Here is a 115,343-nt window from a genome sequence, read left to right on the forward strand (position 1 = left end):
TTGGGAAAAGGGGAATGGGGAATGGGGATTGGGGAATGGGGAATGGGGATTGGGGATTGGGGATTGGGAAAGAAAAACCTTTAACCCTTAACCTTTAACCTTTTCCCCTTAACTGTGGGGAATGGGAAAGAAAAAACCTTTAACCCTTAACCTTTAACCTTTTCCCCTTAACCGTGTAGTATTGCGATGTCCCTCAATAAGTAATTGTCTTTGAGTGCACTTATGTCCCAAGCTGTTTCTCCTCCTACAACCAAGCCTAGCAATCCTTTCTTCTCCTCTGGCCCCTGTTCTAAGCGTCCCGGTTGGTCTGTTTCGCAACTAGAAAACGCCTGTGTTGGTCGTTCTCACCGTTCTAAAGATGGTAAAGCGAAATTAGCCGCAGTCATTGAACGTTCTAAGCAAATCCTCGGTGTTCCGGCTGATTACCGCTTGGGTATTGTTCCCGCTTCTGATACGGGTGCAGTGGAGATGGCTTTGTGGTCACTTTTAGGACACAAACCCCTAGATATCCTGGCTTGGGAAAGCTTTGGTCAGGAATGGGTAAAAGATGTTACCGATGAATTAAAGTTAGCTGATACTCGCCTGATTAAAGCACCTTATGGTAGTTTGCCAGATTTAAGCTCTGTTGATTTTAGCCATGATGTCGTGTTTTTGTGGAATGGCACAACCTCTGGTGTGAGAGTGCCAAATGGTGATTGGATTCCAGATAATCGCGAAGGTTTGACTATTTGCGATGCAACATCCGCAGTATTTGCAATGGATATACCCTGGAATAAATTGGATGTTGTGACTTATTCCTGGCAAAAAGTCTTAGGTGGCGAAGCACAGCATGGTGTGATTGTACTTTCACCCCGCGCTGTAGAACGCCTGGAAACTTATAAACCAGCTTGGCCTTTACCTAAACTCTTCCGGATGTCCCAAAAAGGCAAGCTAATTGAAGGTATTTTCCAAGGTGATACCATCAACACCCCATCAATGTTGTGTGTAGAAGATGCTCTAGATGGTTTAATTTGGGCAGAAAGCATTGGCGGACTACCTGGTTTAATTAAGCGTAGTCAAGCTAACTTAAACGCGATCGCAAAATGGGTAGAGAAAAGCGATTGGGCTGGCTTTTTGGCAGAGAACTCAGAAATTCGCTCTTGTACTTCCATTTGTTTGAAAATAACTGATTCTTGGTTTACTAGCCAAACTCCAGAAGCACAAGCAAAATGTGCTACTCAATTAGCCAAACTCCTAGAAAAGGAGAAAGTAGCGTATGATATCGGCGCTTACCGTGCAGCACCCCCAGGATTACGAATTTGGGGAGGCGCAACAGTAGAAACCGCAGATATTGAAGCACTGCTTCCTTGGTTAGATTGGGCTTACAGTACAGTTAAAGCTGAGTTGGCGGCTGTGGTTTAGAGAATTGGGCATGGGGCATTGGGCATTGGGCATTGGGCATTGGGCATTGGGCATTGGGAGTTTGTCATTAATTATTTCTCCCCCTGCTCCCTGCTCCCTGCCCCCTTGCTTTTTCCAGCCCCCCTCATCTCCTTTTTAAACAAATTCCGAGGCGGCGGGTATTTGCTTTTGCATTGTCTGGAGTATTTTTACAGCCTTTTCATAGGCTAGCTGTTCGCCTGTGTAACCAAAAAACTCTGATGCTTTTTGTAAATCAGCGATCGCTCCTTGATAATATCCCAGTTGATAGCGGGCTACTCCACGGTTAACATAAGCCATACCATTACTAGGATTAAGGCGGATAACTTTGGAGAAATCACGCAATGCGCCAAAGTTATCTCCTTTTTTACCGCAAGCACAACCTCGGTTAAAGTAGGCTCTGTAATCGTTACCATCAAGTTGAATTGCTTTACTAAAATCGGTCATAGCGCCTTCATAATCAAGCAACTGTAACCGTGCTAAACCTCTGTCATTGTATATATCTGCAAGCAGTAAATTTGCAGAGGGGGGAATTTGGCTGAGGGCTAAATTATAATCAACTATCGCCTCTAAATTATGGTCTGTGGCTGCATAGGCGAGAGCAATATTATAGTAAGCTCGAAAATCAGCAGGTTTAAGTGCGATCGCTCGTTGATAATCGGCAATAGCGGAGAGATAATCTTGTTGTCTGTAGTTTGCCAACCCGCGATTAATATAAGCCTCAGCGTTGTCTGGTGAAAGATTTATTGCTTGCGTACAATCTACAAGACAGCGATCGCTATAAGCTTCCCCCAAATCTTTTTGCCCTAAATTATTTTGCAGTTGAATTGCTTGATTGAAATCCGCGATCGCTTCTTCGTAATGACTATGGCTAATTTGATCTACACCCTGCTGCAAAAATTCCCGCGCAGTAGTTGGAGTGTGATTTAAAACTGAAGCGTTAGCCGTATGAGTCGAAAAAGTAAAAGCAAAAACTGCGATCGTACTGAAAAGTAATCGCCAAAAATAAATCATAAGCAATACATTTGAGTAAATAATTACTAATTCGTAATTCGTAATTCGTAATTAATCTATTGATCGCGTCTCCACAACCCCAAATTCATGACGAAAAATTCTTAACCAAACCCCAATACTTGTCGGTTAAGGGGGAAAGGGGAAGGGGAAAAGGGGCAAGAAAAAACCTTTAACCCTTACCCTTTCACCTTTTCCCCAAACCAAATTCCGAGTTGAAAATCCTTAACCGAGCAGTATTGAACCAAACCCTATTACCAGTGTTGTAGTAGCGTGTCTAGACTAAAATAGTGCATTATTCAAACTCTTGTGGGATGGGCATCTTGCCCGTACTGGGCGGACAAGATGTCCACCCCACAAGAAAATTATATTGCCACATTTGAGCCTTGCCACGCCAGTAGAGTGTATTAGGCGTAAGCCGTAACGCACCACAAACTCTAGGAAAGCTGCGTCATGCTTATTTCAACAATCAAATATGAGTCCCTATATTAATTACGAATTACAGCATTTTCCAGGTCAATGAAGTACAAGGGTCTTGCAGATTCTTTTTGCCCTCCTAAAATAATCTGTACCTCAATCTTTTGTTCTCTGCTGTATAAATTACTAATTATTTGAATAATTTTAGTATTGCTACAATTAAGCGGGACAAAAAGCCCCGCTAATGAACGAATTTAGTCAACTAAAAGATGCAAGATGAAGTGAAAATTATTACAAGCTGAATAGAATATTAGGTGAAAAAATCAGGTTTTTTCGTGATGATGATCCTATTCCCTCATAAATGGAGTAATTTCATACGTCAGACTTCATACTTTCAACTTTAGCTGTCAGTCTACCTCTAGAGTTGAGTTAATACTTAACTTTTTTTCCAGCCTTTATCTGCACTTTCAAGTACGTAAGCAGCTACGTCTTCAATTTGGTTAGCCTTTAAACGTCCTTTGAAAGCAGGCATAGCATTTTTACCATTTGTCACTTGCGCGATGATGGCATCGGCGGAGTACATACCGTATTTTTCTAAAGCATCTTTCTGCAAGTTTTTATTGGCTTGAACCAAATTTTTTCCACCTGCATGACAAGAAGCACAATTAGCACTAAATACCTTGGCTCCACTAGCACTATCTGCTGCTAAAGCTGGTTTACTGAAGGCAAAAGTGAAGATTGCTATGCCTAACAGTACTATTGAAAAAAACTTCTTCATTTCGTGTTTCCTCTACAACCAAAGCGTATTCGGCGCTATTTCCTTCATATTTTCAGATGAGCAAAGATCCTACGTCAATAGACAGGCTGTCATACTTCGCTGTAATCCTTTACCAGCTTAGGTTTCCAGTTTTTTTTGTTAATTAACTGCTGATACAAATTATTGTCAAAATAGTGAAGAATTGTTAATTTTTTCTCCATTATTTTACCTTTATGAGATATTGTATCTTGCCGCTAACTGTGCCATTGATTTTTCAGTAACGCGACAAATTCGCCAATCTTCTAAAATATCAGCCCCCATACTGCGATAAAATTTTTGTGCAGGTTCATTCCAATCCAAAACGCTCCATTCTAACCTGCCAAAATTTTGTTCAACAGCTATTTGGGCTAATTTAGATAACAGAGCTTTACCTATTCCTTGACGGCGATATTCAGGGACAACAAACAAGTCTTCTAAATAGATACCTGGCTTAGTCAAGAATGTTGAATAATTGTAAAAAAATAGGGCAAAACCTACAGCTTGCCCTGCATATTCTGCTAAAATTGCCTGCACAAATTTGGGAGAGCCAAATAAATGCTCTTGCAATGCGATCGCACTACCAGTCACAGCATGAGAAAGTTTCTCATACTCAGCCAGCTGCTGAATTAAGCCAAACAAAGTATCGCAGTCAGCAGGTTCGGCAAAACGCAAAGTTAAATTGTTACCCAAGGTCATTAGTCCATAGTCTATAGAGATAGTCCATAGTCTATAGCTAATGGGGTAATGGGTAATGGGGAATGGGTAATGGGTAATGGGGAATGGGTAATGGTACAAATGACCCTTGACCCTTGACCTTTGACCCTTGACCTTTGACCCTTGACCTTTGACCCTTGACCCTTGACCTTTGACCCTTAAATCAACCAGCCTTTCAACCGCTTGGCTATATGTGGACGGCGTAATTTTCGCATGGCTTTACTTTGAATTTGGCGCACTCGTTCGCGGGAGAGGTTGAACATATTGCCAACTTCTTCTAAAGTGCAGGGTTCGCTGGTGGTTAAGCCGTAACGCAGAGAAATTACGTCCTTTTCTCTGGGGGTTAAAACATCACCCAAAACTTCCCAAATCTCCTGACGCATCATGTTTTCATTCATTTTTGCTTCGGGAGATTGGTTATCTTCATCTTCTAGCAAATCCATCAATTCCGTGTCTTCTTCTTTACCTACACGGTGGTTGAGGGAAAGTGCTTGTCGCCGCAGTTGTTGTAATTGGCGTAGTTGCTGCACATTCATTTCCAAAGCTTCTGCCATTTCTGCTTCGGAAGGATTGCGCGATAATTTTTGTTTGAGTTCGCGTTGTGCTTTTTTGAGTTTATTAAGTTTTTCAACTATATGGATTGGTAAGCGGATTGTGCGTGCATCATTAGCGATCGCTCTAGTAATCGCTTGTCTAATCCACCAGTAGGCGTATGTGGAAAATTTATATCCTTTATCTGGATCAAATTTTTCTGTAGCGCGGTTTAAACCCATTGCGCCTTCTTGGATTAAATCTAGAAAAGGCACTCCGCGATTAAGATATCTTTTAGCAATGGAGACGACTAACCGCAGGTTTGAGCGAATCATTTTACGTTTCGCTACTCTACCTTGATATAAGCGACTTTCTAGCTGCTTTTCTGTCATATCGAACTCGGCAGCTATTTGTGCTTTGGTCGGTTGTTGTCCTAAGCTGGAGTATAATTCCTCTTGCTTTTCGCGAAATTCTTCTAAAAATCTGACCCTATTTGCTAATTCCACTTCTTCTTCGGCTTTTAGCAAGGGATAGCGCGCCATTTCCTTAAAAAATGCGCCCACAGCATCATCATGCTCGGTTTTATTGTATCCCGAAGGGCGGGCTGCCGCCATCTCATCGCCATCGCGTTCCTCAGATTCCAGTGGTTCTGGAATTGGGGAATCTTCTTCTGCCACTGCTTCTAAAATTTCAAATGATTGTTCTTCATTTTCAGCAGCATTCTCCAGTAGTTCCATTGTTCCCAATTGAGCAATATTCATAACTTTCCTTTAGGGATTGTTGCTTTGTTTGGTACATATTTCAGTGACAGCTGCTTGCTTGAGGCTTGGTAGTTTCCCTAAGGGACAAATGCACACGTCCGGTAGCAAAACGCAAGTTTATGCTAATTTCTCATTAGAAGTTAGAATCATTGTCTAGCTGTCATTCTTAAGTTCCTGCTAGATAGATATCATCACAAATACTGGCCTATGCACCCACCAACTTTCTCCTCAGCTCCCCCAACCATATATTCCTCATTCTTTTCTCGATCACCAAATATGTCAAATGCCCTCAAACTTTCTCAACCTGAACTCATATAAATTTTGCAGCTTGGCATTCCCAAATCTTAAATTTTTATGTAATTTTACAGTTATTTTTATAAGGTTGGGAGTCATTGCCAAAATGTAAATTTTACGGCTGAGTTTTAACTTGTTGACAAATTTTGTGGGCGATACAAAATTAGCAATTTAAAATGCGGAAATTTTGTGTTTGATTTGTATAAAAGCATCTCATATATATAAACGAGCTAATATCTATCAATAGGGTGAAAATTCGATACCCTCTTTAGTAGATATAACTACTGTTTAGAAAATTGCAGATGAAACGCTTCTTTTAGGTGTGGGGAGTAGCGAATATTTATGGCATCTATAGTTGAGGTGAAATAGGCAAGTGAATTACATAAGAGGAAACTTACCAAGTCTTCTGCGGGATAAAAGTATTGCGATTTACAGTTTATGCCTACAAAATCAAAAAGTTAAATTCTTTGGTAGAAGTTAACTTTTGTCAAACTAGATTAAAGGCATAGAAAAATCTATCTATTAACACACAACATATGTATATTGATGGCGTAAATTTATCCCATTTGGTAGTTAATGAACCTGGGATGTCATATCAATCACATACAGATATTAATCCGTGCATTGAAGTCCTGGCAGACTATCCCATTAACCTAACAGAAGGTGAAGGTGGAGAAAAACTGAGTGTATATCGAATACCTACAGGGTTAGAAGTACAACCTGGGGATATTGTATGTGTGCCCTTTATGTCACAAAAACTCAGCGGAGTAGCCATTCGTAGACTGGCAAAACCTCCTGATGATTTACCTCTAGAAAAAATTAGGTATGTGGAAGATGTTATTCAGAAAAAATTATTCCGTGATACTTACTGGAATTTAATGGAAAGAGTATCACAATATTATTACGCACCACTAATACAAGTTATTCGTACTGCCTTACCACCAGGATTATTAGGAAAATCACAGCGTCGTATTCGCTTGACAGTAAAAGGTGCCGCAGTTTCTACTACGGTTAACAATAATGTATGGCTAGATTCGCCTTTAATGCGTACTGTTTATCACCCTTACTATCATTTAGTGAAGTTATATTTACTCAATGAAATTGACAAAAATAATTTAATTAAAATCCTTGCACTCTTAAGTTTTAAATCTTCAGTAATAAAAGTTACAAATAAAGATGCTAATAAAATTTTGTATATTCTGCAACAACAAGCTGAAGGAGATTATAGTTTTCGATACTTACAAAATCAAGTTCAAAAAGCATACCCAGCATTGCGTGAACTAATGCGGAGAGGGCTAATAGAAAGCTATTTAGAAACTCCCCGACAGATTCAACCTAAACTAGAAAAAGTTGTAACACTAGTGGGTAGTACGTTTGATACTAATTTAACAAATCGCCAACGAGAAGTCCTAGAAATATTGCGAAGACGTGGTGGTGAATTATTACACAGTGAATTATTACAAAGTAGTAATACTAGCTCCTCTGTCTTAAAGGCGTTGGCAAACAAAGACTACATTATTATTGAAGAACGGGAAGTTTTACGCGCAGAAACAGGCCCAGAAATTAGAGGCGATCGCGCTAAATCTTTAACAGCAGATCAATCTCATGCTTTAGCTAGAATTCAAGCAATCGATGGATATGCTCAAGTGTTGTTGCATGGGGTCACAGGTTCTGGTAAAACCGAAGTTTACCTGCAAGCGATCGCACCTTTATTACAAAAAGGTAAATCAGCCTTAGTTTTAGTCCCGGAAATTGGACTGACACCCCAGCTAACGGATCGCTTCCGTGCCCGCTTTGGTAACAAAGTTAGCGTCTATCACAGCGCCCTCTCGGATGGAGAACGCTACGATACATGGCGGCAAATGCTCACAGGCGAACCGCAAGTAGTAATTGGTACACGCAGCGCCATTTTTGCGCCCTTACCCAATTTAGGTTTAATCATCTTAGATGAAGAACACGACAGCAGCTTTAAACAAGATACCCCCATCCCCACCTACCATGCGCGCACCGTTGCTCAATGGCGCGCCGAAATCGAAAATTGTCCCTTAGTCTTAGGTTCTGCAACACCTTCCTTAGAAAGCTGGGTAAATTTCACCAAGGATGAAATCAGCACTCACTACTTAAGCCTCCCGGAACGCATCAACTCTCGCCCCTTACCGCCCATAGAAATAGTAGATATGCGGCAAGAATTACAGGCGGGAAATCGTTCTATATTTAGTAGATCCCTACAAGCAGCTTTAAACGAACTGCAAGAAAAACAACAACAGGGAATATTATTTATCCATCGCCGGGGACACAGTACCTTTGTCTCTTGTCGCAGTTGTGGCTATGTGTTGGAATGTCCCCACTGTGATGTATCCCTAGCCTATCACCACACCGAAGACGGAGCGCCGCAACTTTTACGCTGTCATTATTGCAATTATGCGCGATCGCATCCGCAATTATGCCCCGATTGCGCTTCCCCTTACCTGAAATTTTTTGGTAGCGGTACTCAGCGTGTGGCGCAAGAATTATCACGCCAATTTCCGCAACTGAAATATATTCGCTTTGATAGCGACACCACCCGCAACAAAGGCGCACATCGTACCCTCCTCACTCAGTTTGCGAATGGTGAAGCACATCTATTAGTTGGGACACAAATGCTGACTAAAGGTTTGGATTTACCACAGGTGACATTGGTGGGTGTTGTCGCGGCTGATGGATTGTTACATCTCTCAGATTATCGCGCCAGCGAACGAGCATTTCAAACCTTAACCCAAGTCGCCGGACGTGCGGGGAGAGGTGACGATCCTGGTAGAGTAATTATCCAAACTTACAACACAGAACATGAAGTAATTGAGTCAGTCAAGCATCACGATTATCACACTTTTTCTGCTGCCGAACTGGAACAAAGACAAGCACTGAATTACCCTCCCTACGGCAGGTTAATTTTATTGCGTTTAAGCAGTTTAGATCCAATTCAAGTACAAAATACTGCTCAGATCATCGCCACAGCATTAGGAACAGAAGACGGATTTGAAATTTTAGGGCCAGCACCAGCCAGCATTTTAAGAGTAGCTAATCGTTATCGCTGGCAAATCCTGATTAAATTTGCGCCAGATGATTTACCAAATTTACCAGATTGGGAACAAGTGCGATCGCTTTGCCCGGCTGCTGTAAGTTTGACTATAGATGTTGACCCGCTAAATATTATGTGATGCTGGGAAAATAAGTCCTATAAACCAATACAGTTCAGTTAAGAAAATTAATTGATCACAAAACTAAAAACCTAGTACCGCAAGGCGTAAATAAATAGACCATACCCTACGGGAAGCCGCTTTGCGTCTACAAAATCAACCAACCGCTTACTCTGTCTTAATTTTGAATTTTGAATTTTGAATTTTGAATTCCGCCTTGCGTTACTAGTTACTCAACAAACAACCGAACAATCATTTTGGAGGGGGTTTGGGGGACGCAACCGTCACCCAATCGGGGGTTTGGGGGAGAATCCCCCAATTGAGCTAGCTGTTTCCACAACTGACAAATCAATCACTAATGATCTTATTTGACCTATATTGTCCTATAAACTTTTGAGAGTTTCTTGATTTAATCTATGGTTAATAAATTAGCGATTGTGGGTGCTGGCCCTTGTGGACTTCTCCTAGCACATTATTTACTGCGTCGTGGCGAACAATACCAAATCGATATTTACGAACGCCGCAACGATCCGCGAACTGTGCCATTTTCCAAATCCCGAACTTTTCCCATCGCCTTAGGAAATCGGGGAATAGCTGCTTTGCAGAAAATCCCTGGACTCATGGAAGCAGTCAAAGCCATGAGTTTAGCAACTACGGGGTCTATGATACATCAACCCAATGGCAAGACGCGAACAATTACCAGAAAGGAACCTCTGTTTACTCTTGATCGCACAAATTTAGCGATCGCGCTATTAAATCAATTAGTAGAGAAATATGACAATAGCCGATTAAATATTCATTTCAACAGCCAATGTACCCAGGTAGATTTTGTTGCAAAACAAGTCACCTTGCAAAGAGATTCCGCCGAAAAATTTACTGCTGATTATGACTTATTAGTCGGTACTGATGGGGCAAATTCTGCAGTTAGAGATCATCTTTGTACAACAGAATTGTTTGAATGCCAAAAACAATACTACCGCAACGAGTACAAATCCATCTATATCCCCAATCCCACAATTAACCTGCAACCCGGTAAAATTCACACATGGAGAATTGATGATGGCACCAACATCATACTACTCAATCAACCTGACGGCAGCATTAGCGGTGTTATCTATTTTCCCCAACATAAAAATCAAATAACAAGTCTGACTACCACAGAAGAAGTACAGCAATTCTTTCACCAGAACTTTCCCGAGGTGGCTCAGTTGATGCCACAATCAGAAGCCGAAGCTTTACTCAAGCGGCCCATTTCCCAAGTAATTACAATTCGCTGTAACCGTTATCACTATGATGACAGTGTGGTATTAATGGGAGACGCAGCTCATGCTGTTAGCCCCTCTCTAGGTCAAGGTTGTAATTCTGCGCTAGAAGATGTGGTTGTATTCGACAATCTTTTAGACGAGTATGTTGATGATTTAGCAGCCGCCATCGAAAATTTCAGTATTCGCCGCCAACCAGATGGTGATGCATTAGCAGAACTAAGCGAAAATGCCTTCCCTGCTACTAAGGGACTATTTTTGGAATTTATACTCAGACAACGTCTGTCACAAATTCTGCATCAACTATTTCCTCAACGCTTCTTACCATCCTTATTTGAGGTATTATCTGACACCACAGTTCCCTACAGAAAAATTTTGCAGTCTTACGAAGGTTGGGTATCAAAAGTCAAAAATGCTAACAACCAGTTTTACAGCAACCTGTAGCAATTAATTAGGGAACCCAAAATTGGTTTTGGGGAAAAGGTTAAGGGTTTTGTCTTTCCCTTTCCCCCTTCCCCATACGTGTCAACTTAAGCTAAAAGCTATATACGGCGCTTGTTGTACAAATACCTCTCGCCCTCATCCCCTAACCCCTTCTCCCGCAGGAGAAGGGGAACTAAATCTCTTGCTCCCCTCTCCTGCTGGGAGAGGGGCTGGGGGTGAGGGCGAAACCTTGCACAAGAGCGGGTTTCACGTTAAGTTGACACCAATGCCCATTCCCCTCACCTTAACCGACAAGTATTGAAACTCAGAGAGAAAAAAATCACAGTTTCTAATTTTTTTCATTAAAGATCTAAAAAAATTAAATCTTAACTTTTCTTAACACAATTAATACTAGTATACAACGTATCTTATTCACACATTTTGCATATACGTATACTACGTATATTCTATTAGTTAAATTTGTGAATTGTGAATTTGAGATAAGCAAATCCGATTCAGATAAAAACTTTTGATTTCAATATCAAAACTTTAATAAGTTTATGCGTGTAATTACTGTATAACTTGTTTGTTTTGTTCCAATTTTCGTATCCGGATTTATAACTTGGCTATTGAAGATGTATTTAGGAACACTGGAAGACATCCTGCAAAATACCGAGTCTAATAATTTGGATTTTTGCATAACCCAGCACCTAAACAAAACTTCTATCAAACACTAATGATCACCAAGGGTGTAAAGACAATGAAAACCATGACCTTAATGAATGACCAAATTTTAATCGAGCAATATATCCAAGGTAAAATTAAACTGGGATTTAGCCAAAACTTCCGCATCGAATCTATAGGAGAAACCATCCAATTATTAACTAAAAATGGCTTCTTTATTGCTACTACAAACTTAGCAGATGAAACTAGAGTTTTTCAGGTGCGGCAAGAATCCCATCATTGGGAATTTCTCAACCAAATATTGCTTAACAATAGATTTATGCCAACTATTAAAAGTGGTAGTGGGTTATTACAATATGAATATTATCCCCTACCCAAATGCTATAAAATGCATTATACAGAAGCTTTAGATTTATGGAAGTTGTGGCGTTCTCAGTGTAATTTAAAAGTGAACAATTGCGAGCAATTAAACTTATTAGTATTGAATAATAATAATTGGCAGAAAATTGTAGACTTAGCATTTAGTAGAGAAAGCGTATTTATCAAAACTGCTGCTGATGAGATTGTAGTTGATAACTGCGATCGCGTTCTCTGGCTCCTGTATGTCCAAGAAGAACCAGAACTTGCTACTGTAATTCAAACAAGTAAAGTAGTCAAAGAAAATAACTCTCCACAAATTGCCAAAGTCACTGACAATCAATCAATGTGTGTGGTGCAAGATAAACAGCAAAATGATTATGTAGCTTGCGAGAGCAATCCATTTATTGCATCCCTAGTATCATCACCCACTGTCACAACTAATAATATTGTCAAACTGCATCAAGGTAAACTTTATATCCAAACACCAGAAGGTGAAGTGGTAGTTGAAGGTTCTAACCTAAAATTCTGGTTTACTCAACCTGGAACTCAAAATCTTGTTCCTCAATCTGTGGTAATAAAGTAAATAATTAATCGACTTTAGTGCAGCACAGCGTAAATAAACCAACCATTTAAAATCAACACATTTGTAGACGCGTAGCGTCTTTCCGCAGGGTATTTCAAATTCCGCGCCGCAGTTTAGCCATCAGAGTTTCATTGTTGATTTTGCCAAAAATTGAGGCATAAAAACATACAAATATGCCATAGCGTAAATCCAGCAGCAATTCTCAATCAATGAGTACTTACGCTATAATCACTGGGAATTTTGCACATTACACATTACTATTGCTTTAGGCTTTTCAGATAATAAACCAGCGCCTCTGCTGTTGGTACATTAGTTGCTAGTAAAACTTTGTTAATATTGCAGCTCCTCAATAGTGCTTCTTCATTTGCTTGACTAGTCTGCGGTATGAGGAAATCTCTCAAGAAAATAACTGCTGAGATATCACCAGAGTTAACTAATGTATTAATTGCTTGATATCCATGAGAAGTGGCTGCTGGAATTTGATGACTAATAGTGACACCTGCTTGTTCATGCAAGACTTCGCTAATCGATTGCCAAGCAATAATATGATGATGTGAGAAAAATTCTTGATGCTGATGTACAAATTCAGCTAATTCAGCTTTTTTGTTTTCATGAGCTAAAAGTACTATATTTTTATGAGTAATTTCTGGCTGAGTTTGAATGACAGTTACTTCCTCATAAATTTCACTAGATTCTGCTTCCGATGAGTCATAAATTTCAGCAAAAAGTTGATTAATTGACTCAGATGTTAACAGCGTTAATTCTGGGCTAAAATCATCTTCAAGTTCTTCATTTAATAGAGCAGATAGAGCATCTGATTCGCTCAATTCGCTAGTTGCTTCCGGTACTTCTGTCAGAAAAGCCTCTTCATTAACTACTACTGCATCATCAGTCTTGATATCCTCAGCTTGATTGTTAATAGGTTCCGGTACTTGGCAAAATAAAGCTCCGGACTCAATCAGCATCTCGTCTGAGAATATAGCTTCTTCATGGCTAAACTCTGGGGTAAAGCCATCCACAAATTTTGGCGCTGCTACACCATCAATCTTGACTTTAAAATCCTCCTCAATCACTTCATCACTGATATGGGGTGGAACTTCAATTACTATGTTTTGTGGTTGATTGGATAGATGACGCGGTTGTACAATTGTTAACTCTCGCGGAATTTCTGCATCCCAATCTATATCTAAATCTGCAATTTCTGTAGGAAGTTCACTCACCATTTCTGCTGGTTGTCGGAATTTATCGCGCGGTTGTACATCGGTAAAGTCTTGCAGAATTGGCATTTCCAAATCGAAAAAGTCGTCATCAATATCTGAGACAACTTCATTCAAGGTTGCTGCTGGTGGCTCAACTTGAGCGCGCGGTTGTACATCGGTAAAGTCTTGCAGAATTGGCATTTCTAAATCGAAAAAGTCGTCATCAATATCTGAGACAACTTCATTCAAGGTTTCTGCTAGTGGCTCGACTTGAGCGCGTGGTTGTACAATTGTCAATTCTCGCGGAGTCTCTGCATCTCCATTTATCTCTGCAGGAATTTCGCTTGCTGTCTCTGGAATTGAGTCATTTAAATCTTGTGGCTGAACAAAGGTAATTTCTTCGAGAAATGGTGCAGCCACATCAACATCATTCACCTCTGCGGAAATTTCATTTCCTATCTCCGGTAATGGAGACATTAAACCTTGTAGTTGCACAAAGGTGATTTCTTCGCTCACAGATTGAGCAACATCAGCATTTACATCGCTAACAGACGCAGAAAATTCATTTGCTGCTAGCGAATTTTCAATGATGTTTTCTAGTGCCTTGATTTCAGATTCTAGTTCTGAAGTTTCTAATTCGCTTTTATCGTTACTAAATTCTGCAGCCGATTCCGAACTTAAGTTATGTGCAACTTTGCTATTTACTTTTGCTGGATTAGCAATATTAATATTGCCAATATTGTCATTGACTCGCCAACCAGCCAACAGTGATGGATCGATAGTTTTAAATACAGTTGCTGGCAATTGTTGAGGCGTAGGAATAATATCTTCCACCGTCATCACGTAATCACCAATGCGGATAATATCTTTATCCTTTAACTGTACTGGCACATTTTTTTGAGCCAGTTTGCCATTAATAACTGAGCCGTTTCTACTTCCCAGATCACAGAAATAGTAATTACCATTATGAGCAAAAAACTTACCATGTACCCTACTCACATCAGGGCTATTTAAGACCAAATAAGAATCAGGAGAACGACCAATCATGCATTCTCCTGTTGCTGCAGTTGCTAATGCTAGATCAAGTTCGTTAACTTCATCTGCTGTTGGTGAATAGTTAACTTTTATTTTCATATTAATTTTTTGTTATTTTTATTAATTTCTACTACCCAACGCTGACTAGTTGAATCTTCTAAATTTAAAATAGCATCTGTGTGAGCGATGAACATGGTAACAACAAAGTCTACCTGCTCATGAGAATTATTGCTGACGAGTGATGGAATATAGGGTATTGATGATTAGTTGCGCTACTTAGTTCCCTTTATTTCCCTTGTTTCTCATTCCATTATTACGTAAACGCAAAATTGCGATCGCACCCAAACAGTGCTGAGTGCTGAGTCAAAAGACAGAAAATTTCGCCATACTACTAACCCTGGTAAATAATTGAGCAATATTTTTATAATCCAAAAATACTTCCCAAGCTGAAGAGATTTGCTCAGGTCGCTCCTTTCACCCTTCCCCTTTTCCCTTTCCCCAATCCCTATTTCCCCAGACAATCATCACCACAGGAAACGATTACTGGTTGTTGATACAAAGGCACAGTGAATGTCACTGTCGAACCTAAGCCTTCACCTAAGCTGTAAAAATTCACTTCTCCACCCATTGCTTCTACCAGCTTTTGGGATATAGCTAGTCCTAAACCAGTTCCCCCATACTGACGAGTACGGGAACCATCAACTTGAGAAAATAATTGAAATAGTTTATCTTGCTTGTCTAAAGAAACACCAATACCTGTATCTGCTACGCGCACTTTCACCATGCCAGGATATTGCTGTTCTTGGAATTTAGCCTTTTTGATTACAATATCAGCACTGATAGTAATACCACCTTCTTGAGTAAATTTAATGGCATTACCTACCAAATTTAGCATTACTTGTAACAGTCGTTGGTAGTTACCTTGCACAATTATTTCATCAGAAGTATTAGGCAATTGCATCTGAAAGCTGAGATTTCTCATCTCGGCTTGGGGACGCATGAAATTTTCTACATCACTAAATAACTCAGCTAATTGTACAGGAGCACAATCAAGCTCCATTTTGCCTGCTTCAATTTTGGCAATATCTAAAATATCATTGATGATATTAAGCAAGTGGATGGATAATTGATGCGCTTCTAGCAAAAACTGATTTTGTTCTTCTGGATCATCTGCCATCCCTTCCAAAATCAGTTTTAAAAATCCAATCATCCCATTCAGGGGAGTACGGATTTCGTGGGAGACGTTAGCCAGAAACTCACTCTTGAGGCGGGAAGCATCTTCGGCTTTTTGACGCGCCACTTCCAATTCTTTGTACAAAGTAGCATGAGCGATCGCAGTCCCTAACTGATCCGCTACCTCTTTGGCTAGCTCAATTTCTGCATCTGTTAGCGGGTAGCATTCATCTCGTAAATTCAACGCTACCAAGCTATTTGCTTGGTCTTGATAAGATGTCGCTACCACTAAAATTTTTTGGTTAGGACATAGACTAGACCCTGGTGCTTGCACTACTACGGGTTCTAAGGTAGCCAAAGCCTGAGCGAAAGCAGGTTCATCGGCTAAATTTATATCTGAACCCAACAGAGATTTGCACTGGGGCTGATGATACTCTGCTATTACCCGTACTTTTTGGCTAGAAGGCTGGTAAGGGCAAATAATACAACGCTCTAGCCGCAGTACTTTTCCTAAACTATCAACTGTTTGTTGCCAAATAATGTCTATATCTAGGTTGCGGCGAATATTTTTAGTAATTCGGTTTACCAGTTTTTGATGCTGCTGTGAGCGAACAGCCAACTCTATTTGTGTAGGTTTTTTGGCAATTACATCTACTTTCTTGAGATTGACTTTCGCTTGCAGTAAGCGTCCCATCACCAAAACTGTGGTAGCCGCTTTACCCAATTGCGGCATAATCGGAGAGATTACCAACTCCAACTCAAATAATTCTTGCCCGTAACTAAACCAGCATTGCAATCTTTCGGGCACCAAATTTGTCAAAATTCGGTGTAACCGTTCCAAATAAGCCACATTATCCACTGGGACAAAGTTGGCTTCCTCATTAAACTCATCAACTATTTGCTCAGGATTTAACCCAAGAATTTCACTATGCTGCCAATAAAAAGTCAGGTAACGTCCTGACCCATCTTGTGTAAATACCAACTCGGCTCCTAGAGTTGGTAGCATATAGTCGGTCTGATGATTAATAGAGTTTCGATTCTGGGAGAATAAGTGTGGCAATTGCGAATGGGCAGTAATAGTCATTATCGAGTTGGATATACGATTAGCAGCCGACAACATTATTACTAAAGCTGCTTAAAGTTTGGCATAAATTATTACAGCTTTTGAGCCTTTGGTTGAGTGTTTTGGATATTTTGTCACCCAAAGTGGCAAACTTTACATTCTTTTGATTTTTTATTTACAGTTTATTTATGAATTTAGTCGTTCCATTCGCCTCGTGGTGGAATAGGAGCGCGGAGTGGAGTACGTGTTAATTCATCATCTCTAGGAATGTCACCTCGTAACCATTGCCGAATTGCAACTTCAATTACTTTGCTAGGGTCATTAGTTAAATGCTGAATTTGCTCTACTAACTCGGAGTCTAGGCGGACAGCTATTTCTACCTTATCGGCTTGTCTGTTGTCCGCATCCGTAGCTTTTTCTTTCATATTCATAGGTTTATATACTCGGAAATTGTGGTTTCAAAAGCTTTTTAAAGCAGTACTCTTATAAATTTCGGCTCAGTTTACTGACAAATGAAAAAAAATTATAGTTACATAGTTCCCCGAAATTGTACCAAAGTAACAGCTTCTCCTCGCAAGTGGCAATTTTCATAGAAGATACCAAACAATAGCTCTATGGCATTTGTGTCAGTAAATCAATAATTTACGGGCAATTACGCCTGGAATTACCACGCTCTTCACACTATGTACTTATACATCTTTATTGTACGCTTCTGGTTGATCAATACTATCGGCCGAAGGGAAAATGGGATTGGGGCATGGGGCATTGGGCATTGGGGATGGGTAATGGGCAGAATTTATCTTGACTGTTGTACAGACGCGATTAATCGCGTCTCTCTTGACAAATGACCAATGACCAATGACAAATAACAATAAACAAATATTTCTCTGGCTAATGATGGTTGTCTCGCCCGATATGCAGCGTCGTTGCCTAAGAAAGCATTAAAATACATTAAGTAATTTGCTCTCTCTACCTTGGTTGCTTTTTCAGCAAAAATAGTATATGACTGACGTTCCCGCAGTTCGCATTCGCAATTTTTGTATTATTGCTCACATCGACCACGGGAAATCCACCCTTGCCGATCGCTTACTCCAAGCCACTGGTACTGTTGAAGATCGGCAGATGAAGGAGCAGTTTCTCGACAATATGGATTTGGAACGGGAGCGCGGCATTACCATTAAGCTGCAAGCTGCCCGGATGAATTACACTGCTAAAGATGGTCAGCAGTATGTGCTGAATTTGATTGATACGCCAGGACACGTGGATTTTTCCTATGAGGTGTCACGCTCGCTTGCTGCTTGTGAAGGGGCGTTGTTAGTGGTTGACGCTTCCCAAGGCGTAGAAGCTCAAACTTTGGCGAATGTGTATTTGGCTCTGGAACATAACCTGGAAATTATTCCGGTGTTGAATAAAATTGACTTACCAGGTGCAGAACCAGATCGAGTCATCAGCGAAATTGAAGAAATTATCGGTTTAGATTGCAGCGGTGCGATTTTAGCCTCAGCTAAAGAAGGTATTGGCATTAATGAGATTTTAGAAACAATTGTTGAGCGCATACCGCCAGCCCCCAATACTGTAGATCAGCGTTTGCGGGCGTTAATTTTTGATAGTTACTACGACAGCTACCGGGGCGTAATTGTTTACTTCCGAGTGATGGATGGTAGCCTCAAAAAAGGCGATCGCATTTATTTGATGGCTTCTGAGAAAGAATATGAAATCGATGAATTAGGGGTGCTTTCTCCCACTCAAAAGCAAGTTAATGAACTGCACGCCGGGGAAGTAGGTTATTTAGCCGCCGCCATTAAAGCTGTAGCTGATGCGCGGGTGGGTGATACCATTACTTTGTCTAACGCTAAAGCTGCAGAACCTTTACCAGGTTACACAGAAGCCAATCCAATGGTCTTTTGTGGGATGTTCCCCATTGATGCTGACCAATTTGAAGACTTGCGGGAAGCCCTAGAAAAGCTCAGGCTTAATGATGCAGCGCTACATTATGAACCGGAAACTTCCAGCGCTATGGGCTTTGGTTTCCGTTGTGGGTTCTTAGGTTTGCTGCACATGGAAATTGTGCAAGAACGCTTGGAACGGGAATACAACTTAGATTTAATTATTACAGCGCCTTCAGTAGTTTATAAAGTGACTACTTTGAAGGGCGAGGAACTGTATATAGATAATCCTAGCCATTTACCCTCTCCCAACGAGCGCGAAAAAATTGAGGAGCCTTACGTTAAGGTAGAAATGATTACTCCTGAGACCTACGTGGGTACTTTGATGGAGTTATCGCAAAACCGCCGGGGTATTTTCAAGGATATGAAATATCTTACCCAAGGGCGCACAACCTTAACTTATGAGTTGCCTTTGGCGGAAGTCGTCACTGACTTTTTTGATCAGATGAAATCGCGATCGCGTGGTTATGCCAGCATGGAATATCACCTGATTGGTTATCGCGAAAATCCTTTGGTGAAACTGGATATTATGATTAATGGCGATCCGGTGGATTCTTTAGCCATGATTGTCCATCGCGATAAAGCTTACAATGTCGGTCGCTCAATGGCCGAGAAGCTCAAAGAACTGATTCCCCGCCATCAATTTAAAGTACCGATTCAAGCAAGTATTGGTAGTAAAGTCATCGCCAGTGAACATATCCCCGCTCTGCGGAAAGACGTACTAGCCAAGTGCTACGGTGGTGACATCAGCCGGAAGAAAAAACTTTTGCAAAAGCAAGCAAAAGGTAAAAAGCGGATGAAATCTGTAGGTACGGTTGATGTTCCTCAAGAAGCATTTATGGCAGTATTGCGTTTAGATCAAAGTTAATTAATTGGGTATTGGGCATTGGGTATGGAAGCAGTCCCAAATCCCCCCTTATCTCTAACTAAATAAAAATTATTAACGGAAACACAGCTTTGATGCAGTATTTCCGTTATTTTTTGGGCTTTTTATGCAAAATTTGTCTAAATAACGTGAGTTCGACGGAGCTAAAAAACGGCAGGAGGTAGTGCAGACAAATCTTTTGGGTAAATATCAATCGACGGTTTTTTGGGAAAATAGGTGTAAGCAGTTAGTCCAGCCATCAAATTGACCAAAAAGTTAAAGACACTACGATGTCGAGAGTGTTCTATTTGACACATATTTTTGAGATGGTCATTGACAGACTCAATTAGGGACTTCCAACTAAAAAAATATCCCGTCGCTGAGTAGGCAGGGGGGCAGGGAGCAGGGAGCAGGGGGAGAAAGAAAAATATTATCTAAGTAAATTGGATAATTTATTTTCTGGAAGTCCCTTACCGCCCGTTTGCGTAAAAGAATTTTATCAATCAGTTTGACCAAACGGTTTTTCATTTTCTTTTGAGATTTGGTAACTAACTCTAAACCTCGCTGATATAACTCCTCAAATAATTTTTGACCAGATTATCCTCGGTCTCCAAACAGTTTACCAATAAAGTCTTTTGTCATATCAGGTACTGGCTTACGGTCATCTACATTAGCTGGAGTTAGCTTGAATGCCAGTAATTCTCCACAATCGTTAATAATCAAATGAAGTTTAAATCCAAAATGCCAGTTTTTTTATACCTTTTTTACTTATTCTCAATCAATCTTCGCGATCGCCTCCGACGGGCGCTTCTCGCCATTACAACACCTCCCCAGTTTCTCATGTTTCATATCTCGCAAGCTTTTTAGCGTCTTTTATCCGTCGAACTCACGTTAATTTATTTGGGAATCGTTAAATAACTCAGATAAAAATGCTGGTTATGTAAGAGGGTACATATTAGTTATAAATTATTGACCTTTCAAAATAAATTTTTAATATTATTGTGAGAAATTAAATCAAATAAAAAATTATAGAGGATGGATGTTCTATGTTGTGACATCCATCCTCAAATTTTGCGATCGCACCTGATAAGTTTCAAAATTAGTGCTAAATCTTAAATGCTGTGCAGCCCAAGAGCGCACTTATTTCTCTAGGATAAATTACTTAAGTTTGCCTACAGTTGAATATGAACCAGAATAGCACCGTGATGACAACCACAACGGAGTATGCTTGCTAGCATAGAGCGTTGTGGCTATATATTTTTATAGTTAGCTGTGATGAAACAAGGTTTCTAGATAAACACGAGCAGCACGGCGATCGCTATCTCCATTTTGCAGTAAAAACAGTGACAAAGCCGCCGTTAATACTCGGTTTTGATCCCAATCAGGATGTGTTTCTAAGTAAGTTTTTAGGGATTCATGAAGTGCTTCTGGGATTTCTGTAAAAATGTTAACTGTTGCGTTCATGAGATTTCCTCCTCTGAGGTCAATCAAGAGGGACTAGTTGCTTGCAGTGACTAGCTGAGGGTGAAATACACAACCCTTCGCTTACCCGACAATCTACGTCAACACCTGAGGTAATTTTACCCATATTGATGTTAACGGTTGAACGAACTACAACAGCAAGCCGAATCATTGTGCGCTAAGAGGGGGTAGGTTTGTCAATGCTGCGAAATGTTAAAAACGGTGGTATAAAAAGTAAATTACGACGATAAAATCAGGGTTTGAACCTATTTTTTGTTACATTTTTTCATAAAAACTCAGTCACTGAGACTACCGAAACCACAAAGCAAACAATCCCCAATAAGATGGCAACAGCCGATGAACTCGTGGAGCATCTGTGGAAAACAGGTAAAATGCCTGTGGAAATCCTGTGGAATCTGTGAGGAAAATCCCTGCTAATAATAAGAATTACAAAAACATAATTTTTCAATGAAATTCCCATCCAGACAACTAGCGCTTGCATCGGAGTCATTCTCGTGGTTACCCCAAATTAATTCCCAAGTCGGGATTTTTGCGATCGCTAGGTTCCTATCGGAAGTAGGGACTGGCTTTACCATGTTTTACGCCCCCATATTTTTCGTCAATCAAGTTGGCTTATCTGCAACCTCTGTTGGTCTTGCTTTAGCTAGCGCTTCAGTTTTGGGTATTGTGGGAAAAATTGTTGGTGGTTCTCTAGCTGATTCTCCGAAATGGGGCCGTCGTCGCACCTTGTTGCTAGCAGCAGCAATTTCGGTAATTGGTTCTCTGGTGTTAGCTGCAACCAACAACTTTGCCACCTTGGTGATTGGGCGACTGATTTGTGGTTTAGGGATGGGTTTCTATTGGCCTGCAAGTGAAGCGATTGTAGCTGATGCCAGTGAAGCTGGGAATCGCCGCGAAACTTTTGCCCTCACCAAAGTAGCAGATCATCTGGGATTAGCGATTGGTAGTGCCCTAGCAGGATTGTGGGTGGCGACGACTGGCTTTTATCGGGGGCTATTTATCATTGATGCTATTTCGTTCATGGTGTTTTTGATAATTGTCTATGGGGCAATCACTGAAACTTATCAACCCCAGCTGGATGAGTATCCCAAGCAGCAACATTTCACCTCTTGGATGACAGCATTACGCGATCACCGTCTCCTGATCTACGTGGCTGTTAACATTATTTTCACTACCTACCTGTCTCAGATAAATAGCACCCTGCCGATTTACTTTAAAAACTTTGTCAACGTCGGTGGTGATACTCCAGGATTTGCCGCAACCACCATCAGCACACTATTTTCTGGGTATTTAGCCTTGGCTATTATCTGCCAATTTCCTATTGCAGCTGCCTTAAAGAACTACTCTCATACCCTGGCGCTGACAATTTCAGCTATTCTCTGGGCGATAGGCTTCAGCCTCATTTGGGTAACTACTATCACCCCATCTCATCATCTGCTTTGGGTAACTTTAGCCCTAGCAGTATTTGCCCTAGCGATGACTTCTTATACCCCTTTTGCTGCCTCTCTCGTGACAGATTTAGCCCCTGAATCGCAACGAGGGGTGTATTTCTCAATCAACTCCCTTTGCTGGGCTCTGGGCAATTTTATGGGTTCTCTGCTAGGTGGGTGGGCACTCGATCAATCAATAATGATCGTCAATAATTACTGGCTCTGTTTTGCTTTGAGCCTCTTCATTACGGTAGGAATTTTGCAGTATCTCAATCGGATTTTGGTTAGGGGGTAGGGATTGGGGACTGGGGATTGGAGACTGGGGACTGGGGACAAGGGAAAAGGTGAAAGGGGAAAGGTGAAAGGATAATAGCAAGCAACCAACACCAAATACCAAATACCAAACACCAGAATTATTTTGATTGACGTTCAAGATTGGCTTCTATAGTGCTATTTAAAAAATGTCCAGTTAAAACAGCGCTACTTAAGTAGTAGTTATCTTCTGATAACTGATGTAAAGTTTCAAAACCACTGCGACGTTGGCGATCGTTTAATGCCCAGTAACGCTGCACAATTGTTGATACACCAATCAAACCCTCACCTTCAACCTGTCCTAAAAGATTATGTTGGAGCAAAAAAGTATATTGGCGTTCTCCATCATCTAACCGTCCTTTGTATTGCAACGCAATTTCTGTGCGATCGCTACCTGGAAATATTAGCTTTGTCGCCATAGTAAACCAATTATCCCGATTCCAAGCCACTAAGATCATACCCTTGACATTAATGGGCATACTATTACGTTCTAGCCAACTACCTTGTAATGTCCAGCGCCCGGGTTGCATTAAAAAAGTATGAGCCACTTTGGATGTTCCTTGTTTTGCTCGAATACCACTGAGACTTAAAGATATATTTGAAACGCCAAAATGTCAGGTGGTAGATCAGTTAAAGTATAGCTTTGGAAATTTGGGTAATGGGTAATGGGTAATGGGGAATGGGGAATGGGGAAAAGGTTTTTTTGTTTTCCTTTCTCCTTTTAACCTTTTCCCTTTAACCTATATGTTATTTAATTCCCAGCTTGGTTAAATTTACTAACTTGAAACTGAAACATTATAAGCAGGGGAAATTTCGCCTAGAAGGACTTCGTGAGGTGCACCTGTAGCGCTAGGTAAGTTACCAGGAATACCCAACTGTCGCCAATAGGCTAAAACTGCAAAGGCGATCGCTTCTTTAAAATCTGCATTTAAGCCAACTTCATCGGTAGTCATGACTGGTACAGATGGCAATAATGATTGTAAACGCTGTTTTAAATAAAGATTGCGACTACCGCCACCACATAATAGGATGCGATCAGGTAATTGCGGTAAAAAATTCCGGTAACTTTCTGCGATAGTTGCAGCTGTCAATTCTGTGAGGGTAGCCAGTAAATCTGCTGCGCTGAGTTGGTATGCTTCAGCATCTCGTAAACACTGTTGCAAATAAGCTACACCAAATAATTCTCTACCCGTAGATTTTGGGGGTGGGAGATGAAAGTAATCTTGAGTCAACCATTCTTCTACTAAGGGATGACAAGGATTACCGCTTGCTGCCCATTGTCCGTTTTTGTCGTATGTTTTAGCACTATTTGTCAGATGTTGCACAGCCAAATCTAACAGGCTATTTCCCGGGCCAGTATCCCACCCGCGAATTTTTTCTAGCCAATCATCACGGCGAGGGGGTAGATAAGCAACATTGCCAATACCACCGATATTTTGAACACAACGCGCTTCTTGGGGATGGCTGAGTAAATAAGCGTCAACTCTAGGAACCAGGGGCGCACCATGTCCCCCAATCGCAATATCCGCAACACGGAAGTTACTCACAGTGGTAATTCCCGTAAGATGAGCAATTAAAGCACCACGACCAATTTGCAAGGTATAACCTAGAGGTTTGGGTTGGGTAATTGGTAATGGGTAATTGGTAATGGGTAATTGGTAATTTGTTCTTTCTCCCTCGTCTCCTTGTCCCCTTGTCCCCCCAGTCTCCAGTCCGCCATTCACGGGCGGCCGATGGTAAACTGTTTGACCATGAGAGCCGATTAAAGTTGCGCTTTGATGACCAATTTGAATATTTTGGGCAGCTTGAGCAAAAGCAAAGGCGATCGCATCATCTATTTCTGCCAATTCTGCCATTGAGATGGCTTCCCCAGCGCAAACTGCTAAAATTTTGTCTCTGAGATTTGGGGGGTAAGGATATGTTTCTCCGGCTAATAACTCTACTTTGAGATCTAAATCCTTACCAGTAATTTCTACCAAGGCAGCGTCTATACCATCTACAGACGTGCCACTGATTAGACCAATAACGCGAGTAGGTACAGCAGTTTGTTCAGTGGAATGCATTGGCAGGAATTCTGTTTTGATTTGCAAGGGGTAGTTTAATGGATGCTACTGCCTATGTCAAAATAGCCACGTCCCTATATCCTCTGCCATTAGTTATTCTTTCTGCTCTGATTTGATTGAGAGAAATTATTTACATGGTGCGTTTCGCGCAGCGCCAGTGCCATAGGAAGGTAAGTTTTAACAGGTAAGAGGGAACAGACTACCTCCGCAAAAATAAAATGTGATTCCTATCTGTGAACAGCGAATTAATTAGCAAATTTTTCATGTCAATGCCGAGCAATAACAGCAATAATTAATAATCTGTGAATCACAAGATACCCGAAATTTTCAAGAATTAAAGTATCTAAGCATCTCTATTTTCGCAAATCATATATAGCTGCTATAACTATATAGTTTTGAAAGAGATAACAATAGTTATTGATTAATAACTACAGTTTTTATATAAAATCCTTCAAATATATTTCAAAATACAAGTTTTGTCTATATTAAGCAGCAAAAATTCTCAGAAAAATGTTAATTGATTTGCATAAAAATCTATATTTTTGGGATAAGAGATAAAGAAAATTAAATTTAAAAATCAGTATAACCACTGATAAAAATATAAGGTAAGGATCGCAAGAAATTGATAAAATAATCGGCATCTACGAAAAATTAATGAGCCGATTAGAGAATATCTTGGAGAACGCTTATGCAATAAAGAGATAGTAACGGCTTGCGAATGCAAGCAAGCTGGCGCAAAATGCGATCATCAATACCCAGGTAATTCAAAGAAAAGATTGATAGTTTTTCTTAAGCATACTGAGGTTAATAAAATCTTGTTTCACAAAGTTACTAGCTTTAAAAATTTACCTCATTAAGTTGGGAAAAGCTATATTTAAGATGAGCCTTTATGCGTCTGCGAAGTGAATATTGTTGGAATTATCCTCAACCCAAAATTAATTAAAGCCTAGGTGTAAAAAAATTTTATTTTGGGAGCAGATTTTTCAATAAAAATCGCTGCGAGAGAGCCAGATGCAACATATATGGAAGTAAATAGCCATTAGGCAATTATGATTTTAACTGGACAGCACACCGATATAGGGAATAAACCCATCTCTCCCCAATTACCTCAACAACTGGGGATACTTCAGATGCTAACTAATATCACCAACCAGCAAATCACACATTTACCTGACCTCTTAGAGGTGATAGCTAGCGAAGCGTGTAATATCGTTGATATTGCTCAATTTTGTTTGATAGCCCTATATAATGCCCAATCGCAACAATTAGAATTAATCACCACAACAGGCATTAGTGCAGAAAATCTACATATTCTCAAACTCAATAACTCTTTAGATATTGGTGATAAGTTGTGGGGTGAACAACAAGAATCAATCTCCTACGATCAACCTTTCAATACCAAGTCAGGGTTACTAGCTCAAGTATTTGCTACAGGTATATCCCAGATATATCAAGCAAGCCAGGTACATAAAGACTGTATAATTGACGGCTTTTCCTCATGTCCATTTTTTCCTTGTGTCCCAGTCTTACCATCTGTCACACCTGCATCAATGTATGCCGTACCAATTAAGTCGGTACAAGCTGGCAAAGTGGGAGTTCTGGCAATTGGTAACTGGAAAAATCCCCATGCATTTAATACTGCTGCACAACACCTTTTAGATGTAATAGCTGAGGTCGCAGCGATCGCAATCAATAATACGATCATGCTCCAAGTTTTAGAAGAAAGAGAAGAACGTTTAGCCAGACAAAATGAGATTCTCTTAGCGCAAAATCTCGAACTTGAAAAAATTCACCAGCAAATTCAGCTAAAAAACCAACAACTTGTAGAAACAGGCGAGTTAAAGTCCCAATTTTTAGCTATTACTTCCCATGAACTCCGCACACCCCTGAATGTGATTTTGGGATTATCACAGGTGTTGTTGCGTCAGCGTAACTCTACCTTATCTGAGTTACAAACGGAGATGATCCAGCGCATTTTCAATAATGGTAACCATTTATTGTCCATTATTGACGATATGCTTTACTTTGCTCATGCGGAAGCGGGTAATCTATCGTTTCATACAGAAGAATTTAATTTAGAGACTTTGGTGTTAACTACCCTAGCTGAACACAGTTATCTAGCTGAGGAAAAATCACTAAATCTGCAAGTAGAGATTAATCTCAATTTTCCCTTAATCGTCAACGACAGCGATCGCCTCAGACAAATTTTAGTCAAGCTGTTGTTAAACGCTATTAAATTCACTGCTGCAGGTAGCATTAAAGTAAAAGTCTGGGAAATCACTGCTGATAAAATTGCGATCGCAGTTGAAGATACAGGTATTGGGATCGCTCCTGCTGACATTGAGTATATTTTTGATCGCTTTCGACAAGTCGATCAAAGTAATACCCGCCTCTATGAAGGTATGGGTTTAGGGTTAGCCATCACTAAATCATTAGTGCAAATGATGCAAGGTACCATCAGCGTCACCAGCACTGTTGGCGAAGGCTCCACATTTCGCATTGAATTACCGAGATATTTTAAAAAGTAGGGAATGGGTAATGGGTAATTGGTAATTGGTAATGGGTAATTGGAATTAACAATCTCTCCCTTGCTCCCTGCTCCCTGCTCCCCTGCTTTTTCCCAGTCCCCACTCACTCCCTCCGCTCCGCTATTCTCAATTTAGCGGAACGCGATCGCGGATTTTGATTGAGTTCGTCTTCTTGAGCTGTGATGGGCTTTTTGGTCAAAACTCGCAATAATGGGGAATTACGTAGGCTATGCTTCACCAAACGGTCTTCTAGGCTGTGAAAGCTGATGATGGCAATCCGTCCACCAGGGACAAGGGCGTTTGGTGCTTTATCTAAGAAGGTTTCCAGGGATTTTAGTTCGTCGTTGACGAAAATTCGCAGCGCTTGAAAAACACGGGTGGCTGGGTGAATTCTGCCATAACGATATTTAGCAGGAACACAAGATGCGATCGCATCGGCTAATTCCACGGTATTATGCAACGGTCGTCTTTCGATAATGCGTCTGGCAATGCGCCGCGATAATCTTTCCTCACCGTATTTAAAAAAGATATCTGCTAGTTCTGCTTCATCCCAATCATTAATTACATCTGCTGCAGTTAATGACTGTCTTTGATCCATTCGCATATCTAAGCTAGCAGCATGACGAAAGCTAAAACCGCGCTCTGGTGTATCTAAATGGTAAGAGCTAACACCTAGGTCAGCTATTATACCATCAAAGTTACTTTGTGTAAAATCATAAGCCGCAAAGTTGCTGCGAACAAAGTTAACACGGTCTTGATATTCATTTAAATACTTCTGTGCTGCGGCTAAAGCATCTGCATCTTGATCGATTGCTGTCAATTGTACGTTCTCAGCAGTTTTTAGAATTAAGCGGCTATGACCACCGCCCCCTAGTGTTGCATCTAAATAATGACCACCAGGACGCACCGCCAAACCCTCAATAATTTCCCGGCTTAATACGGGAATATGTGAAAACATCGGTTCTTCTGCATCTTGCGGTGTCTGTGAATCTAGGTTCATGTTTAAAAGGGAATGGGGAATGGGGACTGGGGAATGGGGAATGGTTAATGGGGAATGGAGATAAGGTAGACAATACCAAATGACAAATGACAAATAACCAATGACCAATGACAAATGACCAATGACAAAACTTAACAAATTGCAATTTTGAGGATTTGATGAAGTTTTTTCACTACTCCTGTAGCGGGGTAACATATTGCCAATCACGGGATTTGCGGATTTTTATTTGCCTTTATAAGTAGCAGTTTACATTATGTTCATATATACTAGTGAGTATTAGTACTCATTTGAAATACCAGTACCAGGTATTAAACTAGGCTTGAAATAAAGCTCCAGGGTACGGGAAGAGAGTTAAGTTTAATTTTTGTTAAGTACTTCCCCTGAGATTTGGCATTTACCACCGTGAATTCACTATTAAGTTCAGTCAAATTGCTGTTGTTCAGATTTGCATGACTGAAGTTGTCAATAACCATGACACAAAATAGTGCTGAAGCGGAGACCAAATTCATCAGCTATTTGGAGAAGTAAGTTTTTATGGACATTTGCAGCAAAAAATACCTGGCGATGAGAGATCGCACTTCTACACTTATAATAGTGAACAAAAATTATCATGCAGATGATGTGTTGCTTTGCACGCCTGACAAAACTGACAACTGTAAATTTACGATAAATCTGGCGATCGCTCATATATGAGATGATAAGTTCTGGATGACAGACAGATCTGAGGTAAATAATCAATTGGGAAACGAGTCAAATGTCTAAGCAAAGCGCTCCTCAAAGGGAATTATTTGTAAGCTTAACAAGCAGCATAGTAACAGTAGGAACGAAGTTCCGAGGGACACTTAGATACTGGTGGCTGATCCTAGTTGAATCAGTACCCTTTTTACTAGCTTGCGCGGTATTTTTAAGTGTTATTAGCCTGAAGAGTCCTATATTACTTTTGAGTTTATTAGTAGGCAGTTTAATTGCCGTTATTACTCACAAAATTGGACAGTACTGTGATTTACCAATTAAATCGTTAATACCACTGCAAATCTTAGCTGTAGTCATTGTGTTGAGTTTATTTTGGCTAGACTATTTTGCTGCGCCAGCACAAGCACAATTTTTTAAGAAAGCTGAGGACTTTTTTCAAAATACTCTCACCCAAGGTTCTAGTAACGGTAGTGGTACTCAAACCGCAGTCAGTTTAGTATTTAACGTTTTACGGGCACTTTACTTACTGTATATTGCTGTTGCTTTGATTGGTGTGGTGAACGCAGTCCGTAAAGACGAAGATTGGCAAAATATTGCTAGAACTCCTTTGTTAGTGGTAGTTGCTGTCACAATTGCGGATGTTTTAACAGGCTTTGTTATTGGCAATACTAATAAGTAAAGAGGCTAAAATCTAGAGACTAGAGGCGAGGGATAAAAAATTCAAAGTTCCAAATTAATATTTAGCTCTTAACTCTTGTACAGACGCGATTAATCGCGTCTCTCCAAATACCAAATAACAAATTAGCTTTAATTTTACCTAGTGATGTCTCAAGAGCCAGATAAAGACTTTCGTCCAGTTAATCAAATTTTAGGAAGCCAACCATCATTAGGGCCACTACCAGCAGACCAAATTTTTCCTTGGACAGTAATTGCACTAGCTGCTTACTTTATTATCAATGGCATTTTTGGAGGACTGTTCCAAGACGAATTTCAAAAATGGTTATGGACAGTGTTAATTGCTGGCTGGGGAATGGCTACTTGGTGGATATTAACTGGTGGGAGGAGTTGGAGTTTTTTAAGTAAATTTGTTGGTGTTCCGGCTTGGACTAGAGGCTTTGCTCGTTATCAAAGCTTGTTAGAAGTGAATCATGAAGCAAAAAATCGGAAAACAAAGCATCGGTATCGCCGAAAACGCAACTCGGTTAACACCATTTGAAGATGCATTACATTTAGCAACCATGCTGCGCGTCAGTTTCAATCGACGTGATATTGGCGCTTATATTTTAACTAAAGGTACTCAAAAAGACAGGTTTTGCTTTGTGTTTGGGTTTGAATGTCGTGGTATTCATACGACTTTAAGAGCCGAACAAATAGATACCATTTTTGACAATATTGAAGCTGGGCTAAAAGATATTCCTAATGGTGAAAAAATGACTCTGCATTTAGGGTCATTTATTAACGACAAACAGCGACAACAAGAATTAGCCAATTTAGCGAAAAAGAGTCCATCAAAAGATATCAAATATTTATTGATGGCAGAACGAGCTAGAACCAAAGAATTAAATAATGCGGGGATTCGCAAGCCGAAATTTCTGCGGATTTATGTCACTTACACTGTCGAACCAAATGCTTCGGAAGCTGATGATTTGATTGAAAAACTGTTAGCGAGATCCGAAGCTTGGTGGTTGAAATTTAAAGGCGATATGGCGGAAGTGCAAAACCAACGCCTAGAAACTGTAATTACCAATGCTTATAAACAAGGCTTTGGGCGTTGGGAACAACTTTTATCTAACAAAATGGGCTTGGATATTAAGCCTTTAAATGCAGAACAACTTTGGGGAGAAGTTTGGCGGAGATTTAATGATACTGCTCCCATAGATATTCCCCAGTTGTTGATATTAGATGAAAATGGATTACATGAACAAGTTTATTCAGATTTAGCGAGTACAAAACTTTTAGTAGACAATATTCACAGTACAACCTTATTGATGGAGTCTGGGGTACCTTGTGCAGACCGTCGTTGGGTGAATGTTAATAATAAATATATTGGGGCGCTGACATTTTTAGAAAAACCCGGTGGCTGGGCAAATAAAACTTCGCAATTACGCTATTTATGGGAATTACTTTCTCGAGAAACAGTTGTAGATACTGAGATTTTTTGTCAGTTAACTGCAGCAAATCCGGCGTTGGTCAAAACTACCTTACAACGAGTCTTGAAACAGTCAAATATGACGGCACTTATGGCTCAAGAAAAGAGTAGAACTATTGATGTTAACGCCCAATTAAAATTAAAGAAATCGGTAGCAGCCCAAGAACAATTGTATGAAGGAGCTGTACCCATATATACGGGGATTGCTATTTTTGTGCATCGTCCAACTGTCGAACAGTTAGATGAAGCTACCAGATATATTGAAAACTGTTTTCAACGTCCCGCCAGGGTAATTCGGGAAACAGAATATGCTTGGAAGATTTGGTTGCAATCTTTACCGATAGTTTGGGAAGGGTTATTAGTTAAACCCTTCAATCGTAGACAATTATATTTAACAAGTGAAGTACCGGGATTAATGCCTTTGGTACTGACAAGACAAGGAGATAATCAAGGGTTTGAATTAATTGCTGCCGAAGGTGGTACCCCTGTACATTTAGATTTATTTACCCAACATAAAAATTTAGCTTTATTTGCCACCACGCGGGCGGGTAAATCAGTGTTAGTTTCGGGGATTTTAACCCAAGCTTTAGCCCATGACATTCCGGTTGTGGCATTAGACTTTCCTAAACCAGATGGGACATCTACCTTCACAGACTACACCCAGTTTATGGAGGAAAATGGTGCGTATTTCGATATTTCTAAACAATCAAATAATTTATTTGAGCAACCAGACTTGCGTTTTTTGAGTGCGGAAGAACAGCGAGACCGGATGCTCGATTATACTGCCTTTTTGGAATCGGCACTGATGACGATGGTATTGGGGTCATCTACAGAAAACCAGCTACTCGGACAAACTGTCCGTTCCCTGATTAACTTAGCACTAACTGCCTTCTTTAGCGATCGCACTATTCAACAGCGTTATCGGGAAGCCATGATTGGCGGGTTTGGTAGTCCAGCTTGGCAAAGAACTCCGACTCTCAAGGATTTTCTCACTTTCTGTTCCCCAGAACATCTGGAAATCGATTCTCTCAGTGGAAGGGTTGAGGATGCATTAAGTCAAATTCAACTGCGCTTGCGGTTTTGGCTTTCTAGTCGTGTAGGACAATCGATTTCTACACCTTCTAGCTTCCGTACAGATGCCAAACTCTTAGTATTTGCACTGCGAAATTTATCTGATAGTGAAGATGCGGCGGTACTTTCCTTAAGTGCATACTCCGCAGCTTTAAGACGCGCACTCAGCAGTCCAGCTTCGATTTTCTTTATTGACGAAGCCCCAATTCTATTTGAATTTGACCAAATTGCTAACTTAGTCGGCAGAATTTGCGCTAACGGTGCAAAAGCGGGGATTCGGGTGATTTTATCGGCACAAGACCCCGATACAATTGCTAAATCGCCAGCTGCATCTAAAATTTTGCAAAACTTGACTACAAGATTAATTGGTCGGATTCAGCCAGTTGCAGTTGATAGTTTTGTCAATATTTTGAAATATCCGCGCGAAATTATTGCGCGGAACGCTTCTGAAAGCTTTTTCCCCCGTAAAGAAGGAATTTATAGCCAATGGTTGCTAGATGATAACGGCATTTATACTTTCTGTCGCTATTATCCCGGTTACGAACAACTAGCAGTTGTGGCTAACAACCCCCACGAACAAACTGCACGTCAACAGGCGATGCAACAACACCGCGATAAATATGAAGCAGTTTCGGCATTTGCACGACAATTAGTAGCTTCATTACGTGGAAGTTAAAAAATTTCTTGGAAAAAACTATGCGAAAAACTCTTTTATTGACTTTGGGTTTAGGATTGTTGGTTACCCTACCAGCTATGGGGCAATTAGGCCAAGTTTTAACTGATTTTCAATCCTACTCAGGAGATTTACAAAGATATCTCCAAAATAATTTAAGTGGCACATTAAAGCCTGTAGAAATTCAGTCGCAAAATGCCATCACTAACTCTACAGGACAACTGAATTTACCTAACCCAATTACCGCAGGTGAAAAGGTGGGTGATGATATTATTCTCTACTCGATATCAGATAGATTTGATAATAATCCTGTTCTGAAATCTGAAGCAGTTAATAATGAACTTAACCGCTTAATTACTCGCAGTTCGGTAGCAAGTAATTTAGGTAAGAATGGGCAAATTAGAACTAAAGTTAAATTGCAAAATACAGTAGATACCCTCGAAAATATTGCCAAAATCGCCCAGCAAGCAGATGAAACTAACCAAACTTTTATCAACGATTTACAGCAAAAAGCTAGCCAAATAGCTGCGGCGGGTATTCCGGGTTTAAGCGCTCTCTTAAGTGCTGGTCAATCTAATTTACAGATGCAGAGTATTAGGATTCAAAACGAACAATCAAAAATAGTCGGCGAAAACCTGGCTCAGACAATGCAGGTAAATCATTTCTTGCAATATTCTAATTTAAATTTAGCAAATATTTCGCAGCAAATGGATGAGAATAACCGCTCTCGCCGAGTTGATTCGGCGGCGGAGGCGGCGCGGCTATTACGCACAAGTTCTCAAATAGATTTGTTGGGCAGAAAAGAGAAGTAAAGGGCTAACAAGTAAAACAATTAATCGCTTTGGCAAGCAGAGGAGGCAGAGGAAGCAGAGGAAGCAGAGGAGGAAGAATAAAATTATGGTCTTCCATCCGAAAATTAGATAATTTAATTTTTGGAAGTTCCGAAATACCGTTTGTTTGGGTAGTATTACATAGGAATAAATGTATATGAATAAGAGAATTAACCGCCGATTAACGCCGATTAACGCCGATTGATAGGTCTATGCAGTTTTATATTTTACAAATCTCTGCGTCAACAGGGATTGATGATATTATCGGCAATGGTGCAACAACAGCCAGAAGTATTGCCGAAAGTTGGGACAAGCAATGGCTAGATTTATTGCAGAATAATCCCAATGAAAATATATATGGGGCTTTAACTAATTTAGGTATATTTTTTGCGGTAGGAACTTTATTGTTTTTTCTACTGCAATGGTTAAAGGATGTTTTGGAAAGTGAGTTTTCTCGGCCCATTTCATCAATGATTTGGCCGTTTGTGGTGGTGATTTTATTAAATAATTCTGGGAATGGCAGTATTCTTTCTAATTTAACTTTAGGTGTACGCAACTTTATTAATTCTGTTAACCAGCAAGTAGTCACTACCGCAGATGCTAACTCTGTTTATCAGCAAGCACTGAATATGAGTGTTGCAGAAGAGGTTGCTGGTGCTTTGCTGCGTCCTTGTCAATCGCTACAGGGCGAACAACAATCACAATGTTTTGCCAAAGCTACAGAAAAAATTAATAATCTTTGGCAAGAATATAAAAATTTATACGGCAATAAAACTTGGATTGAACGTTTAGAAAATAAAGTCAATCAGATTGCTTATGGTACAGGGAATGTTTCAGAAACTTCCTTTAATGCTTTATTAGGTTCTACAGTTCAAACAAGTATTAAGAACTTTTTAGTTTCCTTACAATATGCCTTCCAAAATTTGATGGAGGCTACCATGTTGCTGATAGCAGCTTTAGGGCCATTAGCGGTAGGTGGTTCCTTACTACCTGTAGCAGGTAAACCGATTTTTGCTTGGCTGACGGGGTTTATTGCTGTAGGAATTGCCAAGATTTCATTTAATATTACTGCTGTTTTAACAGCCGCCGTAATTGTTAACGGCCCAGCGCAAGATGCGAATGCTGACCCAGATTTAATGTGGTTCATGATTTTTTTGGGAATTTTGGCACCAATTTTATCTTTATTGGTGGCTGCGGCTGGCGGGTTTGCAGTCTTTAACGCCATTAGTAATGCAACTTCATGGGTAAAGCAGAGGATATAAATGGTCAGGCTATTAGAGAAAAAACAACGCACAGGAAGTATTTTGACAACATTTGCGATCGCAACTTTTGGATTGCATTTGTTTGTTTTACTATTCTTAATCTTGCAAGGATTGAATATCCAAAAACTCAGTGTCCGCAAACAGCCGAATTTCGTGCAAATGGTTGATGGTAAAGCTGTCACGGCTACTGATGATTTAGCTAGAGATCCTGAAGCGATTCGGCAATTCGTCAGTAAAACGATGATAGCAGTCTTTAACTGGTCGGGAACCTTACCACCACAAAGTATTGAAGAATTTAGTAAACCGCAAATAGACAGAGGAATTCTGATTAGAACTCCCTCTAGTGGTAGCCAAAAAGTCACTACTAGTAGTTGGGTGGCGAGTTTTGCCTTTTCTGAAGATTTCCGCAAAGGTTTCTTAAGTCAAATTGCGGATATGACACCACCAGAGGTATTCGCCAGTAATTCCAATCAAATTATTTCTGGAAAATTAGTCATTAAAAGAATTTACCCTCCCAAACAAATTGCACCTGGGAAATGGGAAGTGGGGATGGTAGCAGATTTAATTCAAACGAAACAGTCTGAAAATCAAAGATTAATTGTACCTTTTAATAAAGATTTGTTAGTGCGGGCTGTTGATTATTTTGATTATCCCCAAACTGAGAAAATGACGGATATGCAAAAAGCCATATACAGCACCAGAACAGATAGATTAGAAATCTATGAGATGCGGAATTTATGTTTGCTAGATGCCTATGATAACGTCAATGGTGCTACATCTAACCAATGTCTACAAGCACCAAACACTGGTTCATTTACTAGATAATAAATTTTATTTAATTTAAATTCAGCAGCAATGCAAATACTTAAGACCGAAAATAAAAAAACTAGCATCTTACCATTATTTGCAGTTGCCACATTGGGCTTGCATCTGTTAACTTTACTGATATTGATGTTTCACTGGTCAATTTTGCAACAGCTAAATAAGCAAACTACATTGCAGAGCCTAGTGCAACTAATTGATGGTCAAGCGATTACAGTAGACCCTCAAGAAAATATTGAACGGTATCCAGAAACAATTCGGCGCTTCGTGGGTGAAGCCATGACTTTGATGCTGACTTGGTCAGAAAAACAACCGCCAAAAACAGTTTGGGATATTAGTTCCGAATTGGTAACGCCAGAATTTCAACCTAAATTCCAAACAGAAATTACTAATTTAACTGCTAATAAACAATTAGAAAATTTTAATCGAGCAACTGAGCAGATATTAGTTATTCAAAGAATTTCCCAACCCACACAAATAGCTGAGGGGAAATGGAAAGTTGAAATGTTGGCTAATCAATTAGTTTTTAATGGCTCCGATAGACTTGGTGAATCGAAACCAATTAACAAACAAATTTTTGTCCAAGCCGCAGATGAAGAAGTCGCTTCCTTACCTAATGCACCAGTGCCATTACAATTGGCAGCTTACCGCATTGGTGAGGCGAGACTGAAAATTTATAAAATTTGTGACCTCCAGGATAAAAGTTGTTCTGAAAAATTACCGTAAGGTTCCCTATGACTCCCTATTCAAGTTCAGCAAAAACTTCCACCAACTATAATTACCCACTAGAACTAGAGTCTCTAGATTGGGAATTAAAAATGGCCAAATTAGTTGGCTTGGAAAATGAAGATTTACCCTTGACAAGTGATGAAGAAGCAGAAGAATTAGTTATCTTTGAACCACCAATTGCTCAACCAGAAGCAGTGAAAACTGAGCAATCTCTCTCTTCTAATCCCTTTGCGAAGCTAGGGTTAGTGGGTACGACAACCTTGGCTGTAGTTTTGGTTGCTGGCGGCTTTTTAACGCAGATGATGAGTGGTAGCAGTCAAAAGTCGAAAAAGAAGAATCTCTCTCCAGATGTGAAATCGCCGGTAGTGAGTGAATCTCCAAAGCCAGAATTAGAAATAGAGACTCTTAAAACTAAATTAGCGCTGACAGAACAAGCTGAAGCTGTGAAATTAGCACAACAACAACTTAGAGGTATACAGATACCATCACAGCCAATTGCATCCAGGCCTGCAATTAAAAGCAACGCGCCTCGGATAGTGACAGTTGAACGTATTGTTGACGTACCCCAGCCTCCACAAACAGCCGTCAACCCACAACCTTTTCCACCACCCCAAATAGTCGCTAGACAGCCAGAGATTAAACCTGAAATTAAGCCAGCCGTTAACGCTACTCCTAAACCTAAACTAGACCCATATCAAATGTGGACAACTTTAGCTAAGTTAGGGAGTTATGGTCAAATTAGTAGCAATAATTCCGAAACAGCCAGTACTCCTAATACCAATACTCCGGAGATGGCGCAACAGGCAAATAATTCCCAGCCTGAAGCCACGCCAACGCCAGAAACTAACACGGAAAATCCAACAGCAGATTCAACCCTACTTGCTAGCAAAGAAGCAAAACAGAGTGACAAAGCGATCGCAGTTGGGAGTAGTATCAAAGGTGTCTTAGCAACGGCTGTATTTGGAGAAACGATGAATGCAGGTGCTAACAGCGATTCTGAAAAACCCAAAAACACTTTCGTAGTGCAGCTACAAGCACCCATAAAAAGTGCAGATGGTAAAGTCGCCATACCTGCGGGGACTGAGTTATTGACAGAAATTCGCTCGCTTTCCGAACAAGGCTTACTACAGCTAGATGTAGTGAAAGCGATCGCAAAAGATGGTAATGGAATTACGGAACATAGTCTACCATCCAATGCCATGATTATTCGCGGTGCCCACGGTAAACCTTTGCTAGCGCAACAATTCCCCAATCGTGGTTCGTCTATTGCGGGTATGGATTTAGGTATGTTTGTCTTAGGTGGTTTGGGTAAAGCCGCCGAATTAATGAATCGGAGTGAATCTCAAGTTGTCACTACCAATGCTGGCGGTACTGTTGTTAGCAGTACCAATCCTCAAAGCAACCTCTTAGCTGGCATATTAGAAGGTGGGATGAACACCGTAGTTCCCCAAATTGCTCAACGCAATCAACAGGCTGCTGCTGAAATGATGCAGCGTACCAACGTTTGGTTTTTACCAGCCGGTACAGAAGTAGAAATTTACGTCAATCAACCAATTGAGTTTTAAATATTAATGATGGGGAATGAAGTAGAAAAATGCTTCATTCTTCGTTAGTTGGTTGCAGAGACGCGATGAATCGCGTCTGTACAAGAGTCAAGATTTAAAGGCCATTTTCTCCCTCATCCCAATCCCCAATCCCTAGTCCCCAGTCACCTGTCCCCAGTAGAGCCATGAAATTAGCAAACCCCCTGAAGAATCCCTATTTCCTACCTCTGGCTTCTGTAAGTTTTGCTGCGGCAGTTTTATTATTAGCAGGACGTGCAGTAGCGCAAAATGCTGTTCTCCGTTCAATTTTTTCTTGTCAAGCACAAGGTTTAAGTGGAGTAGTACCTACTATTACAGTTTGGTATCAACAAGGTACAAACTTAAGTTTTATTCCATCGGGAGAGAAGATTAAAAAAGTTTGGTTAAATGATCCATCACAGGTAACTGTAGATTTTGATGGGCCGATGTGTATGCAGTTTGGCGAACAAGCTAGTACAGGAGATTGCCAAAACTCTGCCGCAAATGTAATTCAATTAAGAAGAATTAAAAAATTAGCAATTCCGGGTTTACCTAATGCTAGTAATACGCTGTTAACAGTGATTACTGAAGGTCAAGGAACTAAGTTATATACTTTCCGCATTTTATATGGAGATAGTAATCCTGAGTATCATACTTTAGCGATTTATCCTGATAATACTGCTAAAAGTGCTTCGCCTTGCGTTAGAGTTTCGCAGTAAATCATGATTTTTTATGAGCCAGTAACACACTATATATACGGCGGTGCGTTAGGCGCTGGGAGAGTTATTTCGCGACGTTGCCTGTTCCCTTTTCCCTACCTTAACAACTAATTTTGCAACTCCTGCAAGGATTTCTATAGCAATCATAAATATTTGCTGAGGCAAGACGTAGCCAATTTTATGATAAATTGATGGCTCAAAAATCAATTTATATGGCTTGGTCAGTGAAATTTTATGGAGCAATTTTTATCAGGTATTATTCTATCGACTCTCTCGGCTGTTTTTATTTTATCTACATTTAAACTTGCTATATTAGCAAAGCTATTAATTGATGGGGCTGTGGATGTTAATACTAAGAATAATTCTAATGTTACGCCCCTGCATAATCTCTATGGTAAATTAACGAAGGAAATTGCAGAATTATTCATTGCTCAAGGTGGAAATATTAACGCTAGCAGCAATCAAAATTTTACACCGCTACATTATGCGATCGCTCGAATTTCGCTAAATTACTCATCAAGCGTGGTGCTAAGTTAGATATGTATAAAAAAAGTCAAGGGTCAACCGTCCAGAGTCCAACACTTTGAAATGGAATGGCAAAACGATAATTCAGGTATGAGGGAACATATGGACGATAATTCTGATTTAATCTCCAATTTTGACCCTTGTACAGACGCGATGAATCGCGTCTCTCCAAATCTTGATTTTTGACTATTGACTCTCGAGCCTGGTGAAAAAATTCTTGCACTTCAATTCTATGCATCTCAAGCTCCATATAATAATTGAAGAAGTGCAACAAAAATAAACATCAACCAAAATCCCTCGGCTGCCATCTTCTCTCCAACCTAACCCTGTAAGCGCAATTCTTGTATTGCCCGGAAGAGCCTTTTTTGGCAGACACGATAACTTGGGTCTGGTTGGCATCTACGCGATCCAATTCTAAATTTTCATGAACGGGAGAACACTGTAAGCTATGGCAAGAATAGAAACCCGCACAGAACCAATGGTGCTGAATATGGGGCCGCACCATCCCTCAATGCACGGGGTTTTGCGGTTAATTGTTACCTTGGATGGCGAGGATGTCATTGATTGTGAACCAGTGATTGGCTACCTGCACCGGGGAATGGAAAAAATTGCGGAAAACCGCACCACTATCATGTATGTCCCCTACGTTAGTCGGTGGGACTACGCAGCCGGGATGTTTAACGAAGCCGTTACCGTTAACGCACCCGAAAAATTGGCAGGTGTAGCTGTCCCCAAACGCGCCAGCTACATTCGCGTCATTATGCTGGAATTGAACCGCATCGCTAACCATTTGCTGTGGTTTGGCCCATTTCTAGCAGACGTAGGCGCTCAAACTCCCTTCTTCTATCAATTCCGCGAACGGGAGATGATTTATGATTTATGGGAAGCAGCCACCGGTTACCGGATGGTAAATAACAATTATTTCCGTGTTGGTGGCGTAGCAGTTGACTTACCTTATGGTTGGGTCGATAAGTGCTTAGAATTCTGTGACTACTTCATCCCCAAAGTTGATGAATACGAAAAGTTAGTTACCAATAACCCCATTTTCCGCCGTCGGATTGAGGGAATTGGTACTATCACCCGTGAAGAAGCGATTAACTGGGGACTTTCTGGCCCTATGTTACGTGCTTCTGGGGTGAAGTGGGACTTACGGAAGGTAGACCACTACGAATGCTACGACGATTTTGATTGGGATGTACAGTGGGAAACCGCCGGCGATTGCTTTGCGCGTTACTTAGTGCGGATGCGGGAAATGCGCGAATCTGTGAAGATTATTCGCCAAGCTATTAAAGGACTTCCTGGTGGCCCTTATGAAAACTTGGAAGCCAAGCGTTTAGCGGCTGGGAAAAAATCGGAATGGGATGCTTTTGATTACCAGTACATTGGTAAAAAAGTTTCTCCATCCTTTAAGATTCCCAAGGGTGAAATTTACGCCCGTGTTGAAAGCGGTAAAGGTGAACTGGGAATTTATATGGTAGGCGATGATAACGTGTTCCCTGCACGTTGGAAAATTCGCGCCGCCGATTTCAACAACCTACAAATTCTGCCTCACTTACTCCGAGGTATGAAAGTGGCAGATATTGTGGTAATTCTGGGTAGTATCGACGTAATTATGGGTTCTGTTGATAGATAAGAAAGGGCTAGAGGCTAGAGGCTAGTATTTTTTACTTCAGCCAAAGCATCAAGTACTTAGCAATTTTTGAAGTGACATTTGCTGGGTGTAAGCATCAGAATTTCGGTGATGCTTACACCCAGATTTGATTTAATTGCTCCCCACATGAACGCTTGAGGAATTCTAAAAAATCAGCAGTAGGGGAATTAGAGCGATCGCCTCCTATCCATGACCAAGATTGTTTTTGTTTTTTCCCTGCTATATAAAAAAATGGGGAGATAGCGTAATTAGCAATGTGGAATAATATCTCCCAGTCTGAACTGACAGCGCAGAAATCGAACGCATCACTAAACCAGAGAACTTCTAAGCCATAAGCGATCGCTAAATTAACTAGTTGTGATGCTGCTTCTTTGGTTATGCCATTGTAGGCTTTGATATCTAAATGCTCGATGATCATGTGGCGAAATGCTTGCTTGTACAGATGTCCCAGCCAAGTTTCTGACCAAAAAACTCTAGAGTTCAAGCTTTGATGGAATACTCTACCCGCGATTCCTTCATGACATTCCACTAAAACCTCATCGTCATGCACTCCAAAAACCCCCACAACTAAACATTGCGGTGGCGGACTTCTCCCTTCTTCTAAGAAATAACCATAGTACTCGTGCAAACTCTCCAGTTCCGGTGAAGCATCTCTGACAAAAGCACACCAAGGTACGCGATCGCCCCAATTTGGTTGAGAAGTATCTACAATGAACCCAGGCGCAGCTACGCCCATTCGCAACAAAAAATCACGATAGTCCGATGGTAAACTTAGCGCTGAAACTTGATAGACAAGTTCAGCAAAAGCATCGACTTGTGAAGCAGCAGCCCCGCGAATTTCTTGCGGAAAATTCGGGCGATAAAGGCTGACTAGTTGGATAAAACCTTCAATACTAGGTTTTTGCACTGTTCAAGTGGGCGTTCAGGGTAAATACTGGGAGGTTAAAGGGAAAGAACAAACCTTTAACCCTTACCTCATGCCTGATCTATCGCATTGTTTTTGCAATTTGAGATAGAATCAATCAAATTTCAAGTTGGCAATTGCTTGGTCAATATCCAAACTCAAATATTTATCTAACGGCAAATACATCCAATTGAGATAAATTTGGGGATCTGAGTTGGTCTTTTGAAAGCCTAATGATGATAGTAGTTCTTCATCATTGGGATGAATTGCTACACAATATATATCGCATAGCTCAGGAAAATCGGCTTGCATCTGCACAAATATTTTTTGGACATCTTGTAAAAATTCACTGGCGGTATTGAGCTGTTTGTAAGGCATATCGATTTGCCAACTACGAACAAAAACCGAAGTACAATTGCGATCGCCTACATTGGCAATTTGAAATGGATCATGCTCCCAAGTTGCACTCAAGTGTAAGCTATGGCGTGCTGGGATAAAGAAATTGGCTTCCGATTGCGGCGCTACAGGATACAAGACATAAAACCCTACAGCATCTTGGGTATCACTGCGGCGTAGTACCCGCATTCCTGTAGGATATTGTTCTGCCCAACCCCGAATAATTCTCGCTATTCTATGGGGAAGCGCTGTAGCTTTTTTATTCATCCAATTGTAGTTACGTGCTAGAAACGTTGCTACGGGGATAGCATCAGTTCGGGGGTTGAAGTAATCAGGTATAAGTTGGATCTCATCTGGGGCTAAGGTAGAGTCTTGCTGATTGGAAATTAAAGACCGAATGCGAATACAAGTAGTACTACCATCAAAATCTTTTTCAATTAGCCCTAAAGCTACTAGCTTATCCAGCATCATACCCGCAGAGCGATCGCTTCCCCGCTCTTGTTCGCCATAGAAAACTTCTTGGGCTTCGCGATGGGTACAAGGAATAAACCCTACTGGTAAATCTAGTTCTGTTAAAGGTTGCTGTAAGCGCTTACCTAATTCTTGCTGTTGTTTTACCAGTAAATAAGCCCATAGCTTCACGAAATATTCTGCACGGCGGCGTGTAATCCCAATCCGTCCTTGCAATAGATTAACGTACTTACGCTGTTGCTCAATTGGAAACCATTGTTCAATAGTATGTGGTTGCATATAGCTAGACTCCTGACTTTTCCCAGCTTGTGCAGCAGCAAAGCAGTTAAAATTCATTGAAAGTGGCGGGAAACTCCATCCCCTTGTGGGTGGAGAGGGATAGCCGCCCCGCCGCTTGGGGCATAGGGCATTGGTATGTTCTTTCCCATGACGGCAGTTTGCACAATACTGGAAACCAGCAACGCGCTGCCTCCCCCATGCCCAATTCCCAATGCCCAAAAACTCCCTCCCCTTGTAGGAGGAGTTTTTCATTAGTCTTCATCAGACTTTCTTTATATAGCCGGGTCGCCAGACTAGTAGCCGCCTATAGGGTAGCAACTGGCGCGCGAATTATCTTCGCCAGAGTGTACGTCAGTCAAAATAGTTTGCCGCTAACTGCTGCACTAATCAACTTAATAAAAACTTCACCTTGCTTCAGGTAAATTACGCAAACTTCATCTTACAAGTTTTTACCTCAGCCGCATTGTCAGGCTTACAACCCACTCATTGTAGAAACAGGAGCTCAAATCGCAAAATTCAGTACAACACCTATTAAGTATGACTTTCGTGCTGAGTTTTGGAGGAGATTGACAATGTTATTTCCTTGTGAAAATAATAACGTAAATTTTGCATCTATCTTAGGCAATAATTTTTTAAAAAAATCGCTAAAAGATGAAAATTTAGAGTCTGCTTCTAAAGTTGATTTACTACAAGCGATGATTGAAAGCTTTGTAGATGGCATTTTAATCGCCACAACTGAAGGTAATTTAGTTCATGCTAATGAGTATGCACGTGCAATTTGTCGTCAATTAGCGCACAAAGCAGCTGTTGTTAATCCAATTCCTGAAGAAATATGGCGTATTTGTCAATCTTTGATTGATAGTCAAGATTTATTTCCAGATGAAAAAATCATCATCGAATCAGAAATTGAACCCACTCCCACAATTAAATTACGCTTGCGGGCTAGATGGTTACAGCTATGTGTAAACAAACACAATTTTTTATTAGTGACTTTAGAAGATTGCAATCAGTATAGCCAGAGTATTGCAATTGCAGATGCTAAAAAATACAACCTAACAGACCGTGAAAGACAAGTTTGGCAGTTACGACGTGCGAACTTTTCTTATAAGGAAATTGCCAATCAGCTATACATTACAATTAATACAGTCAAAAAGCACTTAAAAAATATTCATGCTAAACAGCATGAAAAGGAGCATATTACTTTTGCAGATTCATCCTCACCTTATTTTAAATGGAATTAATAAGAGTAGGAAAAGCAGAGGAGGGAGAGAATAATGGAGAATTTTGGCGTTCAAATTTGATAATTTAATTAGTGCGTATCAGCTAAAAAATATCTAATTTGTACTTAAATTTATCAAAATCTTTTGGGGTGAGATGGAAAGCTTGCTCCGATTGCCCAAGTTCAATGCTGTTTAGCTTATAGCTGACACCCTCCGGGGTGTTGGCACTTTCTTTTGTTAACTTATGAAAATCAATAATTCTCGGACTGTTACATATAGTCCAGCTTATACAATTGTTCCTACTTACGAATGCTTTAATCGCTGTACATACTGTAACTTTCGTACTAACCCAGGTAAAAGTCCTTGGATGACTTTAGCAACTGCCGAAAGCATTTTAAAACAACTGCAAAACCAAAATATTTGTGAGATTTTGATTCTTAGCGGTGAAGTCCATCCGCATTCACCACAACGCCAAGAATGGTTCCAACTGATTTATGATTTGTGTAATTTAGCATTAGCAATGGGATTTTTACCTCACACTAATGCTGGCCCATTGAGTTTTGCGGAAATGCAAAAACTGAAAAATGTTAACGTTTCAATGGGGCTAATGTTAGAGCAATTAACACCAAAATTATTAAATACAGTTCATAAACACGCACCGAGTAAATTACCAGAAGTGCGGTTACAACAATTAGAATGGGTAGGAGAATTACAAATACCCTTTACTACAGGATTATTATTAGGAATTGGGGAAACAATTGCTGATTGCGAAGAAACTTTAGCGGCTATATCTCAAATACATCAGCGATATCATCACATTCAAGAAGTGATTTTACAACCCCACAGTCCAGGAAATCAGCAAAGCTTTGATGCGCCACCTTTTAACCCTCTTCAATTACCAGAAATAATTGCTCAAGCACGGCAGATTTTACCATCAGAGATTACAATTCAAATTCCGCCCAACTTAGTTAAAGATGAGCAGTGGTTACTGGCTTGTGTAGAAGCTGGGGCGAGAGATTTAGGCGGAATTGGGCCAAAAGACGAAGTGAATCCCGATTATCCCCATGTTCAGGAGCAGAGGTTAAGAGAGATTTTACAACCTGCGGGGTGGGAGTTAGTACCGCGATTGCCAGTTTATCCGCAGTTTGATGATTGGTTATCCGAAGATTTGCAAAATTCAGTGAAGCGATCGCGCCTATTCTTAGGGTAGAGTCTCACATATTATCAAATTTACTCATCAAAAATACAAAACAATTTTGTAAAACTTATAAAAAACACCAATTCCCCATTCCCCCTTCCCCCTTCCCCTACCCCTTAGCTACCTTCTCGCTATTCGTTTTGAATTTAGGATAAGCAATGCGTTTGTGATGGAATTGCTGCCAAACTTCTACGAAGATTTGGGCGATGTCGGAAACTTCTTCACGTGTGAGTCCACAATCTACTAGTTGATTGTCTTGCCATCTCGCCCGCAAGATATTATTCAGCATATTTAAAGCTTGTTCTGGTGTCGCATCTTTTAGCGATCGCAAAGCGGCTTCACAGGAATCAGCTAACATGACAATTGCTGTTTCCCGCGATTGGGGAATTGGCCCATCGTAGCGAAAATCAGCGTCGTCTACTTGAATACTGGGATTTTCTTTCGCCATTTGCTGTGCTTGGTGATGGAAATAAGCAATCAGCATGGTTCCCTGATGTTCTGGAATGAAAGCTTGGATGGCGGTAGGTAAAAGATGTTCCTGTGCCATCGCTAACCCTTCACTAACGTGCTTTTTAATAATCGCTGCACTTTTCCAGGGGTCTTTAATTTCTGTTTCATGTTTATTCGGCCCTCCCATTTGGTTTTCGATAAAACCAGAGGGGTCGTGCATTTTACCGATGTCGTGGTAAAGCGTACCGGCGCGCACTAGTTCCACATCGCATTTGAGATGTTTAGCTGCGGCTTCCGCTAATGTGGCTACAAATAAAGTATGTTGAAAGGTTCCGGGCGCTTCTGTTGCTAGTCGCTTTAATAAAGGGCGGTTAGGGTTCGCTAATTCTGCTAACCGGATAGGGGTGACTAAATCAAAGAGTTTTTCTAAATAAGGACTCAAGCCTAAAGCTACAATACTCCACGCTAAACCGGATAAAGCAAATAAACCTGCTCCTTGAAGGACGACATACCAAGAAACTGAACTTCTTAGAATTAAGAGAATTAAGTAAATTCCTCCCTGGGTTGAGGCGATCGCTAGACCTAATAATGCCAATTCCTCACGCGATCGCAATCGTTTAGCCATTAAACTGCCTACTATTCCCCCAGCTGCACCAGAAACTAGGACAATTCTACTCATTTCCATGCCAATTGGTAGCACTCCTAACAATAGCCCCACAACTGTGACACCCAAAGATGGGCCGTAAAAGCTACCTAACAATAAACCAATCGCACTCCAGGTAGTATATGATACGCCAAACGTCAGCATCCCTGGCGTACTGAGAGTAAGGAGTAAAATCAACAGGCGATCGCGTTGTCGCAATTTAATTTTTAAACGACGTTCAACAATTACAAAAATGCCAATTGCTGTAGTGACAATACCTGTCACCTTGATTAACTCTGCCCAGTTAGTTTCCCGATCAATTAATTGATAATGCTCTAATACCTGTAAATTCCACGGAGTAATCTTTTCTCCTTTCTTAACAATTACCTCATCTTTTCGCACCTCAACCATGATCGGTGCTACGTCATCTGCTACCCGTTGTGCCTGTTGTTTGGTTTTTGTTTCATCTTTCTTCAAATTCGGTTGCAGCACAGTTAACAATACTTTCGTGACTAAAGGTTGCGCTGCTGGCGGTTCTGATTTCTCCACTTGTAAGTTGACTGTATTCTTTAAAGCATCTTCTGGTAGCCCGTAGGGGATACCTTGAGCGAGAATCCTTGCAGAAATATCGCGAATTAATGTTTGCGTAGCTATCCAATCTTGATCTGATAACTCTAAAAGAATATTGTCTTGATATATGATTTTGGAGCTGCCAGCTTCGATACGTAATAGCTTTTCCTTGGCTAGCTGGTATTTTTTCCGTGCTTGTGAGATTTGGGAGATCAGTAAAGAATATTTTTGTGCCGAATTTGTGACTCGAAAAATTTCGAGTTCCGTGATGGCTTTAAACAAGTCAGCGTTGCTAGAAACATTAACTGGTTTTGTATATTCAGGGCTGAGGCTAATAAATGTTTTCCCGGGCTGGGCTAATTCTTCTTGCTTGGGGGAACCAGCTTGAGGGGATGTAGATTGTAGCTGGTTTGTCCCATTGGTTTTTTTCGCTTCCTGTGTAGTCGTAGAACTGCTGTTTTGGTTGGGTAACAAAAATCCAACTGGTTGTTTTTTAGTTTTTTCTAACGCTAGTAAGATATTTTTCCACTCTGACTCACTACAAGCGCGCAGATAACTTTGGCTAGTAAGAGATAACTGTAAGGTTTCAGCAAAAGGAAAATCACCAGCAGCATAGCGAATTTCATCACCTTGATCGAGAATTTGCTGCAAATTATGGTTGATTTGTTCAGTAAGTTCCTGATCCACCCTTAACATGGGTAGAGAAATGTTCACCGCAGCTTTGCGTTGTGCTTTGGTTTTTTCAATGTCTTCAATTTTGTCTGTACGGGGGGCTTTAATGGTTTCAGGTGCCACACTATCAACTTTTAGCTTCGGTTGATAATAGGATTTGTACCCAATCACACCCGTCAGCGATACGATGGCGATCGCCAAAATCACCGAGGAACGGTTTTCATGCACCCATTTAACACCGATGTTGTTTACCAATCGGTGTTCTTGCACTGATTTAGTAATTAATCTGAGTGCTATTACTGGTTTTTGAATGCCGTCACTGGTTGTTGATACATACAAACGTATGTTCTTCAACAAAGTTTTGGGAATTTTTCCCAAACGGCTTTGGCTGTTTGGGTCGCTTACAGATCTCAACAATTTTCCTTTACGACGTAATACTTTGTACTGTCGCCGCCATTGAGTAAATTGCTGGGTTAGGGACTTCAAAAATCGCTGATGTTTCATTACCTCTGCCTACAGTTGCTTACTTTGATACCTCAAAACAAGACAAACCTAGGGGAAGTCCCCGCAAAAGCAACCGCAGCTGCTTGTAACTGAATTTGGTTCATATTTAGCCCACAGTCTGATTTTGCAGGTTTGGTTCTTGTAGCCGCACCTTTAAAGGTAAAGGCTGACATTCACCAACCTGATTAATAGGGAACTTCGGAGGAGGGTGCTACGGCCGTTTTGCCACAATACCTACCTACAGAGTCAGGTTAAGAGTTTCTTGGGAAATTGTAGTATAAACAACTACTAAATTTTGTCTTGGTTGGATGATTGCTAGGATAGGATTTTTGTTCCACGCCTACAATGTTATTCAGTAGAAATAACATTAATGCGATCGGATGACGCGAGGCGCACAGTAGACGCATACCTGTAAAGGTAGCGATGCTGCTTCCTCAGACATAGTATCTCTCTCTGCTGTTAATTGGCTAGAATCCAGGGCAAAATTATACAATCCTGACCACACAGCCACAAGTGCATCAGCTAATCCCACTATCAAAGAAAAATTGCTTAATCCCATAGTTGTGGAGTTTGCTGGTGAATATAAAATCTGCCAAGGCACAGGAATACCTGCAGTGCTATTGTATGCCCCTGATAAAGCACCAGTAATTGTACTTACAGTAGGTAAGTGTAAACGCTTAGAGTCTTGCTGCCAAACCTCAGCATTTTGAGTAGCTCGTAAAATTGCCAAGCGATAGTCTTCTAAAGTAGTCAGAAAGCAGTAAAATGCCATAGCGATAGCGTTACTTAGCTTGTCTTCTCTACTCAACTCAGCTTGCGCCCTGGCTAATCCTGCACCCCGATCCAACAAAGCCTGAACTTTTAATAATTGTTGTGGTAGAGATGTTGGCGTTTCACCAATAAAGGCGATTGTTTCGGGAATTAGGGTGCGGATATGGAGTTTTTCAGTCAAGGCTTGAGCGATCGCATACCCAACTGCGAGTGTTCCATCCCGTACCACTGGGTTATCCTCCCAGATTTCTAACACACGTAGCAAGTTTTGTCGCAATTTAAATGTATTTTCATGAAAAAAAAGCGATACTGGTAGTGTCGCTAGTATCACTTTGCCAGAAATATGATCACTGATACTTAAATCAGGCGATGCTGGTAAAGATTTTGAGCACCAATCATCTATATCTAATCTGCCCAGTTTAATTAAACTTTCAGTCCCTAAAACCGCTATTTTATCTATGTCATAGCGTTCCGACAGTTTTTTGTCACTAGCAGAGGCTACATTTCCTCCTACTAATGCTCCAAGTAAAGTCCCACGAAATCGACTCACAACCGAGTGGCGCATACATCAAATATAAAATAAGAAGTGTTAAGTATGAAGGAGGTTCTTCCTTGACATTCCCGCAGATTAACAAGAAGTATCAAGATTTTCATCAGCCTTCAGCCTTCATACTTCATCCTTTATCCTTCCTTAAATGATGTACTAACGCTTGTAAGCCTAATAAATAACTTTGGACACCAAATCCACTTATTTGCCCAATTGCTATGGGTGCTATATAAGAATGATGGCGGAATTCTTCTCGACGATAGATATTACTCAAATGTACTTCTACTGTTGGTAAATTTACACCCGCAAGCGCATCTCGCAACGCCACACTAGTATGGGTGTATGCTCCAGCATTAATTAAAATACCCTGGTGTTTTCCTAGGGCTTGATGAATAGTATCAACTAAAACTCCTTCATGATTAGACTGCATGGGGGAAACTTCCACCTGTAGTTTCTTTCCCTCTGCTACTAACAAGTGGTTAATTTCAGCCAGTGTCAACGAACCGTAAATTCCCGGCTCTCGCTGTCCTAGCAAATTCAGGTTTGGCCCATGCAGCACCAAAATACTCAAAGGCTGCAACGTCAAGTCTGGCACTTTCAGGCTATTAACGACGCGAACGCTCATTTACAGGAATCGGAATCAGTTCCGGTTCCGGCTCACCTTCTGGCCCGAGCAGAGCTTCAATTAGCTTCCGCGCCAATTCTTTCAGCTTTTCCAGTACCTTTTCTATATAGTCCATTTAACTGACTGCTCCTGAGATACTACCTCAATGTTGACTTACAGCTACGCAGAACTGGCGTACTCTTGCACCTCTGGCCTTTGATTAGGCGATCGCACTTTCCAACTTAAAGGAAGATCCACATTATAAAATTTTTGTGTTGTGATCTGCCTTACCTATTAGATTATCACATTCTGAAGAATCCCACGGCTATGAAACTATCGCTTTGCTTGATATGAGGTATTGGAGAGGGTTGACTAATCTTGATAGAGACTTTTAATTCATTGCAATTAATGTGCTGGTTATGTAGTCAGGACTTAAGTTCTGACAACTAGGGCTAAATTCTTGGCTACCAGAACTTTAGCTCTGACTACTAAATTTATTCCTACCTGAGAATTAATAGGAAAGACTACTATTACTTCACAGGTAAATCAAGCACCGAGAAAAAACCCGTCTCCAGCAAGACTATATAGGTTTTTTAATTTCACACTAGCCGCTTGATGAATTCAGCCTTTGTCTACTAGTCCTCGGCATCATTTTTTTTAGCACTACTAGCCGAAGCCTTAGAAGTTGACTTAGAAGTTGATTTAGTTGTTGATTTAGTTTTAGTAGTTGTTGACTTAGTTTTAGCAGTTGTAGATTTACTCGATTTGCGAGTAGATTTTCCAGAGGATGCTTTGCTAGCCAACAATTCTAATGCTTTCTCCAAAGTCATATCTTCTACAGATTGACCTTCTGGAAGACTAACATTAGTTTTGCCGTTCTTAATGTAAGGGCCATAGGGGCCATCATAGATGTTGATTGGTGTATCATCATCGGGATGTGTACCCAACTCACGTAAGGCGGCTTTGGATTTGCTACTGCTGGAACTACGTCCCTTTTTCGGTTCGGCTAATAAATCTAAAGCACGTTCTAAAGAAACAGTTAAGACATTATCTGCTGCTTTTAAAGAACGATAGTCTTTGCCTTCTTTACCTTGGTCATGAACAATGTAAGGGCCAAAGCGTCCTAAACTCGCTTGAATTTTCCCGCCTGTTTCGGGATGGGTTCCTAATGTTCGAGGTAAGGCTAAAAGACCAACAGCTATATCCAGGGTAACGGTTTCTGGTGTTACGCCTTTTGGTAAGGAAGCTTGCTTGGGTTTGGGGTTCTCATCAGTTTTGTCACCTAACTGCACATAAGGCCCGTAAGCGCCAATTTTGACATAAATTGGTTCCCCAGTTTCAGGATGACGACCGAGTTGGTCAGGGCCAGAGGTTTTTTGTCGCAGCAACACCTCAACTTGTTTGGGGTCAAGGTCTGCTGGGGTCAAATCTTTAGGAATTGAAGCTGTGACTACACCTTCACCGTTTTCTACTTCGATGTAAGGGCCATATTTACCGATACGAACTTTAGCCGCTAAATTTTCTAGTTCTACTGTTCTGGCTTTAGTAGCATCAATTTGATTTTCTCGTTCTTTGACTAAGGTTTCTAAACCTTTGTCTCCCAGATAAAATTCCTTTAAGTAGGGTAACCACTTAGCTTCACCTGTGGCGATGTCATCCAGGGTTTGCTCCATCTTCGAGGTAAAGCTGGGATCGACTACATCAGGGAAATGTTTTTCCAACAGGTCAGTCACAGCAAAAGCCGTGAATGTGGGAATTAGAGCATTATTAACTAATTGGGCATAACCTTTATCGATAATCGTGCCAATAATACTGGCATAGGTACTAGGACGACCAATCCCTTCACTTTCTAAGGTTTTTACCAGGGTAGCTTCACTGTACCGGGCTGGTGGTTGAGTTTCATGGGCGATCGCTTCTAGGTTTTTGCAATTTGGATGATCTCCTACTTGCAAACTCGGCAAAATTACTTCTTGGTCTTCTAATGCAGCATCGGGATCGTCGGAACCTTCGACATAAGCACGTAAATAGCCGGGGAAGTCAATCCGCTTTCCAGAAGCACGAAATCCAGCATCTTCCACCTGTAACTGGATACTAACTTGGGTTTGGCGAGAGTCAGCCATTTGGCTGGCGACAGTGCGCTTCCAAATTAAGTCATAAACAGCCAGTTCTCGACCGCTTAAACCAGTTTCTTGGGGAGTGCGGAAAGTACTACCAGCCGGACGAATCGCTTCGTGTGCTTCTTGCGCGCCTTTAGATTTAGTAGTGTATTGTCTGGGTTGAGGACTGAGATATTGTTTGCCGTAAAGACTTTCTACACAACTGCGTGCAGCTGCGATCGCCTGGTCTGACAAATGCACCGAATCTGTCCGCATATAGGTGATATACCCTTGCTCGTACAAATTCTGGGCAATTCGCATTGTATCTCGGGCTGAGAGGCGCAATTTCCGGTTAGATTCCTGTTGTAGTGTCGAGGTGGTAAAAGGTGGCGCAGGTTTACGTGTTACAGGACGTTCTTCTACTTCTCTGACATTCCAGGTTTTACCAGTCAGGCGTTCTTGCAGTGCTAACGCATCTGCTTCCGTTAACAAAACTACATTGCGACCAGCGGCGATTTGTCCAGTTGCGGGATCAAAATCGCTACCATTCGCTATTTTCGTGCCTCCCAACGTCACCAACTGGGCTGTAAATGGAGCTTTTTCCTTTTCTAGATAAGCCTTTAAATCCCAGTAAGTACCTTCATGGAAAGCGCGGCGTTGGCGTTCTTTTGTTACCAAAAGCCTCACTGCTACAGATTGTACGCGCCCAGCAGATAGCCCCCAGGCAATTTTTTTCCACAGCAGAGGAGACAGAGTATAACCCACCAGCCGATCCAATATCCGGCGCGTTTCTTGGGCACGAACTAACTGCTCGTCAATATTGCGGCAGTTTTTCAAAGCCTTTTTAATCGCCTCTTGGGTAATTTCATGAAATACCATCCGCTTTGTCGGCACTTTAGGCTTGAGCAACTGGTATAAATGCCAACTAATACTTTCACCTTCCCGATCTTCGTCCGTCGCCAGAATCAACTCATCAGCCTCTTTGAGAGCATCTTTGAGCTGAGTGACAACTTTCTTTTTATCCTTGGGGACAACATACACTGGTTCAAAGTCGGCATCTACATTCACCCCAAGCTGTGCCCATTTTTCTGCTTTGACAGCGGTGGGAATTTCGCTAGCCGACTGGGGTAGGTCACGTACATGACCCATAGACGCTTCCACCCGATAGCCTGATGGGAGGTAGTTGCGAATGGTACGAGCTTTGGTTGGAGATTCGACAATGACGAGAGTTGACATGGAAATTTCAAAAAAAAGAATAGCTGCGAAGCTAAACAGAGAAATTTAGACGATTGGGCGTGATGCCAAAATGGAACGTCGCGCTTATTGATGTGAGTTTATCTTCACACAAACTGCCCATTAGGGTGAAAATCCACTCAAGTTTGGGCAATGTCCTTTCCAGATAATAAGGTAGGAAAACACTGGCTTGGAATTTCCAGCTATTTCAATCTTTAACTTATATCAGCAAAATTGGCGACTACAGTTTTCAAAATACCCCCGAAGTGTAATAGAGTGATACGTCCTGTGTTTGGGATTGGGGATTAGGGATTGGGGACTGGGGACTGGGGACTGAGTGTTCGTTATTTGTTCCCCTTTCCCTTTTACCTTTTCACCTTGTGTCCTCATCTTTCCCATCCCTATTCCCACAAAGGTTGTGCCAAAATTAAATCAAACTTGAGAGCAAAAACGAAGTGGGGTTTGTACCTATCTTGGAGTTTGAACTATGCAGCCAATCCGTCAAGGTGATGTCATTCTACTACCTGTGCCACAAGTTGAAGGAGAAAAGATACCTCACTTGACCTTGGCAGAAGGCGAAGTAACCGGGCATAAGCATCGTATTACAGAGGGAAAGGCAAAATTATTTTCTAAAAATGATACTTTGTATTTACGTGTTTATTCTCAAGCTGCTTTGTTAGCTCACGAAGAACATCGTGCGATCGCAGTTCCGCAAGGTCATTGGATGGTGAAAATTCAACGAGAATACGAGCCTGAAGGGTGGCGCTATGTCGCTGATTGAAAAGTTAACACCTGAGCAAGAAGCTTTAATTCCAGTTTATCGGGATAAGTGGCGAAAAATTGCGCTTTCCACTGAACGAATTGATCGTGAAAAAGCTGCATCAGCAGTAAAAGCAGCCTACATAGCAAGTGGTAAGAATGCTCCTAAGATTATTTTTTCTGAAAGTCCTTATGTAGCTCTAAAATCTACTATCTTTGACAAGCTTGATTACTTGAAGCAGGAATTAAATAACAAAGTTGTTAGCCAATTAAATAATTCATCAATTAGTAACCTAAAAAGGCTGCAACGGGATTTGCTAGAAAAGCCACTAGAGCAATTAGGAAGACAAACTTCGTTCTTCAGCGATCTAAGTTGTTCAATATATCCTCAAGTTTTCCAGGATATCAACATCGATGAAGACCTATTCCATGAACTGGTTTATAGTAAATTAGATAACAATTTTTCCGACATTTTAGGGTTTAGGCTAAGTTTGGTACTAGAAAATTACATCAGAATCTATCTGAATGAACAACTACAAAGTGAAGATTGGCAACAAATAAACCTGCAACTCGGAAGTCGGCTATCATCTTCTCTCCAAGCCAGTTTATACTCTTACATAAATAATTTCTTTGGGCTATGTTTTCAGCCAGAAGAAGAGTGTAAAATTAACAGCTTTAATGATTTTATTATTACTAGCGTATGGTTTTCAGAAATTTTCCCAGAATTGTTAATATATCAATCTTTAATTAAAGAGTGTGGATGGATTTTTACTTTTGATAAAGCTGTAATTATCTGCGATCGCCCGCTTCATATTCGCCTCGATCATCAAAATCGTCTCCACGCAGAAGGTGAACTAGCAATAGAGTATGCTGATGGATTTGGCATCTACTCTTATCACGGTGTCACTTTACCGGAAAAATACGGCAAACATCACCCACAGCAATGGCAAGCACAATGGTTATTAACAGAAAATAATGCCGAACTGCGGCGAGTATTAATTCAAGGTATTGGTTATGCCCGAATTTGCCAAGAATTACAAGCTATTGAATTAGATACCTGGGCAGAATATACGCTTTTAAAAATTGATGCTGATGTTGATGAAGAGCCAATTTATTTATTAAAAATGACTTGTCCCAGCACTGGGTTTATTCATGCTTTGCGAGTTCCACCGGATATGAAATCAGCACATGAGGCTATTTGCTGGATAAATTGGGGAATTGCTCCAGAAGAATTTGCAATCCAAACCTGAATGTAAATTTGGTAATTACCTAATCAATAAATTAGCCAAAATCAATAAAATTTCGTATTGTAGCACACATAATCACAAATGAATAAGATTTATAGCCGCGCTAGCTAAAAGTTGTGATAGCATAAAATTGGAGAAGTTAGATTCGGTGACATAAATCTTGTTTTTATTTATAATTGCAAGCGCCTCCCCGGATAAGCATCTCTGCATCAATGGATTCTGGAGAGTTTCATGTCTATTTACGTAGGTAACCTATCCTACAGCGTCACACAAGATGACCTCAGCAAGGTATTTTCTGAGTACGGTACTGTAAAGCGAGTTCAATTACCCACAGACCGGGAAACTGGTCGCTTACGTGGCTTTGGTTTCGTGGAAATGGAATCATCAGCCGCAGAAGATGCAGCTATCGAAGCTTTAGATGGTGCCGAATGGATGGGGCGTGTAATGAAAGTTAATAAAGCTAAACCACGGGAGGACAGAGGTGCTCGCTCTGGTGGTGGCAATTGGGAAAGAAATGCTAGTGGATACTCACGAGGTTATTAAGTCCTGAGTCTATTCATCAAGGCAAACTATAACAAGCCTTAGCTAACAAAAATATCCCATTATTCGCAGATTCAGTAATTTACTGAACTTTTTGCTTATATAATAAGCAGTTCAAATCTATACTTGGACTGCTTATTTTGCAATGATTTTGACAGGTTTTAAAAAAGCACCACCTGCGTTAAGTTAATCTGCGTTGATAGTGCTTCACAATTCAAAAATCAAGCCCTGACTATTGGGTATTCATCACCACTATTTCACCCTTTTTATTAATCTTTACTTGATTATCGGGAAAATCTTTTTTGTTCAAATAACGCAGCAATCCTACAGTTCTAAACCTCTGATCGATTCGAGGAATTCCCTGCTTATCTAGATGAACAGGGATAATTTTACTAAACAATAAATCTCCTTTAGAGTTGAGTTTAGCTTCTAATATCATTGAGTAACCAGTCTCGGCTGCTGTTGATAAAGTCCGATAACCTAAAAAGTTACCCAAAGAATAGGCAATTAATTTACCTTTATAAATTTCGATTGCTCTGGGTACATGAGGCCCATGCCCAATAACTAAGTCTGCACCCATATCAATCATTGTGCGCGCAAACTTTAGAGAATTGCCTCTATTTTCTCCATAGAAATATTCTGTTTCGTTTTTAACTCGTAGCGCCCCTGTACCTTCAGCTCCTACTTGCATCGAAACAACTACAATATTGGCATTATTTTTAGCTTCTAAAACTAAAGCTTTAGCAGCTTCTAAATCGTTAACAGAATTATACAAGTCATAAGTAGTAAATCCAATCATTGCGACCGGAATATTATTAGCTTGTAAGTAGAGAATCTGATTTTTATGACCTAATGTTTCAATACCTACAGCAGCAAGGTTTTTGACTGTATCACGAAATCCTATAGGGCCAAAATCCATTGCATGATTGTTGGCTACATTCATCACATCAAAACCAACATCAGCAAATAATTGGGCATAATCTGGTGGAGAACGAAAAGCAAAAGTTTGCCCTTGACTGACATCTTTAGCACTGTAGGGATAGTTGGTTAAGCTACTTTCAAAATTACCAAATAAAATATCAGCTCCCTGTAGATAACCTCTCACAGACTTTGGCAAGAGTTCATCGCGAAAGCGAGGTAGTCTGTAGTTAGGATAATTCGTACCAGGAATTACATCACCAACAGCTTTAATAGTAATCGTGTCTGAAGGATTTGCCTGATTTTCAGGGAGAACAAAGGGAAGTTGCAGGGATTCTGTAGGTGTTGTAGCCGCATCTGAACGCTGCATCTGCCCAAAGCGAATGACAATTCCTATACCAATACCCAGGCAAAAACAACAACTGATAAAACCTACTGAGAATAAATGTCTCAGCTTCTGATTAACCATCATTCACTCCTCAAATGATGGCATCAGTTTATCCCACAAATTCTCATACTTGGTATAGTTTTTTCCCTGATTTTGGCAAATTTGAATACATCAACCTCATTCATGTTGAGAATGGGAGTTTTTCGACAGTAACAGGGACTGGAGACTATACCATTTTGGAAAAAGAACGCGACAGATAGGTAGATAGAGGGCACGACAATGCTATGCCCTCTAGAACATATTGATGTGTTGCAAAGATTATTTGAATTGGTATTAATTTTTCTACTGTCATGAAACTGCAATCTGCTGTAATTTATTGCAGCTTTAATCTAATGTTTCGGTTTGCGGGATCAAAATATTCAAAATCAAAATATTCAACAAGGGCGGAAAATACCGATGACAAATCCTGCAAATGCTGATTACATCGGTTTGTTTAATTTCTACTCTTAAATTTTAATAGCAAGCACCTTGTTGTACTAGTGGTAGAAACCTTTAATAAAGCACACCTTAATGGAATGCAAGCACCTGATAACTGTTGGTTAAATTTCAGAAAAAGCTAAATTATGCATTTAAGCCGGTTCAAACACTCCAGGTGGAATGGGCACGAGTTGAGGCGTTGACAAACAAGTTCCTTGTCTGTACCAAATGCCTTCCACCTCAAAAGCCTCGAACTGGGTAGTGAGAATTGCCCAAGCTTTTTCGTTTAACCCAGCAGAATATGTCCAGGTAAATCGGCGATCGTTATATAATTTTTGCTCTAGTTCCGCCAAATCCTCGGGTAGCCAAAATTGGGTCATTACCCTTTGAGTAGCAATTTCTGGCGGCGTTTGTAACATTTCAGCCATTGGCTGATTCACAATAATCTGCTTGCGAGTATCTTGTCTAACGATGCTCACTGGGCGCTCATTTTCTGCCGCAGCAACCATGCGGTACAACAACTCTGATGGAACTTGTAACTGGCTGCAAAACACAGCACCCTGATATTGCAATATCCGTTCCGCAGTTTCTGGCAATGTTGGCGGTTCTTTAGTCGCCATCCATCCAAAAAATTCAATTGGTTGTTTACAGCCTCGCCAGCGTATCCGCACTTTCCCATTTATTTTGTATGCAGTTTCGCTCAGAGCGTCTCCGTAGCTTTGCGCTAAATGCGTGGCATCGCGCTTGGTAGGGGCAAAAATTGAAACCCCTTCATGAGACATTTTATAATTCCACCCCGGTAAGTTGAGGATTCTAAGAATACTCACACTCATCTTTTTCGACACCTCCAGAATCTCTATATACTTTTACACCCTTAATGTCCCGATACACGGAAACTTTATCCTGATATACAGAAACTTTAAATGTTTCTTGCCAAATCTTTTTTCTTTCCTCCTCTGGAATACCTAAAGCCGATGTGATGATTGCGAAGTCTCCTGGTGTTGGGAGTACTTCACCTTTTGCCAGCGCTTGTAGGTTTTTAACTCCACAGGGCTTGAGTTTTGTCATGTTGGCTTGGACTACATCAGCAATTGTTTCGGGCTTTTGTGGCTTTTCGGAGCGAGAACCAATTTTTTTAGCTATCCACTCCTGAGTCATCTCCTCTATTGCGTCGCTTTGAGAAATGCCCAAGCGCGCACAGATGCTTTTGAATTCTAAGGCTAAATCCCGGGGAATATAGCCGCTTATTTGCTTGTAATCATCAGAACGCCTTCTGTCAGTCATATATCTCAAATGGTGAATTTAGTACTTGTTCCTATTTTCTCTCATGAAGTCGGAAATGCAAGACATTTTCATATGTCACATTTAAATGACAACTTGACAAAAAAAAATGACAAGCTTAGTATGGTTTACATGGAGCAGTAAGCGGCTGAAGACTAAGAAACGGTAGACCACACCCGGGGCTAGCTGCGATTTTTTGTAGCTAGCTTCTCACCTTAATGTGCAAATTGAGGGTTGTTGACGACCCACTGTTATTAAGTATATATGCTTGTGCCCATTGTACAACAATAGAGCCTAAATTTGGCTAATGAATTCTCATGTTGTACCTGGCTAATTTGGATGGACATCTACACTCTGTTACGAAAAATAAAATTCACTACACAAATGATTTTTTTCAGAGTAACAAAGGTCAATCTCACTTTTGGTTTTAACAGCACCAAGTTGCCGTAATGCCTGATTACCTGGGTTTAAACTCATTCACGGTATCGAATCAACAATAACTATGACCCAATTAACCTTTGAGCAATTCGTCCATCCTTTGTCTGAGTTTCCTAACATTGTCCAAATGGAAGGTAGCGATGAGCCAATGTTAGATTTGTACACGATGGCAGGACTAGTACTGTATACTGCATGTGCAAACAATAACCTCCATGCTAGAGAGAATATACTTCAGACCCTAGAAAACTACCCAGAATTAGATGGCAATGTTTTGTTTGATCGTTGTCAGATGGGCGATCGCGCTGCAATTTTACAAATGACATCTCTGATAGTCTCTGGGCTGGAAAGTAGCTTGGAAGCGCTGACAGTGGTTTAGAGACTAGGTTTGAAAATTTCTGCAAGTCGGTATTAGGTCGGAATTTGTATCGGTGAATGCGATACTGCTCGTTTTTGGTTTTGGGGAAAAGGTGAAAGGTTAAGGGTTAAAGGTGTTGTCTTTTCCTTTTCCCATTCCCCTTTTTTTCCTTAAGCGCCAAGTATTGCCAGGGGATGATGTTTTGGATGGTCAGCCATTGAGAAAATATCGAAGAACATCACCCAAATTTTGATGAGTAAGCTAGTTTTACCAGCATCCATACAAAGTGTTTTAGAAAAATCCAGCGAGCCGGATGAGATTTTTACAGCAATACTGCCAATTATTGGGGAAGTCTTGCAGTGCGATCGCTGTTTTCTGTATCTGAGAAATCCCCAAAATAAGTTTGCTAAAGTCGCCTATTGCTGGCGGCGAAATTCAGAAATACCGGATATTACTGACTCTGGCTGGAGATTAGATCCAGAGTCTTTACCCCAAGAAGATCCTTTATTTGCGGCTGCATTGCGGAATGCTCCTTCTGTGTATGTTGAAGATATAGAGACTGAAAGCCCAGAAGTAGTAAATAAAGAATTTGAACGGGAAAATTTTGGACATAGAGCGCTAATTCATGCTCATTTGTGCCAAAATCATCAATTATGGGGAATTTTGCAACCTTGTGTGTTTGGTCAAAAGCGGATTTGGTCAGAAAGCGATCGCGCTTTTGTCACACAACTGGAAAGCATACTTACACCCTTGGCAGTTAGTTATGTTAAAACCGCAACTGATTACCCAATTGTTAAAACTTAATAACTTGTAGCATGACATTGTAAAACTTGCGTAAACCCTATAATTGCAGATTTTTGAGTAAAACCGCAAGTTACTAATTTTCATCCTAAGTGGCTATTTCCTAAAAAACTCTGTACCCTAGCTATCAGCGAATATCTTCATTTTTTGGAGAATATAATGCAATTAGCTCAAAAGCTTGGCATTGCAACTGCTAGTAATATTATGGTCTTCGCCAGTATACTAGCGTCTTCCGTAACATCAGCTAGTGCTTTTACCATAACTACCGGAGGTACATCAGTACCAGGGGCCGGTCAAATCTCCAGCGTCCCCAACACAAAAACAATCAATTTTGACAATGGCATAGCACCAACTACTGGATACGCTCAATATTCCGCAAGTATTGGTATACCAGCTATAGTTCAAGGTACTGTCAGTGACTACGCTAGACCATCTGGCGATCAAACTAAATATCTCACAATTGCTCCGGTGGGAGCTAATGTTCCAGGGAGCAATTCTCCAATTACAATTGCGTTGGCTAAAGCAGCTAATTATTTTGGTTTGTACTGGGGTTCGGTTGATGCATTCAATAGTGTAGCCTTCTACAAAGGTCAGACTTTACTCAAAAGCTTCGATGGTAGTAATGTTCCTAGTACTACAGCTAGCGGCGATCAGTCTAGCCCAGAAGACAACGTTTATGTGAATTTCTTTGCTGGTCAGGGAGAAGAATTTGACAAGATAATTTTGGGCAGTTCTCAAGTAGCCTTTGAAAGTGATAACCATGCTTTTCAAGAGGTTCCCGAACCATGGACTATTGGCGGCTCATTACTTGCTCTCGGTTTTGGTTTTTGGATGAAACGTCAACCCCTGCGGGGAATTCAAAATTCGTCTTCTCCCAAAGGGAGAGGCTACGCCAAGGAAAGTTTGACGGCAGTTGCTACAAGTCGGGGAACCCGCCCAACGCACTGCCTCCTCAACGGGGGGGAACCCCCGCACGCAACTTTCCGCAAAATTCAAAATTAAGAAAATTTGACAGAATCTAGGTTTTGGGTTTTGCATCTGTTGCTCTGTTTTGGCAAATGGGTATAAAACTGCATCCCTTTTCTCTGTTGACCAAACCATCTTGGCAAAAAATTTGCCTCAAAAGACAAAACCCTGCGTAAGCAGGGTTAAATGTCACAAAACTATGAACAAGGAGTTGTTGATTTAACGACAAGATTTCATTTCGTCTTCTAATTGACGAACTAGCCTCTCGTCGCCGTTGGCTCTCGCTACTTGCAGGCGACGTTCGATATTTCTTTGAATATTTTCTCTATGAGCTTCTCGGGCTTGGTTTGCGGCTTGTAATCTATTTGTATTCATAATGATTACCTGGTCATCTGTCACTTTTTGTGTTGTATTCATAATATAGCACAAATTTCGTAGCCTTTGTTACAGAATTTTCTGCTTTATTATATATTTATAGATGAACATCGTATCTACCAATGGATCAATCACAAATCCTTGATGGAAAAGCGAGCGTAGTGACGCTGTTAAGCGATTTTGGCGATCGCGATGTTTATGTAGCTGTGATGAAGGGCGTAATTGCTCAAATCAACCCTCAGCTAAGGGTTATTGACTTAAATCACCAAATACCACCACAAAATCTTGCTGCTGCTAGGTTTTGCTTAATGGATGCTTATCCTTACTTCCCAGAGGGTACAGTGCATATAGCTGTAGTAGATCCGGGAGTGGGTAGCAAACGCAGGGCGATCGCAGTGGAGTTTCCCCAAGGATTTTTAGTGGGGCCGGATAATGGCATTTTCAGTGGCATACTCAGTCAACAACAGGCGATCGCAGCAGTTGAGTTAACAAATCGTAATTATTGGCGGAGTACCGAAATTAGCCACACTTTTCACGGTAGAGATATTTTCGCACCAGTTGGGGGTAATTTAGCAAGCGGTGTACCAATCCAAGAACTGGGACGAGAAATTGATCCAGCTAGTTTGGTACAGCTAGAGATCACAGAATGCCAACAGATAGGAAATATTATCACAGGTTGTATTCAATATATTGACCATTTTGGTAACCTGGTGAGCAACATTCCGGGGAGTTATGTGCAGGGGAAAACCTGGTGCGTACAAGTGCGAAGCTTGACAATAACGGGGTGTGAAACTTACAGCGATGTCAAAGTTAGAGAAGCCATTGCATTAGTAGGGAGTCATGGCTGGGTAGAAATTGCCATCAATAGCGGTAATGCACAGTCACAATTGCAAATTAACTGGCAAGATAGTTTAGAGATAATACTGCTGAGTTAGAGATTTTAACCTTTGAATTTGGTTAGGGTAAAAGGGAAAAGGGTAAGGGTGAAAGGTTTTTTCTTGATACTTTCCCGCTGAACTGACAAGTAATGAGGCTACAAGTTCTACAATTTTGCATTTTAGAGGTTATTTATAAAGTAAAAATAAAATTATTGTAGGATGCGTTAGGCGCTGGTTGCCAATATGATTTCACCAAAGAACTATCCTAGCGCCTAACGCATCATCCATGCGGCGGTGCGTTACGGCTAAATTCCATTTTCTCTGTGTCCCAAATGCCTTCATAGCCGTAACACACCCTACTTAAGATCTACTTTAGAAATGGTCTCTTAGATTGTGGATTGTGAAAGATTTATCGTAGAGATACAAATCCAGACTCATAACTAATCTATGAATACACAAACATTATCAGCACCAGCAGTTTATCAAGGTCAGTTTGGGGAATTTACAATTACTCAAAGCGATCGCACTGGGGTAATTATCTATCGCACTGGATTGATGGTGGCTGCACTTAGCTTGGCGATCGCTAGCGCATTGGTGGTGTTTAACAATCAACCAGCAACTTTAGCAGCGCTAACTCCGCTATATGCTTGTTTTACGCTAGCTCTTGGTGTAAGTTTAATCACCATCCATATTTATATGCTGGCATTGCACCGAATGTTACAGGCTTTTTGGGCAATTGGTAGTATTGCAGCAGTGGGATTGGCACTATCTAGCAGTGAACCTTTAGCTGTTACGGTTTATAATCATCCTCTGACTTTATTCGGTGTTGGGTTTACCTTCGTAGCGCTAACAGGTATTTATTTCAAAGAAGCTTTTTGCTTCAATCGTTTGGAAACTAAGGTATTGACTTTTACAGTACCACTGTTGTTGTTAGGGCATTTGGTAGGGATTTTACCAATTCCAGCAGAACAGGTTTTACTGGGAATTTGGGCAATTTTGTTTTTAGTATTTGCATTGCGGAAAACAGTGCAAGCAATTCCTGCGGATATTGGCGATAAATCTGTGTTTACTTATTTGAAACAACAGCGTGCAAATAAGGGTTAATGCAGAAGAGAAACAATCGTCAGAGGCTAAAACTCCCCAAAATCCGATTAATTAAACGCCAAGAATTGTGGGTTTTGACGGTTCAGGGATGGATAATTGCGATCGCGCTAGTTGCGGCTTTACTATTTTTCGCAATTACTCATATACATCCATTTCTAGCCGTCAATGCTCCCATCAAATCAGCAAAAATATTGGTAGTGGAAGGATGGGTACCAGATTACGCACTGCAAGAGGCGATCGCTGAATTTAAAAGCGGGAATTATCGCCAAATAATTACCACAGGCGGAACATTAGAGCAGGGAAGTTATTTAAGCGAATATAAAAGCTTTGCAGACGTAGCCGCAACCACATTAAAAAAACTAGGTGTAGCACCAGAGAAAGTGATAGCTGTTCCAGCACCTTATGTAATTAAGGATCGTAGCTATGCATCTGCTAACGAATTTAGCCGTTGGTTAGCTAATTCAGAGTTTAGCGGAGAATCCATCAATCTATTCTCTTGGGATGCTCATACTCGTAGAAGCTGGCTGCTATTTAAACAAGTTTTAGCCTCTCATATTCAAGTAGGCGCGATCTCATCTAGCAACAGAGACTACAATCCCCAGCAATGGTGGCGTTACAGCCAAGGTGTGCGAACAGTCTTAGATGAAGCGATCGCATATATTTATGCACAATTTTTTAATTGGAAGGCTTAAATTGGTCATTTGTCAAGGGTCAAGAGTCAAGAGTCAAGAGTCAAAATAGATATTTCCCCATTCCCCATTACCCATTACCCATTCCCCATTACCCATTACCCATTCCCCATTACCCATTCCCCATTACCCATTAACAACTAAGCCAAAATTGGGAATACTCAAACCAACGGCTGTGAGGATGAGAAAGTGGGAGAAGAACGCGCGTATTGGTTAGCTTGGTCGCAAATTTCTGGGATTGGCCCTGTATTCCTGGCAGGGCCGTTTCATTCGTAAGGATATGTATTTTGTCAATATGATTGGCGATAAATATCAGGGCAAAAGTCATAAATTCTTGACCATGTTGATGCCTAATATTGAATGCCAAGCTTATTTTTCATCTCCTGAACTCTTGCATTTTCAGGACTTTTAGGGAATGAAACGGCCCTGCTGTATTCCTGGGGCGTTTGCAGCAGCATTTTGGTACGCTGTCTATAGCTTGGAAAGCCACAAAGGCGGAATTGTCGCAGGTAGAGGGTTTTGGTTTTCAGACTTTAGAAAAAGTCGTCAAACAGCGATCGCGTTTGCATCCAGAACAATTATTGATCAAGCACCAGGAAGAAAATCCCCATTTTTGGACACCAGCAGATGCAGATTATCCCCGCTTGCTATTAGAAACCCCTAGTCCACCAGCCTGTTTGTACTATCGCGGTGAAGTAGAACTGCAAGAAAATCTCGGAAATAAACCTTCAGTTGGGATTGTGGGAACTCGTCAACCTTCAGATTATGGCATCCGTTGGACTCGCCAAATTAGCACAGCCTTGGCAAAAAACGGTTTTACAGTAGTTTCGGGAATGGCTGAGGGCATCGATACCGAAAGCCATGCCGCTACAATTAAAGCTGGTGGCAGAACGATCGCAGTTTTAGGTACAGGTGTCGATATCATCTATCCACCCAAAAATCGGGAACTCTACAAGCAGATTTTGACTGCGGGATTAGTCGTGAGTGAGTATCCCGCCAAAACCCCACCCGAGCGCAGTCACTTTCCGAAGCGTAATCGGATTATTGCAGGTTTGAGTCGCGCCATTTTAGTTATCGAAGCACCAATAAAATCAGGTGCGTTAATTACAGCTACCTACGCCAATGATTTCGGTAGAGATGTTTACGCCTTACCTGGCAGAATAGATGATTATCCCTCCCAAGGTTGTTTAAAATTAATTAGTCAAGGCGCTTCCATAATTCTCAAAGAATTAGACGAACTATTAAAAACCCTGGGAGCAATACCACAAATCGATGTAGTGCAAGAATCATCAGCACCCCAGCAATTGAGTTTGCCAGATTTAGCACCAGAACTGCAACAAGTAATCAATGCGATCGCTTCTGATGCTTTACCATTTGATTTTATTATTCAAAAAACTGGTATGGATGCTGGTTCAGTTTCCAGCGCCTTATTACAGTTAGAATTGATGGGTTTAGTATCGCAACTCCCAGGAATGCGATATCAAAAAGTTTGATAGTTGCATCAAAGATTGAAAAGCAAAAATTTAGCTACCAGCTTGTTCAAAATTAGAAAACAAATTTTCCGTGTGAAGAATCAAAATTGAGAAGTCACCTCAAACTTTGCAATTCATCACTCTGGATTTAAGAATCATGACTCATCTTCAGCAGAGGGAACAAGAAATTTCCCAATACGTAGTTACCGCAGCGCAGATGCGGGATATTGAAGAGAGGATATTTGCGGCGGGAATGCCTGTAGTAGCTTTAATGGAAAAGGTGGCGGGATTAATTTCCCGTCGCCTACTGGCGATGATTCCTCCAGGTAAATCTCGGGTGGGGGTATTAGTCGGCCCGGGACATAATGGCGGCGATGCTTTGGTAGTAGCCAGGCAATTACACTTTCAGGGATATGAGGTTTGGATTTACAACCCTTTTCCTAAAGTTAAAGAATTAACTTCACAGCATTTGCAATATGCCCAGAGTTTAGGGATACCCTGTTATCAAGCAATTGAGCAGTTGCCAAATTGTGATTTATTAGTTGATGGTTTGTTTGGCTTTGGTTTAGAAAGAAAGCTCACTGATGCTGTAGCCTCTGCTATCGATCATTTTAATACTTGGAAACAGCCGATTTTTAGCATTGATTTACCCTCCGGCTTACACACTGATACTGGTGAAGTGTTAGGGACAACAATTCGCGCTACAAATACGTTTTGCTTGGGTTTGTGGAAGCAAGGTTTTCTACAGGATCAAGCTTTAGATTATCTTGGCAAAGCTGAGTTAATTGATTTTGATATTCCTTTAGCTGATGTGCAAGCTGTACTTCAAGATGCGCCGAAAATTACCCGCATCACTACAGCCAAAGCCATCTCAAATTTACCGTTACCTCGTCCCCCAGTCACCCACAAATACAAAGAAGGACATTTACTATTAATTTGCGGTTCTCATCGTTATGCTGGTGGGGCAATTTTAACCGCTTTGGGTGCCCGTGCTAGTGGTGTGGGGATGCTCTCTATTGCTGTACCAGAGTATATTAAACCTCTGTTAGTGTCCCATTTACCAGAAGCTTTAGTTGTAGGCTGTCCAGAGACAGAGACAGGAGCGATCGCTCATTTACAATTACCAGAAAAGACAGATTTAAATTCCTTCGATGCGATCGCCTGTGGCCCTGGTTTAACTACAGATAGTACTCCCATTGTGCAACAGGTAATAGATAGCGATCGCCCCTTGTTGCTTGATGCTGATGGTTTAAATATCTTGGCGCAAATGGGAACTATCCCCAGCTTACAAAAACGCCAAGCTACAACCATACTTACACCCCACGAAGGTGAATTTAAGCGATTATTTCCCGATATCCCGAATATTCATCAAGATAGAGTCAAAGCTGTGCAACAAGCAGCCATGCAAAGTGGGGCAATAGTTTTATTAAAAGGCGCAAGAACTGCGATCGCCAATTCCCAAGGTTCAGTGTGGCTAAATCCCGAAAGTACCCCAGCATTAGCCCGTGGTGGTAGTGGCGATGTGTTAACTGGGATACTTGGCGGACTTCTGGCACAAGCCGTAAAAAAACAAATTGCCCTAGAAGATATGGTTGCAACTGCTTCCTGGTGGCATTCCCAAGCCGGAATTTTAGCAGCCGCAGAACGTACAGAATTAGGTGTGGATGCGTTTACTTTGACACAGTATTTGATGAAAGCGGTAATGGGTAATGGGTAATGGGTAATGGGTAATGGGAGACAAGAAGAGAAGGGAGAAATCATTAATTCTCTATGCCCAATGCCCAATGCCCCAATCAAAATTCAGAAATTGAGCATATTCAAGATGAAGTCTAAATTCCCGTCTGAAATTCGGCGGGAATTTACATAAATTGTCTAGTTATCGGTGAAGAGTAGTTATTGGCAGTAACACACTTTCCTGAAAACTTATCTGTCAAAGGTATTTTTTCTACTAAATCTATGACCGTAAATAGGAGTAATCTATGTTTAACAATACTACTAGTCAAGTTGCCACAAATTCTGCTGCTATAGGCAATACAAGTCAAAGTTATGGAGCATTTGATATTACTGTGGGAGTTTCAGCGATTGTTTTTCCCATTATTTTAGTTCTCAGTATTAATGCTTATAGAAAATACCGTACTGCTGCTCGGCGGGAAAAAATCGCCTATTTAGAGAAGGTTTGGCGTATGACTAGTGCTAAGAAGAATGTTTGATCAAGGAAAGCTGGAAGATGAAGTATTTATTTTTAATATGGGTGCTGATATTATCTTTATTTGCTCCAAGTAGTGCGATGTCTACGACGGACTATGCCTACGCTCTCACGCAAGAGTCATATACTTTAATATCTGGGCTGGGAACACATCACCATCCGGTATCTACCGAAAATACCCAAGCGCAACAGTTTTTCGATCAAGGACTAAATTTAATTTACGCTTTCAACCATGAGGAAGCAGCGCGTTCTTTTAAATATGCAGCCGAACTAGATCCACATTTAGCAATGGCGTATTGGGGAATGGCACTAGCTTTGGGGCCTAATATTAACCTGGATATAGACAGCGATCGCGAATTAGCGGCTTATGATGCTATACAAAAAGCTGTGGCGTTGTCTGAATATGCATCACAACAGGAACAAGGTTATATTAATGCCCTAGCCAAGCGCTATTCTAATAATCCCCGTGCATATTTATATAAGCTGGCGCTAGATTACAAAAACGCGATGTCAGATTTAGTCAAGCGTTATCCCCAAGATTTGGATGCTAAAACACTATACGCTGAAAGCTTGATGGATTTGCATCCTTGGCAACACTGGACTAAAGATGGCAAACCGTTAGAAGATACCGAAGAGATTGTAGCGGTTTTAGAATCGGTACTGCAAAGTGACTCCAACCATCCGGGGGCGAATCACTACTATATTCATGCAGTAGAAGCGTCACTAACTCCCGAACGCGCCTTAGCAAGTGCTAACCGGTTACAAACCCTAGTACCTGCAGCCGGACATTTGGTACATATGCCATCCCACATTTATTTCCGTGTGGGAGAATATACCAAAGCCATGCAGTCAAATGCCCTAGCGATCGCTCAAGATGAAGCTTACATTGTCAAAAATCATGTTGAGGGCGTTTATCCGGCAATGTACTATAGCCACAATGTGCATTTCTTGGCAGTAGCCGCAGCGATGGCTGGTAGATATCAGGATGCTGTGCAAGCCGCAGATAAATTAGTCACAATGGCTACACCGTTTGCCGAGAAAGAACCAATGGTTGAGGGCTATCTAGGAACTAAACTATTGGTTCAAACACGCTTTAGCGATTGGGATAATATTTTAAAAACACCTGCTCCCGATGATAAATTTGTGACAACGAAAGCGCTATGGCATTTTGCTCGGGGGATGGCGAATGCTAGCACTGGTAAACTGAAGGATGCAGAGAGCGATCGCGCGGCTTTATTAACTGCTCAAAAAACAATACCCGCCACCGCAACTATTGGGATGAGTCCCGCCAGTAGTATTTTAGACATCGCCAGCAACCAGTTAGACGCGAAGATTGCCAAAGCCAAACAAAACTATGAATCTGCAATTAAATATTTAGAAACAGCAGTAGCCGTGGAAGATGCCCTCAACTACATGGAACCACCAGACTGGTACATTTCCAGCAGAGAAGCATTAGGTGGTGCTTTATTAGCTAAAGGTGATTATGCAGCCGCCGAAAAAGTATTTCGTGCAGATTTGCAAAAATATCCTTTGAACGGGCGTTCTTTGTTTGGCTTACAAGCAAGTTTGCAGGCACAAGGACAAGAAAACGCCGCCAAACTAGTGCAAGCTCAATTTACCAAAGCTTGGCAAGATACCGATACTCAGTTATTGGTGGAGAATTTTTGAGAATAGGGTATTTCAACTATGGCTTGAGGAAGCTCAGGTGTTCTCCATCCTGGGTAAGTAACTCATTCACTGTTCCCTGAAGTTTGAGTTCACCTTTCTCTAGCAGAATTACCCAATCTGCCCGTTCAATAACTCTAGGACGATGGCTAATAATAATTGTCATTTTCCCCTGGCGATGAAGTAGCAATTGATCTAACACCTCTGCCTCAGTTTGGGGATCTAGGGAACCAGTAGACTCATCTAGAATCAGAATTGGCGGATCAGTGACAATGCCCCTAGCAAGGGCTAACCGTTGTCGCTGTCCTCCAGACAAATTTGCCCCAAATTCACCTAATACAGTTTGATATTTATCAGGCATCTCACTGATAAATTCATCGGCTCCCGCAATAGAGCAAGCTTTAACAATTTGCTTAAAGGTTACTTGAGGATAACTAAAGTGGAAATTATCAACAATAGAACGCTTCCAAAAATGGGCATCTTGGGGAACTAACACTATCTGTTGTCGTAGACAATCTACTGATAGGTCAGAGTGGTTATACATGCCAATCCGAATATTGCCAGATTCCAGATGATACAGTCCAGCTAATAATTTTACTAGTGTACTTTTACCGCAACCAGACTTGCCGATGAGTGCGATCGCCTTTCCTGCCGGCAAAGTAACAGAGAAATCTTTCAACAAATCTCTGCGTCCTGGATGGTGAAAATTAAGTTGAGTGCAAACAATATTATCACTACCAGAAATTTCAGCCCAAGCCTTGTTCTCATCATTTAAGCTTTCTGGTGTTGCATCTAGAACTTCCGTTAAACGTTCGATAACCAGTTGAGCAGTGATCAAATCATCTCCTAACCCAACTGTAAAATTGAGAAAGCCAATAAAATTGCTGCTCATGGCAGTGAATGCCAACAACTGTCCAATAGTTAAGGTGCGATTAATTACTAAATAACTTCCCATCCACAGCAAGGTAACACTGGTTAACTTCGAGAGAATATTAGTCAATGTCTTGCTGAAAACTGAAAGTTTCATTGTGCTCCAGTTCAGATGCGCTAACCGCCCAAAATTCTGCTGATATTCCTCCTCTGCTTGAGGAGTTGCCTGCGTTGTTTTTAATACCTGAATACCCCGAAACGTCTCCACTAAAAAACCCTGACTTTCACTTCTAAGTACGATCGCCTCACGAGTTTTGCGCCGTTCGGTTGGCATAAACAAAAGATCAATTATGGTAATGAGCAAAAAGCCCAGAAAAGATACACCAGTTAGTACCCAACTGTAAGAAAGCATAAAGCCCAGTGAAATCAGGGAGGTAAAAAACTGGCTGGGCAGCTGCAACAGAACTCTCTTTACCAAAGTATTTACTGTTCTCACATCGGCAATGCGACCAGTTACTTCTCCACTGCGATGAGATTCAAAATAACTCAAGGGTAAGTGTAATAACTTGTAGCCATACTCCATCAGCAGTCCGAGATGCATCCGTTGCCCGAAGTAGCCCAATAAAAAAGATTGCACAACGCCAATCAGATTACTAAACAGATTCAGAGCAATTACCCCTAGGGCAACAACTGTTAATAGTTGGGTGTCACCTCGCACCAACACATCATCAGTCAAAATTTGTGTGAGAAAAGGAGATGTCAAAGACAGCAAACCAATCGTGATGTTAATGATAATCGCTTGTAACAAAATCCAGCGATAAGGGAAAGCCCGTTTGACAAATCGCCCAAATCCCCCAACCTTGTCTGATTCTTGAGCATAAAATCTTTCTGCATCGGGTTGCAGCAGCAGGATTACACCATTACGCCAACCCTGAAGCAATTCTTCTTGAGTCAGATAGCGCAACCCAATCGCTGGATCACCGACAATATATTTCTTACCCCGCTTCCCATACAGCACTACCCAGTGATAACCTTTCCAATGAATGATGGCGGGCAAAGGAAATTGCTGCATTTGCTGCAAAAAATCTTTGTCGACTTTCACACCTCTGGTATGAAACCCCAACGCTTCACAGCCACGCTTCAAGCCCAGTAATGTTGTGCCTGTTTGCATAGTTCCAACAGTTTCGCGGATGCGGTTGATTGTAAATATGCGCCCGTAAAACCGGGAGATCATTGCTAGACAAGCAGCACCGCAGTCTTCTTGGCTATGTTGGCGTACATGGGGATATTTCATCGGGGAGCAATTTCACAAGTTCCATTCTCAGGATTCCCCATCAAGAACAGTTACTCACAAAAGTACCGAGAGCAACGAGGCTAATATAGCGCATTCTTGATTGAGTCCAATACAGACATAACCCCCAACCCTTCCCTTGCAGAGAAGTGGAGTAACGATTCAAAGCCTCTGTCAAAGTGTATTGCTTCTATTCGAGAACCTCCATAGATGAGCTGACAGAGATGTCATCACGCTTGCGGAGGATTTCCTACGTATATATAAAGTTACTTTTCTTACCATGACCCTAGTAATATCAGCCTTTGACATCACAAAACCTAACTCTCTTCACAAAAAATTCATAATTATTACCTTTAATAACCAATTTTCTCCATCATAAATTTCATATTAAATTCAGCAGTTACACGACTGAGAAAACAGAGATAAACAAACGATAGTGAATACATGAAGCCAAACAGGGCTGTTCTACAACACAAATAAGGCAAAATTCATGCAAGTAATTAATAACATTCTGGGTTCTGAACTGGAAATTGGCACCGAATTGACCGAAGCTCAAATGGAACTACTTTGTGGTGGTGAAGACGAACCAGTAGAAGAACAAGTAGAAGAATCAGCAGCAGAATCAGCAGCAGAATCAGCAGAATAAAAAAGCGTAATACTACTGAATCAATCAATTCACCTGAAAACTTCAAACTAGCCAGTAACTTATTAATTACTCAAGTTACTGGCTAGTTTTTTAGCATTACTGAATGGCGCTATAATTTATGTAAATTGTTGAGGACTTCTGAATATTTTCAATAATTATTCTAATTTTCATTATTAAAGCTGTAGGTTCAAGCAATTTAAATTGCTTGAACCTACAGCTTTAAGTGAAACCTTAAAATAATTTCTAGTCTAAGAATACCTTTATTTAGTAATATTTAATTTTTTAACTATCCTCTCACACTATTAAAACTTGATTCAATTCCTCTACAATTTTCAGAGCAGATTGATAGCGTTGTTCAACTCGATGCCTCAACATTTTGTCCATAATCTCGCTCAAGTCATCACTAACTTGAAGATGTGATTTCCATAGTAATTCCTCTGTGGTTGAGTCGCGGGTAATTTTTTTAGGAGGCATACCAGTTAGTAAGTAAAAACAGGTAGCGCCGAGTGCAAATATATCGCTGGCTGGAACAGGTTGTTTGCCATTTTCTGGTGGAACATAACCAGCCGTGCCAATAAACACAGAATTTGCCGTTTTTAAGGTTGATTCATTTGGTAGAGATAGATCCGCTGCTAACCCAAAATCAATTAATACCAGTTGGCTATCTCGCGTTCGATAAAGGATGTTGTTAGGGTTGATATCTCGATGGATGACTTGATGCTCGTGGATATGTGCTAATACAGGCAAAAAATCCCTCAGCATTTGTTTAACATCAGTTTCGCTTAAGGCACCTAACTTTTTTACTGCCCGCATTAAGGGCACCCCATGAATGTATTCCTGAATCAGATAAACCCGCTCGGTATCTTCAAAATAGTCTACAAAGTGCGGTAGTTGAGGATGGTGGAGTTTTTGCAGGAGATGGGCTTCTCTCTGAAAACGGGAAAGCGCTTTTTGTACCTTCTCAGGCTCGGTGTTTTTGGGACAGAACTGCTTGACTACGCAATGAACTGGGTTGGGTTGAACCTGATCGATCGCTAAAAATGCAGCACCAAAGCCACCTCGTCCCAGCTGAAGCAAAATATCAAACCGCTCATGCAAAGTTAACGAAGAACCACAAGCTTGGCAGTTTTCAGTTGCGCTCAAATTCTTGGGTTGCGGACAATCTGGATTTAGACAATACCTCATACACCAATATCTACTTGCGATTTTGGTTATTATGCCCATTGCTTCACTGGATTAACATGAAGCCGTGCGTTTTGACCTGAATCTGGGAATTCTACTAAAGAGGATTAAAACTAGCCGTTTATGTTGAGTGATACCAGCCCAGATACTTTTTTATCGGTTTCCCAAAGTCCTAAACCCATACATATAGATGTTGGAACAGAGGGACTGCAAACCGCCACTATGGATGAATTTCTGCCCCCTTTGGGAATTTGGACAAAATTAAGTGGATGGGTTATCCTCGCTGGATTTGGGGCGGCTGTGGTACTGGCATCAATCGCTCCGTACAATGTTGTTGTTAAAGCACCTGCCATTGTGCGTCCGGCAGGAGAACTGCGTTTAGTACAGGCAGCAATGGAAGGAACAGTCAAGCAGATTGCCGTACAGGAGAATCAGGTGGTGAGTGAAGGCGATGCGATCGCAATACTCGAAGATTCTCAACTGCAAACTAAAGCAAGTCTTCTGCGCGGCAGTATTCAACAAAATCAGTTACAACTAGCTCAGATTGCCGCCGGGTTAGCGGCATTAGATGGCAAGATTACTGCTGAAACAACGGCAATGCAGCGATCAATGACCTCTGCACAAGCTCAATTGAGGCGGAATCAACGGGACTATCAGGATCTTCACGTCAGTACAGAAACCGAAGTTAAGGAAGCAAAAGCGGCTTTATCTCTAGCTGAAGATGAGTTAAAACGCTATCGTAGCTTAAGTGAAAGTGGTGCTATCACCCAGTTGCAAATCAGAGAAAAGGAATCGGCTCAACAGACAGCGCAAGCTCAATTAGAGAGAGCCACCTCTAAACTCAATCCCAGCCAAGCCACAGTTGCGATCGCTCAAGAACAGATTGCCCTGGCACAGGCACAAGGCCAGTCAACCCTGGCAACCTTACGCAAAGAACGAGAAGCCTTGATTCAGGAACGTTTAACTGTTAAAAGCCAAATTTATAAAGACCAAAAAGACCTGAAACAGCTGGAAATTGATCAACAAAAGGCGATCGTGCGATCGCCAAAAAGCGGCACCATCCTGAAGCTGGAACTGAGAAATCCTGGTCAAGTTGTGCGTTCAGGAGATACCATTGCCCAAATTGCTCCCACCCAGAACTCATTTCTGATCAAGGCAAGGGTTGCAGCTCAAGATGTTGGCAATATCAAACTTTGCACAGCTAGCGAGATTCAAACCTGTCGAGAAGGCAAGGTATTTTTGCGCGTCTCCGCTTATCCCTACACAGACTATGGCACATTAACCGGAGCCGTTCGCGCTATTTCTCCCGATGCTATTACCTCCCAAGGCAGTAATGCAGCAAACAACTCCGCCCCCTACTATGAAGTCACGATCGCGCCTGAAAAACTTTATTTAGAGCGGAATTACAAAAAATACCCCATCAAAGCTGGAATGGAGGTTTCAGCAGAGATTGTTGCTCAAGAGGAAACGGTACTTACATTCATTTTAAGAAAAGCCAGATTACTGACTAAGCTGTAAATATTCTATAAAATTAGTATTTGATTTTTGAAATATACATAGGGGAGCCACCCTTGTGTACGGTTTTCCCGCGTTGAGAGGAGTGGCGTTGGGCAGTGCAAAACTTCATCTAAGACTTTGAAAACACGCCCATTCCCCATTCTCTAGTCCCTAAAACTGCCTTACTAATGGCTGACCGTCTTTAACTTCGCCAACTAAGACTAAATCGACGCAATTGACGAAGATACCATTTTCGAGAACACCAGGAAGATTATTCAGTGTTTTTTCTAGGTTTACTGGGTCGTCAATGGAGTCAAAGCGCACATCTAAAACGAAGTTTCCTTGGTCGGTGATGACTGGGCCAGCTTTTTTAACGCCCATACGGAGTTCTGGTTTACCGCCTAGTTTTTTGATGGCATCAGTTACAGGAGTAATCGCCATAGGAATTACTTCCACTGGAACCGCAAAGCTAGAACCCAAACGGTCTACTAACTTTCCACTATCAACTACGACAATAAACTGATTTGCCAAGTAATCTACAACTTTTTCGCGGGTGTGGGCTGCACCACCGCCTTTAATTAAATTCTTCTGGGGGTCAACTTCATCTGCCCCATCGATGGCAATATCAATGTGATCAATAGCGTCCAAGGTAGTGAGAGGAACGCCGTATTGCTTTGCTAGCACTTCTGATTGAAACGAAGTAGGAACGCCCACAATATCTTTGAGTTCACCAGATTGAAGGCGTTCTCCCAAAAACTGAATGGTGTACGCCGTAGTTGAACCCGTACCCAACCCGACAATCGAACCTGATTTGACTAAAGCGGCTGCGGCTTTGCCAACTTCTTGCTTCATCAACTTCACGGGGTCTGCTGCTGCGGTCATTCCCAAAAATGCTCCATATAACTTATCTAAAATGAACATAACCTAAAGTCACATACATTTTGCGTTGGAGTTTAGGGGATTGGGGAATGGGTAATGGGGAATGGGTAATGGGTAATGGGAACTAGGGATTGGAAATTAGGGACAAGGGGACAAGGGGAGGAAATAATTCACAATTCAAAAGTTACGAAATATACTTTACATTTGACTCTTGACTCTTGACTTTTGACCCTTGACCAACACCAAATGACCAAGAAAAATATAATTATGCGTCAATTTATTAGTAGTTTATCCTTAGTTTTTTTGCTACAAAACTTACCAGCATTTCAACTATTACAAGTAGCACAAGCAACTTCTAGTGACTCATCTGAGGCTATTCAACAAGTAGTTGCTGCTAAGTGGATGAGTAACTCTTCTGATGGCAAGTTTTATCCAGAAAGGTTTGTGAGTCGCGCAGAATTAGCCGCGATTATGGTTAAGGTATTTCGCTTGGATAAACGCCAAGCTGCTAGTAAAGAAAATGTAGCAACTGCAGATGTACCATCCTCTCATTGGGCATTTAATGATATTCAAACAGTTTTAAAAACCGATATTATGAAAGGCTATCGGGGTAATTTGTTTTTCCCTAATCAAAGAGTGACAAAGGCAGAAGCCTTAGCAATTTTTGCCCAAGCTTATGGTGTATTTCAGTTCCCTGAAGATACTGTCAAAGATATTCTCTCTTCTCATCCAGACGCAGCTTCCATTCCAACTTGGGCTAGACAAGCGATCGCCACTGTAATTAGCGAAGGTTTTCTGACTACAGATGCTCAAGGAAATATTTTCCCATTGCGTCCTATGACACGGGGGGATATGGCTGATGTATTAAGTAAATATTTACAACGACAGCAGAAACAACCAGATACTCCAGTAGTTCCTACGAGTCCAGATAGTCCACAATTACCTTAGAGGATATTTGAAAAGTCTGTAGTAGTGTATCAAATATTTTTTACCCCACCCTAGCCCTCCCCTTAGAAAGGGGAGCCACTGCGTTGCGGGGGTTCCCACGGCAGTCCGCTCAAGTCGGGAAACCCGCCCACGCGGCTGCCTCCCCGTTGTAGCAAGTGGCGTGAGGGAACTGGATTTTCCGGTCTCCCCCCTTGACAAGGGGGGATTAAGGGGGGTAACAGTGCAATTAAAATCACAGGGAAAAACTTTTCAAACAACCTCTTAGTCACTGGGATTGAATCAGAATCAGGTTTTCAGGTTTAAAAGCCTTCAATGGCTCATGGATAATATTTTGCGATCGCTTTGACTACAATTCAAACATCGCCAGTCACAAAAGCGATCGCAGCTTCTAATACCAAATCAAATAATGTTTGCGACACATCAATAAATATTCTAGAGGGCACGGCAATGCTTTCTTGCAATCTGTTGTATAAAATAACATTGCCTGCATAGGCGATCGCTTAAACTTTAACCCTTAATGTTCAAGGTTTAAGGCTTAATGTTCAAGGTTTAAGGCTTAATGCTCAAGGTTTAAGGCTTAATGCTCAAGGTTTAAGCCTTAATGTTCAAGGTTTAAGCCTTAATGTTCAAGGTTTAAGCCTTAATGTTCAAGGTTTAAGCCTTAATGTTCAAGGTTTAAGGCTTAATGCTCCAGGTTTAAGGCTTAATGCTCCAGGTTTAAGGCTTAATGTTGTAAGAAAACTCAAGATTATTGACGAAAAATATAATACAAATGTAAGCCCTTACTGTTGCCAATACTTGTCGGTTAAGGGGGAAAGGGGAAGGGGAAAAGGGGCAAGAAAAACCTTTAACCCTTACCCTTTCACCTTTTCCCCAAACCAAATTCCGAGTATAAAATCCTTAACCGAGCAGTATTGTTACTGTTGCAGCTTTTTCTGAGCAGATACTAGCAGTTTTTGCGCTTCTGCGTAGGCTGTTGTCCCAGTTTGGATAGTTTTTAGCCGATTGATAACGCCTTGGATTTTACCTTTTAACTGCTGAGGACTAGAGGGAGGAGAAGCTATCAAACCTTGGATTTGTTCATTGGCTGCTTGGAGAGATGCTTGTGCTTCACTTTCGGCTTTGCGTCGAGTTTCAATAATGCCTAAGTTAGTTTGATATTCTGCTAAAAGTTTTTGCGCGGCTATATAGCCTGGTTCTTCAACGCGAATGTTTTCTAGCTGATCGATTGATTTTTGCCATAATTTGGCAATTTGTTCCCACTTTACTACAGAATGGGGCGGATTTTGCGATGCTTTGGCAGCTGCTAGGGCAAATTGCTTGGCTGCTTCAATATATGTACCGCTACGAGGATCGGCTACTGTTTTGAGTTTGACTTGATAACCAGCGAGTAACCTTTGTGCTTCTAAGTAGCGAGGATTTTCTGTAGGAATTTGATTGAGACGCTTAATCGCTTGTTCCCACAATTCTGTTGCGGCTTTGGGTTGTGTTGGTTGAATTTTTTCGGCTTCTAAATCAAATTCTTGCGCCGCAGCAATAAATGTACCGATGCGGGCGTTATCAAAATCGCGTTTGTAGGCTTTCAGTTTACTTTGTGCTGTTTCTCCTGCAAATGTGGCTTTGGGGATTTGATCTAATTGATCTATGGCTGCTTGCCAAGAAGCGATCGCATTTTCTTTATCCTTAATACTGGTAGCTTTTTCGTATTGCTGGCGTGCTAGCTTGAGTGCCATTTCTCCTTGTTCTAGGGGTGTAAAAGCATTCCTATCTTGAAAAGCTATAGCTTCTATCCGCGCTACTCTCCCACGGGCTGCTTCAAATTCATCTACGGTAAACTTCCAAGTGCAACCAAAAAAATTACAATAAGCTTTGGGATAATATCCTAAAAACCAAACTGGTAAGTTATTCAGATTTGTTTGGGCTGCTGCAGCTTTTTGGGAACCTTGCTCAATATCAGCTGGACTTGTAGCTTGATTAATTAACTGGTCTGCTTGCTCTAGGTTTTTAATTGCCTCACGATAGTGATAATCCATGTTGATGTAGCTAGGCAACAAGAGGATGGGAGCAGCGTTAGCAACAGGCCAGCGAATCATGGGGTAGGGCAAATTTACCACCCATAATATTCCTGTGGAACTCCCCAAAAGTATAGTTACCCATTTTAATTTGGTGAAAAAACCCGGTGATTGATTAGCTTTTGCGGCTTGTTTGAGTACTTTCTCGCTAAATTGTGGATAGATATCAATCACGCTATCTCGTAATTCATCCAATTTAGCGCGATCGCCTTTTTCTTTACACAGTTGTTCTAATCGCTTAATTACTATTTCCTGCTCAATTTTGCCTACCTGATCTTTACCACTACATCTTTGAATTTCTGCTTGCAAAATTTGTAGAGCTTTTTTATTGAGACGATACATAGGAATTATATGTAATTTATAATCCTAGTATTCCCATGCTGTGCCTACTTATAAATCAATAGGCTTGGGTTAAGCTCATTAGCGATTGATTTGTCATTTATTAAAGAAGCCAGAAGAATTGGGGGATTCTCCCCCAAACCCCCGATTGGGTGACGGTTGCGTCCCCCAAACCCCCTCCAAAATTATTGTTCTGTTTTTTGTTGAGTAACTGGTTTTTTATACCAATTTTAAAAAAGAATGCGACAGATGGTAGGGGCATGGCATTGCCCATAGGTGTCAACTTAACGTGAAACCCGCTTGGAGACAACGTTCTGCCCTCACCCCCAGCCCCTCTCCCTGTGGGCTACGGTGTACACACAAATCGGAGTTATTTTGAGATCCGGGTTTTACCCCCCTTAATCCCCCCTTGGCAAGGGGGGAAACCGGAAAATCAAGTTCCCTCACGCCACTTGCTACAACGGGGGGAACCCCCGCAACGCAGTGGCTCCCCTTTGCAAGGGGAGGGTTAGGGTGGGGTAATTCGAGGAATGGTAATGATTCGATAACTTGTGTGTACACCTTAGCTCCCACAGGGAGAGGGGAGCAAGAGATTTAGTTCCCCTTCTCCTGGGGGAGAAGGGGTTAGGGGATGAGGGCGCGAGGTATTTGTACAACGCCCGCCCTATATAGCTTTTAGCTTAAGTTGACCGTATGGGTGTACCCCTGCGCTTAAGCAAGCTACGCGTAGCGTCTTTGCAGGAGAAAGGGTAAGGGTTAAAGGTTTTTTCTTACCCCTTTTCCCCTTCCCCTTTTGCCCTTAACCTTATGAAGTGAGTTGTCTAACATGGGTGGCGGAATCTAGTTGTAAGGCTGATGCGGCGATCGCCTGACATTCACTGATAGTTAATTGGGCGATCGCTTGTTTTAAGATGGGGATGGCTTGGGGATTAACGCTCAATTCATCTAATCCTAATCCTAATAAAATCTCTGTCGCTGATGGATCGGCGGCGAGTTCACCACATAATCCTACCCAAATTCCCGCCGCATGACCGGCTTGGACTGTTTGTTGTACCATTCGCAACACTGCTGGGTGGAGTGCGTCTGTTAAATTGGCGACACGGGGATTATTGCGATCGCCTGCCATGACATACTGGCTAAGGTCGTTAGTACCGATACTAAAAAAGTCTACCTCGGCTGCTAGCTGATCGGCGATGGCTACGGCTGCGGGTACTTCGATCATAATACCGACTTTGATGTTGGCATCAAAGGCAATACCAGCTTGACTAAGTTCCCGTTGCACTTCATTTAATATGGCTTTAGCTGCCCGAACTTCGGTGATTGTGGCAATCATCGGCAGCATAATTTTAATATTATGTCCGTGGCTAGCGCGCAAAATTGCCCGTAACTGGGTTCTAAATAAATCAGGATGATCTAAACATAAGCGAATTCCCCGCCAACCCAGGAAGGGATTTGTCTCTAATGGAACCTTAATGTAAGGCAGTGGTTTATCGCCACCGACATCTAATGTCCGAATAATTAATGGTTGTTGATCTAAAACTTGTGCGATCGCTTGGTATACTGCTAATTGCTCCTCTTCCGTGGGAGCACTTGTCCTACCTAGATACAGAAATTCTGTACGCAGTAGTCCTACTCCTTCAGCGCCGCTAGCTAAAGCAACTTGAACGTCAGCTATACTACCGATGTTGGCAAATACATTTACTTGCTGACCATCGCGAGTCATGGCTGGTTGATGTGCTTTGGCTAGCGCTTCTTGTTGCGTAGTTCGCCATGCTTCGCGTTTAGCTTCTAATATACTCAAAATATCTGGTTCTGGCTCTACCCAAGCTTTGCCACTCTCACCATCAAGAGCCATGATTGTGCCGTCTTCCAGATACAATATGCCTGCATCTACGCCTAAAACGGCGGGAATCCCTAATGTGCGGGCAATAATTGCACTGTGAGATGTGGCACTACCGGAAGTCGTACAAATACCTAAAACTTTACTGGGGTCTAATCCGATGGTGTCGGAGGGAGTTAAATCACTGGCTACTAAAATCGCTGGTTCACTGAGTTCCAAAGCTTGCGCTGATGTCCCGGCTAACAACCGCAGCACTCGCTGTCCTACATCCACCACATCTTCAACTCTTTCTTGTAAATATGCATCTTCTAATTGGTGGTAGCTAGCAGCGACTTCATCAACCACAGCTTGCCAAGCAGCTTCAGCGTTGAGATGATGATCAAAAATCCGCACTCGTACTGCTTCTAACAATACCGGATCTTCTAAAAACAGCAGATGGGCGACAAAAATTCCTGCTTCTGTGTCGCCAATTTGCATGGAAGCTTGGGAAAATAAGGCTTGAATTTGTTGTTGTGCAGTAGCGATCGCTGCTTGTAACCTTTGCCACTCGGCTTCTACATCTTCTACGTTATATTCTGTAGGTATAACAGCAGCCGCTTGATAATGTACCACAGGTGCGATCGCTACCCCTGGTGAAGCTGCAATTCCCGAAAGTTCGCCATGAGTGGTTGGGGTATGGTGTTCTACGGCTGGTGGTAATTCTAAAGCAGAATCATTTTCCCCAAAGTTATTGGCGATTAATTCCGCCAACGCTGCTAAAGCCTTTTCTGCATCAGCACCGCTGGCTGTAATTTCTAACTCATGTCCTTGACGCACCCCTAAAGTTGCGACTTGATTAATACTGTCACCTCTAACAGTATTTGTACCTCTAGTAATATTCTTTACCCAAATCTGCGATTGAAACTTAGAGGCAGTAGTGACAAATTGTGCTGCCGGACGAGCGTGTAAACCCAAGCGGTTGTTAACTGTGAGGCGGATTTCCTTTGTTGCAGATTCTGTGCTAGCTGTAGCCACAAGTGATAGAGGACTATTCACAACTCCTAATAAAGTTGCTTTTGCTACTAAAGCAGACCGTGCTTCTGCCATTACTTGCTGGATATTATGACCAAGTGAAGCTGCAACCACAGCTGCGATCGCACCTTCTACTAGCGGTGCTTCACACAAATGCACCTTTTGCCGTTGTTCTGGTGAGAGGAACTCCAGGGCCATTTCTGCACTCATCAAAGCGCTACCCAGATCCATTAATACCAGCACACCATCATCACTAAATACAGATGCGATCGCTTCATAAACCTGCATCGGATCTGTACCCAAAGGATTTTCCGGATCGTCAATCCCCGCTGCGATCGCCAGGGGAACCCTACCCTGAACCATTTGCGCTGCTAGTTGCTGTACGCCAAGCGCGAGTTGTTGACTGTGAGAAACAATAACAATTCCGACCACGGCAACACCATCAACTCTTTTGAGAGACTTTTGCTGAGTCAGTGAACACTAATGGTTAACTGTTGACTGTTGACTGTTAACTGTGAACTGTCAACGACTTTAAATAAAATAATTTATTTTTTGCAGTTTCCTTACATTCTTCCATTTTCTCGCAAGAAAATCAGCGTTGATTTTCAAATCGCAACTTTATATGACAAAGTCGAATTCTGTTTGCTATGTAACAGTTCTGGGAATTATGAAGATAGGAATAAAAACTACGACTGTAGTTTATCTCCCGCAGCTTTCATAGTATAAATGTACTATTAGTTTAGGTTTTATGGTGATGCAACCTCTTCAGCCTGTTAGCGTAGCCGATTTACAAGCATTTTTAGATACACCAGAGCAGTTATTACAGCAGTCGCCGCAATTGCAATTAGCTGTTGCTAGTTACATTGAAACGCCGCGATCGCTCTTAGAAGTCTTAGCTAATAGCACTGATACCCAAGTATCACAAGCCGCTAGTTTACACGTAAATTATGCCGGAGAAATCACAGAAAATTGGCAGCAAGTGGTAGATACCATACTGCAACAACAGCAACTCGGACAAAATGACAGGCTAGCTGTAGAATTGCTCAAATTGGGAACTGTACCGCCATGTTTTTTCAGCGAATGGGTTCCCGCAGAAAAGCTGATTCCAGCGTTGCGTAATCCCCATATGCCATTAAAATATCGTTTGCAATTACTCGAACGCTTGGCGCAGGAACCAACTTTAGAACCACGCTTACAAGTTGCAGAATCACCAGAAACACCGTTAGCAGTATTAGAGCAGTTGGCTGGCGATTTAGAATTACCTATTAGGTTAGCGGTGAAATTTAACCCTAGTTGTCCACCATCATTAATTGAACTGGTGGAAGGACAGCATACCGTTGCATCTGATTGGAATACCGATGCAGAACAGCTAACCATGTTAGGACAAAGCCGTTGGCCTTGGATTCGTTTGGCGGTGGCGCAAAATCCCTCAGCGACAGCAGAAACTTTAATGCAGTTGGCTGGAGATGGGGTATATAAAATTCAGTTAGCTATTTCTCAAAATCCTCTGGCTCCAACACAAGCACTCAATTTGCTTGTAAATCATTACTATGACGAAATTCAAACGGCTCTAGCCAAACATCCCAAGACTTCAGAGGAGGCATTATTAAAACTATATCCCAAACACAAACATACAATAATTACTCAAAGAAAAAATTTACCACTAAGCATTATTGATCAACTGGTACGCGATCGCAGTGACAAAAATTTTTACTACTACGTCAACTCTGTAATAAATCAGCCAAACACATCAGGAGAAATTCTCGAACTTTTAGCCAATGATTCCTTAGAATCGATGCGAGTTAAGGTTGCTAAACATCCACAAGTATTAGTAAGTACACTCAAGCAACTAGCTAAAGATTCAAGTTCTGAAGTACGAGAAGCAGTGATCAGCCATCCAAAAACACCAAAGGCTGTCAAAAAGTCTTTATTATCAAAGAATCAAACGAATTATGTTTACCGTATTTCATCAGGATTTAAACCAAAAGACCAACAGCAGAAATTAGAGCAACAAAGCCAAGATCCAAACACATCACCTCACATCTTGGCAGAATTGGCAAAATCATCAGATAGCATCATCCGTTGTTATGTAGGGAAAAATTCCTCAACACCTCTGGAAGCTTTGATTGAACTAATGAAAGATAGTAACTTACAAGTACGAGAATGTGTGTTGAGAAATATCAACATACCTTACTTGGAAGAACATCAACGAATAATGATAGAAGAAGAATATAAGCAAATGATTTTGGGTCGTTATCGGTTGCTTTTATCTCAATTAGATACGGAAGAAATTACTAACGCTCATCAATTAATGGCGCGGCGCACTGATAGTCCTTATGCATTGGCGCAGGTTTTAGAAAAAGGCGATCGCAATTCTAAACTCACAGCCGCACGTAGCAATAAAACTCCTATCCAAGTATTACAACAACTAGCAAAAGATGCAGATGAAGCTGTGCGGCAAGCTGTCTCACAAAATGCCAATTTACCTTTACATAACTTACTAGAATTGGCGCGAGATCCAAGTGTGAATGTGCGCTCCAATCTTGCCTATAAACCATCTCATAGCAAAACACCAACACCTATTCAACTATTAGAAATATTGGCACAAGATGAATCTGAGCGAATTCGCGCCAGAGTTGCAGAACATCCCAATACACCTGTGGAAATATTGGTGCGGTTAGCCAACGATAGCAGCCGTGAAGTCAAAACCAAACTAATTGCTAACCCTAACACTCCCACAACAATTTTAAATCGCTTGGGATTAGAAGAAAATCTCGTTAATCAACGCAATCCCAATACACCAGGAATTGTCCTTGCTCAAGCAGTTAAAAGCATGAGTGGGAAAAATCTCGCTGATTTTATTAAACATCCTGTCAAAGGTTCGCAAATGCCGGCAGAAACTTTGGCACAGTTAGCAACTCACACCGATAGTTCGGTGCGTTATCGCGTCGCGTCGCACCCCAACACCCCAGCCACAGTTTTAAGACAGTTAGCTAGAGATTCGTATGTCGCTACAGTTCGTGCTGTCGCCAGTAATCCCAACACATCCCCGGAAACCTTGGAAGTACTCGCCAGTCATCCAGATTTTACAACGCGTTTGGATGTAGTTCGCAATCCCAATACACCGCCTCGCGCACTTTCCCAAATCGTTCAAAGTACCCAAAATTCAGGAAATACCCCAAATCAAACCGTGGATATGCTCAAGAGTGCATTTCCTGGTAATCATAATGATGTGCTGCGTTCCATAGCTGGTAATCCGCACACACCTATTGAAGCATTAGAGATTTTAGCCAGAAGGGAATTTGTCGGTGCAACACCCGATCCGCAAGCATTGATTCCACCTACAACCGATGATGAGATAGTGCGATCGCTTGCATATAATCCCAGCTTAACACCACAACTGCTCGCCATTCTCACTCATGACCCTAGCATAGAGGTGCGAGTTTGTTTAGTTCGCCATCCCAACTTAACAGAGGCTTTATGGTTGCGCTTGGCTGAAGATACAGCAATCTCTGTACGGGAAGCTGTTGCAGCTGCAAACAACGCACCTGTGAGTGTTTTGGAATTATTGGCGCGGGATGAACAAAGCGAGGTACGAATTAAAGTAGCCACAAACTCTAATACATTAATTCCTGTTTTAGAACTTTTAGCCAGAGACGAAAACCCCAGTGTCAGAACTGCTGCGGCTAGTAATCCTCATCTACCAGAAAGCATCCTGACACAACTAGCCAGCGATGAAAAAGTCGAAGTTCGCCGCGCAGTTGCTCAAAATCCCAACACTCCGGCTGCTATTAAACAAACGCTGCGCGATTTGCTTGTTCAACCTAACACCCAGCAAGCCACGAGTACCACCTTGCGCGGAATCAGCCGCATTTACAACCCCAGCAGCGACGACATTACAACCATACTTGCAGAATACGCGAATTCCGACAACGCCTTTGTCCGCTTAGTAACCCTACTCCACCCGCTAACTCCCCCAGAAATTTTGACACAAGCAACGCAGTCTGCATCTTGGCTGGAACGCTATGCAGTTGCAGATAACCCCGCAACTCCAAGGGAATTACGTCAGCAGCTTACCCAAGATAGTAATCGAGTTGTTCGTGTAGCAGCTAAAGTTTAGTTGTGAATAATTGAGGATGTTGCAGATGGCATACAGTGATTTTACACTTGCTAAAGTTCGAGAGGCTTTTCAACTTGTAATTGATGAAAAGCGTAATTTATTCAAAGATGTGTCACCTGTTCAACCTTCCACCACTTTAACAACTCTCTTAGAAGAATATACTCAACTAGCAACTGCCATTAACACAGATAAAGCTCGTTCAGAATTACTAATTATGCCAATCCTCACGGAAGTTAGGCGACAGTTAAACTATCAAATTTCGCTGTTTTCTGGCACAGATTTTGATGTGGATGCTAGTAAAGGATTGAATGGATTTTGTGATTTCATCCTCTGCAATTCTGAAGAACAGTTTTACGTTAAAGCGCCTGTTATGACTGTTGTTGAAGCCAAGAATGAAAATATTAAAAGTGGTTTAGGGCAATGTATAGCCACTATGGTAGCAGCCCAATTATTCAATCAAAATTATCAACAAGAAGTCAGGACAATTTATGGAGTTGTCACTAGTGGAACGAACTGGCGATTTTTAATCTTAGAAGGACTAACAGCATACATTGATGCAGTTGAATACTATATTAATGATGTGAATAAAATTTTGGGAATTTTATTACAACCCTTTCAACCTGCTTTACTCCCAGCATCTTCCTAAATCAGCAATTTCAGGTGTGTTTCACTTTGATAACACACCTTCAATACATTTAATTTCTGAAATTATGCAACCAAAAACAGAACAACTTCTTGCAACAATTCAAGTAATTCTTGACTCTAAATCTGGCTTTCATTTACCAGGACATGAAGATGGGGGATATATTTACCCATTTGTTTGGGATGCAACCGAAAAAGGTGAATTTAATATTCTCAATCTTAGCCTTTCTCAAAATTGGTTAAAACTTACAGATATTGAGAATACAATCAAGAGTTGGCGGACAATGGATTATGCTAGTAATTTTAATAGCTTTGACTTCAATGAAAATGATAAAAATGCTTGGGCTAATAAAATAGAAAACTTATATCAAATCATAAGAGATAATTTACAAAATTTAGAATCTTTTTATGTCAAAACTTCCTCTTACTTTCCCTCAAGCGATCTAGTTGGTTTAATTGTTGGTAAAACAGCAGATGGCGATTGGGTTACTGTTTTCCAGACTGTTTATAAAGAAACTCGTATTCCGCAAGGACTAATTTCTCGCGATCCTGTGAATTACTCTATCCCTACTCAAGTATTAGGAGAAAATACACTAAATTTAATCTCGCAACTGCAAGCAATTACTTCCGAACTGGGAACAATTAATTTAAACGGAGATTTTGGCGGCGGTTATTACTATGATTATGATTATCAAATCGTCTATAGTGCTGCTGAAACCAAAGAAGCCGCAATTACACAATCTCTGCAAGGTTCAGAAATGTTAGAAATTAGCCAATTTAACAATTTCTATTCTGAGCAAAAATATTTATATGATTGGTATAGCGATTCTGAAGCTGAATATGCAAAACACAATAAATTAAATCAATTTCTCAAATCTAATTTTGCAAAAATAATGATGTACAGATTTAGCTTTTGGACTCAGGAAAATATCTACCTTATTGGTGAAACTGCTGGTGGTGATTGGACAGGTGTATATATCAAGAGCGAATTTGTATATAATCCGTAATTTTGAACTTAACATTTAATTAAAATAACCTATGCACGCCGAAACAGAAAAATTGCTGGGTACCTTAGAAATTCTCTGTTCTAATGCTTTTATTTGGGAACCTATCTACCAAGGAGAATTTAACCTATGGAATTTGATGATTTCTCAAAGATTTGTCAACCTAACCGACATAGAACTAGCTTTTGAACATTGGCAAAATATTGAGGAATGGGGAACGCCTACAAATCAAAAAGAATATGGTGAGTATGCTCCTACTCGTTCCGAACGCAAAGATAATAATTGGAATCAAAATATTGCTGCTGAACGCCAAGAATATTATCAAAAAATTCAGCATATCCTGACTAAAAATTGTCAAAATTTGCAAGCTTATAGTTTATCTATCCCCAAATCAAACCATCAAAGTTTTGAGTGGGGACATCCTGATTTTTCTGTATCGATATTAGTGGCTGAAACTCACAATAATAACTGGTTATGTCTTGCACCTACTGTCCCCGATCAAGTCAGCTATAATCGCCGTAAAACAAACCCAGCCACAACGAAAATTGTCCGTGAAAAATCAGCAACTTTAGCGGATGAAAGTTTAATAACCGAAATTCAATCATTTCTCGATCACCTCACATCAATTACCATTTACGGCTACTACCACGGCGGATATAACTACACTTATCAACATCATCTCGTAGGTGCATACGCCAAAACTAAAATATCTGCCATTGAACTAGCACTACAAGCCGCAGCAATAGTGATGATAGAAAAGCTAACTGTTGAATATGCTAATGATGGTTACAATAGCCGCAAACTCAGCCAATTTATGAACCAGTGTTTACAACATTGCACTCTATACACTATCAGCTTTTGGGATATTGGTTACACCTACGAAGTCGGACAAACTCCAGCAGGCGATTGGATTGGTGTACATTCAACAAGCGAATTTGAATACAATCCTTAGCCGAACAAACACCCAACTCCAAACACTAATACTTGTACCAATTTGAAAAAAGAATGCGACAAATAGATAGATACAAAGCCTTGTCTTGTCTAAATTCTTAATTTTGAATTTTGAATTTTGAATTTTGAATTGGTATTATCTTTTCTTCTTCCCACGTTGCCAACTTTGGCTATTAGGTTGTTTGTTAAATTCACCCTGGGGGAATAGTCGCTGTTCTAATTCTTCATAACTACCTTCAAAATCACAATGACCATAAAGCGGACATTGGCGACAATAAACTCCGTTGGTGTAACGTTCTAAATTTTCGCGGTTGAAATAGTAGGGTTTTTGGCTAAAAGTACTCGCCACCCATTGCCATGACATATTATTGCTAGCAGGATCGCCATCTAATAAATGTTGTAGAAACCATTTTGCCCCAGCTTGCCAACGAATCCGCCGCCAATGGACAATATAAGCTGCTAACCACATCCGAGCATGGTTATGTAGATAGCCTATCTCTCTTAAATTTTGACTAAAAGTATCAATGCATACTAAGCCTGTACTACCTGTTTGAATATCTTGCGGTAAATCAGGGGCGTAATTTTTAACTGTGTAACCAGTTTTATATGCTTCTTGGTCTTCCCAAATTCCATTTCCTAGCTTCGCATATAGCTTTTGCCAGTAATCGCGCCAGCCTAATTCATTAATTAATTTAGCCGCATCTTCAGGGTTTTGTATCTGCTCTTGTACATAATCTCGAATTTCTCGTAGACTGAGAACTCCATAGCGAATATAAGGTGAAAGCTTTGTGACTGCACCAGTTAAAAAATTACGTGTTTTTGCATAGGTAACTGGGTCAACTTTTGCTAATGCTTGTTCTGCAGCTTTTCGTCCCCCCACTATTTCGCTGATAGAATCATCCCGTTCCGCCGCTTTCGGGAACTCTTGGCGAAGATAGGCTATTAATTCATCACGATGAGAAAATTCACGTCGCATTTTTCCGATTAATTGATAATTTTGGCCTTTGGTAATTGGGAATCGGTAATGGGGCATTGGTAATTAGTAATGAGAATTTCTTCTTTAGTCCCCAACTTCCCTTTCCACTGTTGCAAATAGGAGCTGATAATGCAACGCCAAGCACTTTCTACAAAACAACAAGGTCAATATCGCTACAATCCAGCTACTCTTGATGATCAGGGGCCTGCAAGGATTTTTCCCTATGGGGGGGAAGATGGGGTATTGCGCTATATATTGATGACGCTGCGGCAAAATCAGCTAACTCAAGGACAGGTATCTCAGCCTTTGAGTTTGCTGCTGACAGAGGTAGAAAAGCTAATTCATGATTTTGAGGAAAACTTCGATAAATTATCTACTTTGCTGGCAGATTTCGAGATTTTTCAATCGGGATGGTTTAATTTCTATTTGCCACCAAATGAACAGTTTAATGCCAACTATGTGCGTCAACGCAAGCAAATGTTTCAGCGACTTTTAGCAGCAACGAATGCAGCAAAAAAGGCAAATTCTCATGAGCAACAGCGATCGCATTTTTACCAATCCCTAGAACAAAGCGGAAAATGTCAACCTGACTCACCCCAACGCCCCAGAGTTAGCTTAATTCATCAGCGAGATGGTGGGTTAAGCGATCGCGAGTTTGGGCGGCAACGGTTAGCGGGGCAAAACCCAATGGTATTACGGCGTTTGCAATCTGAAGAAAAGGGTAAATTGCAAGCTTGGATCAATCGTCCTTATAAATTGGCTGATGATAGCGTGATAGACTTAGTAGCATCCGCAGGGGCTAACCGTTTGTTTGTTGTTGAATATCCCCTATTGCAAGATTTAAAAGTCACAGATTTGCATTATGGTCGATATGTGGGGAGTCCTACGGCGCTGTTCTATCGCTCTGAGGATGGACTTGAATCATTACTAATTGAGGTAGAAAAAGGCAGAGTCGTCACGAATCAAGATAATTCAGACGATTGGACAAGGGCAAAACTTTCTGTACAAACTGCTGATGTCACCGACCATGAGTTGATTACTCACTTAGCCTATACTCATTTGGCAATGGAGACATTTGCGATCGCCACTGCTCGACAGTTACCAGAAAATCATCCCCTGTCTCGGCTATTGCGTCCCCATTTTCTGTTTCTGTTGGCAATTAATACTAGAGGCAATAGCTTATTGCTGGGTGAAGGTTCTGCTATTGATAAGTTAATGGCGACTACTAGAGAAACTTCTTTAAATTTAATTAATCGCGCTTATAGAAAACGTCCTTTTAGGGAATATTCTTTACTCAATGACATCACAACTCGGGGAATAGAAGCAAAATTCATCCCAGAGTTTCCTTACCGTGATGATGCCTTATTACTGTGGGAAGCGATCGCTAATTATACTACTCGTTATTTACAACGCTACTATGTTGATGACCGCGCAGTCCAACAAGACCTATATCTGCAAGCTTGGACAGCAGAACTCGGCGCACCCTTAGATTCACGTCCGCTATCAGAGTTTGCTCAAGCACCAAGTTGGGTACCTCAAGAATGGGTGAACGCCGCGGGATTGGAGATTGAAGAATTACCCAACTATCCCCGCGTACCAGAGTTTCCAGAAATCACCAGCTTGCAACAACTCATAGATATTGCCACTGTAATTATCTTTACCTCTGGGCCGCAACACGCTGCAATTAACTTCAGCCAGTTTGATTATGTTGGCTATGTTCCCAATGCACCTTTAGCACTTTACAGCCAACCAGATACCCCAAGTACCCTGAAGCAATTGTTACCGCCAGCCTTACAGGATTTAGAACAGATGCAATTAACATTTTCCCTGAGTGGGATTAATTGGGGAAAACTCGGCAGTTCTGACTTAATCAATTTTACCGAAAATGGCGATCGCCAAATCCTCACCCAGTTCCAAAATGAACTCAAAGATATTGAAAGCACAATTACAAACCGCAATCAACAGCGTGTAGCCGATAGCGGTGTTGAGTATCCTTACCTTTTACCATCTCGCATTCCTAACAGCATTAATATTTAGTTATGGGGCATTGGGCATTGGGCATTGGGGAGGCAGTGCGTTGCGGGGGTTCCCCCCGTTGTAGCAACTGCCGTCATGGGAAAGACAGATTTTCTGGTGATTAGCTGACTTGTATTCCCATCTCCCCTTAACCGATAAATATTGCGATCGCTAAAAACTCTTTACCGAAAAATCCAGGTGATAAAGGTAAACTAGCAGATAAAACTGTAACCTGCTGACGCAATGAGCTTCTGCATCAATCCTCAATGCACAAACCCACAGAATAGTAATGATGAACTATTTTGTATTAGTTGCGGCTCAGAACTACTGCTACAAGGCCGTTATCGTGTCGTGCGTCAGTTAGGCGGTGGTGGCTTTGCAGTCACTTTTGAGGCGATAGAAGTCCGCACTAATACGCCGAAAGTGATTAAAGTTCTCACCAACAATCATCAAAAAGCTATAGAACTATTTCAGCAAGAAGCAGAAGTTTTAAGTAAACTTAATCACCCTGGTATTCCCAAAGTTGAGCGCGATGCTTACTTTGTTTATTTTCCCAGAAACAGCCAAAACCCCAGCCATTGTTTTTTCATGGAAAAAATTGTGGGGATGGATTTGCAGAAATATATGGAAAATCGGGGGATGCGACCGATTGATCAGCATTTAGCGCTGCAATGGTTACGAGAATTAGTAACGATTCTTGATCGCGTACACAAACAGAACTTTTTCCATCGAGATATTAAGCCACCTAATATTATGCTCCGGGCGAGTTCTGGGGAATTAGCATTAATTGATTTTGGTACAGCCAGAGAACTTACACAAACTTACTACTTTGCACAGGCTCAAGGTCAGGTAACAGGAATTATTTCCGCAGGTTACACACCACTCGAACAAATGAACGGTCAGGCTGTACTTCAGTCAGATTTTTTTGCTTTGGGACGCACATTTGTTTATTTACTCACAGGTAAACAACCTACTGACCCAGCAATTTATAATTCTTACACCAATGAGATGGGCTGGCGGAGTTATGCACCTCATATTTCGCCCCTGTTGGCAGATTTAATCGACCAAATGATGGCGCATTTACCTGGTCACCGACCAGCTAATACTCAAGAAATTTTACAACGATTAGACCAAATCGACCAAAGTTTACAACCACCACCGCCGCCATTACCACCACAACCCAAATGGCCTAGACGGCGTGTAGTGCAAATGCTAGGTTTTGGTAGCATTGGGTTAGCTATCCCAGTTGGTTTATATACATTTTTGACTAGAAACAAAACGACTCTAACTGTTTCTAGTAATGGATTTGGTGACTACAAAACTATTAGTGACGCAATTAAAAATGCTCAACCTGGTACCCAGATTTTAGTAAATCCAGGTTTTTACCAAGAAAGTTTAATTATTGACAAGCCACTCAAGATTATTGGTGATGGGCCTTTATCTAACATTGTGATTGAAAGTGCAAACTCAAATTGCATTGTTATGCAAACAGACAAAGCAGAAGTCCGAGGTTTAACTTTACGTGGTGTAGCAGGAAAAAAGAACAACAATTTCTTTGCTGTAGACATTCCTCAAGGTCAATTAATCCTAGCTGAATGCGATATTACTTCCGATTCTCTTTCTTGTGTCAGTGTGATTGGTGCAACAGCTAACCCCATTATCCAACAGTGCAAAATCCACGATAGCGTACAAGCGGGAATCTTTTTTCAAAAAAACAGTCGTGGCACAGTACAAGAGTGCGATATCTTCGGTAATGGTTTATCTGGCATAGCAGTTAAAGATAATAGCAGCGCTATGATCCAAAGGTGCAAATTTCATGATGGTAAACAAGGCGGAGTTCTTGTTTATGAGGATGGACAAGCCACTGTGGAAGATTGCGAAATCTTAGGTCATGATTTATCTGGAATGGAAATTAGAACCAATGGTAACGCTGTAATTCAACGCTGTAAAATCAATCAGAATAAGGGACGCGGCGTTTATGTCCACGACGGTGGTTTGGGTACAGTGGAAAACTGCGATTTAAGCGGTAATAATCTCGGTGCGTTTTATATAGATAGTACTTCTAAGGTGCAGCGCAGCGGAAACATAGAATAGACTATCTTCCTTTAAGGGGTGGCAAATATCGGTAAAATTTGAAAGCGATCGCAATTCTTGAATCTTCCAATATGAGCAATATTCCCCAAGTTGGACAACCAGCCCCTAATTTCTCCATTCCTGACCAAAATGGTAATACTGTCAGTCTCGCTGATTTTAGCGGTCAATGGGTGATTCTTTATTTCTACCCGAAAGATAACACCCCTGGTTGTACGACAGAAGCGAAAGATTTTACCGAGTTAAATCAAAACTTCAGCGCCTTGGGTGCCAAAATTTTAGGCGTAAGTCCCGATTCTAGCCAGACTCATTGTAAGTTTATCGCTAAACACAACTTAACAATCACTCTGTTAAGCGACCCAGAACATGAGTTAGCCGAAACTTATGGAATTTGGCAATTAAAGAAGTTTATGGGTAAAGAATATATGGGCGTTGTGCGCTCAACTTTTCTGATTGCTCCTGATGGCAAAATTGCCTATACTTGGCCAAATGTGAAAGTTAAAGCCCATGCTCAACAGGTTTTAACTAAATTACAGGAATTGACAGCTATATCAAGCGCATCATCTTAGAATATAGGCTGAATAACCTATGGTGCAAATTATCCAGGGACAAAATGTCACTCTCGCTTACCTCAAAGAAAACTTTGCTCTGCATAAAGCTGAAGATGAGCAATTTTTTACAGAGTGGTTTGACAATTTACCTGCGATAACAGAATTAGAAACGCAATATTTAGATAGAGTTAAAACTAACTATCTCAGTTTACTGGAAAATGCTCCTCTTTTAGAGGAGGCAGTAAAATTAGTTGTATTGTCGCCCTTACTTGACTTAGCGGGTTTTTATCGTCCGCCTTTTTCCATTGCTACAGAAGAAACTATAGAAATTAGTGAAGATGTAATTATCGGTAATGCAAATAAAGCAGAAGCAGATAAAGAAATTATCAAAGGTAAAATTGACGTACTAGTTATTCAAAATAAGTTGTGGTTACTGATAATTGAATCCAAAAGGTCTACTTTTTCTTTAACTAAAGCAATTCCGCAAGCACTTACTTATATGCTAGCTGCGCCGAATAGTGATGAGCCTGTGTATTCATTAGTGCTAAATGGCGAAGATTTTCAATTTATCAAACTAGGCAGACAAAATAATCCTGTATATGCTCTATCTGATAGGTTCAGCTTATATAGAAGCGAAAATGAACTATATATTGTTTTAAATATATTAAAGAGAATTGCATAAGTTTTAATTTAACTATATAGCAGTCGAATAAATCTGAAAAGGTGCCGATAAAATACCTAATATTTGGTTGATTTCGACAATATAATAGTCTCTTCTATCGATGGATAAATCTTTATCAGTCAGCTTTAAAAATTTCCAATCTGTACCAGTGGTTATTGCTCCATAAATAGTCGTAATGCTATTTCCTTGACGCTGATTGAATATTTGAGCAGCAACCATTTCAGCAATACATTGCCCTAAACCAGCTTTGATGTTTTCATTCTTAGCCTCTACCAAGGTTACTACAGGAGTGCGAATTTCATATATTTCCGCAGATGCAGTAAGTATATAATCACAATAACCATTCAGACCCGATGCGTTATCAACGTTAAACTCTGTCCCAGAAAAGAACCCAACTTTAAAGTTAAAATTTCTTCTCACCTCTAATAAAATAGGAGTAATAATTAGCTCTGAACGAGCTTTTTCTGTATTAATTGCTGTTGCTAAATTCAAGTTCTCTTTCAAAAACGTTTGTAATATTTGGCTGGGGTATATACCAGCAACTTCAGCAAACAAATTATCTGGTTCCTCTATAATTAAGCCAAATTTTTCTCTAACTTGAGCCAGAGTAAATTCACTGTATGCCATCTCTACCACCCACTCTCCATGAATAAGGAAATTTCGCTGATTAATTAAAAGTTTGTAACATTTTGTAAAGCTTTAAAATAGTAATATCAGTTTTGTTGTATCCATCATGATTCAAGTAATCCAAGCTCAAAATGTCGGTCTTGCTTATTTAGAAGAAAGATTTGGTTTGCGACAGTCTGAAAGCGAAGATTTTTTTCCGGAATGGTTCGATTCTCTGCCAGAAATTACAGATTTAGAAAAGCAATATCTAGATAGAGTTAAAACTAACTTTCTGAGATTAGTTAAACGTCCACCAATTTTAGAAAATGCAGTCAAAATGGTGGTATTATCTCCTTTACTAGATTTAGCAGGATTTTATCGCGAACCATTTTTACTAGCTACGGAAGAGTCAATAGAAATTGCGATTGAGGATAAAGACGAAATTGTTAGAGGTCGGATTGACGTTTTAGTTATTCAAGAACAACTATGGTTGTTAGTAATTGAATCTAAAAGAGCTAGTTTTTCCCTTTTAGAAGCTATACCTCAAGCAATCGCTTATATGCTAGCTAATCCTTATCCAGAGAAACCTATCTTTGGCTGTGTAACTAGTGGAGAAGATTTCCAGTTTATCAAGCTCATCCAGCAAGATAAATCGGAGTATGCTTTGTCTGATAAATTTACGTTATCCAAGCGAGAAAATGAATTATATCAAGTTCTCAGGATATTAAAAAAATTAAGTCAAATTTTGAGTTGATTATGTCGAATCGCCCCATCTACCTAGATTGCCATGCTACTACCCCCGTTGATGAACGAGTATTAGCAGCTATGCTGCCTTATTTCACAGAAAAGTTTGGTAATCCAGCAAGTATCAGTCACGTTTACGGTTGGGAAGCAGAAGCTGCTGTTAAACAAACAAGAGAAATTTTAGCAGCAGCTATTAACGCCTCGCCAGAAGAAATTGTGATTACTAGTGGTGCTACAGAAGCCAATAATTTAGCCATTAAAGGTATAGCAGAAGCTTATTTCCAAAAAGGACAACATATTATTACTGTGGCGACAGAACATAAAGCTGTTCTCGACCCCTGTAACTATTTAAAAACACTGGGTTTTGATATTACAGTGCTACCTGTCCAAAAAGACGGGTTAATTGATTTAAATGAGTTAGAAAAAGCTATACGTCCAGAGACAATTTTAGTGTCGGTGATGGCTGCAAATAACGAAATTGGGGTATTGCAGCCACTGTCAGCCATTGGCGAAATCTGCCGCGATCGCAATATTATTTTCCACACTGATGCTGCCCAAGCTATTGGTAAAATTCCCTTGGATGTGCAAGCACAGAAAATTGACTTGATGTCACTGACTGCACATAAAGTATACGGGCCCAAAGGCATCGGTGCGCTATATGTCCGTAGACGCAACCCCAGAGTCCAAATAGCCCCCCAACAACATGGCGGTGGACATGAACGGGGAATGCGATCGGGTACTTTATATACACCGCAAATCGTCGGCTTTGGGAAAGCGGTAGAAATTGCCCTAGCAGAACAGGCGACAGAAAACCAACGCATTACAGCACTGAGGCTCAAACTTTGGGAACAGCTTTCCCAAATACCAGGAGTTCACCTCAACGGACATCCAACCCAACGCCTAGCAGGAAACCTGAGTATTAGCGTTGAGGGAGTAGATGGGGCTGCACTTAGCTTAGGATTACAACCAATCATGGCCGTTTCTTCCGGTTCTGCTTGTAACTCAACCAGTACAGCACCTTCCCACGTTCTCACTGCCTTAGGACACCCCTCACAGCTAGCCTATGCATCAGTACGCTTTGGAATTGGTCGTTTCAATACCCCAGAGGAGATTGATATCATAGCCAAACACGCGATCGCTACTATTCAGAGTTTACGCAAGCAGGCTAGTTTGGTGTGAGGGATTGGGGACTGGGGACTGGGGATTGGGGATTGGGGATTGGGGACTGGGAAAAGGCAGGGGGCAGGGTGCAGGGGGAAAGGGGGAAAAAGAACAAATTAAACATTCCGGTTACTTACCCATTACCCATTACCCATTACCCATTTCAATACGGATCTGAACTAAACCTTCCCCGCTTGACACTCCGGAGATAATAACCTTTGGTGGGCAGGTTTTTTAAGTCGAAGGTATCGCCGCGGGGGACACGCCAAATTTTGTAGTCGTGGAATGTTAAAGGGGTACGGGGTTTGCAAACTTCTGGGGGATGATCGCCTAAAACAAAGTATGCTGCACCTCTCCCCATGACTTTCGCTATCCCGTATTTATCAATGACAACCGATGTTTCTTCGCTAATGGCGATACCTAAAGCACGTTGAGTTTTGCCATCCTGAATTTGACGGGCGATAAAAGCCATAATTCGCCCCATTCTTTTGCGCCTGTCAAAGTGGGTATCGACAATAGTTCCTGCCAAATACCTCCAGTTAAAAAAGTGATAACTGAAGGTAATATCCTGATAAGGGTCTTCCAGCGCATCTCTGGTTTCAATGCCTTCTTCAGAAGAAGCACAAGCATCATAAACAAATTCACTTTGGATCATTGCACCTGCGCTAGTACCCCCAATACCACCACCTCTGGCGTAAACTGAGTGAACCGCAGCCTGTAGCTTAGTATTTTTCCAGTTGCGAATATATTGGCATTGGTCGCCGCCAGCAACGAAGATTACATCTGCTCTGCGGATTTTATCAGCAATTTCCGTTCTGTTGGCATCGTTGCGATTGCTAATAATCAGCGTCTCTACAGACTTCACGCCTTTCATCCCTTGAATCGGCCGATTGTAATCGTGATTACCATAGGTGCGGAGAACTACAACATTCACTTTGGTCGCGCAGTTAGTACCACCTCTAACCTGATGGATCATCCATTGAATCGCCTCCTCTACATCCGGGCCACCTCCACCCAGGTTAAGAACAGGCCCAGCTAGATGAGGTAAGGCAGGTAAAGCAGGTAAGGTCGGTAAGGGAGATAAAGAATCGACATCCTCAGTAATGTCCTGAAAATAGCGTCTCAAGTTTGCTGTAATATGGGTTATGAAGGTGGTTCCCATCTTCAGCAACATGGTTCCTAGGTTCTTTAACCACTTTGCTATATTTGGAAAGGCCTTAGTCATGCTAACCTTCTGGTGCAAACTGCAAATATTGCTAACTCTCTCACCAGAAGGGGTGTAATTCCCAGCGTACAAGGCTTGTACTGTTTTTTAATGCCAAAATTGCAGAGTTATATTTTATTCTCTGTTTGGTTTTTTGCTGCTTGTGTAATTTAAAACCATTGTACTCGCGATCGCTCTTGCACTACTCGCTTGTAAACAGCTTCGGTTTGCTGGGCTAATTTTGGCCAGCTAAAGCGTTTCTCTAAATCCTCATAAGCATTATCTATCAGCCATTGGCGATAACCAGGATTTTTCAACACCTCTAAAATACCCCAGGCAATCGAATCGGGACTGTTCACCCAGGTAACAATGCCTGTTTTTGTATGTTGTACTACTTCCGGAAAACCGCCAGTGTCAGATACAACCACGGGAACCCGAGAAGCAAAGCTTTCTAATGCAACTATACCAAAGGGTTCATAAAGACTAGGGAAAACTGCACAGTCAGCTACAGTCTGAAATTTATCTAAGTATTCATCAGAAAGGAAACCAGTAAAATAGCATTTATGCCAAATTCCCAAATCCCAAGCTTGACGCTTGAGATGGTCAGTATTACCACCACCAACAATCACAAATTTGACATTACCACCCATTTCCCACAGAACCTTGGGTGCAGCATTGAGTAATAAAGGCACACCTTTTTCATAAGTCATGCGCCCAACATAATAAACAATTTTTTCATAATCTTCAGCAAATTGACGGCGAAAAGCTTGAGCATGAAAATCTTCATGATGCTGTTTCTTTTCTGGCCGAATACCGTTAAAAATGACATCAATTTTGTCCCAAGGACTATGTAATGCTCTTTCTACTTCGTGGCGCATATAGTCGCTACAAACGATAATTCGCCAAGCGTTAAAAGCTAACAGATTTTCTTTACCACAGATATATTGTTGTGTATCTGTATGAATACCGTTGTAGCGTCCATATTCAGTCGCATGAATTGTTGCTATTAAAGGTACTTTAAAGTTATTTTTCAGCGCGATCGCTGCATCACCAACTAACCAATCATGAGCATGGATTAAATCAAATGGCCCTTCTTCCAGCATCAGTTTGCCACCATGATGCCCCATGCTATCGTTCAAGTTGACTATCCAGTGAAAAAAGTCTCTACTAGCAGCTACAGGTACACGATGTATATGTACTCCTTCAACTAATTCATACATCGAAGCTTGGCCATGTTCCACAGTAATCAAGTGGATTTCATGTCCTAATTTCACTAATTCTGGATATAACTCCCCTACATGGCGAGCGATTCCACCCACAATCCTGGGTGGAAACTCCCAACTTAACACTAATATCTTCATTAACTGGACTCCCCAAAGCTTTTCAAATTGATAAATAGCTAAAATCTATAATTTATCTAAAGGTACAAGTGTGACAATTAGAGTGAGTATATATACTAAAATTGTCAATATTCTTAACATTCTCTTTGGATTCATCTGTCTGTAAATATGAATATTAGTGAAGCTAACTTTTCATATTTACCTTCATATGCATTCAATAAATTGCCATGATACCGCAACTTCAGATTAATCGCTCAAAAATTTTCAACTCCATAGATGTATAGCTGAAGGGCGAAGGTAAAAATATTGCGATTTATATTAGGAATCCACACAGAAAAAGGCTTTAGGTCTGTGTATCTATCGCATTCTTTTTTAAATTGGTATTATTTAACGTGAGTTCGACGGATAAAAGACGCTAAAAAGCTTGCGAGATATGAAACATGAGAAACTGGGTAGGTGTTGTAATGGCGAGAAGCACCCGTCGGAGGCGATCACTAAGATTGATTGAGAATAAGCAAAAAAGGTATAAAAAAACGCCGAGACTAAAAATATCTAAGAAAAATGAGGGTCTCGGCTGTCTTGGAAAGTTCTGAGCGGAGGCTTCCTCGGCTCAGACTTTCCGCTATGTCTACCATTGTATCTCGCCTCGATATCGTACAAATCTTTTGTGACGTAGATGATTTTTGCAACCAGTGGGAGAACTTGTGGCAAAAAGTACCACAGTTACCATCCACAAAGAGAGAGCGCCGCAGCAAATCAAAAATGCATTTATCAGAGGTGATGACAATTGCGAACGCATTTCACGGTAGTGGTTATAAGACTTTCAAGGAGTTCTACACCTTGCACGTGCTACAAAGTTGGCGTGGAGCGTTTCCCAACTTGGTGAGCTACACCAGGTTTGTGGAACTGATGCCTTGGTGTTTAATGTTGTTGTGCTGTTTTTTACATACACGCACGGGAGAGGTTACAGGGATTAGTTTTATTGATTCTACCCCGATAGATGTTTGTCACAATTGTCGAGCACAAGCCCATAAAGTTTTTAAGGGGTTAGTGAAATGGGGTAAAAATTCTGTGGGCTGGCATTTTTGATTTAAACTTCATTTGATTATTAACGATTGTGGAGAATTACTGGCATTCAAGCTAACTCCAGCTAATGTAGATGACCGTAAGCCAGTACCCGATATGACAAAAGACTTTATTGGTAAACTGTTTGGAGACCGAGGATAATCTGGTCAAAAATTATTTGAGGAGTTATATCAGCGAGGTTTAGAGTTAGTTACCAAATCTCAAAAGAAAATTAAAAACCGTTTGGTCAAACTGATTGATAAAATTCTTTTACGCAAACGGGCGGTAATTGAGTCTGTCAATGACCATCTCAAAAATATGTGTCAAATAGAACACTCTCGACATCTTAGTGTCTTTAACTTTTTGGTCAATCTGATGGCTGGACTAACTGCTTACACCTATTTGCCCAAAAAACCGTCGATTGATATTTACCCAAAAGATTTGTCTGCACTACCTCCTGCCGTTTTTTAGCTCCGTCGAACTCACGTTAAATTACTGGTATGTATTGGTGCATCATCCACATTCGTAGAATGACTTTGAGGACTATGTAAACTTTGTTGTTAGTCACATCAAAGAAGTTCACCAATTCTGACAACTGAAGTCGTCATCATTAACTGCTGACACAGGATGAATAGACAAACTTGTCCAACCTCCTCAGTACTCAGCAATATTTTCAAGTTAGCTATTTAAGCCAGGATTTGGTACAAGCAAGGATGAAAATATCAATCCTTCCTTCTGCCTACTGCCTGATTTTCAATACGCCATTCACGCCAGGTTTTGGCACAAACCTTGCCATGAAAATTTGTCTTTCCCATGCCCCATACCCAATTCCCCATGCCCAGAACCGTTGCGAGTACGTCATTGCCAATCGAGCAGGGCTAAATTTAGACGCACACCAGCTTCGCACAGAACAGAATCGCTAGTATTGTAGCGACTGTACACTTCGTTGCATGTTTTAGATTGATTTGTGCTTACTGACGTTACTTTCGTGACTTAAGTCAAAAGTCAAGAGTTAAAAACTCTGGACTATAGACTAAACATTTAGGAACTAACTTCTAATTGCGGGGAGTGAGTAGGACATTCAAATTTATATCCCACACCGCGCACTGTCTGAATTAATGCCGGCTGGCTAGCATCAATTTCGATTTTTTTGCGAATTTGACCAATATGTACATCTACAACCCGTTGGTCGCCTACATATTCATAGTCCCAGACCTCTTGAATGAGTTCTGCTCGCCGCCAAACTCTACCAGGATGGCTAGCTAAGAAATGTAACAAGTCAAATTCCAAAGCGGTTAAGGGTACTGGTTGGTTGTTCAGCGCTACTTCCCGCCGTACTGGATCGATCATCAGCTTTTCAAAAACTAGGCGTTTTTGTTCAGCTGTCGTAACTACACGTTGTCGTCGCAAAATAGCTGCTACTCTGACTTCTAATTCTCCCAAACCAAAGGGTTTGGTGAGATAGTCATCAGCACCTTTAGCAAAGCCGCGAATTTTGTCAGCTTCGTCTGCGCGGCTAGTTAGCATCAGTACAAAAACACCATTGCGACTTTGCATCTCTTGGCAGAGGTTAAACCCAATCACATCTGGTAAATTTACATCTAAAATCACCAAATCAGGGTTAAATTGCTCAAATAGCGCTAAGGCTGTCTTACCATCCTCAGCAGCTTCTACTTGATAACTCTGCTTAATTAAAAAGCGTTGGATTAAATTCCGAACCGCTGGGTCGTCATCAACTACAAGAATCTTGGCAGGAGCCATGACCATCACTTTGCACAAAAATTCATAGGATTAACAAGAGAATTGCGTAAAAACGCTGTTTCCACTTAGGGAATTCGTTAAAAATCTACAAGGCTAAGAGATGCATTTCCTGACTATCTAAAATAATAGTGTAATCATGTTTTGGATAATTCAACCAGTAAACAGACAAGCATATCAGTGCAAATACTGTAATGCTGGCTAATCTTGTATCCAGAAACTAGGAATTTTGCCCTCAGCCACAGCAGTTTAGTAACCTAGAAGACTTTCTGATCCCAAGTAAGTGGTAATTGAAATTGTTTCAATATTAAATCGATATGCGGATCGATACCACCTAAAATGCTTAAACTGATTGAAGAAAACTCCAAATTGCAGGAGTCAGTGACTAAGAAGGAAATAGAAAGTTTAATTTTTTCATAAATTATTGTATTTTAGGTATTCTTAGTTCAAATTCTAGAGTAGGGCTAGAACTATTCAACGACATGGGGGGATACACGGAGTTATAGCAATATGTTAAAGTGACTTATAGTTAAAATTCCCAAGTCGATCAAACTAACCCATGCTAGTATCCTGGTATGGCAGGAAATTTGATTGGCATTAGGATTACAATCAAAATAAAAGCTAAAGTTGTATTTCTGTCAACAAAAGACTGCCGCTGACCGAGGCTGAAGTATAAACTCCCATGAGCGATCAAAATCCCTACGAAAAACTTGGGGTATCAGAAGATGCTAGCTTCGACGAAATTCAGGATGCTCGCAATCGCCTATTGGAGCAATACAGTGGCGATGCCAAGCGTTTAGAAGTCATTGAAATTGCCTACGACGCGATTTTAATGGAGCGCTTGCGGATGCGCCAGGAAGGTAAAATTAAAGTTCCTGAGCGAATTCGGTTTCCTGAAACTCGAGTGCAATCGCTTCCCAAAGAAAGCCCAACTAAGATTGAGCAGTCACCAGCATGGCTGCAACGTATGCTGGATCAGCCCACAAAAGCTGATGTGCTGTTACCTGGAGCTTGGTATGCGGGTTTGAGTGCCGCTAGCCTGTTCTATCCAGCAGCAGGCGATCAGGTTTTGCAGCTAGTTTTAGTGGTTGGGGTGGGAATTAGTATTTACTTTCTCAATCGTAAAGAAGGTAAATTTGGTCGAGCAGTTTTATTCACGCTAGTTGGGCTAATTATTGGTTTAATCCTTGGAGGGTTAGTTGCTAACTGGCTTTTACCGCAAGTACCATTCATTAGTCTCACATCAAATCAGTTTTCTACAGTATTAACGTTCGTCTTGTTATGGTTGGTTAGCAGCTTTTTACGTTAATTTCGGGACTATGTTGACTCGAATTTGTCTGTGCCAAAGCTGCCCAAATAAATTTTCTGAATATTTCAGATTTTGGCTGACTAATGGGTAATGGACTATACAATTTCAGGTCTATTACCCATTACTATTGCCAAGTCCTGTAATATTGCACCATCACAAGCGACTAACCGATAGAAAGCGATCGCTGATTTTTAAGTCCAGTTTCTAAAATGAAATCAACAGCTGCACTTAAATTCGGCACAAGAAACTCAGGGTGGTAAAGTTCTAATTGAGCGCGATCGCGGATACCAGATTCCACTGCGATCGCCTTAATATGATGTTTTTTCGCCGCCGTAATATCGGCTTCCGTGTCTCCCACCATCCAGCTATCAGCCACAGCCGGTAGTTCCTCAATTGCCCGCGTCATCAATAAAGGCTTATCTTCAATATCACGGGTTTTTACATAGTCGTTAGCTAGGCAATAGCAGCGATTCTCAGGGAAAAATCTACCTAGCTGGAATTTTTGGAAAGCATAGTCTAATTCCCAAACCCGGCGCATTGTCATCACTGCTAAATCAACTCCAGCAGCTTGAATCTTTACTAGCGCTTCCACTGCACCAGGGACTAGAGTATCATATTGAAAGTAATGCTCAGTATGTACTGTTTGCCGCCGCAATTGTGCAAATTCTAATGCCTGTGCTTCATCCAATCCAGAATTGATCGCAATTTGTTTTTCTGGAACTCGCGATCGCTTCAGTTGCCAAAATTCTGCCTTAGAAAGTTCTCTTACAGATTGATCGGAACGTCGGGTTTTTTCTAAACAAAATTGATAAACACGGTAATATCTTTCAGAGACATCAACAATAGGGCCGTCGAAGTCAGTAATTAGTCTTAGCATCGGCGGAAAAGCAAACATTAATTTTTATTAAATTATCTCATATATTGTTACCTTTTGGGAGTTTGGGCTTAAGTGTTTGGTGTTTTCCCAATTACCAATTACCAATTACCAATTACCCATTACCAATTACCAATTACCCATTACCCAAATCCGACTTCACTACTTCAAACTCCCGACCACTGGGCTTTAAACTAAATTGGGGAGATGATTGCAAGAATTTGGTGAAATTAGCACCTAACTTGAGTTTTTTGACAATCGCATTAGGAGATTGTCCAGATATTTTCTGTAACTCTGTTCCTAATTTGGATACAGTTAAGTTGACTTTAGGAGACTTGGCTTCCATATTGCCAATAATGTCTCCCAGTAATTTTTCCAAGTCTTCCTTTGAGCCAATTTCCTTAACTTCTACTGTATTCGTCTGTGCGGCTAAATCCGCTTTGTCTGAAGATGGAGTGGATTTGTCTTCTAAGTTTTGCGGGTTGCTGTTAGAATCTAGTTCGCAACGCTCTTGAAATAGATTAGCGATCGCATTTAAATTGCTCAGTCTTGAGTTAATAGATTCCTGTTCAGACTTAATTAAGTCCTGAATTTTATCTACAACCCCTTCTAAGGAAGGAATTGCGATTGCTTGTGATAGAGAATAAAAGATAAATTCTCCGGTAGTTTTATTCTCGATATGTAAAGTTTGAGATTTTCTCCGCACCCAATATACTGTTAAGCCTTGGTTTTGTAGTTCATTGCATAGGTGGGTTAAAATACCATCTCCTGAACAAACAAATATTGCTTTAACTGTGGGATAACAATTTAATAGGCTCGCACCAACAGCAATCATTTTCGCATCAGCGCTGTCTTTACCTCCAGGGACATGAAAAAGTTGATAGCCACGTTCATATAATTCTGTATCTTGCTTTCCATTACTGGGAGTCTTCCAGTTAGCAAATGCAATTTTTACTTGTAGGGGATAATTGCAGATACTAGCTAAAAACTCTTCAGCCGCAATATCTATTTTTAAGTTTTCTGCATCTAACAGTAACAGAGAAATTCCTGTATCTTGCTGCGTTTGATTCTCAATTTGAGGTTTGATTTTTTGAATAAATTGGTCTAATGCAGGAGATTCTAAAAATTCTGGTGATAATAGAGTTTGCAACAGTTCTTGAGCTAAAGTTAAACCTTGAGATTCAGAATTTTTCTCTTGTTTTATCTCTGTAGACAAATTTTCTATTAAAGCGAGTTCTTGTGCATCAGCTAAAGGTATTTGAGAATGTCCATTGCTATCCCCAATCCACTCATTTTCTACAGACTTCAGTAATACAGGCTCAATAAATTGTTTACGGCAATTTTTGCACAAATAATACTGCTTACCATTCCTATGGCCGTTTTTGCGATATGAAGTAGAGGCGCATCGGGGACATTTCATCTTCTTATTTAGCTTGTCTTGTGCTGATATTTACCTCTAATTTTGCAATCTGAAAAGTCAAGTTTACAAAGTTTAATAAATTTACTAGTCCCTGCTTGAGAATGTCTTCTAGCTAAGATTAGTCATGAACTTTGTACGATCTATGTAAAAAATGCTTTAATTCATCCGTGGTAAAACATACTCGCGGGTGCGCTGATCTGAAGGATTAGTAAAGATTTTCGTAGTGGAGCCAAATTCAACTAGGCTGCAAACCCGATTTTCGTTGGGTTGAAAAAAAGCCGTAAAATCTGATACACGAGTCACCTGTCGCATATTATGGCTGACAATCACAATTGTGATCTCAGAGCGTAAACTTTGGATTAACTCCTCAATTTTGCCGCTGGCGATGGGGTCTAGTCCAAAACAAGGCTCATCCATTAAAATAACTCTGGGCTTAACGGCTAAAGCACGAGCAATACAGAGCCGTTGTTGTTGACCTCCAGAAAGTTCCAAAGCAGATTTATGCAGCTTATTTTTCACTTCATCCCAGAGATCAGCAGCTTTAATGGCAGATTCAATAATTGCATCTAATTCTGATTTCGGATACCAGCCAACGAGTTTAACCCCATAGGCGACATTATCATAAACGCTCATGGGAAAGAGATTTGGTTTAGGTAAAACCATACTAATTTGGCGACGTACCCGATTTAAATTTACGCGACGCTCATAGATATTTTGACCAAAAAATTCTACTCTCCCTTCAACTTTTATTTCTCCTTCTAATTCACTCATGCGATTGAGAGATTTGAGAAAAGTAGATTTACCACAACCACTAGGGCCAATAATGGCAGTAACTTTGTCTTGGTAAAAATCTAATGATATATCTTCAAGTATCTTCTTATTTTCGTAATAAAAGCTAAAATTGCTGACTTTTATAGCCGTAACTATTTTACTCATGGTCACAAAATATTTGATCTCAATATTGAGTTAGCAGAATTGTGAAACTCCTATTCCGTATTACGTTATTTATCTAACCCTATTTATGAAGTATTTGTAAATTTTTGCTATGCCGAAAAGTTGGAAAAAAAGATTGTACAAGTAAAAATCTCCAAAAAATAACTAAATTAGATGCTTAATTGATGACATTTGGGCTTTAGGTAAAGTATTAAGGGCTTGACAAAAAGTCATTATTAGTTGGTGTCACAAATTAGCCTCCATATAACCAGGAGTTAACTTTTATATTACCTGAGCCAGTCAAATTTCATGTAGTGAACAGTTAACTGATATGTTCACTAACTCTGAACTTCAGAAGAACAATCTGCTTTTACACTGATTGGGCGACAACTGTACGCCCGACAAATTAGGAGTATCCTGGTGAACAAGATGAACTTTAAGCTTAACAGCTTGACTGTATTAGGTGTAACTTCATTGGTAGCTGCTACTTTTGGGTTAACAATGTCTGCGGTTCAGTCCCAAAGTGTTAGCACAATAACAGTAGATGGTTCTAGTACTGTATTTCCCATTACGGAAGCAGCAGCGGAGGATTTTCAAAAGGCTCAAGGCGGTAGAGTAAGAGTTACCGTAGGTGTTTCTGGTACTGGCGGCGGATTTAAAAAATTCTGTCGTGGTGAAACAGCTATTTCTAATGCTTCCCGTCCGATTCTGCAAAAAGAAATCAGCGATTGCAAAGCTAATGGTGTTCGTTATGTAGAATTACCAATAGCTTATGATGCTTTAACAGTTGTAGTTAACCCGCAAAATACCTGGGCAAAAAGCCTTACAGTAGCTGAACTCAAGAAGATTTGGGAACCAGGGGCACAAGGTAAGGTTAGTAATTGGAGTCAAGTCCGTTCTGGGTTCCCCAATGCACCACTGAAGTTATTTGGCCCTGGGACTAATTCTGGAACTTTTGACTACTTTACCGAAGCTGTGGTTGGTAAAGCTAAATCTAGCCGGGGTGATTTTACCGCCAGTGAAGATGATAACGTTTTGGTACAGGGTATTTCCCGTGATAAAAATGCCTTGGGCTACTTTGGTTATGCTTATTATGCAGAAAATAGCAAAAGGCTGAAAGCTGTAGCAGTTAATGGGGTATCACCATCAGAAGCTACTGTCAAAAATGGCAGTTATACTCCTCTATCCAGACCACTATTTATTTATGTCAGTTCAAAATCAATTGATAAACCAGAAGTAAAGCAGTTTGTCAAATTTTACTTGCAAAATGCTGCTAAATTCTCTAAAGAAGTTAGATATGTAGCGCTGCCAAGTTCAGCTTACACTACAGCGCAAAGCCACTTCAACAAAAAGAGATTTGGTAGCGTATTTGGTGGTCAAGAAGCAGTTGGTTTAAAGATTGACGAACTAATGCGCCGCGACGCTAAAGAATAAACTCATTTCTGAAGTTTGAATTGGGTTGAATTGAGTTTGCGACACATCAATATATTCTAGAGGGCACGGCGTGCCCATTGGTGTCAAATTAACGTGAAACCCGCTTGGCTGCAAGGTTTCGCCCTCACCCCCAGCCCCTCTCCCACCAGGAGAGGGGAGCAAGAGATTCAATTCCCCTTCTCCCTGAGGGAGAAGGGGTTAGGGGATGAGGGCGCGAGGTATTTGTACAACACGCACCGTATATAGCTTTTAGCTTAAGTTGACACCAATGGGGCGTGCCGTGCCCCTACAATCTGTCGCATTCTTTTTTCAAATTAGTATTAGATTTTAAATTTTGGATTGTATTTGTCAATCTAAAATCTCAAATCAAAACTTGTTTGATGATTTATTTAAGGGAGGTTTTTACCTCTCTTTATCTTAATTGAAGTAGATTTTTTCAAGAGCGATCGCTATCTGGTTAATATGATTGGTGCTAAACCAACTCGACTTTCTCCCAAACTATTGCGTAATCTGCGGGAACGGGCTATTGAGTTTGTCTTGTTTCTCGCAGCATTGTCTTCTGTGGCGACTACCATAGCAATTGTCGCCATCTTGGTTTACGAGTCCATACTATTTTTTCAAAAAGTATCTCTGTGGGAATTTCTTACAGATACCCAATGGACACCTTTGTTTGACGACAAGCACTATGGTATTTGGCCTTTGGTGTCAGGAACTTTAGTAACTACCGTAGTTGCTTTATTAGTAGCAATTCCACTCGGGACAATTATTGCTATTTACCTCAGTGAATTTGCGCCACCGATAGTTCGAGAGGTAATCAAACCAATTTTAGAATTATTAGCAGGGATTCCTACAGTAGTTTACGGGTATTTTGCCTTACTGTTTGTTACGCCTTTATTGCAGATAATATTGCCAGAATTACCTGGTTTTAATATGTTGAGTGCGGGTTTAGTCATTGGAATTATGATTATTCCCTATGTGAGTTCCTTGAGTGAAGATGCGATGCGCGCCGTACCTGCACATCTGCGCGAAGGTTCTTATGCAACTGGTGCGACTCGCCTGCAAACAGCCTTACGAGTTGTAGTACCAGCATCGATTTCTGGGATATCAGCAGCTTACATTTTGGGGATTTCCCGTGCAGTTGGTGAAACGATGATAGTGGCGATCGCAGCCGGCGGTCAACCTAACCTCACGTGGAACCCAATGGAACCAGCCGCAACCATGACGGCTTACATTGTTGCAGTCAGTCTTGGCGATTTACCACATGGCACTTTGGAATACGAAACTATCTTTGCTGTGGGGCTAACTCTAGTATTAATGACTTTGGTATTTAATATCATTGGTCATTTTTTGACTAAGCGCTATCGAGAGATTTATTAGTTTGTTATTTGGCATTTGTCATTGGTCATTTGTCAGTTAATTACGAATTACGAATTACGAATTGCATGACGACAACTCATAATATGCGGCAAATACGCGCTATTATCAACCGCAACAAGCTTTCTGAATATATTTTTAGTATTGTTGGCTTGTTGTCAATGTTGATTGGAATTGTGACTCTACTAGCACTAATATTTGACTTAGTTAGTGATGGTGCGCCGCGTCTTTCTTGGGAGTTTCTTACTTCTTTTCCTAGTCGTAGGGCAGCGAATGCCGGTATTCTTTCGGCTTGGGTAGGTTCACTTTTAGTCATGCTAGTAACGGCATCGGTTGCAATTCCGATTGGCATAGCTTCTGGGATTTACTTAGAAGAATATGCCCAGAAAAATTGGCTGGCTGATTTGATTGAAATTAATGTCACTAATTTGGCTGGTGTGCCATCCATAATTTATGGACTTTTAGCCTTGGGTTTATTTGTCTATGGTTTCAATTTAGGCCCTAGTGTGGTGACAGCAGGATTGACATTAGCCCTATTAGTTTTACCTGTGGTAATTGTCACCACACGGGAAGCGTTGCGCGCTATTCCTAATAGTATCCGCGAAGCTGCCTACGCTACTGGTGCATCTAAATGGCAAATGATTTGGGATCATGTTTTACCTTATGCAACTGGTAGCATTCTCACAGGAATTATTGTGGCTTTAGCACGCGCTATTGGTGAAACTGCACCTCTAATTACTATAGGCGCACTGACATTTATTGCCTTTCTTCCAGAGTCTCCAATTAAAGGGGAATTTCCTTTTATCTCCTTGTCTTGGCTATTAGCACCTTTCACAGTTATACCCATTCAAATGTTTGATTGGGTGTCTCGTCCCCAAGAAGCATTTCAAGTAAACGCCGCCGCCGCAGGTATTGTACTAATTGCCATGACTTTGGCTATGAATGCTGTCGCCATTTATCTTCGCTATCGTTTACGTAAAACAATCAAATGGTAGAAAAAAAATCTTCAATTTTAGAAATACCGATTAAAGCTGTGGTTAATTATCTCAATTTCTACTATGGTGGCAAAGTCCACGCTTTAAAAGATATTAATATGCCCATCGGTGATAAACAGGTAACAGCACTGATTGGGCCTTCTGGATGTGGTAAAACTACTCTCTTGCGTTGTTTCAACCGAATGCATGACCTTTATCCGGGGAATCGTTATCGCGGAGAAATTAGTTTAGAACCAGATGGAATTAATTTGTTGAGTAATAAGGTTGACCCCATTGAAGTCCGGATGCGGATTAGTATGGTGTTTCAAAGACCTAATCCTTTTCCTAAGTCTATTTACGAAAATGTAGCTTATGGTTTGAGGGTGCGGGGTGAAACAAAACGCGCGATTATTGATGAAAAAGTCGAGAAAGCTTTGCGTGGTGCAGCGTTATGGGATGAAGCTAAAGATAGATTGCGTGATTTAGCTTCTAACCTTTCTGGTGGTCAACAACAACGGCTTTGTATTGCCCGTGCTTTAGCAACTGACCCAGAAATTGTACTATTTGATGAGCCGACATCGGCTTTAGATCCCATCGCTACTTCTAGTATTGAAGAGTTAATTACTCAACTGAAGAAAACAGTCACAATTTTAATTGTCACTCACAATATGCAACAAGCCGCCCGTGTTTCTGACTATACGGCGTTTATGTATTTGGGCGAATTAGTAGAGTTTGACAAGACACAAACGATTTTTAATCATCCTGCGAATAAAAGAACGGCTGATTATGTAAGTGGGTTGTTTGGTTGACACTCCCCCGTTTATAAAACGGGGGATTCTTGGGTCAAAAGGGAGCTATTGCTTAACCCCTCGCCAAGCATCTTGACCGTATGCCCTACGGCTGCAAGTCCACGCTGCATCACCACCATAGCGGCTGCAACGTCTCTATCGGTTTGAAATCCACATTCACCACAGCGATGCACTCGCTCAGATAAGTCTTTTTTGCCTGTGTGGTGGTTGCAGTTTGGACAGGTTTGGCTAGTACCATCAGGATTGACTTTTGCAAAATAAACCCCTCGCTTCCAGCAGACCCATTCCAAGATAGAAAGAAATTTACCAAAGCCAGCATCTAAACTATGCTTTGAAAACATCCCAAAAGCCCAAGCTTTGAGGTTCAAATCCTCAGCAAAGATCATTCCGCCTTGATCACATAGGTGATGCGCCAACTTGAAATGAAAATCTGCGCGGTTGTTGTGAATGTGTTCATGTAGTCGTGACACTTTCTGTTGAGCTTTGCGCCAATTATTTGACCCCAATTTTTTGTGGCTTGCTCTTTGTTGCAGTAATCGCAGCTTGCATTGGAGATCCACGAAAAATTTAGGTCTAGCAATTTGCTCACCAGTAGAGGTGGCTAAAAAACTTTTTAGCCCCAAATCAATACCAATTGGTTGACCGTGTGGCGCGAAACTTGGAACATCAACATCGGTAGAGAGCGTGAGCATCACATACCATCCTGAAGCCTTCTTCACCACTTGAGCTTGTTTGGCTACAAACCCATCTGGGATAGGTCGGGATAATTGCATCTTCACCCAACCAACACCAGGAAGCTTAACTTTGCTACCTTGAATTGGATTCACACCTAGTTGAGGAAACAGCAAAGAACGCATTCTTCCTTGTTTTTTAAATCGAGGGAAGCCTCTCTCAGATTCCCACATCCCAATAAAAGCTTTCTCTAGTCGCCTCAACACTTGTTGCAACATTTGAGAATTTGCTGCATTGAGGTTAGGATTAGTTTTCCGAGCTTGGGTTAAAGCTTTGCATTGAGACGCGAATGTGGGACGCGGTGCATCGGCTCTAATGATGTACTCACTTTTGATACTGCAAGCATCGATTCTGCATGACCTTGAGTTATACCAATCTTTCCTCTGGGCTAACGCAAAATTCCACACCCTGCGAGATGTTTCTAGCCATGCGTCGTAGGTTTGAGACTGTTGCTGATTTAGTTTTAGGCGATAGGTATAATTTAGGTTTAGCATCTTGCCAGGATCTTGCCTATGATATCTTAAAAACGGGTAGACTGTTTTTAAAGCCGAATAAATTCGGCACATTCGTTCATATCCCCCGGTTAGAAACCGCGGGCTTTACGCATCACAACCGTAATGGGTAATTGCTTGTGATTAAAAAGCCCTACCCTCAAAAATGAAGATAGTACGGAAGTTGAATCATTATTGATTATTCGTCAATTTGCCAAGAATCTTTGGTGATTTCTTCATCAAGGATTCTCTTAGGACGCAAGATGATAATAATCTTTCCTAATAGGGGAATTTCTGGGTCATTTTCAAACCACTGAATGTCTAATTCACCGGAATTTTCTAATATAAAATAGCTGGAAGCATCCCATTGCCGTTGGGCGCGATCTACTACTACTAAAACTTGTCCTGGTTGATTTTGGCTTTGGTTAGGCAGGCGATCGCTATTCGCTATAATCACTACTGGGTCTTCGGCACTCAATAGCACTTGCCAACCTGGTAAGGGTACCCAAGCTTGTTCGCCAGTAAATTTAACCATACGAAATGGTTGATTTTCAGTCACTAATGGCACCGCTTTTAAGTCGTTTGGTGTCAACGGTAACTCACCAGCTACAGGGACAATTCTTGGTAATTCTTCTTCAGACTCTAGGCGATAAAAGGGTAACAGAGGAGCCGGACGTTTAGGAACGACAGTAAAATCTGTGAGTAATTGTTCAATTTGTTTCCTAGCCGATGCTGTGTGTGCAAACCGTAAGCCTTTAGCAATTAAACGCGATCGCTCTTGAAAATCGCTGTTTTGTCGTGCTAGTTTCCATGCACTATAAGCTATAGCATCTCCGGGATGATTAGAAAATCCTTCTGGAAAGATACGGAAGCGGGAAAACTCTTTATAGGCTTTGGCTACTTCCCTGGCTTCATCCATGTCAAGTTTGTGCTGGAAAGTCAAGTCAGCAGCAGCAGCGCGTTCTTCGTGGGTAAGCAAGCGTAACTCATATAAAATATCACTGCCGCGTGTGGCGTAATGCGATCGCGTTGCTTCCGATGCACCGCCTTTTTCTAAAGAATTATAAACTTGAGAACCAACAACTACCTGATTTTGTTGAATTGGCTCAAATCCAGTAGCCTCAAAAATCTCTTGAGGATTGTAACCATTTTTTTGCAAATAAGCGATCGCTTGACC

The 115,343-nt window shown here is 41.0% G+C and carries 89 protein-coding genes and 4 pseudogenes (1 of these 93 only partly in view); 54 read left to right on the forward strand and 39 right to left on the reverse strand.

Going from position 1 to position 115,343, the window contains the following annotated elements; translation table 11 throughout:
* Positions 1–222 precede the first annotated feature (222 nt).
* Positions 223–1,401: a phosphoserine transaminase gene (locus AACU25_RS29495; RefSeq protein WP_096581758.1), complete on the forward strand. Its 1,179-nt coding sequence runs from the start codon at positions 223–225 to the stop codon at positions 1,399–1,401.
* Positions 1,402–1,536: 135 nt separating this feature from the next.
* Here the strand turns inward: AACU25_RS29495 and AACU25_RS29500 are convergent, their stop codons facing one another.
* The 4 genes and pseudogenes from AACU25_RS29500 to AACU25_RS29515 form a co-directional block, all read right to left on the reverse strand.
* On the reverse strand, positions 1,537–2,433 hold the full coding sequence (locus AACU25_RS29500; RefSeq protein WP_096581760.1) for a tetratricopeptide repeat protein: 897 nt from the start codon (positions 2,431–2,433) through the stop codon (positions 1,537–1,539).
* Between the two features lie 850 nt (positions 2,434–3,283).
* Positions 3,284–3,625, reverse strand: coding sequence for a cytochrome c6 PetJ (gene petJ / locus AACU25_RS29505; RefSeq protein ID WP_096581762.1), 342 nt, complete (start codon positions 3,623–3,625; stop codon positions 3,284–3,286).
* A 210-nt stretch (positions 3,626–3,835) separates the two neighbouring features.
* Positions 3,836–4,339 carry a GNAT family N-acetyltransferase gene (locus AACU25_RS29510; RefSeq protein WP_190445865.1) on the reverse strand — a complete coding sequence of 168 codons (504 nt, stop codon included), beginning with the start codon at positions 4,337–4,339 and terminating at the stop codon, positions 3,836–3,838.
* A 176-nt stretch (positions 4,340–4,515) separates the two neighbouring features.
* A pseudogene (locus AACU25_RS29515) lies at positions 4,516–5,686 on the reverse strand (RpoD/SigA family RNA polymerase sigma factor).
* 844 nt (positions 5,687–6,530) lie between these two features.
* On the opposite strand from AACU25_RS29515, the gene priA reads away from it, so the two are divergent.
* The 3 genes from priA to AACU25_RS29530 all read left to right on the forward strand — a co-directional run bounded on the left by priA (position 6,531) and on the right by AACU25_RS29530 (position 12,431).
* Positions 6,531–9,140 (forward strand): primosomal protein N', encoded by a 2,610-nt coding sequence (gene priA / locus AACU25_RS29520; RefSeq protein WP_096584249.1) that lies wholly within the window; start codon positions 6,531–6,533, stop codon positions 9,138–9,140.
* A 395-nt stretch (positions 9,141–9,535) separates the two neighbouring features.
* The gene (locus AACU25_RS29525; protein ID WP_096581766.1) at positions 9,536–10,825 is read left to right on the forward strand and encodes an FAD-dependent oxidoreductase; all 1,290 of its coding nucleotides are present in this window, start codon (positions 9,536–9,538) and stop codon (positions 10,823–10,825) included.
* Positions 10,826–11,564: 739 nt separating this feature from the next.
* Complete coding sequence (locus AACU25_RS29530; protein ID WP_190445864.1) at positions 11,565–12,431, forward strand: hypothetical protein; 867 nt, start codon at positions 11,565–11,567, stop codon at positions 12,429–12,431.
* Positions 12,432–12,688: 257 nt separating this feature from the next.
* Here the strand turns inward: AACU25_RS29530 and AACU25_RS29535 are convergent, their stop codons facing one another.
* From AACU25_RS29535 to AACU25_RS29545, 3 genes are all read right to left on the reverse strand, one after another.
* Positions 12,689–14,764: an FHA domain-containing protein gene (locus AACU25_RS29535; protein WP_096581770.1), complete on the reverse strand. Its 2,076-nt coding sequence runs from the start codon at positions 14,762–14,764 to the stop codon at positions 12,689–12,691.
* 406 nt (positions 14,765–15,170) lie between these two features.
* The gene (locus AACU25_RS29540) at positions 15,171–16,922 is read right to left on the reverse strand and encodes an ATP-binding protein (RefSeq protein WP_096581772.1); all 1,752 of its coding nucleotides are present in this window, start codon (positions 16,920–16,922) and stop codon (positions 15,171–15,173) included.
* Between the two features lie 173 nt (positions 16,923–17,095).
* A complete protein-coding gene (locus AACU25_RS29545; protein ID WP_045867879.1) occupies positions 17,096–17,332 on the reverse strand; it encodes a hypothetical protein in 237 nt (78 codons plus the stop codon).
* 571 nt (positions 17,333–17,903) lie between these two features.
* Here AACU25_RS29545 and lepA point away from each other — a divergent pair.
* On the forward strand, positions 17,904–19,715 hold the full coding sequence (gene lepA, locus AACU25_RS29550; RefSeq protein WP_096581774.1) for a translation elongation factor 4: 1,812 nt from the start codon (positions 17,904–17,906) through the stop codon (positions 19,713–19,715).
* Between the two features lie 161 nt (positions 19,716–19,876).
* Here lepA and AACU25_RS29555 read toward each other — a convergent pair.
* The 3 genes and pseudogenes from AACU25_RS29555 to AACU25_RS29565 form a co-directional block, all read right to left on the reverse strand.
* Positions 19,877–20,065, reverse strand: a pseudogene (locus AACU25_RS29555) (transposase); the annotation flags it as partial.
* A gap of 124 nt (positions 20,066–20,189) precedes the next feature.
* Positions 20,190–20,459, reverse strand: a pseudogene (locus tag AACU25_RS29560) (transposase); the annotation flags it as partial.
* 519 nt (positions 20,460–20,978) lie between these two features.
* Entirely contained in the window at positions 20,979–21,176 is a 198-nt protein-coding gene (locus AACU25_RS29565) for a DUF2811 domain-containing protein (RefSeq protein ID WP_045867580.1), read from the reverse strand.
* Between the two features lie 257 nt (positions 21,177–21,433).
* Here AACU25_RS29565 and AACU25_RS29570 point away from each other — a divergent pair, with 257 nt between their 5' ends.
* Entirely contained in the window at positions 21,434–21,595 is a 162-nt protein-coding gene (locus tag AACU25_RS29570; protein ID WP_190445863.1) for a hypothetical protein, read from the forward strand.
* A gap of 46 nt (positions 21,596–21,641) precedes the next feature.
* Positions 21,642–22,919 carry an MFS transporter gene (locus tag AACU25_RS29575; protein ID WP_096581776.1) on the forward strand — a complete coding sequence of 426 codons (1,278 nt, stop codon included), beginning with the start codon at positions 21,642–21,644 and terminating at the stop codon, positions 22,917–22,919.
* A 118-nt stretch (positions 22,920–23,037) separates the two neighbouring features.
* On the opposite strand, the gene AACU25_RS29580 is transcribed toward AACU25_RS29575, so the two are convergent.
* Positions 23,038–23,484, reverse strand: coding sequence for a hypothetical protein (locus tag AACU25_RS29580; RefSeq protein WP_045867578.1), 447 nt, complete (start codon positions 23,482–23,484; stop codon positions 23,038–23,040).
* 228 nt (positions 23,485–23,712) lie between these two features.
* Positions 23,713–24,999 (reverse strand): anhydro-N-acetylmuramic acid kinase, encoded by a 1,287-nt coding sequence (locus tag AACU25_RS29585; RefSeq protein ID WP_096581778.1) that lies wholly within the window; start codon positions 24,997–24,999, stop codon positions 23,713–23,715.
* A 1,049-nt stretch (positions 25,000–26,048) separates the two neighbouring features.
* Between AACU25_RS29585 and AACU25_RS29590 the strand changes: the two genes are divergently transcribed.
* Positions 26,049–27,527: a GAF domain-containing sensor histidine kinase gene (locus tag AACU25_RS29590; protein ID WP_096581780.1), complete on the forward strand. Its 1,479-nt coding sequence runs from the start codon at positions 26,049–26,051 to the stop codon at positions 27,525–27,527.
* Between the two features lie 103 nt (positions 27,528–27,630).
* Here the strand turns inward: AACU25_RS29590 and rsmH are convergent, their stop codons facing one another.
* Complete coding sequence (gene rsmH / locus AACU25_RS29595) at positions 27,631–28,527, reverse strand: 16S rRNA (cytosine(1402)-N(4))-methyltransferase RsmH (RefSeq protein WP_096584252.1); 897 nt, start codon at positions 28,525–28,527, stop codon at positions 27,631–27,633.
* 754 nt (positions 28,528–29,281) lie between these two features.
* On the opposite strand from rsmH, the gene AACU25_RS29600 reads away from it, so the two are divergent.
* The 11 genes from AACU25_RS29600 (at position 29,282) to AACU25_RS29650 (ending at position 41,195) form a co-directional block, all read left to right on the forward strand.
* Positions 29,282–29,899, forward strand: a complete 618-nt coding sequence (locus tag AACU25_RS29600) for a hypothetical protein (RefSeq protein ID WP_199347398.1) — start codon at positions 29,282–29,284, stop codon at positions 29,897–29,899.
* A 144-nt stretch (positions 29,900–30,043) separates the two neighbouring features.
* On the forward strand, positions 30,044–30,436 hold the full coding sequence (locus AACU25_RS29605; RefSeq protein WP_045867575.1) for a hypothetical protein: 393 nt from the start codon (positions 30,044–30,046) through the stop codon (positions 30,434–30,436).
* Positions 30,369–33,116, forward strand: a complete 2,748-nt coding sequence (locus AACU25_RS29610) for a hypothetical protein (RefSeq protein WP_096581782.1) — start codon at positions 30,369–30,371, stop codon at positions 33,114–33,116. Before AACU25_RS29605 ends, AACU25_RS29610 begins: the two co-directional genes overlap by 68 nt.
* 20 nt (positions 33,117–33,136) lie before the next feature.
* Positions 33,137–33,925 carry a hypothetical protein gene (locus AACU25_RS29615; protein WP_096581784.1) on the forward strand — a complete coding sequence of 263 codons (789 nt, stop codon included), beginning with the start codon at positions 33,137–33,139 and terminating at the stop codon, positions 33,923–33,925.
* 230 nt (positions 33,926–34,155) lie between these two features.
* Positions 34,156–35,205 carry a hypothetical protein gene (locus AACU25_RS29620; protein WP_096581786.1) on the forward strand — a complete coding sequence of 350 codons (1,050 nt, stop codon included), beginning with the start codon at positions 34,156–34,158 and terminating at the stop codon, positions 35,203–35,205.
* Positions 35,206–36,030 carry a hypothetical protein gene (locus AACU25_RS29625; protein WP_096581788.1) on the forward strand — a complete coding sequence of 275 codons (825 nt, stop codon included), beginning with the start codon at positions 35,206–35,208 and terminating at the stop codon, positions 36,028–36,030.
* 30 nt (positions 36,031–36,060) lie between these two features.
* Complete coding sequence (locus AACU25_RS29630; RefSeq protein WP_096581790.1) at positions 36,061–36,753, forward strand: hypothetical protein; 693 nt, start codon at positions 36,061–36,063, stop codon at positions 36,751–36,753.
* An 8-nt stretch (positions 36,754–36,761) separates the two neighbouring features.
* Positions 36,762–38,321: a TrbI/VirB10 family protein gene (locus AACU25_RS29635; RefSeq protein ID WP_096581792.1), complete on the forward strand. Its 1,560-nt coding sequence runs from the start codon at positions 36,762–36,764 to the stop codon at positions 38,319–38,321.
* A gap of 164 nt (positions 38,322–38,485) precedes the next feature.
* Positions 38,486–39,037, forward strand: coding sequence for a hypothetical protein (locus AACU25_RS29640; RefSeq protein WP_096581794.1), 552 nt, complete (start codon positions 38,486–38,488; stop codon positions 39,035–39,037).
* 234 nt (positions 39,038–39,271) lie between these two features.
* Complete coding sequence (locus AACU25_RS29645) at positions 39,272–39,574, forward strand: ankyrin repeat domain-containing protein (RefSeq protein ID WP_096581796.1); 303 nt, start codon at positions 39,272–39,274, stop codon at positions 39,572–39,574.
* A gap of 436 nt (positions 39,575–40,010) precedes the next feature.
* Positions 40,011–41,195, forward strand: a complete 1,185-nt coding sequence (locus AACU25_RS29650) for an NAD(P)H-quinone oxidoreductase subunit H (protein WP_096581800.1) — start codon at positions 40,011–40,013, stop codon at positions 41,193–41,195.
* Between the two features lie 112 nt (positions 41,196–41,307).
* Here the strand turns inward: AACU25_RS29650 and AACU25_RS29655 are convergent, their stop codons facing one another.
* Together AACU25_RS29655 and AACU25_RS29660 are read right to left on the reverse strand one after the other, a co-directional pair.
* Complete coding sequence (locus AACU25_RS29655) at positions 41,308–42,120, reverse strand: hypothetical protein (protein ID WP_096581802.1); 813 nt, start codon at positions 42,118–42,120, stop codon at positions 41,308–41,310.
* 111 nt (positions 42,121–42,231) lie between these two features.
* Positions 42,232–43,263 (reverse strand): hypothetical protein, encoded by a 1,032-nt coding sequence (locus AACU25_RS29660; RefSeq protein ID WP_096584258.1) that lies wholly within the window; start codon positions 43,261–43,263, stop codon positions 42,232–42,234.
* A gap of 572 nt (positions 43,264–43,835) precedes the next feature.
* Here AACU25_RS29660 and AACU25_RS29665 point away from each other — a divergent pair.
* Complete coding sequence (locus AACU25_RS29665) at positions 43,836–44,504, forward strand: helix-turn-helix transcriptional regulator (protein WP_096581806.1); 669 nt, start codon at positions 43,836–43,838, stop codon at positions 44,502–44,504.
* A 223-nt stretch (positions 44,505–44,727) separates the two neighbouring features.
* On the forward strand, positions 44,728–45,693 hold the full coding sequence (gene cofG, locus AACU25_RS29670) for a 7,8-didemethyl-8-hydroxy-5-deazariboflavin synthase subunit CofG (RefSeq protein ID WP_096581808.1): 966 nt from the start codon (positions 44,728–44,730) through the stop codon (positions 45,691–45,693).
* A gap of 97 nt (positions 45,694–45,790) precedes the next feature.
* Here the strand turns inward: cofG and AACU25_RS29675 are convergent, their stop codons facing one another.
* The 5 genes from AACU25_RS29675 to topA all read right to left on the reverse strand — a co-directional run bounded on the left by AACU25_RS29675 (position 45,791) and on the right by topA (position 53,774).
* Complete coding sequence (locus AACU25_RS29675; protein WP_096581810.1) at positions 45,791–48,520, reverse strand: HD family phosphohydrolase; 2,730 nt, start codon at positions 48,518–48,520, stop codon at positions 45,791–45,793.
* Between the two features lie 367 nt (positions 48,521–48,887).
* Positions 48,888–49,841 (reverse strand): ADP-ribosylglycohydrolase family protein, encoded by a 954-nt coding sequence (locus tag AACU25_RS29680; RefSeq protein ID WP_321206784.1) that lies wholly within the window; start codon positions 49,839–49,841, stop codon positions 48,888–48,890.
* Positions 49,842–49,965: 124 nt separating this feature from the next.
* Positions 49,966–50,463: a type II 3-dehydroquinate dehydratase gene (gene aroQ, locus AACU25_RS29685; protein WP_096581814.1), complete on the reverse strand. Its 498-nt coding sequence runs from the start codon at positions 50,461–50,463 to the stop codon at positions 49,966–49,968.
* Positions 50,444–50,578 carry a hypothetical protein gene (locus AACU25_RS29690; RefSeq protein WP_045867562.1) on the reverse strand — a complete coding sequence of 45 codons (135 nt, stop codon included), beginning with the start codon at positions 50,576–50,578 and terminating at the stop codon, positions 50,444–50,446. The genes aroQ and AACU25_RS29690 overlap by 20 nt, the downstream gene beginning before the upstream one ends.
* A gap of 499 nt (positions 50,579–51,077) precedes the next feature.
* Positions 51,078–53,774: a type I DNA topoisomerase gene (gene topA / locus AACU25_RS29695; protein ID WP_096581816.1), complete on the reverse strand. Its 2,697-nt coding sequence runs from the start codon at positions 53,772–53,774 to the stop codon at positions 51,078–51,080.
* 484 nt (positions 53,775–54,258) lie between these two features.
* On the opposite strand from topA, the gene AACU25_RS29700 reads away from it, so the two are divergent.
* The 3 genes from AACU25_RS29700 to AACU25_RS29710 all read left to right on the forward strand — a co-directional run bounded on the left by AACU25_RS29700 (position 54,259) and on the right by AACU25_RS29710 (position 56,320).
* Entirely contained in the window at positions 54,259–54,552 is a 294-nt protein-coding gene (locus tag AACU25_RS29700) for a hypothetical protein (protein ID WP_096581818.1), read from the forward strand.
* A complete protein-coding gene (locus AACU25_RS29705; protein ID WP_096581820.1) occupies positions 54,539–55,780 on the forward strand; it encodes a DUF6745 domain-containing protein in 1,242 nt (413 codons plus the stop codon). The genes AACU25_RS29700 and AACU25_RS29705 overlap by 14 nt, the downstream gene beginning before the upstream one ends.
* A 228-nt stretch (positions 55,781–56,008) precedes the next feature.
* On the forward strand, positions 56,009–56,320 hold the full coding sequence (locus AACU25_RS29710; RefSeq protein WP_045867558.1) for an RNA recognition motif domain-containing protein: 312 nt from the start codon (positions 56,009–56,011) through the stop codon (positions 56,318–56,320).
* Positions 56,321–56,549: 229 nt separating this feature from the next.
* On the opposite strand, the gene AACU25_RS29715 is transcribed toward AACU25_RS29710, so the two are convergent.
* The 3 genes from AACU25_RS29715 to AACU25_RS29725 form a co-directional block, all read right to left on the reverse strand.
* Positions 56,550–57,704: a CapA family protein gene (locus AACU25_RS29715; RefSeq protein ID WP_096581822.1), complete on the reverse strand. Its 1,155-nt coding sequence runs from the start codon at positions 57,702–57,704 to the stop codon at positions 56,550–56,552.
* A 548-nt stretch (positions 57,705–58,252) separates the two neighbouring features.
* Positions 58,253–58,933 carry a PAS domain-containing protein gene (locus AACU25_RS29720; protein ID WP_045867556.1) on the reverse strand — a complete coding sequence of 227 codons (681 nt, stop codon included), beginning with the start codon at positions 58,931–58,933 and terminating at the stop codon, positions 58,253–58,255.
* Positions 58,914–59,384: a hypothetical protein gene (locus AACU25_RS29725; protein ID WP_096581824.1), complete on the reverse strand. Its 471-nt coding sequence runs from the start codon at positions 59,382–59,384 to the stop codon at positions 58,914–58,916. The genes AACU25_RS29720 and AACU25_RS29725 overlap by 20 nt, the downstream gene beginning before the upstream one ends.
* Before the next feature lie 499 nt (positions 59,385–59,883).
* On the opposite strand from AACU25_RS29725, the gene AACU25_RS29730 reads away from it, so the two are divergent.
* From AACU25_RS29730 to AACU25_RS29740, 3 genes are all read left to right on the forward strand, one after another.
* On the forward strand, positions 59,884–60,195 hold the full coding sequence (locus AACU25_RS29730; protein WP_096581826.1) for a hypothetical protein: 312 nt from the start codon (positions 59,884–59,886) through the stop codon (positions 60,193–60,195).
* A gap of 231 nt (positions 60,196–60,426) precedes the next feature.
* On the forward strand, positions 60,427–60,978 hold the full coding sequence (locus tag AACU25_RS29735) for a GAF domain-containing protein (protein ID WP_096581828.1): 552 nt from the start codon (positions 60,427–60,429) through the stop codon (positions 60,976–60,978).
* Between the two features lie 156 nt (positions 60,979–61,134).
* The gene (locus AACU25_RS29740) at positions 61,135–61,977 is read left to right on the forward strand and encodes a PEP-CTERM sorting domain-containing protein (RefSeq protein ID WP_096581829.1); all 843 of its coding nucleotides are present in this window, start codon (positions 61,135–61,137) and stop codon (positions 61,975–61,977) included.
* A gap of 183 nt (positions 61,978–62,160) precedes the next feature.
* Here the strand turns inward: AACU25_RS29740 and pirA are convergent, their stop codons facing one another.
* Positions 62,161–62,358: an arginine synthesis PII-interacting regulator PirA gene (pirA, locus tag AACU25_RS29745; protein WP_096581831.1), complete on the reverse strand. Its 198-nt coding sequence runs from the start codon at positions 62,356–62,358 to the stop codon at positions 62,161–62,163.
* 80 nt (positions 62,359–62,438) lie between these two features.
* On the opposite strand from pirA, the gene AACU25_RS29750 reads away from it, so the two are divergent.
* From AACU25_RS29750 to AACU25_RS29780, 7 genes are all read left to right on the forward strand, one after another.
* Complete coding sequence (locus AACU25_RS29750; RefSeq protein ID WP_096581833.1) at positions 62,439–63,251, forward strand: SAM hydrolase/SAM-dependent halogenase family protein; 813 nt, start codon at positions 62,439–62,441, stop codon at positions 63,249–63,251.
* Positions 63,252–63,641: 390 nt separating this feature from the next.
* The gene (locus AACU25_RS29755) at positions 63,642–64,298 is read left to right on the forward strand and encodes a DUF2301 domain-containing membrane protein (RefSeq protein ID WP_096581835.1); all 657 of its coding nucleotides are present in this window, start codon (positions 63,642–63,644) and stop codon (positions 64,296–64,298) included.
* Positions 64,298–64,990, forward strand: a complete 693-nt coding sequence (locus AACU25_RS29760; RefSeq protein WP_096581837.1) for a YdcF family protein — start codon at positions 64,298–64,300, stop codon at positions 64,988–64,990. The genes AACU25_RS29755 and AACU25_RS29760 overlap by 1 nt, the downstream gene beginning before the upstream one ends.
* A gap of 443 nt (positions 64,991–65,433) precedes the next feature.
* Positions 65,434–66,480: a DNA-processing protein DprA gene (gene dprA, locus AACU25_RS29765; protein WP_422641114.1), complete on the forward strand. Its 1,047-nt coding sequence runs from the start codon at positions 65,434–65,436 to the stop codon at positions 66,478–66,480.
* Positions 66,481–66,616: 136 nt separating this feature from the next.
* Entirely contained in the window at positions 66,617–68,176 is a 1,560-nt protein-coding gene (locus AACU25_RS29770; RefSeq protein WP_096581841.1) for an NAD(P)H-hydrate dehydratase, read from the forward strand.
* 262 nt (positions 68,177–68,438) lie between these two features.
* Positions 68,439–68,669 (forward strand): hypothetical protein, encoded by a 231-nt coding sequence (locus AACU25_RS29775; RefSeq protein ID WP_096581843.1) that lies wholly within the window; start codon positions 68,439–68,441, stop codon positions 68,667–68,669.
* Positions 68,670–68,686: 17 nt separating this feature from the next.
* Complete coding sequence (locus AACU25_RS29780) at positions 68,687–70,333, forward strand: tetratricopeptide repeat protein (protein ID WP_096581845.1); 1,647 nt, start codon at positions 68,687–68,689, stop codon at positions 70,331–70,333.
* A 16-nt stretch (positions 70,334–70,349) separates the two neighbouring features.
* On the opposite strand, the gene AACU25_RS29785 is transcribed toward AACU25_RS29780, so the two are convergent.
* Complete coding sequence (locus AACU25_RS29785) at positions 70,350–72,494, reverse strand: peptidase domain-containing ABC transporter (protein WP_096581847.1); 2,145 nt, start codon at positions 72,492–72,494, stop codon at positions 70,350–70,352.
* Between the two features lie 487 nt (positions 72,495–72,981).
* Between AACU25_RS29785 and AACU25_RS29790 the strand changes: the two genes are divergently transcribed.
* Positions 72,982–73,137, forward strand: a complete 156-nt coding sequence (locus AACU25_RS29790; protein WP_190445862.1) for a hypothetical protein — start codon at positions 72,982–72,984, stop codon at positions 73,135–73,137.
* A gap of 294 nt (positions 73,138–73,431) precedes the next feature.
* Here AACU25_RS29790 and AACU25_RS29795 read toward each other — a convergent pair whose 3' ends face one another.
* Entirely contained in the window at positions 73,432–74,361 is a 930-nt protein-coding gene (locus AACU25_RS29795; RefSeq protein WP_096581849.1) for a protein kinase domain-containing protein, read from the reverse strand.
* Positions 74,362–74,442: 81 nt separating this feature from the next.
* On the opposite strand from AACU25_RS29795, the gene AACU25_RS29800 reads away from it, so the two are divergent.
* Positions 74,443–75,837 (forward strand): beta-barrel domain-containing protein, encoded by a 1,395-nt coding sequence (locus AACU25_RS29800; RefSeq protein ID WP_096581851.1) that lies wholly within the window; start codon positions 74,443–74,445, stop codon positions 75,835–75,837.
* A 150-nt stretch (positions 75,838–75,987) separates the two neighbouring features.
* Here the strand turns inward: AACU25_RS29800 and rpiA are convergent, their stop codons facing one another.
* The gene (rpiA, locus tag AACU25_RS29805; protein WP_096584261.1) at positions 75,988–76,698 is read right to left on the reverse strand and encodes a ribose-5-phosphate isomerase RpiA; all 711 of its coding nucleotides are present in this window, start codon (positions 76,696–76,698) and stop codon (positions 75,988–75,990) included.
* A gap of 264 nt (positions 76,699–76,962) precedes the next feature.
* Between rpiA and AACU25_RS29810 the strand changes: the two genes are divergently transcribed.
* Positions 76,963–77,643 (forward strand): S-layer homology domain-containing protein, encoded by a 681-nt coding sequence (locus tag AACU25_RS29810; protein ID WP_096581853.1) that lies wholly within the window; start codon positions 76,963–76,965, stop codon positions 77,641–77,643.
* Between the two features lie 917 nt (positions 77,644–78,560).
* Here the strand turns inward: AACU25_RS29810 and AACU25_RS29815 are convergent.
* Both AACU25_RS29815 and ptsP read right to left on the reverse strand, forming a co-directional pair.
* Complete coding sequence (locus tag AACU25_RS29815) at positions 78,561–80,057, reverse strand: hypothetical protein (RefSeq protein WP_096581855.1); 1,497 nt, start codon at positions 80,055–80,057, stop codon at positions 78,561–78,563.
* A gap of 802 nt (positions 80,058–80,859) precedes the next feature.
* Positions 80,860–83,337 carry a phosphoenolpyruvate--protein phosphotransferase gene (gene ptsP / locus AACU25_RS29820; RefSeq protein ID WP_096581861.1) on the reverse strand — a complete coding sequence of 826 codons (2,478 nt, stop codon included), beginning with the start codon at positions 83,335–83,337 and terminating at the stop codon, positions 80,860–80,862.
* A 316-nt stretch (positions 83,338–83,653) separates the two neighbouring features.
* Here ptsP and AACU25_RS29825 point away from each other — a divergent pair, with 316 nt between their 5' ends.
* The 4 genes from AACU25_RS29825 (at position 83,654) to AACU25_RS29840 (ending at position 89,623) form a co-directional block, all read left to right on the forward strand.
* The gene (locus AACU25_RS29825) at positions 83,654–87,025 is read left to right on the forward strand and encodes a HEAT repeat domain-containing protein (protein ID WP_199347512.1); all 3,372 of its coding nucleotides are present in this window, start codon (positions 83,654–83,656) and stop codon (positions 87,023–87,025) included.
* A gap of 25 nt (positions 87,026–87,050) precedes the next feature.
* Complete coding sequence (locus AACU25_RS29830; RefSeq protein ID WP_096584267.1) at positions 87,051–87,671, forward strand: hypothetical protein; 621 nt, start codon at positions 87,051–87,053, stop codon at positions 87,669–87,671.
* Positions 87,672–87,735: 64 nt separating this feature from the next.
* Positions 87,736–88,674 carry a nuclease A inhibitor family protein gene (locus AACU25_RS29835; protein WP_190446027.1) on the forward strand — a complete coding sequence of 313 codons (939 nt, stop codon included), beginning with the start codon at positions 87,736–87,738 and terminating at the stop codon, positions 88,672–88,674.
* A gap of 31 nt (positions 88,675–88,705) precedes the next feature.
* Positions 88,706–89,623, forward strand: coding sequence for a hypothetical protein (locus tag AACU25_RS29840; RefSeq protein WP_096581865.1), 918 nt, complete (start codon positions 88,706–88,708; stop codon positions 89,621–89,623).
* A gap of 135 nt (positions 89,624–89,758) precedes the next feature.
* Here the strand turns inward: AACU25_RS29840 and AACU25_RS29845 are convergent, their stop codons facing one another.
* Complete coding sequence (locus AACU25_RS29845) at positions 89,759–90,598, reverse strand: FAD-binding domain-containing protein (protein WP_096584270.1); 840 nt, start codon at positions 90,596–90,598, stop codon at positions 89,759–89,761.
* Positions 90,599–90,727: 129 nt separating this feature from the next.
* Between AACU25_RS29845 and AACU25_RS29850 the strand changes: the two genes are divergently transcribed.
* The 4 genes from AACU25_RS29850 (at position 90,728) to AACU25_RS29865 (ending at position 95,938) form a co-directional block, all read left to right on the forward strand.
* Positions 90,728–92,635, forward strand: a complete 1,908-nt coding sequence (locus AACU25_RS29850; RefSeq protein ID WP_096581867.1) for a lipoxygenase family protein — start codon at positions 90,728–90,730, stop codon at positions 92,633–92,635.
* Positions 92,636–92,857: 222 nt separating this feature from the next.
* Positions 92,858–94,708 (forward strand): right-handed parallel beta-helix repeat-containing protein, encoded by a 1,851-nt coding sequence (locus AACU25_RS29855; RefSeq protein ID WP_096581869.1) that lies wholly within the window; start codon positions 92,858–92,860, stop codon positions 94,706–94,708.
* 71 nt (positions 94,709–94,779) lie between these two features.
* Complete coding sequence (gene bcp, locus AACU25_RS29860; RefSeq protein ID WP_096581871.1) at positions 94,780–95,274, forward strand: thioredoxin-dependent thiol peroxidase; 495 nt, start codon at positions 94,780–94,782, stop codon at positions 95,272–95,274.
* 19 nt (positions 95,275–95,293) lie between these two features.
* Entirely contained in the window at positions 95,294–95,938 is a 645-nt protein-coding gene (locus AACU25_RS29865) for a restriction endonuclease subunit R (protein WP_096581873.1), read from the forward strand.
* Between the two features lie 12 nt (positions 95,939–95,950).
* Here the strand turns inward: AACU25_RS29865 and AACU25_RS29870 are convergent, their stop codons facing one another.
* Positions 95,951–96,565 carry a hypothetical protein gene (locus AACU25_RS29870; protein WP_096581875.1) on the reverse strand — a complete coding sequence of 205 codons (615 nt, stop codon included), beginning with the start codon at positions 96,563–96,565 and terminating at the stop codon, positions 95,951–95,953.
* Positions 96,566–96,671: 106 nt separating this feature from the next.
* Between AACU25_RS29870 and AACU25_RS29875 the strand changes: the two genes are divergently transcribed.
* Together AACU25_RS29875 and AACU25_RS29880 are read left to right on the forward strand one after the other, a co-directional pair.
* The gene (locus AACU25_RS29875) at positions 96,672–97,298 is read left to right on the forward strand and encodes a type I restriction endonuclease (RefSeq protein ID WP_096581877.1); all 627 of its coding nucleotides are present in this window, start codon (positions 96,672–96,674) and stop codon (positions 97,296–97,298) included.
* A 2-nt stretch (positions 97,299–97,300) separates the two neighbouring features.
* Complete coding sequence (locus AACU25_RS29880) at positions 97,301–98,467, forward strand: cysteine desulfurase family protein (RefSeq protein WP_096581879.1); 1,167 nt, start codon at positions 97,301–97,303, stop codon at positions 98,465–98,467.
* Positions 98,468–98,612: 145 nt separating this feature from the next.
* Here the strand turns inward: AACU25_RS29880 and AACU25_RS29885 are convergent, their stop codons facing one another.
* Together AACU25_RS29885 and AACU25_RS29890 are read right to left on the reverse strand one after the other, a co-directional pair.
* Positions 98,613–99,674 (reverse strand): cyanophycinase, encoded by a 1,062-nt coding sequence (locus tag AACU25_RS29885; RefSeq protein WP_190446028.1) that lies wholly within the window; start codon positions 99,672–99,674, stop codon positions 98,613–98,615.
* Positions 99,675–99,823: 149 nt separating this feature from the next.
* Entirely contained in the window at positions 99,824–101,014 is a 1,191-nt protein-coding gene (locus AACU25_RS29890) for a glycosyltransferase family 4 protein (RefSeq protein ID WP_096581883.1), read from the reverse strand.
* Between the two features lie 603 nt (positions 101,015–101,617).
* On the opposite strand from AACU25_RS29890, the pseudogene AACU25_RS29895 reads away from it, so the two are divergent.
* Both AACU25_RS29895 and AACU25_RS29900 read left to right on the forward strand, forming a co-directional pair.
* Positions 101,618–102,529: pseudogene (locus tag AACU25_RS29895) on the forward strand (IS982 family transposase).
* A 170-nt stretch (positions 102,530–102,699) separates the two neighbouring features.
* Positions 102,700–102,981 carry a hypothetical protein gene (locus tag AACU25_RS29900; protein ID WP_190446029.1) on the forward strand — a complete coding sequence of 94 codons (282 nt, stop codon included), beginning with the start codon at positions 102,700–102,702 and terminating at the stop codon, positions 102,979–102,981.
* A 118-nt stretch (positions 102,982–103,099) separates the two neighbouring features.
* Here AACU25_RS29900 and AACU25_RS29905 read toward each other — a convergent pair whose 3' ends face one another.
* Positions 103,100–103,819 carry a response regulator transcription factor gene (locus tag AACU25_RS29905; RefSeq protein ID WP_045867582.1) on the reverse strand — a complete coding sequence of 240 codons (720 nt, stop codon included), beginning with the start codon at positions 103,817–103,819 and terminating at the stop codon, positions 103,100–103,102.
* A 679-nt stretch (positions 103,820–104,498) separates the two neighbouring features.
* Between AACU25_RS29905 and AACU25_RS29910 the strand changes: the two genes are divergently transcribed.
* Positions 104,499–105,125 (forward strand): CPP1-like family protein, encoded by a 627-nt coding sequence (locus AACU25_RS29910; protein ID WP_096581885.1) that lies wholly within the window; start codon positions 104,499–104,501, stop codon positions 105,123–105,125.
* A 163-nt stretch (positions 105,126–105,288) separates the two neighbouring features.
* Here the strand turns inward: AACU25_RS29910 and AACU25_RS29915 are convergent, their stop codons facing one another.
* The 3 genes from AACU25_RS29915 to AACU25_RS29925 form a co-directional block, all read right to left on the reverse strand.
* On the reverse strand, positions 105,289–106,002 hold the full coding sequence (locus AACU25_RS29915; protein WP_096584273.1) for an HAD family hydrolase: 714 nt from the start codon (positions 106,000–106,002) through the stop codon (positions 105,289–105,291).
* A 133-nt stretch (positions 106,003–106,135) separates the two neighbouring features.
* The gene (locus AACU25_RS29920; protein ID WP_096581887.1) at positions 106,136–107,419 is read right to left on the reverse strand and encodes an IS1/IS1595 family N-terminal zinc-binding domain-containing protein; all 1,284 of its coding nucleotides are present in this window, start codon (positions 107,417–107,419) and stop codon (positions 106,136–106,138) included.
* 156 nt (positions 107,420–107,575) lie between these two features.
* Positions 107,576–108,355 (reverse strand): phosphate ABC transporter ATP-binding protein, encoded by a 780-nt coding sequence (locus tag AACU25_RS29925; protein WP_096581889.1) that lies wholly within the window; start codon positions 108,353–108,355, stop codon positions 107,576–107,578.
* Between the two features lie 426 nt (positions 108,356–108,781).
* Between AACU25_RS29925 and AACU25_RS29930 the strand changes: the two genes are divergently transcribed.
* The 4 genes from AACU25_RS29930 (at position 108,782) to pstB (ending at position 112,943) form a co-directional block, all read left to right on the forward strand.
* Positions 108,782–109,786, forward strand: a complete 1,005-nt coding sequence (locus tag AACU25_RS29930; RefSeq protein ID WP_190446030.1) for a PstS family phosphate ABC transporter substrate-binding protein — start codon at positions 108,782–108,784, stop codon at positions 109,784–109,786.
* Between the two features lie 462 nt (positions 109,787–110,248).
* Positions 110,249–111,163, forward strand: coding sequence for a phosphate ABC transporter permease subunit PstC (pstC, locus tag AACU25_RS29935; protein WP_096581893.1), 915 nt, complete (start codon positions 110,249–110,251; stop codon positions 111,161–111,163).
* Positions 111,164–111,228: 65 nt separating this feature from the next.
* Positions 111,229–112,155, forward strand: a complete 927-nt coding sequence (gene pstA, locus AACU25_RS29940; RefSeq protein ID WP_096581895.1) for a phosphate ABC transporter permease PstA — start codon at positions 111,229–111,231, stop codon at positions 112,153–112,155.
* A complete protein-coding gene (pstB, locus tag AACU25_RS29945) occupies positions 112,149–112,943 on the forward strand; it encodes a phosphate ABC transporter ATP-binding protein PstB (RefSeq protein ID WP_096581897.1) in 795 nt (264 codons plus the stop codon). The genes pstA and pstB overlap by 7 nt, the downstream gene beginning before the upstream one ends.
* Before the next feature lie 11 nt (positions 112,944–112,954).
* Here the strand turns inward: pstB and AACU25_RS29950 are convergent, their stop codons facing one another.
* On the reverse strand, positions 112,955–114,169 hold the full coding sequence (locus AACU25_RS29950) for an RNA-guided endonuclease TnpB family protein (RefSeq protein WP_096581899.1): 1,215 nt from the start codon (positions 114,167–114,169) through the stop codon (positions 112,955–112,957).
* A gap of 196 nt (positions 114,170–114,365) precedes the next feature.
* A protein-coding gene (locus AACU25_RS29955) for a RuBisCO accumulation factor 1 (protein WP_096581901.1) crosses the window boundary here: on the reverse strand, positions 114,366–115,343 show its 3' portion. Its footprint extends 108 nt past the window's final position; only the last 978 of its 1,086 coding nucleotides appear in the window; the start codon falls outside the window, past its right edge; its stop codon occupies positions 114,366–114,368.

It is taken from the genome of Tolypothrix tenuis PCC 7101, assembly GCF_963874875.1.
GTDB classification, from domain to species: Bacteria; Cyanobacteriota; Cyanobacteriia; order Cyanobacteriales; family Nostocaceae; genus Aulosira; species Aulosira tenue.

Excerpts from the sequence above, each read along its gene's own strand:
- AACU25_RS29730 (WP_096581826.1), top strand. The coding sequence starts at position 59,884 with ATGACCCAATTAACCTTTGAGCAATTCGTCCATCCTTTGTCTGAGTTT.
- AACU25_RS29690 (WP_045867562.1), bottom strand. The coding sequence starts at position 50,578 with ATGGACTATATAGAAAAGGTACTGGAAAAGCTGAAAGAATTGGCGCGG.
- AACU25_RS29870 (WP_096581875.1), bottom strand. The coding sequence starts at position 96,565 with ATGGCATACAGTGAATTTACTCTGGCTCAAGTTAGAGAAAAATTTGGC.
- AACU25_RS29875 (WP_096581877.1), top strand. The coding sequence starts at position 96,672 with ATGATTCAAGTAATCCAAGCTCAAAATGTCGGTCTTGCTTATTTAGAA.
- AACU25_RS29615 (WP_096581784.1), top strand. The coding sequence starts at position 33,137 with ATGCGAAAAACTCTTTTATTGACTTTGGGTTTAGGATTGTTGGTTACC.
- AACU25_RS29645 (WP_096581796.1), top strand. The coding sequence starts at position 39,272 with ATGGAGCAATTTTTATCAGGTATTATTCTATCGACTCTCTCGGCTGTT.
- AACU25_RS29660 (WP_096584258.1), bottom strand. The coding sequence starts at position 43,263 with ATGCAACCACATACTATTGAACAATGGTTTCCAATTGAGCAACAGCGT.
- AACU25_RS29675 (WP_096581810.1), bottom strand. The coding sequence starts at position 48,520 with ATGAAACATCAGCGATTTTTGAAGTCCCTAACCCAGCAATTTACTCAA.
- rsmH (WP_096584252.1), bottom strand. The coding sequence starts at position 28,527 with ATGAACCTAGATTCACAGACACCGCAAGATGCAGAAGAACCGATGTTT.
- AACU25_RS29610 (WP_096581782.1), top strand. The coding sequence starts at position 30,369 with ATGAAGCAAAAAATCGGAAAACAAAGCATCGGTATCGCCGAAAACGCA.
- AACU25_RS29810 (WP_096581853.1), top strand. The coding sequence starts at position 76,963 with ATGCGTCAATTTATTAGTAGTTTATCCTTAGTTTTTTTGCTACAAAAC.
- priA (WP_096584249.1), top strand. The coding sequence starts at position 6,531 with ATGTCATATCAATCACATACAGATATTAATCCGTGCATTGAAGTCCTG.
- AACU25_RS29565 (WP_045867580.1), bottom strand. The coding sequence starts at position 21,176 with ATGAACGCAACAGTTAACATTTTTACAGAAATCCCAGAAGCACTTCAT.
- AACU25_RS29905 (WP_045867582.1), bottom strand. The coding sequence starts at position 103,819 with ATGGCTCCTGCCAAGATTCTTGTAGTTGATGACGACCCAGCGGTTCGG.
- AACU25_RS29925 (WP_096581889.1), bottom strand. The coding sequence starts at position 108,355 with ATGAGTAAAATAGTTACGGCTATAAAAGTCAGCAATTTTAGCTTTTAT.
- AACU25_RS29830 (WP_096584267.1), top strand. The coding sequence starts at position 87,051 with ATGGCATACAGTGATTTTACACTTGCTAAAGTTCGAGAGGCTTTTCAA.
- AACU25_RS29825 (WP_199347512.1), top strand. The coding sequence starts at position 83,654 with ATGGTGATGCAACCTCTTCAGCCTGTTAGCGTAGCCGATTTACAAGCA.
- AACU25_RS29585 (WP_096581778.1), bottom strand. The coding sequence starts at position 24,999 with ATGCATTCCACTGAACAAACTGCTGTACCTACTCGCGTTATTGGTCTA.
- AACU25_RS29720 (WP_045867556.1), bottom strand. The coding sequence starts at position 58,933 with ATGAGTGTGAGTATTCTTAGAATCCTCAACTTACCGGGGTGGAATTAT.
- AACU25_RS29755 (WP_096581835.1), top strand. The coding sequence starts at position 63,642 with ATGAATACACAAACATTATCAGCACCAGCAGTTTATCAAGGTCAGTTT.
- AACU25_RS29715 (WP_096581822.1), bottom strand. The coding sequence starts at position 57,704 with ATGGTTAATCAGAAGCTGAGACATTTATTCTCAGTAGGTTTTATCAGT.
- topA (WP_096581816.1), bottom strand. The coding sequence starts at position 53,774 with ATGTCAACTCTCGTCATTGTCGAATCTCCAACCAAAGCTCGTACCATT.
- bcp (WP_096581871.1), top strand. The coding sequence starts at position 94,780 with ATGAGCAATATTCCCCAAGTTGGACAACCAGCCCCTAATTTCTCCATT.
- AACU25_RS29855 (WP_096581869.1), top strand. The coding sequence starts at position 92,858 with ATGAGCTTCTGCATCAATCCTCAATGCACAAACCCACAGAATAGTAAT.
- AACU25_RS29625 (WP_096581788.1), top strand. The coding sequence starts at position 35,206 with ATGGTCAGGCTATTAGAGAAAAAACAACGCACAGGAAGTATTTTGACA.
- AACU25_RS29760 (WP_096581837.1), top strand. The coding sequence starts at position 64,298 with ATGCAGAAGAGAAACAATCGTCAGAGGCTAAAACTCCCCAAAATCCGA.
- cofG (WP_096581808.1), top strand. The coding sequence starts at position 44,728 with ATGAAAATCAATAATTCTCGGACTGTTACATATAGTCCAGCTTATACA.
- AACU25_RS29880 (WP_096581879.1), top strand. The coding sequence starts at position 97,301 with ATGTCGAATCGCCCCATCTACCTAGATTGCCATGCTACTACCCCCGTT.
- AACU25_RS29845 (WP_096584270.1), bottom strand. The coding sequence starts at position 90,598 with ATGCGACGTGAATTTTCTCATCGTGATGAATTAATAGCCTATCTTCGC.
- AACU25_RS29665 (WP_096581806.1), top strand. The coding sequence starts at position 43,836 with ATGTTATTTCCTTGTGAAAATAATAACGTAAATTTTGCATCTATCTTA.
- pirA (WP_096581831.1), bottom strand. The coding sequence starts at position 62,358 with ATGAATACAACACAAAAAGTGACAGATGACCAGGTAATCATTATGAAT.
- AACU25_RS29495 (WP_096581758.1), top strand. The coding sequence starts at position 223 with ATGTCCCAAGCTGTTTCTCCTCCTACAACCAAGCCTAGCAATCCTTTC.
- AACU25_RS29630 (WP_096581790.1), top strand. The coding sequence starts at position 36,061 with ATGCAAATACTTAAGACCGAAAATAAAAAAACTAGCATCTTACCATTA.
- AACU25_RS29605 (WP_045867575.1), top strand. The coding sequence starts at position 30,044 with ATGTCTCAAGAGCCAGATAAAGACTTTCGTCCAGTTAATCAAATTTTA.
- AACU25_RS29725 (WP_096581824.1), bottom strand. The coding sequence starts at position 59,384 with ATGACTGACAGAAGGCGTTCTGATGATTACAAGCAAATAAGCGGCTAT.
- AACU25_RS29775 (WP_096581843.1), top strand. The coding sequence starts at position 68,439 with ATGTTTAACAATACTACTAGTCAAGTTGCCACAAATTCTGCTGCTATA.
- AACU25_RS29920 (WP_096581887.1), bottom strand. The coding sequence starts at position 107,419 with ATGAAATGTCCCCGATGCGCCTCTACTTCATATCGCAAAAACGGCCAT.
- AACU25_RS29785 (WP_096581847.1), bottom strand. The coding sequence starts at position 72,494 with ATGAAATATCCCCATGTACGCCAACATAGCCAAGAAGACTGCGGTGCT.
- AACU25_RS29540 (WP_096581772.1), bottom strand. The coding sequence starts at position 16,922 with ATGACTATTACTGCCCATTCGCAATTGCCACACTTATTCTCCCAGAAT.
- AACU25_RS29600 (WP_199347398.1), top strand. The coding sequence starts at position 29,282 with ATGTCTAAGCAAAGCGCTCCTCAAAGGGAATTATTTGTAAGCTTAACA.
- AACU25_RS29640 (WP_096581794.1), top strand. The coding sequence starts at position 38,486 with ATGAAATTAGCAAACCCCCTGAAGAATCCCTATTTCCTACCTCTGGCT.
- AACU25_RS29850 (WP_096581867.1), top strand. The coding sequence starts at position 90,728 with ATGCAACGCCAAGCACTTTCTACAAAACAACAAGGTCAATATCGCTAC.
- AACU25_RS29800 (WP_096581851.1), top strand. The coding sequence starts at position 74,443 with ATGTTGAGTGATACCAGCCCAGATACTTTTTTATCGGTTTCCCAAAGT.
- AACU25_RS29890 (WP_096581883.1), bottom strand. The coding sequence starts at position 101,014 with ATGAAGATATTAGTGTTAAGTTGGGAGTTTCCACCCAGGATTGTGGGT.
- AACU25_RS29590 (WP_096581780.1), top strand. The coding sequence starts at position 26,049 with ATGATTTTAACTGGACAGCACACCGATATAGGGAATAAACCCATCTCT.
- pstB (WP_096581897.1), top strand. The coding sequence starts at position 112,149 with ATGGTAGAAAAAAAATCTTCAATTTTAGAAATACCGATTAAAGCTGTG.
- AACU25_RS29705 (WP_096581820.1), top strand. The coding sequence starts at position 54,539 with ATGTCGCTGATTGAAAAGTTAACACCTGAGCAAGAAGCTTTAATTCCA.
- AACU25_RS29650 (WP_096581800.1), top strand. The coding sequence starts at position 40,011 with ATGGCAAGAATAGAAACCCGCACAGAACCAATGGTGCTGAATATGGGG.
- AACU25_RS29735 (WP_096581828.1), top strand. The coding sequence starts at position 60,427 with ATGAGTAAGCTAGTTTTACCAGCATCCATACAAAGTGTTTTAGAAAAA.
- AACU25_RS29575 (WP_096581776.1), top strand. The coding sequence starts at position 21,642 with ATGAAATTCCCATCCAGACAACTAGCGCTTGCATCGGAGTCATTCTCG.
- AACU25_RS29915 (WP_096584273.1), bottom strand. The coding sequence starts at position 106,002 with ATGCTAAGACTAATTACTGACTTCGACGGCCCTATTGTTGATGTCTCT.
- AACU25_RS29510 (WP_190445865.1), bottom strand. The coding sequence starts at position 4,339 with ATGACCTTGGGTAACAATTTAACTTTGCGTTTTGCCGAACCTGCTGAC.
- pstA (WP_096581895.1), top strand. The coding sequence starts at position 111,229 with ATGACGACAACTCATAATATGCGGCAAATACGCGCTATTATCAACCGC.
- AACU25_RS29620 (WP_096581786.1), top strand. The coding sequence starts at position 34,156 with ATGCAGTTTTATATTTTACAAATCTCTGCGTCAACAGGGATTGATGAT.
- AACU25_RS29710 (WP_045867558.1), top strand. The coding sequence starts at position 56,009 with ATGTCTATTTACGTAGGTAACCTATCCTACAGCGTCACACAAGATGAC.
- AACU25_RS29930 (WP_190446030.1), top strand. The coding sequence starts at position 108,782 with ATGAACTTTAAGCTTAACAGCTTGACTGTATTAGGTGTAACTTCATTG.
- rpiA (WP_096584261.1), bottom strand. The coding sequence starts at position 76,698 with ATGACCGCAGCAGCAGACCCCGTGAAGTTGATGAAGCAAGAAGTTGGC.
- AACU25_RS29795 (WP_096581849.1), bottom strand. The coding sequence starts at position 74,361 with ATGGGCATAATAACCAAAATCGCAAGTAGATATTGGTGTATGAGGTAT.
- AACU25_RS29770 (WP_096581841.1), top strand. The coding sequence starts at position 66,617 with ATGACTCATCTTCAGCAGAGGGAACAAGAAATTTCCCAATACGTAGTT.
- AACU25_RS29740 (WP_096581829.1), top strand. The coding sequence starts at position 61,135 with ATGCAATTAGCTCAAAAGCTTGGCATTGCAACTGCTAGTAATATTATG.
- AACU25_RS29530 (WP_190445864.1), top strand. The coding sequence starts at position 11,565 with ATGAAAACCATGACCTTAATGAATGACCAAATTTTAATCGAGCAATAT.
- AACU25_RS29815 (WP_096581855.1), bottom strand. The coding sequence starts at position 80,057 with ATGTATCGTCTCAATAAAAAAGCTCTACAAATTTTGCAAGCAGAAATT.
- AACU25_RS29700 (WP_096581818.1), top strand. The coding sequence starts at position 54,259 with ATGCAGCCAATCCGTCAAGGTGATGTCATTCTACTACCTGTGCCACAA.
- AACU25_RS29950 (WP_096581899.1), bottom strand. The coding sequence starts at position 114,169 with ATGCTAAACCTAAATTATACCTATCGCCTAAAACTAAATCAGCAACAG.
- AACU25_RS29635 (WP_096581792.1), top strand. The coding sequence starts at position 36,762 with ATGACTCCCTATTCAAGTTCAGCAAAAACTTCCACCAACTATAATTAC.
- AACU25_RS29790 (WP_190445862.1), top strand. The coding sequence starts at position 72,982 with ATGCAAGTAATTAATAACATTCTGGGTTCTGAACTGGAAATTGGCACC.
- pstC (WP_096581893.1), top strand. The coding sequence starts at position 110,249 with ATGATTGGTGCTAAACCAACTCGACTTTCTCCCAAACTATTGCGTAAT.
- aroQ (WP_096581814.1), bottom strand. The coding sequence starts at position 50,463 with ATGAGCGTTCGCGTCGTTAATAGCCTGAAAGTGCCAGACTTGACGTTG.
- AACU25_RS29750 (WP_096581833.1), top strand. The coding sequence starts at position 62,439 with ATGGATCAATCACAAATCCTTGATGGAAAAGCGAGCGTAGTGACGCTG.
- AACU25_RS29885 (WP_190446028.1), bottom strand. The coding sequence starts at position 99,674 with ATGACTAAGGCCTTTCCAAATATAGCAAAGTGGTTAAAGAACCTAGGA.
- AACU25_RS29780 (WP_096581845.1), top strand. The coding sequence starts at position 68,687 with ATGAAGTATTTATTTTTAATATGGGTGCTGATATTATCTTTATTTGCT.
- AACU25_RS29835 (WP_190446027.1), top strand. The coding sequence starts at position 87,736 with ATGCAACCAAAAACAGAACAACTTCTTGCAACAATTCAAGTAATTCTT.
- lepA (WP_096581774.1), top strand. The coding sequence starts at position 17,904 with ATGACTGACGTTCCCGCAGTTCGCATTCGCAATTTTTGTATTATTGCT.
- AACU25_RS29500 (WP_096581760.1), bottom strand. The coding sequence starts at position 2,433 with ATGATTTATTTTTGGCGATTACTTTTCAGTACGATCGCAGTTTTTGCT.
- petJ (WP_096581762.1), bottom strand. The coding sequence starts at position 3,625 with ATGAAGAAGTTTTTTTCAATAGTACTGTTAGGCATAGCAATCTTCACT.
- AACU25_RS29840 (WP_096581865.1), top strand. The coding sequence starts at position 88,706 with ATGCACGCCGAAACAGAAAAATTGCTGGGTACCTTAGAAATTCTCTGT.
- AACU25_RS29545 (WP_045867879.1), bottom strand. The coding sequence starts at position 17,332 with ATGAATATGAAAGAAAAAGCTACGGATGCGGACAACAGACAAGCCGAT.
- AACU25_RS29865 (WP_096581873.1), top strand. The coding sequence starts at position 95,294 with ATGGTGCAAATTATCCAGGGACAAAATGTCACTCTCGCTTACCTCAAA.
- AACU25_RS29535 (WP_096581770.1), bottom strand. The coding sequence starts at position 14,764 with ATGAAAATAAAAGTTAACTATTCACCAACAGCAGATGAAGTTAACGAA.
- AACU25_RS29525 (WP_096581766.1), top strand. The coding sequence starts at position 9,536 with ATGGTTAATAAATTAGCGATTGTGGGTGCTGGCCCTTGTGGACTTCTC.
- AACU25_RS29910 (WP_096581885.1), top strand. The coding sequence starts at position 104,499 with ATGAGCGATCAAAATCCCTACGAAAAACTTGGGGTATCAGAAGATGCT.